General features: G+C 71.7%; 72 protein-coding genes and 2 pseudogenes. 21 read left to right on the forward strand and 53 right to left on the reverse strand.

Going from position 1 to position 91,468, the window contains the following annotated elements; all coding sequences use genetic code 11:
- Window positions 1-3,336, reverse strand: a 3,336-nt coding sequence (locus tag BIV23_RS09770) for a type I polyketide synthase (protein ID WP_071380400.1), incomplete at its 3' end; no start/stop codon positions are given.
- Window positions 3,337-3,535: 199 nt separating this feature from the next.
- Window positions 3,536-5,182, reverse strand: coding sequence for a glycoside hydrolase family 1 protein (locus BIV23_RS09775; RefSeq protein WP_071380401.1), 1,647 nt, complete (start codon window positions 5,180-5,182; stop codon window positions 3,536-3,538).
- A gap of 253 nt (window positions 5,183-5,435) precedes the next feature.
- Here BIV23_RS09775 and BIV23_RS09780 point away from each other — a divergent pair, with 253 nt between their 5' ends.
- Window positions 5,436-6,188 (forward strand): SDR family NAD(P)-dependent oxidoreductase, encoded by a 753-nt coding sequence (locus BIV23_RS09780; protein WP_071380402.1) that lies wholly within the window; start codon window positions 5,436-5,438, stop codon window positions 6,186-6,188.
- Between the two features lie 89 nt (window positions 6,189-6,277).
- Here BIV23_RS09780 and BIV23_RS09785 read toward each other — a convergent pair whose 3' ends face one another.
- The 21 genes and pseudogenes from BIV23_RS09785 to BIV23_RS09880 all read right to left on the reverse strand — a co-directional run bounded on the left by BIV23_RS09785 (window position 6,278) and on the right by BIV23_RS09880 (window position 39,687).
- Complete coding sequence (locus BIV23_RS09785) at window positions 6,278-7,297, reverse strand: 3-oxoacyl-ACP synthase III family protein (RefSeq protein ID WP_071380403.1); 1,020 nt, start codon at window positions 7,295-7,297, stop codon at window positions 6,278-6,280.
- A gap of 43 nt (window positions 7,298-7,340) precedes the next feature.
- A complete protein-coding gene (locus BIV23_RS09790; protein WP_071380459.1) occupies window positions 7,341-8,546 on the reverse strand; it encodes a cytochrome P450 in 1,206 nt (401 codons plus the stop codon).
- A gap of 309 nt (window positions 8,547-8,855) precedes the next feature.
- Window positions 8,856-10,037 carry a macrolide family glycosyltransferase gene (locus BIV23_RS09795; protein ID WP_071380404.1) on the reverse strand — a complete coding sequence of 394 codons (1,182 nt, stop codon included), beginning with the start codon at window positions 10,035-10,037 and terminating at the stop codon, window positions 8,856-8,858.
- 54 nt (window positions 10,038-10,091) lie between these two features.
- A complete protein-coding gene (locus BIV23_RS09800; RefSeq protein ID WP_281250127.1) occupies window positions 10,092-10,970 on the reverse strand; it encodes a 3-hydroxybutyryl-CoA dehydrogenase in 879 nt (292 codons plus the stop codon).
- A complete protein-coding gene (locus BIV23_RS09805) occupies window positions 10,967-11,971 on the reverse strand; it encodes a 3-oxoacyl-ACP synthase III family protein (RefSeq protein WP_071380405.1) in 1,005 nt (334 codons plus the stop codon). The genes BIV23_RS09800 and BIV23_RS09805 overlap by 4 nt, the downstream gene beginning before the upstream one ends.
- Window positions 11,971-13,302: a crotonyl-CoA carboxylase/reductase gene (ccrA, locus tag BIV23_RS09810; RefSeq protein WP_071380406.1), complete on the reverse strand. Its 1,332-nt coding sequence runs from the start codon at window positions 13,300-13,302 to the stop codon at window positions 11,971-11,973. The genes BIV23_RS09805 and ccrA overlap by 1 nt, the downstream gene beginning before the upstream one ends.
- Window positions 13,303-13,338: 36 nt before the next feature.
- Window positions 13,339-13,869 (reverse strand): DinB family protein, encoded by a 531-nt coding sequence (locus BIV23_RS09815; protein ID WP_071380407.1) that lies wholly within the window; start codon window positions 13,867-13,869, stop codon window positions 13,339-13,341.
- Window positions 13,870-13,948: 79 nt separating this feature from the next.
- The gene (locus tag BIV23_RS09820; protein WP_071380408.1) at window positions 13,949-14,452 is read right to left on the reverse strand and encodes a DUF3291 domain-containing protein; all 504 of its coding nucleotides are present in this window, start codon (window positions 14,450-14,452) and stop codon (window positions 13,949-13,951) included.
- A 32-nt stretch (window positions 14,453-14,484) separates the two neighbouring features.
- A complete protein-coding gene (locus BIV23_RS09825) occupies window positions 14,485-15,774 on the reverse strand; it encodes a cytochrome P450 (RefSeq protein WP_071380409.1) in 1,290 nt (429 codons plus the stop codon).
- Window positions 15,775-15,788: 14 nt separating this feature from the next.
- Window positions 15,789-16,649 (reverse strand): alpha/beta fold hydrolase, encoded by an 861-nt coding sequence (locus tag BIV23_RS09830; RefSeq protein WP_071380410.1) that lies wholly within the window; start codon window positions 16,647-16,649, stop codon window positions 15,789-15,791.
- Window positions 16,642-28,263: pseudogene (locus BIV23_RS48485) on the reverse strand (amino acid adenylation domain-containing protein); the annotation flags it as partial. The gene BIV23_RS09830 and the pseudogene BIV23_RS48485, both read right to left, overlap by 8 nt.
- 45 nt (window positions 28,264-28,308) lie before the next feature.
- Entirely contained in the window at window positions 28,309-29,349 is a 1,041-nt protein-coding gene (locus BIV23_RS09840) for an HAD-IIIC family phosphatase (protein WP_071380412.1), read from the reverse strand.
- Window positions 29,346-30,500: an acyl-CoA dehydrogenase family protein gene (locus BIV23_RS09845; RefSeq protein WP_071380413.1), complete on the reverse strand. Its 1,155-nt coding sequence runs from the start codon at window positions 30,498-30,500 to the stop codon at window positions 29,346-29,348. The genes BIV23_RS09840 and BIV23_RS09845 overlap by 4 nt, the downstream gene beginning before the upstream one ends.
- A 30-nt stretch (window positions 30,501-30,530) precedes the next feature.
- Complete coding sequence (locus BIV23_RS09850; RefSeq protein ID WP_071380414.1) at window positions 30,531-30,785, reverse strand: acyl carrier protein; 255 nt, start codon at window positions 30,783-30,785, stop codon at window positions 30,531-30,533.
- 76 nt (window positions 30,786-30,861) lie between these two features.
- Window positions 30,862-31,713 (reverse strand): 3-hydroxyacyl-CoA dehydrogenase family protein, encoded by an 852-nt coding sequence (locus BIV23_RS09855; RefSeq protein ID WP_071380415.1) that lies wholly within the window; start codon window positions 31,711-31,713, stop codon window positions 30,862-30,864.
- A gap of 16 nt (window positions 31,714-31,729) precedes the next feature.
- The gene (locus BIV23_RS09860) at window positions 31,730-34,204 is read right to left on the reverse strand and encodes an FkbM family methyltransferase (protein WP_071380416.1); all 2,475 of its coding nucleotides are present in this window, start codon (window positions 34,202-34,204) and stop codon (window positions 31,730-31,732) included.
- Window positions 34,205-34,386: 182 nt separating this feature from the next.
- A complete protein-coding gene (locus tag BIV23_RS09865) occupies window positions 34,387-35,367 on the reverse strand; it encodes an aromatase/cyclase (RefSeq protein ID WP_071380417.1) in 981 nt (326 codons plus the stop codon).
- 27 nt (window positions 35,368-35,394) lie between these two features.
- Window positions 35,395-36,177 carry a 3-oxoacyl-ACP reductase FabG gene (gene fabG, locus BIV23_RS09870; RefSeq protein ID WP_071380418.1) on the reverse strand — a complete coding sequence of 261 codons (783 nt, stop codon included), beginning with the start codon at window positions 36,175-36,177 and terminating at the stop codon, window positions 35,395-35,397.
- 2 nt (window positions 36,178-36,179) lie between these two features.
- Entirely contained in the window at window positions 36,180-37,904 is a 1,725-nt protein-coding gene (locus tag BIV23_RS09875) for an FAD-dependent oxidoreductase (RefSeq protein ID WP_245790475.1), read from the reverse strand.
- A complete protein-coding gene (locus BIV23_RS53175) occupies window positions 37,901-38,026 on the reverse strand; it encodes a hypothetical protein (RefSeq protein WP_281250130.1) in 126 nt (41 codons plus the stop codon). The genes BIV23_RS09875 and BIV23_RS53175 overlap by 4 nt, the downstream gene beginning before the upstream one ends.
- A 53-nt stretch (window positions 38,027-38,079) precedes the next feature.
- The gene (locus BIV23_RS09880) at window positions 38,080-39,687 is read right to left on the reverse strand and encodes a class I adenylate-forming enzyme family protein (protein WP_245790477.1); all 1,608 of its coding nucleotides are present in this window, start codon (window positions 39,685-39,687) and stop codon (window positions 38,080-38,082) included.
- A 157-nt stretch (window positions 39,688-39,844) separates the two neighbouring features.
- On the opposite strand from BIV23_RS09880, the gene BIV23_RS09885 reads away from it, so the two are divergent.
- The gene (locus BIV23_RS09885; RefSeq protein ID WP_071380420.1) at window positions 39,845-40,333 is read left to right on the forward strand and encodes a nuclear transport factor 2 family protein; all 489 of its coding nucleotides are present in this window, start codon (window positions 39,845-39,847) and stop codon (window positions 40,331-40,333) included.
- 103 nt (window positions 40,334-40,436) lie between these two features.
- Here BIV23_RS09885 and BIV23_RS09890 read toward each other — a convergent pair whose 3' ends face one another.
- From BIV23_RS09890 to BIV23_RS09915, 6 genes are all read right to left on the reverse strand, one after another.
- Complete coding sequence (locus tag BIV23_RS09890; protein WP_071380421.1) at window positions 40,437-41,375, reverse strand: MBL fold metallo-hydrolase; 939 nt, start codon at window positions 41,373-41,375, stop codon at window positions 40,437-40,439.
- A 30-nt stretch (window positions 41,376-41,405) separates the two neighbouring features.
- A complete protein-coding gene (locus BIV23_RS09895; protein WP_071380422.1) occupies window positions 41,406-41,669 on the reverse strand; it encodes an acyl carrier protein in 264 nt (87 codons plus the stop codon).
- Between the two features lie 43 nt (window positions 41,670-41,712).
- Complete coding sequence (locus BIV23_RS09900; RefSeq protein ID WP_071380423.1) at window positions 41,713-42,969, reverse strand: ketosynthase chain-length factor; 1,257 nt, start codon at window positions 42,967-42,969, stop codon at window positions 41,713-41,715.
- On the reverse strand, window positions 42,966-44,231 hold the full coding sequence (locus tag BIV23_RS09905; RefSeq protein WP_071380424.1) for a beta-ketoacyl-[acyl-carrier-protein] synthase family protein: 1,266 nt from the start codon (window positions 44,229-44,231) through the stop codon (window positions 42,966-42,968). The genes BIV23_RS09900 and BIV23_RS09905 overlap by 4 nt, the downstream gene beginning before the upstream one ends.
- Window positions 44,232-44,285: 54 nt before the next feature.
- Complete coding sequence (locus BIV23_RS09910) at window positions 44,286-45,041, reverse strand: thioesterase II family protein (protein WP_071380425.1); 756 nt, start codon at window positions 45,039-45,041, stop codon at window positions 44,286-44,288.
- Between the two features lie 77 nt (window positions 45,042-45,118).
- On the reverse strand, window positions 45,119-45,940 hold the full coding sequence (locus BIV23_RS09915; RefSeq protein WP_071380426.1) for an AfsR/SARP family transcriptional regulator: 822 nt from the start codon (window positions 45,938-45,940) through the stop codon (window positions 45,119-45,121).
- 220 nt (window positions 45,941-46,160) lie between these two features.
- On the opposite strand from BIV23_RS09915, the gene BIV23_RS09920 reads away from it, so the two are divergent.
- Window positions 46,161-46,952 carry a thioesterase II family protein gene (locus tag BIV23_RS09920; protein WP_071380427.1) on the forward strand — a complete coding sequence of 264 codons (792 nt, stop codon included), beginning with the start codon at window positions 46,161-46,163 and terminating at the stop codon, window positions 46,950-46,952.
- Window positions 46,949-47,938: an AfsR/SARP family transcriptional regulator gene (locus tag BIV23_RS09925; RefSeq protein ID WP_079173056.1), complete on the forward strand. Its 990-nt coding sequence runs from the start codon at window positions 46,949-46,951 to the stop codon at window positions 47,936-47,938. The genes BIV23_RS09920 and BIV23_RS09925 overlap by 4 nt, the downstream gene beginning before the upstream one ends.
- Window positions 47,939-47,960: 22 nt before the next feature.
- Here BIV23_RS09925 and BIV23_RS09930 read toward each other — a convergent pair whose 3' ends face one another.
- The 13 genes from BIV23_RS09930 to BIV23_RS09990 form a co-directional block, all read right to left on the reverse strand.
- Complete coding sequence (locus BIV23_RS09930; RefSeq protein ID WP_071380428.1) at window positions 47,961-48,725, reverse strand: thioesterase II family protein; 765 nt, start codon at window positions 48,723-48,725, stop codon at window positions 47,961-47,963.
- A gap of 8 nt (window positions 48,726-48,733) precedes the next feature.
- Window positions 48,734-51,058 carry an AAA family ATPase gene (locus BIV23_RS09935; RefSeq protein ID WP_071380429.1) on the reverse strand — a complete coding sequence of 775 codons (2,325 nt, stop codon included), beginning with the start codon at window positions 51,056-51,058 and terminating at the stop codon, window positions 48,734-48,736.
- 17 nt (window positions 51,059-51,075) lie between these two features.
- The gene (locus BIV23_RS09940) at window positions 51,076-51,624 is read right to left on the reverse strand and encodes a flavin reductase family protein (RefSeq protein WP_245790478.1); all 549 of its coding nucleotides are present in this window, start codon (window positions 51,622-51,624) and stop codon (window positions 51,076-51,078) included.
- 96 nt (window positions 51,625-51,720) lie between these two features.
- A complete protein-coding gene (locus BIV23_RS09945) occupies window positions 51,721-52,578 on the reverse strand; it encodes a 4'-phosphopantetheinyl transferase family protein (RefSeq protein WP_071380430.1) in 858 nt (285 codons plus the stop codon).
- Window positions 52,575-54,416: a beta-ketoacyl [acyl carrier protein] synthase domain-containing protein gene (locus BIV23_RS09950; protein ID WP_071380431.1), complete on the reverse strand. Its 1,842-nt coding sequence runs from the start codon at window positions 54,414-54,416 to the stop codon at window positions 52,575-52,577. The genes BIV23_RS09945 and BIV23_RS09950 overlap by 4 nt, the downstream gene beginning before the upstream one ends.
- Before the next feature lie 47 nt (window positions 54,417-54,463).
- The gene (locus BIV23_RS09955; RefSeq protein WP_245790479.1) at window positions 54,464-55,222 is read right to left on the reverse strand and encodes an acyl carrier protein; all 759 of its coding nucleotides are present in this window, start codon (window positions 55,220-55,222) and stop codon (window positions 54,464-54,466) included.
- An 84-nt stretch (window positions 55,223-55,306) separates the two neighbouring features.
- Window positions 55,307-55,954, reverse strand: a complete 648-nt coding sequence (locus BIV23_RS09960) for a ScbR family autoregulator-binding transcription factor (protein WP_071380432.1) — start codon at window positions 55,952-55,954, stop codon at window positions 55,307-55,309.
- Between the two features lie 73 nt (window positions 55,955-56,027).
- Window positions 56,028-56,849, reverse strand: a complete 822-nt coding sequence (locus BIV23_RS09965; protein ID WP_071380433.1) for an AfsR/SARP family transcriptional regulator — start codon at window positions 56,847-56,849, stop codon at window positions 56,028-56,030.
- 337 nt (window positions 56,850-57,186) lie between these two features.
- Window positions 57,187-57,798, reverse strand: coding sequence for a ScbR family autoregulator-binding transcription factor (locus tag BIV23_RS09970; RefSeq protein ID WP_071380434.1), 612 nt, complete (start codon window positions 57,796-57,798; stop codon window positions 57,187-57,189).
- Between the two features lie 74 nt (window positions 57,799-57,872).
- Window positions 57,873-59,387 carry an acyl-CoA carboxylase subunit beta gene (locus BIV23_RS09975; protein WP_245790480.1) on the reverse strand — a complete coding sequence of 505 codons (1,515 nt, stop codon included), beginning with the start codon at window positions 59,385-59,387 and terminating at the stop codon, window positions 57,873-57,875.
- Between the two features lie 180 nt (window positions 59,388-59,567).
- Window positions 59,568-59,768 (reverse strand): acyl-CoA carboxylase epsilon subunit, encoded by a 201-nt coding sequence (locus BIV23_RS09980; protein ID WP_071380465.1) that lies wholly within the window; start codon window positions 59,766-59,768, stop codon window positions 59,568-59,570.
- Between the two features lie 163 nt (window positions 59,769-59,931).
- Entirely contained in the window at window positions 59,932-61,170 is a 1,239-nt protein-coding gene (locus BIV23_RS09985) for a cytochrome P450 family protein (protein WP_071380436.1), read from the reverse strand.
- A 102-nt stretch (window positions 61,171-61,272) separates the two neighbouring features.
- The gene (locus BIV23_RS09990; RefSeq protein WP_071380437.1) at window positions 61,273-61,968 is read right to left on the reverse strand and encodes a ScbR family autoregulator-binding transcription factor; all 696 of its coding nucleotides are present in this window, start codon (window positions 61,966-61,968) and stop codon (window positions 61,273-61,275) included.
- 400 nt (window positions 61,969-62,368) lie between these two features.
- On the opposite strand from BIV23_RS09990, the gene BIV23_RS09995 reads away from it, so the two are divergent.
- Window positions 62,369-64,309 (forward strand): acyl-CoA dehydrogenase family protein, encoded by a 1,941-nt coding sequence (locus tag BIV23_RS09995; protein WP_079173061.1) that lies wholly within the window; start codon window positions 62,369-62,371, stop codon window positions 64,307-64,309.
- A 121-nt stretch (window positions 64,310-64,430) separates the two neighbouring features.
- Here BIV23_RS09995 and BIV23_RS10000 read toward each other — a convergent pair whose 3' ends face one another.
- Window positions 64,431-65,027: a TetR/AcrR family transcriptional regulator gene (locus BIV23_RS10000; protein WP_071380438.1), complete on the reverse strand. Its 597-nt coding sequence runs from the start codon at window positions 65,025-65,027 to the stop codon at window positions 64,431-64,433.
- Window positions 65,028-65,566: 539 nt separating this feature from the next.
- On the opposite strand from BIV23_RS10000, the gene BIV23_RS10005 reads away from it, so the two are divergent.
- The 9 genes from BIV23_RS10005 to BIV23_RS10045 all read left to right on the forward strand — a co-directional run bounded on the left by BIV23_RS10005 (window position 65,567) and on the right by BIV23_RS10045 (window position 74,503).
- Window positions 65,567-66,271, forward strand: a complete 705-nt coding sequence (locus BIV23_RS10005; RefSeq protein WP_245790481.1) for an ATP-binding protein — start codon at window positions 65,567-65,569, stop codon at window positions 66,269-66,271.
- Window positions 66,258-67,940 (forward strand): GH3 auxin-responsive promoter family protein, encoded by a 1,683-nt coding sequence (locus tag BIV23_RS10010; protein WP_071380439.1) that lies wholly within the window; start codon window positions 66,258-66,260, stop codon window positions 67,938-67,940. The genes BIV23_RS10005 and BIV23_RS10010 overlap by 14 nt, the downstream gene beginning before the upstream one ends.
- A gap of 82 nt (window positions 67,941-68,022) precedes the next feature.
- Complete coding sequence (locus BIV23_RS10015; protein ID WP_071380440.1) at window positions 68,023-68,880, forward strand: class I SAM-dependent methyltransferase; 858 nt, start codon at window positions 68,023-68,025, stop codon at window positions 68,878-68,880.
- A 1-nt stretch (window position 68,881) separates the two neighbouring features.
- Window positions 68,882-70,333, forward strand: coding sequence for an NAD(P)/FAD-dependent oxidoreductase (locus BIV23_RS10020; RefSeq protein WP_071380441.1), 1,452 nt, complete (start codon window positions 68,882-68,884; stop codon window positions 70,331-70,333).
- Window positions 70,330-71,481, forward strand: coding sequence for a hypothetical protein (locus BIV23_RS10025; protein WP_071380442.1), 1,152 nt, complete (start codon window positions 70,330-70,332; stop codon window positions 71,479-71,481). The genes BIV23_RS10020 and BIV23_RS10025 overlap by 4 nt, the downstream gene beginning before the upstream one ends.
- On the forward strand, window positions 71,478-72,221 hold the full coding sequence (locus BIV23_RS10030; RefSeq protein ID WP_071380443.1) for a DUF6182 family protein: 744 nt from the start codon (window positions 71,478-71,480) through the stop codon (window positions 72,219-72,221). Before BIV23_RS10025 ends, BIV23_RS10030 begins: the two co-directional genes overlap by 4 nt.
- A complete protein-coding gene (locus tag BIV23_RS10035; protein WP_071380444.1) occupies window positions 72,214-72,852 on the forward strand; it encodes a substrate-binding domain-containing protein in 639 nt (212 codons plus the stop codon). The genes BIV23_RS10030 and BIV23_RS10035 overlap by 8 nt, the downstream gene beginning before the upstream one ends.
- Window positions 72,849-73,664: an alpha/beta fold hydrolase gene (locus tag BIV23_RS10040; RefSeq protein WP_245790482.1), complete on the forward strand. Its 816-nt coding sequence runs from the start codon at window positions 72,849-72,851 to the stop codon at window positions 73,662-73,664. The genes BIV23_RS10035 and BIV23_RS10040 overlap by 4 nt, the downstream gene beginning before the upstream one ends.
- Window positions 73,658-74,503 carry a class I SAM-dependent methyltransferase gene (locus BIV23_RS10045; RefSeq protein ID WP_071380445.1) on the forward strand — a complete coding sequence of 282 codons (846 nt, stop codon included), beginning with the start codon at window positions 73,658-73,660 and terminating at the stop codon, window positions 74,501-74,503. Before BIV23_RS10040 ends, BIV23_RS10045 begins: the two co-directional genes overlap by 7 nt.
- A gap of 40 nt (window positions 74,504-74,543) precedes the next feature.
- Here the strand turns inward: BIV23_RS10045 and BIV23_RS10050 are convergent, their stop codons facing one another.
- Window positions 74,544-75,800, reverse strand: a complete 1,257-nt coding sequence (locus BIV23_RS10050; protein WP_071380446.1) for a ParB/RepB/Spo0J family partition protein — start codon at window positions 75,798-75,800, stop codon at window positions 74,544-74,546.
- Complete coding sequence (locus BIV23_RS10055; RefSeq protein ID WP_071380447.1) at window positions 75,797-77,062, reverse strand: ParA family protein; 1,266 nt, start codon at window positions 77,060-77,062, stop codon at window positions 75,797-75,799. Before BIV23_RS10055 ends, BIV23_RS10050 begins: the two co-directional genes overlap by 4 nt.
- A gap of 922 nt (window positions 77,063-77,984) precedes the next feature.
- Between BIV23_RS10055 and BIV23_RS10060 the strand changes: the two genes are divergently transcribed.
- Together BIV23_RS10060 and BIV23_RS10065 are read left to right on the forward strand one after the other, a co-directional pair.
- Window positions 77,985-78,437 carry a MarR family transcriptional regulator gene (locus BIV23_RS10060; protein WP_071377350.1) on the forward strand — a complete coding sequence of 151 codons (453 nt, stop codon included), beginning with the start codon at window positions 77,985-77,987 and terminating at the stop codon, window positions 78,435-78,437.
- Complete coding sequence (locus tag BIV23_RS10065; RefSeq protein WP_071377413.1) at window positions 78,437-78,751, forward strand: replication initiation protein, RepL2; 315 nt, start codon at window positions 78,437-78,439, stop codon at window positions 78,749-78,751. The genes BIV23_RS10060 and BIV23_RS10065 overlap by 1 nt, the downstream gene beginning before the upstream one ends.
- A gap of 130 nt (window positions 78,752-78,881) precedes the next feature.
- On the opposite strand, the gene BIV23_RS10070 is transcribed toward BIV23_RS10065, so the two are convergent.
- Together BIV23_RS10070 and BIV23_RS10075 are read right to left on the reverse strand one after the other, a co-directional pair.
- Window positions 78,882-79,718 carry an NAD(P)-binding domain-containing protein gene (locus BIV23_RS10070; RefSeq protein WP_071380448.1) on the reverse strand — a complete coding sequence of 279 codons (837 nt, stop codon included), beginning with the start codon at window positions 79,716-79,718 and terminating at the stop codon, window positions 78,882-78,884.
- 171 nt (window positions 79,719-79,889) lie between these two features.
- The gene (locus BIV23_RS10075; RefSeq protein ID WP_071380449.1) at window positions 79,890-80,876 is read right to left on the reverse strand and encodes an alpha/beta hydrolase; all 987 of its coding nucleotides are present in this window, start codon (window positions 80,874-80,876) and stop codon (window positions 79,890-79,892) included.
- 151 nt (window positions 80,877-81,027) lie between these two features.
- On the opposite strand from BIV23_RS10075, the gene BIV23_RS10080 reads away from it, so the two are divergent.
- Window positions 81,028-81,681, forward strand: a complete 654-nt coding sequence (locus tag BIV23_RS10080; protein WP_071380450.1) for a TetR/AcrR family transcriptional regulator — start codon at window positions 81,028-81,030, stop codon at window positions 81,679-81,681.
- Between the two features lie 216 nt (window positions 81,682-81,897).
- Here BIV23_RS10080 and BIV23_RS10085 read toward each other — a convergent pair whose 3' ends face one another.
- A complete protein-coding gene (locus tag BIV23_RS10085; RefSeq protein ID WP_071380451.1) occupies window positions 81,898-83,016 on the reverse strand; it encodes an FAD-dependent oxidoreductase in 1,119 nt (372 codons plus the stop codon).
- Window positions 83,017-83,069: 53 nt separating this feature from the next.
- Here BIV23_RS10085 and BIV23_RS10090 point away from each other — a divergent pair, with 53 nt between their 5' ends.
- Together BIV23_RS10090 and BIV23_RS10095 are read left to right on the forward strand one after the other, a co-directional pair.
- Window positions 83,070-83,756 (forward strand): TetR/AcrR family transcriptional regulator, encoded by a 687-nt coding sequence (locus BIV23_RS10090; RefSeq protein ID WP_071380452.1) that lies wholly within the window; start codon window positions 83,070-83,072, stop codon window positions 83,754-83,756.
- Window positions 83,757-83,950: 194 nt separating this feature from the next.
- Window positions 83,951-84,186: pseudogene (locus tag BIV23_RS10095) on the forward strand (TetR family transcriptional regulator); the annotation flags it as partial.
- A gap of 108 nt (window positions 84,187-84,294) precedes the next feature.
- On the opposite strand, the gene BIV23_RS10100 reads toward BIV23_RS10095, so the two are convergent.
- The 5 genes from BIV23_RS10100 to BIV23_RS10120 all read right to left on the reverse strand — a co-directional run bounded on the left by BIV23_RS10100 (window position 84,295) and on the right by BIV23_RS10120 (window position 90,332).
- Entirely contained in the window at window positions 84,295-84,684 is a 390-nt protein-coding gene (locus BIV23_RS10100; RefSeq protein WP_071380453.1) for a DUF6009 family protein, read from the reverse strand.
- Window positions 84,685-84,888: 204 nt separating this feature from the next.
- A complete protein-coding gene (locus BIV23_RS10105; RefSeq protein WP_071380454.1) occupies window positions 84,889-86,442 on the reverse strand; it encodes a DNA primase family protein in 1,554 nt (517 codons plus the stop codon).
- A complete protein-coding gene (locus BIV23_RS10110) occupies window positions 86,439-87,497 on the reverse strand; it encodes a bifunctional DNA primase/polymerase (protein WP_071380455.1) in 1,059 nt (352 codons plus the stop codon). The genes BIV23_RS10105 and BIV23_RS10110 overlap by 4 nt, the downstream gene beginning before the upstream one ends.
- A gap of 1,882 nt (window positions 87,498-89,379) precedes the next feature.
- A complete protein-coding gene (locus BIV23_RS50235; protein WP_071380456.1) occupies window positions 89,380-89,760 on the reverse strand; it encodes a hypothetical protein in 381 nt (126 codons plus the stop codon).
- Between the two features lie 191 nt (window positions 89,761-89,951).
- Complete coding sequence (locus tag BIV23_RS10120) at window positions 89,952-90,332, reverse strand: tautomerase family protein (protein WP_071380457.1); 381 nt, start codon at window positions 90,330-90,332, stop codon at window positions 89,952-89,954.
- A 64-nt stretch (window positions 90,333-90,396) separates the two neighbouring features.
- Between BIV23_RS10120 and BIV23_RS10125 the strand changes: the two genes are divergently transcribed.
- Entirely contained in the window at window positions 90,397-90,879 is a 483-nt protein-coding gene (locus BIV23_RS10125; RefSeq protein ID WP_071380458.1) for a MarR family winged helix-turn-helix transcriptional regulator, read from the forward strand.
- Window positions 90,880-91,068: 189 nt separating this feature from the next.
- A partial coding sequence (locus BIV23_RS45990) for a phosphotransferase (protein WP_177239824.1) occupies window positions 91,069-91,468 on the forward strand: 400 nt, incomplete at its 3' end.

Genomic DNA, 91,468 nt, shown 5'->3' on the forward strand with positions numbered 1-91,468 from the left:
CTGCGTGAACTCCGTCTCATGGATCAGGCTCGCGTCCGCACCGTCCGGGTCCGCGAACAGCACCGCCACCAACGGCATCCTCAGGTGCGGGTCGAGGGCCGCGCAGACCTCGTCGAAGGCCTGCCGGAACACCGGGAACGCCGCGTACAGCTGCCGGCCCATACCGATACGCTGACTGCCCTGCCCCGTGAACAGCATCGCCAACTCGCCGTGGCCGCGGACGCCTTCGACGAGCGCGGGGTGGGGGCGGCCGGAGGCGAGGGCGCGCAGGGACGCGACCGCCTCGGCCGGGGAGGAGGCGACGACGTCCGCCCGGTGCTCCAGCTGGGGGCGGTGCCGGAAGGACGTGTAGGCGGCGTCCAGCAGCTCGCCGCCGCCGGCTCCTTCGAGGTGGTCGGCGAGCCGGGCCGCGTTCGCGGCGCGCGCCTCGGCGCTGCGGCCCGAGACGGTGAGCGCGACCGGGACCGTGCGGGCGGTGCCGCCGCCGCGGCCGGTGACCGAGCCCCAGTCGATGGCGTGGCCTTCGCACCACAGCCGGGCCACCACGTCCTCGAGGTCCTGGCGGGCGGGCCGGTCGCGGTGTGCGGTGGCCAGCGCGGCGGGCTGGTCGCCGTCGAGCGCGGCGAGGCCGCGGCGCAGCGAGTGCAGTGCCACCGGGTGGGGCGCGATCTCGACGATGCGCAGGGTGCGCCCCGCTCCGAGTCCGGCGACGGCTTCGGCGAGCCGCATGGGCGCGCACATGTTGCGCGCCCAGTACGCGGCGTCGAGGTCGCCGCCGTCGACGTACCCGTCGGTGACGGTCGACCAGAACGGCACGGCGGCCGCGCGGGTGTGCACCGTGCCGAGGCGGCGTACGAGTTCGGGGGCGAACTCCTCCAGCCGGGTGCTGTGCGAGGCGTAGTCGATGTGGACGCGCCGGGTGCGCACGCCGCGGTCGTCCAGGTCCCGTTCCACGGTGTCCACGGCCTCGGTCGGCCCGGACAGGCACACCTGCCCCGGTGCCAGGTGTCCGGCGAGGGACACCTGGCCGGCGCGCACGGCGGGCAGTGACTCGGCCTGGTCCAGGGGGAGTTCGCACACGGTCAGGGCCCCGTGGCCACTGGCGTGTTCCGCGACGAGGCGCGACCAGGTGCCGATCAGCCGGGCGCCCTCGGCGAGCGGGAGCGCGTCCGCGAAGACGGCGGCGGCCACCTCGCCGACGCTCTGTCCGAAGACGGCGTCGGGTGCGGCTCCCCAGCTCTTCAGGGTGCGGGCGAGGGCGGTCTGCACGGCGAACAGGACCGGCTGGACGACGTCGGTGCGCTCGAGGCGTGAGGTGCCGGGTGCGGCGAGCAGCTCGTCGACCACCGACCAGCCGGTGACGGGACGCAGTGCCTCGTCGCAGGCGTCGAGGGCGGCTCGGAAGGCGGGCTCGTCGAGCAGGTCACGGCCCATGCCCAGCCACTGCGAGCCGTGGCCGGAGAAGAAGAAGGCGAGCGCGGGCCGCCGTGCGCCGTCGTGCCCGGCGTCGCCGTCGGCGTCGTCCTCGATGGCTTCGCGCAGTGCGTCGCCGAGCTGGTCGGGGTGGTCGACGGCGGCGACGACGCGGTGGGCGCCCGTGGCGTGGCCGAGGAGTTCCGGCGCGTACCAGCTCTGGCCCGCGCGGACCCGTTCGGTGAGCGCTTCGGCGGCCGCGCGCAGCGCGTCGTCGCTGTCCGCGGCGAGCGGTACGAGCAGCCGGCGGGCGGACGGGGACGGGCCCTGTTCGAGGGCGACATGGGCGTTGGTGCCGCCGAAGCCGAAGCTGCTGACCCCCGCGTAGCGGCGGCTCTCGCCGGGCCAGCGCTCCCGGCCGGTGACGACCCGGAGCCGGCTCGCCTCGAAGTCGATGTGCGGGTTGGGGTTGTCGAAGTGGAGGCTGGCGGGCAGTTCGCCGTGGTGCAGGGCGAGGGCGGTCTTCATCAGGCCGAGGACGCCCGCGGCGGGCTCCAGGTGGCCGAAGTTGGTCTTGGCCGAGCCGATCCGCAGCGGTTCGGTGCGGCCGTGTGCGAAGACGGTGCTGAGGGCTTCGGCCTCGACGGGGTCACCCAGGGGGGTGCCGGTGCCGTGGGCCTCCACGTAGGAGACCTGCTCGGGCGGGACGCCGGCGTCCTGCCAGGCCGCGCGGACGACGTCGGCCTGGGCCTTCGGGTTGGGCGCCGTCAGGCCGTTGGAGGCTCCGTCGTTGTTGACGGCGGTGCCGCGGATCACCGCGTAGATCCGGTCACCGGCGACGAGGGCGTCGGACAGCCGGCGCAGGACGAGGACGCCGCAGCCTTCGCCTCGCACGTAGCCCCCCGCGTCCGCGTCGAAGGCACGGCACTGCCCGTCGGGGTTCATGCCGCCGAACTTCGTCATGGCCACGGTGGTGTTGGGGCTGAGCATGACGTTGACGCCGCCGACGAGTGCAAGGTCGGTCTCGCCGTCGCGCAGGCTGCGCACCGCGAGGTGGGTGGCGGTGAGCGAGGAGGAGCAGGCGGTGGCGACGGAGAGGGCCGGACCGTTGAGGCCGAGGGTGTACGCGATGCGGGCGGCGACGATCGAGTTGTCGAAGCCCGTGGCGGAGTGCGTTCCGATGCTGTACGGGTCGGCTCCGGTGGCCAGGTGGTACTCCTGTGCCATGGTGCCCATGAACACGCCGGTGCGGCTGCCCGCGAGGGAGTCGTGGTCGATGCGGGCGTCCTCCAGCGCGGCCCACGCGGTCTCCAGGGCGATGCGCTGCTGGGGGTCCATCTGGCGGGCTTCGGCGGGCGAGATGCGGAACAGTTCGGCGTCGAACCCCGCGACGTCGTCGAGGAATCCGCCCCAGCGCGTGGTCATCCGGCCGGGCGCGCGCGGGTCGGGGTCGAGCCACTCCTGGGCGTTCCAGCGGTCCCGCGGTACCTCGCGGACGGCGTCGATTCCGTCGAGGAGGCCCTGCCACAGTGCGTCGGGGGTCTCGATGCCGCCGGGCAGCCGGCATCCGATGCCGACGACGGCGATCGGGTCGTGGGCGTTGACCGGCGTGCGGGACGTCCCGGAGGGGGTCTTTGCGGTGGCCGGGTCGTCACCGGCGAGGTACGCGGCGAGCCCGAGGAGCGTCGGGTACTGCCACACGGCCCATACGGGTACCGGTCGCTCCAGCCACTCGGACAGCTGCTGCACGAGCGCCCTGAGTCGGGTGGAGTCGAGGCCGAGCTCGCGCAGCGGACGGTCGGCGGGCACCGATTCCGGCCGTACGGACAGCAGTTCGGCGACGGCTTCGCGCAGCCGGCCGGCGATCTCCTCGGCGGCGGGCCGGGGGGCTTCGGTTTCGCTGTTCACCTGGGCAAAGCTCATCTGCGCATCCTTGAAGCTCGTTGAACCGAACCGGCAAAGGCAGGGGGCCGCCCGCGGACGCGGGCGGCCCCCTCTGGTGAGGCAGGTCCGCTGATCGTTCAGCCTGCGCTCGGCGAGGGGTGAAGGGGCCGGTGTGTACCACTGGCGCTCCACCCTCTCGCCGCTGTCTCGAAACCTGCTCGAGCAGCGGTGTACGGGATCAGTCGCGGCGCCCGGTCACGGCGGCGCCGGTGGCGGGGACGGTGGCGCCGCCCGAGGGCGAGGGTTCGGGGCTGAGGGGGCCGTAGCCGCCGTACTCGGCGCGCACCCGGGAGCCGAGCGTGCGGGTCTTGGCGATCTGCGCGTAGACGTAGGCCGCCTCGGTGGGCGTGCGCTTCATGGTGGAGCGGTCCACGGAGTACAGGCCGAAGCGCGGTTTGTAGCCGTTGAGCCACTCGAAGTTGTCCATGAGGCTCCAGTGGTAGTAGCCGCGGACGTCGACGCCGTCGGCGCGGGCCCGCTCGATCGCCTCCAGGGCGCGGACGACGAACTCGGCGCGGCGCTTGCCGGAGGCGGTGGCGATTCCGGATTCGGTGACCATCAGGGGCAGTCCGGGGAAGCGGTTGCCGAAGTCCTTCAGGACCGGATACAGGCCCTGCGGGTCGGACTCGTAGCCCATGTCCGGCACGAAGTAGCTGGGGTCGAGCTCCGGGTAGCAGGGCGGGGCTCCGCAGACGTCCACGTTGATGTCGGGCAGCGTGTTCTTGTCGGGCGTGGGGCCCGGGTCGGTGACGCCGGTGCGGTCGTAGAGCTGGATGCCGAGCCAGTCGAGGCTGTTGCGCCACTCCGGGTGCTGTTCGTCGGGCTTGCCGTCGAAGTCGGAGTCGAAGTTCCCGGTGCGCAGCGAGTTGAGGAAGTTCAGCTCGAAGAACCAGCGGAAGCGGTCACGGGCCGCGATGTCACGGGGCTCGGTGCTGATCTTGCCGTCGCGCACGGCGACGTACTGCTTGACGCTGGCGGTCAGGCCGACGCTCGCCTTGGGGTCGACGCTCTTGATCGCCCGGTACATGGCGACGTGCGCGTTGATGTAGTTGCGCACGGCCGGAACGAACTTGGTGGAGAAGTTCGTGGCCAGGTCCGCCTTTCCGGGCGGCCCCGCGCCGAAGGCGTGCGAGAACATCATGTACACCATGGGCTCGTTGAGGGTCACCCACTCGTGCACCCGGTCGCCGAAGCGCTGGACGAGCAGCTTGGCGTAGTCGGCCATCGCCTTGACGACGAGGGGGCCGCCCTCGGGGTTGTCGAGTCCGCACAGGTTGGTGTCGGAGGGCCCGTGGGCGCAGGAGATGTCGGAGGGGTTGTCCACCCACACCGGGTTGGCGAAGTGGTGGATGACGACGACCGGGCGGATGTGGTGCGCGACGAGGGCGTCGATGACCTTGCTGTAGTGGTCGAGGGCCGCCTCGTCTATCTGCCCGCGCCTGGGCTCGACCCGCGCCCACTCGATGCCGAAGCGGTAGGAGTCCACGTGCAGTTTGGCGAGGAGGTCCACGTCCTTGACCGCCATGGTGTAGCCGTCGACGCCGTCCCCGACGAACTGGCCCTTGCCCATGCCGCCGTCGGCGACGGGCTGGGTCCACTTGTACCAGTCGGTGTTGGTGTCCTGGTCTTCGATCTGGGTCGCCGAACTGGACACCCCGAAGCGGAAGCTGCCCTTGCCGTCGGGCGCGGAGGGCGAACCGATCTGCGGGAAACTCTCCGCCGGAGGGGCGGCGTGGCTGGAGTCGGTCGCCTCGTCGGCCATGGCGGCGGGCGCCATCAGGCCGAGTGTCAGGGCGACTGCTGCGATCCTGATCAGTCGCTTCACGGTGCCTTCCAGGTCAGTTGGGGATGGGAGCGCGGACACGCCGAGTGGCTCGCCGCACGGCCACCGTGGCCGAATCCGCTCGAAGTCGACTCGAACGGCCGTGTACTCCGGACGTGTGCCGCGCCGCGCGGGGCCGCCGGCCCGTCGCTCGAGGAACGCGCGAAGGACGCTCGATCCCCGCGCGACACGGTGGGCGCACTCGCAAGGGCGGCCGGGAGTGCACGGCCGCGGCGTATCGACGACGGAGCGTGCGATGAGCCCTGTGCAGAAGGCAGTTGTGATCACCGGAGGAGGGAGCGGCATCGGGCGGGCCACCGCTCGCGCGTTCGCCGAGGACGGAGCGCACGTACTGGTGGTGGGCCGAACCGAGAGCGCTCTGCGGGAGACGGCCGAAGGCCACGACCGCATCGCAGCGCTGGCGGTGGACATTCAGGAGGACGGCGCGCCGCAGGCCGTGGTCTCCGCCGCGCTGGAGGCGTTCGGGCGGGTCGACGTGCTGGTGAACAACGCGGCGCACGCGGGGTTCGCCGCGCTGGACGGGCTCGACCGTGCCGCGGTGGCGGCGCAGTTGGGCACGAACCTCCTGGCCCCGGTCTTCCTGACGCAGGGGGCGCTCGACGCGCTGGAGGCCACGGGCGGAACCGTGGTCAACGTCAGCTCGTCCGGATCGCTCGGCCGGCGCGCGTGGCCGCAGAACTCCGTCTACGGCCTGACGAAGGCGGCGCTGGACTTCCTCACCCGCACCTGGGCCGTGGAGCTGGCGCCCCGCGGAATCCGCTGCGTGGGGATCGCGCCGGGCGTGATCGACACGGGTTTCGCCGTCCGCTCGGGCATTCCGGAGGAAGGGTACGAGGAGTTCCTGGCATCGGTGGCCGGGCACGTGCCGTCCGGAAGGGTGGGCAGCCCCGAGGACATCGCGTGGTGGATCGTGCAGCTGTGCCGCCCGGAGGGCGCGTACGCGAACGGCACCGTGCTGGCGGTGGACGGCGCGCTGTCGGTGACCTGACGGGACGACCACCGGATCCGGCCCCGCGTCGTACGCGGGGGCCGGATCCGCTTCGGGTGGCACCGGGCGGCGGCCGGCCGCGCGGCCGGTCAGGCCTCGAACAGCGCGCAGGCCCAGCTCATGCCGCGGCCCACCGCGGCGAGAGCCACATGATCGCCTCGTCGGAGCGTGCCCGCCTCGGTCTCCCGGGCCAGGGCGAACAGCGGGTCGGCGGCACCCAGATGGCCGAAGTCCGCGGCGAGGGCCAGGTTGGTGCGCTCGGGCGGGAAGCCCAGGGCGTCGACCAGGCCGCTCATGGCAGGCTGGTTGTCGAAGGGCAGCAGAAGCCGGGCCAGGTCGGTGAAGCCGATCCCGGTCCGCTTGCAGGCGCGCTCCACGACCAGCCGGTACTGTTCCCGGGCGTGCGTGCCGAAGGCCGAGATCTTCTCGGGGTCGTTGGCGAAATACTCCTTGACGTTCTCGATGCCGCCGACCCTGCGGGGGGCCGCGGCGGCCTCGGGGGTGCCGAAGGGCGCCGCGGCGCCTCCCGCCTCCAGCCGGAAGAAGTCGACGTGGGTGCCGTCCGTGGTGATCTCGCCGGCGCGCCAGCGCAGCGCGTCGTGCCCGCGCTGGACGACCGCGGCCACCGCGCCGTCGGAGAAGCACCCGGCGCCGGTCTCGAGCCGGTTCCAGTAGGGCTCGGCGACGCGGCTGGCCGCGACGACCACCGCGGTGCGGTACTCGGGGTGCGTGGCGAACTTCCCTGCCACCAGGTCGAATCCGGCGACCCCGGAGGAGCACGCCTGGGTCAGCAGCACGGCCTCGGCCCCGTCGGCGCCCAGCCGGTGCAGCAGGCTCGCCGCCGCGTCCCAGTACAGGTACTCGGTGATGTCGGTGACCGCCAGGACGAGCAGGTCGATCTGCCGCCCGTCCAGCCCGGCGCCGTCCAGTGCCTTGCGGACGGCGTCGTACGACAGGTCGGTCAGGCCCACACCGGGTGCGGCCCGGTGCATGTAGCGGCTCGCGTAGGTGTGGACCCGTTCCATGTCGTTCGTGTACTCGGCGGCCACGTCCAGGACGGGTATCTCCTCGCCCAGCTCGTAGCCGAGCGCGCTGATGCCGAAGCTCATGTTCTCTCCTTGCCGAGGGCTCGGACCTGCCGGACGGCGGGTCTCACCAGGTCACCGGCAGACGGTGGACGCCGTAGATCGCCATGTCGGTGCGCAGCGGTACCTCCGCGGCGGGAACGGCGAGCCGCAGCCCGGGGAAGCGGCGCAGCAGCGCCGTGTACGCGATCTGGAGTTCCACGCGCGCCAGTTGGTGCCCCAGGCACTGGTGTACGCCGTGGCCGAACGCCAGGTGCCCGGTGGACTTGCGGCGCAGGTCGACGGTGTCCAGGTCGCCGTCGAATCGCTGGGAGTCCCGGTTGGCGGCCGACAGGTGCAGCACCAGGCAGTCGCCGGCCTTGATCTGGCGGCCCTCCAGCTCGACGTCCTCGAGCGCGGTGCGCATGAGGCCCGAGCGGAACAGCGGCAGATAGCGCAGCATCTCCTCGACCGCGCTCTCGGCCAGGGACGGGTCGTCGCGCAGCGCCGCCAGTTCGTCGGGGTTGCTCAGCAGGGTGAAGGCGCCGAGGCCGAGCATGTTGGCGGTGGTCTCGTGGCCGGCGATGAGGACCACGAGGGCGACGACGGCGATCTCCTGGTCGGAGAGCTCGTTCCCCTCGATGAGGCCGCTGAGCAGGTCCTCGCCGAGCTCCGCGCGCCTGCGCGGCACGAGGTCGCCGAGGTAGGCGAGCATGTTGGCGTAGGCGCCCTCGGCCTGTTCCTGCGTGGAGTCGAGGCGGAAGAAGGTCGCCGCGTCGTGGCGGAACATGTCGCGTTCGGTGTACGGGACGCCGAGCAGCTCGCAGATCATCAGCGTCGGGATGGGGACCGCGAACTCCTCGACGAGGTCGGCGCCCCGGCCCGCGGCCTCCAGCGCGTCGAGCCGCGCCTCCACGATCTCCTCGATCCGTGGTATCAGCTGCTTGACCCGGTGCGCGGTGAACTGCTTGGTGAGCAGCTTGCGGTAGCGCGTGTGGTCCGGCGGGTCCATGCCGATGAAGAAGCCGGGCTCGGCGGGGGAGATCTTCTCGGTGCCGAAGGGGTGGTCGAAGGGCGCGTGGTGGTGCAGTTCCTGCCGGGCGCTGAAGCGGGGGTCACCGAGCACCGTGCGCGCGGCCGAGTAGTTGGTGACGAGCCAGCCGACGTGTCCGTCCGGGAACGCCAGGGGCGTGACCGGGTCCCCCTCGCGCAACCGTTCGAGCTCGGTGGGCGGATCGAAGGTCGAGGGACGCTCTGTGGGGAGTTTGATCGGTTCGGACAGCGTGTTGGGCACGACTTGCTCCATCTCTCCTGAGCCGTGACATGGGGGAGGCATCCGTGGGTCCACTGTCGTGAGAAAGCCTGGAGGCACGCTCGGGCCCTCCTACAGCCGCAGACTCCGAAGGCCCGTGTTCCCGGCGGGTCCACAGCCGGGAACACGGGCCCTGCTCGTTCCGTCACGCGACAGGTCGGTGCCGTGGTAAGGAGGGGTCGTCAGGTCGACGGCGGTCCTGCCCGATCGGGGTTGCCGAGGGCAGGAGGCACGGCCCGGACGGGTTTGCCGTCCGGGCCGGCGTACACGTGCCGGCTGCGGGGTGTCCGCTCAGCTGAGGCTCTTGAGCTGCGCCTCGACGGCGTCGGCGGCGACGCGCGGGCCGTCGACGGCGCGCATGGCGGATCGCATCCGCTGCACGTTCGCGGTGACCTGGTCGTCGGCGACGACGTCCGACACGGCGCGGCGCAGGCTTTCGACGGTGGTGTCGGCGACGGCGAGGTGCCGGCCGAGGCCGAGTTCCGCCACCCGCATCCCGTTCGCCCGCTGCTCGTTCATCTGCGGGATGACCACCATGGGGACGCCGTAGTACAGCGACTCCATCGTGCTGTTCATGCCGCCGTGCGTGACGAACAGCTTCGCGTGCTGCAGGACGTCGAGCTGCGGGACATGCCGGCGGACGGTGAAGTTGGCTGGCGGAGTGCCCAGTTCGGCCGCGTCGAGGTGGTCTCCGACGGCCATGACGACGTCCCACTCGGAGTCGCCGAACGCCTCGATCGCGGTCTTGAAGAACTCGGGCCAGCCGGTCGCCGCAGTGCCGAGCGAGATCAGCAGGACGGGGCGTTCCCGGGACGCAGGCTGCCAGCTCCCCTGGTAGGCACTGCGGTCGGTCAGACAGGGACCGGCGAACACGAACCGCTGGTCGAAGGTGTCGCCGTCGTAGTGGAAGTCACGGGGAAGGAAGATGATGCTGCGTTCCGCGATTTCCTGGAAGAAGGCCATCGGGTCGGCGGGGAGGTTGAACGATGGAAGTACTTCGGTGAGCTTCCCCAGCATTTCAACGACCTTGGGGTCGGTGAATTCGGCCATCGGGAACTTGTTCTGGACGGAGAAAGTCTCGTTGTACCCGTACGACGGGAAGAGCCGCATCGAAGGGATGCCGTGACGGCCGCTGTAGAACCGGCCGCCCCATGCCATGAAGTCGTGCAGGACGATATCGGGCCGGGCGTCCTTGTGGAAGTCCTCGACCTGATCGACGATGGACCTGGCCTCCTCGAGACACCTCAGCCCCTCGCCTTCGTTGGCCTCCGCCGTGTAGGGGCTGCGGTAGAAGTCTCCGAACACGGAACGGTAGCGCACCGGTTCGGCGCCGGCGGCCTCCACCAAGGGCACGAAGTGGTCCGTCGCGGTGCTGGTCACCCGGTGGCCGCGCCGCACCAGCTCTTCCACCAGTCCGAGCGTCGGATTGACGTGGCCGATCGCCGGAAAGTTGAAGAATGCGATGTGAGCCATGAAATCTCCTTGAACTAGGCTCCGTTCGTGCCCCGATTGAGGCCCTTGGGCTCCTCAACCGTAGCTGTAGAACCCGCGCCCGCTCTTCTTCCCGAAGAATCCGCTGTCGACCATACGGGACAGCAACGCGGGTGCGGCGTAGAGAGGTTCCTTGGTCTCCTCGTACAGGCCTGCCGCCACCGCCGCCAAAGTGTCGAGTCCTACCAGGTCGGCGAGACCGAGCGGCCCCATGGGGTGGGCGCAGCCGAGCATCATGCCCTTGTCGATGTCCGCCGCGGACGCATGGCCGGACTCGACCATCCTTATAGCAGAAAGCAAGTAAGGCACGAGGAGCGCGTTCACCACGAATCCGGCCCGGTCCTTGCTCCGGATGACTTCCTTGCCGAGGACGTCCCGTACGAAGTGTTCGGCGCGTGCGACGACTTTCTCGTCGCTGAGCAGGGAGCCGGTGATCTCCACGAGCGGGAGTGCCGGCACGGGGTTGAAGAAGTGCATGCCGACCACCTGCTGCGGCCGGCTCGTGGCCATGGCGAGCTTGGTGACCGGCAGCGAGGAGGTGTTGGAGGCGAGCACCGCCCCGGAGTCCCGGACGATCGCGTCGAGCTGGGAGAAGATCTTCAGCTTCGTCGGCTCGTCCTCGCTCACCGCCTCGATGACGAGCTCGCGGTCGGCGAAGTCGCCGAGGTCCTGGGTGAATTCGACGCGCTCGAGGATCTCCTCGCGCTGTTGTCCGGTGAGCCTGGCCTTGTCCACGGCCCGGTCGAGCGAGCGGGTCAGCCGCTCGTGCCCTGCTCTGCGTGAGCGGTCCGAGGAGACCGCGACGAGCACGTGCCTGCCGGGCTTGGCGCACACCTCGGCCAGGCCCGCGCCCATCAGTCCGCAGCCCACCACGCCGACACGGGTGACGGGCTCGGGGGTGGCGGTGCCGGTCACGACGCGGCCCCCTCGTGCCAGCGCAGCAGGCCGTTGCCCACCGCCATGCCGCCGCCGAACCCCGAGAGCAGCACCAGGTCCCCGTCGCCGAACGCGCCCGCCCGCACCGCGTGGTCGAGCGTGACGGCCAGCGAAGCGGCGCCCGAGTTCCCGAAGTGTTCCAGGGTCGTGTGGATGTGCGCGTTCTCCAGGCCCATGTCGTCGGCGAGCCTGCCGAGCAGGGCTCCGTTGGCCTGGTGCGGCACGAGGTGCGCGATCTCCTGCGGCGGTACGCCCACTCGGCCGAGCAGTTCCTTGACCGACGGGGGGACCTTGCCGAGCACGAACTCGGTGACGCCCCGGCCGTTCATCCGCAGGAAGTGCTGCCGGGCCGCAACGGTCTCGTGAGAGGCCGGCCGGGCGCTGCCGCCCGCTTCGACGACGAGCAGATCCGCCTTGTCGCCGTGGCCGACCAGGTCGAACTCCAGGAGTCCGTACCCGTCGGGTACCGGCCCGAGGACGGCCGCGCCCGAGCCGTCGGCGAGCAGCACCGCCGTGCTGCGGTCCAGCGGATCGGTGAACCGCGACCACGCTTCGGCGCCCAGCACCAGAGCGTGGGCCCCCGGGCGCGCCGCGAGCAGGGCGTGGGCCGTGGCGAGACCGTAGACGAATCCGCTGCACCCTATGTTGATGTCGAAGCACGCCGCCCGGTGGGCTCCGACGGCGGCCTGGACCCGGCACGAGACCGGAGGCATCGGGCTGTCGCCGGTGGAGGTGGCCACGATGAGGTAGTCGACGCGGTCGGCGGGCAGGCCGGCCCGTTCGAGGGCGTCGCGCGCGGCCCGCGTCGCGAGGGTGGACGGCGTCTCGGCGCCGGCGACGTGCCGGCGGGACAGGATGCGTGTCTTGCGCTCGATCCACTCCTCGGTGACGTCGAACCGCTCGGCGATCTCGGTGTTGGTCACCTCCCCCTCGGGCACGTGTGAGCCGGTGCCGAGCAGTCCGATGGCATTGCCGGACATCACGCCCCCTGCAGGAGGGTGAGGCGGTCCTCGCCGATCCGGGCGCGCTTGTCGGGATCGGTGACGCCGAGTCCGGTCGAAGGCGCCAGGCACAGCACGCCGACCTTGCCGACGTGGGCGTTCTCCTGGACGAGCCGGCCCGCCTCGCCGATCTCGGCGAGCGGGTAGGTGCGGGAGACCATCGGGTGGATGCGGCCCATGTCGATGAGCCGGTTGCTCTCCCACTGCTCCTGGAGGTTGGCGGCATGGCTGCCGATCACGCGCTTGAGCTTCATCCACAGGTACCGGTTGTCGTACTGGTGGTGGTACCCCGTGCTCGATCCGCAGGTGACGATGGCTCCGCCGCGGCGCAGGACGAACATCGAGATGCCGAAGGTGGCCTGGCCCACGTAGTCGAAGACGATGTGCGGGTCCTCGCCCGTCTCCCGGCGAATGATCCTGCCCAGCCGCTTGCCGGCCTCGATGACCTTCGCGGGGTCGGTGCCGTCGTCGTCGCCGATGCCGAGCTCGGAGCGGTTGATCACGACGTCGCAGCCGATCCTGCGGAGCAGCTCGGCCTTCTCCTCCGACCCCACCACGCCGACGGGGATGCCGCCGCCGTGCTTCACCAGCTGCACGGCGTAGACGCCGAGGCCGCCGGCCGCGCCCCAGATCAGAACGACGTCGCCCTGCTTCATGCGGGCGCCCCGCTCGCTGACCAGCATGCGGTACGCGGTGCCCGCGCAGGCGGTGGTGGACGCCGCCTCCTCCCAGGTGAGGTGAGCGGGCTTGGGCACGAGCTGGCTGGCCCGTACGACCGCGTAGTGCGCCAGGCCGCCGAAGTTGGTCTCGTAGCCCCAGGCCTTCTGCCCCTCGCCGAGCATGCCGTCGTCGTGGGTGGCCGCCTCCTGGTCGTCGACCTGGATGGGGCTGACCCCCACGTGGTCGCCGATCTGCCAGCGGCGCACGCCGGCGCCGGTGCGGACGATCACGCCGGCCGCGTCGGAGCCGAGCACGTGGTACGGCTGGTCGTGCCGCGCCTCCCACCCTCCGCGTTTGCCGTACGCGCGCAGGAAGTCGAACGTCGGCAGGGGCTCGAACGTCCCCGACCAGACGGTGTTGTAGTTGATGGAACTGGCCATGACCGCGACCAGGACCTCGTCCGGCGCGAGTTCGGGCATCGGAACCTCGCCGACCCGCAGCGACTTGCGCACGTCCTTGTCCTCGACGCCGGCGAACATCTCGATGTCCTCGACGCGGGTGTGCGCGGCCAGATACTTCTCGGGTACCGGCAAGGAGGCCAGTTCCTCGGCGGAGGCTCCCCGCCTCACCGCCTCGGACAGAGCGTCCATTTCAACCATCCTTCGTCAGCTCGGGAGTGGGGTCGGTCAGACGGGGGACTCCATGCCGAGCGCCAGCCTGAGGTGCGCCATCTGGCCGGCGTGGAAGGAGTCGTGCATCTGGGTGAGGGCGAGGGCCTTGCCGAGGGTCGCGAACTGCTCCGCGTACTCGCCCATGTTCTCGTCCGGGAACAGGGCGGAGCGGCGCGCGAAGTCCTCGGGCGCGAGCGAGACGACGTAGTCGCGGATGCTCCGATGGGCGGACCGGTAGATCTCGATCATCTCGGTCAGCGGAGGCACGTACGTGAAGTCCGTGTCGGCGCCGTCGGCGAAGTTGTCGGAGAACTCCTCGGTCACGGCCTTCGGCGTGCCCTGGTGCAGGGTGGAGAAGTAGTCCTTGGCACAGGCGAGATGGCCGAGGAACCACACGAGCGGCTTGTGCCCGTCCGGTGCCTTGAGGGCCGTCTCGTCGTCGAAGCCCTCGGTGAGGGCGATGACGAGCTCGTAGCCGACGTCGAGCGCCTGGGCCAGGTGCTCGCCGACCGCCTGCGGGACGGGGGTGAGGGTGGGCTGTGTCACGGTGGTGCAGATCCCTTCTCGGAAAGGCTGCGGGATCACTGGCGCGCGGCCACGGGGCCGCTCGGCGAACCCGGCGGAATCAGCGGGGTGAGTGGTAGGCGCTCTCGCCGTCGCGGCGCACCGCGTCGAGGCGGGCTCGGGCGTCGGCGAAGGTCGGCAGCTCGGTGGTGGACGTGCCCGTCCAGTTCGTGCCTTCCCAGTCGTACATCAGTCCCTTGGTCTGCCGGGCCGCGGCCAGATGGGCCTCCGAGTACAGGAAGCCGTCGAGGGCCTCCTTGTCGCGCCACAGCACCAGGTTGCGGGCGGCGTTCCACGACTTCGGCGAGATGGCGAGCGTGGCCGCGAGGAGACCGTCCCGCTTCCACAGCTCCTCGAGGATGGCGGCGTTGAGCTGGCCGCCGACCTCCTCGTGCCCGGGCTTGGGCCAGCCCACGGACGTGGCCACCAGGTAGGACTCGGGAAGCGGCGCGCGCAGCCCGCCCGTCTCGGGGTCGATGGCCGGGCCCGTCCAGGGGACGACGACCTGGAGGTCGGACTCGTCGCCTGCGGCGAACTCGTGCAGGGATGCGGGAATGTTCGACACGGTGTCTCCGGAGTTCGCGACGGCTGTCGGAATCACTTCTTGCGCTGTACGACCAGCCTCTTGATTTCAGCGACTTGCAGATGAAGAACGCTCGAGTCCGGCTCGCGCACCAGTTCAAGCTCCGAGAGGACCGGCAGCACCGCCGTGAGCAGGGACCGCAGTTCGAGCCGCGCGAGGTGCGATCCGAGGCACACGTGCTCGCCGTGGCCGCCGAAGGCGATCTGCGCGTTGTTCTCGCGGGTGATGTCGAAGCGGTAGGGGTGGTCGAAGACGTCCTCGTCACGGTTGCCGGAGGGGTACCACAGGGCGACGGTCTCGCCCTTGCGGATACGACGGCCGCGCAGCTCGGTGTCCTGCCTGGCGGTGCGCACGAAGTGCACGGCGATGGTGGTCCAGCGCAGGATCTCCTCGACCGCGTTGTCCACGAGCGACGGGTCCTCGACGAGCTTGCGCAGCTGGTCGGGGTGCTGGAGCAGTGCCTGGATGCCGCCGGTGGTGGCGTTGCGCGTGGTGCCGATGCCCGCGACCAGAAGGTTGAAGACGGTGTAGAGGATCTCGTGGAAGGCCAGCGGCTCACCGTCGATCCGCCCGCCCGCGAGCCGGCTGAGCACGTCGGTGCCCGTACCGTCGGCCTGGGCCATGCGCTGCTGGACGAGGTTCGCCACGTAGCCGTTCAGGGCCGCGATGTTGCGCTTGAACGCGGTCTCGGCGTCCTCGCCCTCCAGCCGGTACTCCGGATCGGCCGCGGCGGTCGTGCCCTCGGTCCAGTTGAAGATCGAGTCCCAGTCCTCCACCGGGGCGCCGACGAGCTCGCAGATGGCGGCGACCGGCAGGCGCGCGGAGAGATGGCGCGCCACGTCGGCGCTGCCGTGCGCGTCGAGGTGCGCGACGAACTCCTCGACGTACGAGGCCGCGAGCCGGGCGAAGCGCTCCTCCAGCTCCTTGACCGCCTTGGGGGTGAAGCAGGGGGCCATGAGCTGGCGCAGATGCCGGTGGCGGGGCGAGTCCATGTACGACAGGGCCGGCGGGTCGTCAGGGCCGTGCCCGAACATCTGGGCCCGCTGCTCCAGTTCGGCCTCGAGCATCTCCACGGCGTCGGCCGTGTCGACGGTGACCCGCTGAGCGCTGGAGAAGACCTTGGTGTTGCGGGAGACCCACGCGATGTCCTCGTGCTTGGTGACGACCCAGAACGGCTCGAACCCCGGGCGCACGTACCAGAACACGGGTGCCTCACGGCGCAGCAGGTCCCACTCCGCGTACGGGTATCCCCCGGTGGCGTACGCCTGTTCGTCGGTGATGTCGAGCGTGTCGAGCGAAAGCATGATCAGTGTCTCCGTCAGCGGGGTGTGTGGGTGGTCAGGAAGGAGACGACGGCGTCGACCGTCTCGGCACGCTTGTCCGCGGCGGCGAAGTCCGTGTCGAGGAGCGTCGCCCGGGGCGCCTCGCCGGCGATCCGCTTGGCGATCACCTCGGGGTGCGCGACATCGGTGCCGGGCAGTACGAGGAGCGGGGCGGGGCAGGTCGCCATCCACTCCTGGGGTACGGAGAAGTAGGCCGACCCGGCGGGCCAGATCCCGTCGCGGAAGCGCACGACCTGCACGATGTAGCGCTCCCGGCGCCGGGCCAGGATCTCCGCGCGGAAGGCGGGGTCGCTGTTCAGCCTGCCCGCGAAGGGACCGGCAGCGGGGTTGGCGGTGAACCGGCCGTCGCGTACGGCCGCCTCGACGACCGCTTCCAGGCCTTCGGCTCGGGCGAAACGCATGGGCTCGTCGAACTGGTGCAGATACGTGCTCAGGCTGTTGACCGCCGGGTCGACGCCGACGGGCTCCTGCGCGACGATCGAGCGCACCCGTCCGGGCGCGTCGTGCGCCAGCCGCCAGGCCTGCGCCGTGCCGCTCCCGGCGGCGACGACGTGCGCCTGTTCGACGCCGAGTTCGTCCAGGACGGCCAGCTGGTCGGCCGCGCCCCGCTCGTAGGAGAACGGCTCCGCCGGTGCGGTGCTGGGGCCCGCGTACCGCTGGTCCATCGCGATCACACGGAAGTGGCGGGCCAGTTCCGTCACCGGGTTGTAGAAGTTGGAATCCCACAGGTCCGCGCGGCTGTCCGCCCCACCGGGAGCCAGCAGCAGGACCGGGAACCCCTCGCCGTGCACCTCGTAGTGGAGGCGTGCCCCGTCGGGGCGCTCGATCTCAGGCATGGTTCTCCTCAGCAGTCGTGGCGATCTGCGCGATCGCGGTCATCAGTTCGCTCGCCATGGCCTCGGCGTTGACGATCGGTGCCGCGTGCGTTCCGTCGATGCGTGACGGCACGAACGCTCCCGTGGTCAGCTCGCGCCACACCCGCATCGAGCCGGAGGGCAGGACGGGGTCGTCACTGCCCTCGACGGCGAAGACGGGCAGCGTGAGAGCGGGTCGGTGCACGCCGTCCAGGGCGGCGCGGTGGCTCTCGGCGAGAGCGGTGTCGGCGCGCAGCCGGTCGGCGTAGTCGGCCAGCAGCTCCTCGTCGGTGAGGATCTCCTCGGGCAGCAGGCCCTGGAAGACCTCCGCGAGTTCCTCGAGCGCGATCTCGCCGAGGTCCCCGGTGAGTTCGGCGAGCCGGCGCAGTCCCGGCGTCGGCTCGGCGTGCGGAGGCAGCGCGCACGCCACCACCAGGGCCGCCGGGGGCACCCCGGGACGGTGCGCGAGTCGGTGGGCCACCTCCCAGCACAGCCAGGAGCCCTGGCTGTGTCCGAACAGGACGAAGGGCACCTCCAGGCTGCCGGACAGGGCTGCCATGACGTGGTCGGCGAGGGCCATCATGTCGCTCGCCGGATCCTCGCCCGCCCGCGCCTCGCGGCCGGGCAGCTGGATCCCGACGAGCTCGACGTCGTCCGGCAGGTGGCGGATCAGCGGGATGTGTCCGCCCGTGGTGCCGCCCATGCCCGGCATGCAGAAGACGCGCGCGCGGGGTGCTTCGGATCGCTTCAGGACGCGCAGCCACGGACTGCCGGCCGCCTCCTGCGGGCGGGCGGGCACGGTGGCGGCCGGGTCCGGCAGCAGCTGGGCCAGCAGGTGGGCGCCGATCCCGGCACAGCTGGCGTGACGCAGGATGACCTCGGTGGTGACGGACAGGCCCGTACGGCGCGCCAGTTCCTTGCGGACGGTGACGGCCATGAGGGAGTCGAGTCCGAGCTCCTGCAGCGGCTGTTCCGCGACGAGGTCCGGTACCGCGAGGCCGAGCACGGCCGCCGCTTCGGTCTTCACCAGGTCGGTCAGGGTCCGCAGGCGCTGTTCGGCGCTCTGCGCGGCGAGCCGCTCGCGCAGCTCCCTGCCCGCGGACGGGTCGGCGACCGGGGCGTCGGCGTCCGGAGCGGGCCGTGCCTCCTCGATCTCGTCGAGCAGCGGACGGGGCCGGGCCGCGCGGTAGGCCGGGGCGAACAGGGGCCACTCGATGTCGGCCACACCGAGGGACACCGTCCGGGCGCGCAGCGCGAGTTCGAGCGCGTCGAGAGCGGCTGCGGGTGCCATGGAGCGCAGGCCGCGGGAGCGCGCCATCCGCTCGGCGTCGGCGTCGACCATGCCGCCGTCGGCCCAGCCGCCCCAGTGCAGGGCCGTCGCCGCGAGTCCGGCGTCCCTGCGGTGCCGGGCCAGGGCGTCGAGGGCGGTGTTGGCGGCGCCGTAGACGGCCTGTCCCGCTCCGCCCCACAGGCTCGCGCCGCTGCCGTACAGCACGAAGTCGTCCAGCGGGTGATCGCCCAGCGCCTCGTGCAGGTGCCAGGCGCCGAGCACCTTCGCGGCGGCTTCTTCCGTCACGGCCTGCTCCGTGAGGGCCCCGACAGGCGCCATGCGGGAGACGCCCGCGAGGTGGGCCACGAACGTCAGGGGGCCGTCCTCGTCGCGGACGCGCGCGACGAGGTCGCGGACGCGGGCACGGTCGCTCATGTCGCACGCCTCGACCCTCAACCGCACTCCCTGTTCGGCGAGTTCGGCCTGCAGCTCACGGGTCTGGTCGGTCATCTCGCCACGGCGCGAGGCGAGTACGACGCACTGCGCGCCCCTGTCGGCGAGACGCCGGGCGAGGTGCCGGCCCAGGGCACCCTGGCCACCGGTGACGAGTGCCGTGCCGCGCGCCTGCCACGGGGCGCCGGAGGCGGCGGGCCGGGTGCGCCGCAGGCGCCGGGCGAAGCGTCCGGACGGGCGCAGCGCGACCTGGTCCTCGTGGTCGCCCGCGACCAGCGCCGCGACCAGCTGGTCCGCCCAGCCGTCGTGCGGCCGCGCCGGGAGGTCGACGGTGCCGCCCCAGCGCAGTGGGTCCTCGAGGGCCGCGACCCGGCCGAGCCCCGTGACCAGGGCCTGCGTCGGACTCGGAGTTCCTTCGGTGCCGTCGACGTCGACGGCACCGCGGGTGACCGCCCACAGGGGCGACGTCAGACCGGCGTCGGCGGCGCCCTGGAGCAGGGCGAGCGTGGTGCGCAGCCCTTCGGTGACTCCGCCGTCTGCGAGGGCGTCGTCGAGGGGACCGAAGGTGAGCAGGCCCGCGGGCTCCTGCGGCAGCGCGGCCAGGCTCTCGCGGACGGCGTCCCGGTCCGCGCTCGCGCGCACCCGGTGCACGTCGGCCCCGGCTGTGCGCAGGGCCTGCGCCGCGGCGTCGGCCAGGTCCCGGGCGCTGTCGGTGCCGGCGTCGGCCAGGAGCCACACTCCGGCGGCCGCCGCGGGTGCGGCGGGTGCCGGGCGCCAGGCCTCTTCGTACAGCCAGCCCGTGAGCTTGGCGTCCGTCTCCTGCCGGTGCCACCAGTCGGCTATCAGGGGCAGCAGCTCGTCGATGCTGTCGCGCAGGCGGTCGGGTGCGTCCAGGACCTCGGCGAGACGCGTGCCCTCCCCGTCGGCCACCGCGTCCCAGAAGGCCTGGCCGACGACCGGAGCGCCGTTACCGGGCGCGGCGGACGGCGCGTCGATCCAGTAGCTGCGGCGCTGGAAGGCGTATCCGGGCAGGTCGGCGACGGCGGCGGTGCCCCGCTCGCCCAGGGCGCTCGCCCAGTCGACGCGGTGGCCGCCTGTGTGCAGCAGTCCCAGGTTGCGCAGCAGTTGGCCGCGTCCGCCGTGGTCCCGCTGGAGGGTGCCGACGACCAGGGACCGCTCGGCCCCGTCGGCGAGCGGCATGGCGAGCACCGGGTGGGGGCTGACCTCGACGAACACGTCGTGTCCGGTGTCGAGCAGCCGCTGCTGCGCCTGGTCGAGCCGGACGGGCTCGCGCAGATTGCGGCACCAGTAGGCGGCGTCGAGCGCCGTGCCGTCCAGTACGTCGCCCGTCACCGTGGAGTAGAAGGGCACGTCCGACGGCCGGGGGGCGAGGGACGCGAGTTCCGCCTCGATGCCGGGCAGCAGGGCGTCCATGTGGTGGCTGTGGGAGGCCACGGGCGCCTCCAGCTTGCCGCACACGACGTCGTCGTCGTCGAGGGCGTACAGCAGGTCCTCGACGGCCTCCGCGTCCCCGGACAGCGCCACCGACCGCCGGGTGTTGACGGCGGCGACCGAGAGCCGGTCGCCGTAGGGGGCGATCCGCTGGAGCACGTCCTCGAGCGGCAGCTCGACGGTGGCCATCGCGCCCACGCCGGCCACGTCCTGCAGGGCCCGGCTGCGGACGGCGATGATGCGCGCGCCGTCCTCGATCGTCAGCGCCCCCGCGATCACGGCGGCCGCGACCTCTCCCTGGCTGTGGCCCACGACGGCGTCCGGGCGGACGCCGAGTTCGCCCCAGGCCGCGGCCAGGGACACGTACATGGTGAACATCAGCGGCTGGAGCACGTCCAGCCGGTCCAGCGACGAGGCGTCGGTGCCGTCGCCCTCGATGAGCCCGGCCACGGACTGCCCGATGAGCGGCGTGAACGCGTCGTCACAGCTGCGGACGGTCTCGGCGAACGCCCGCGACTCGGCCAGCAGGGCGCGGCCCATGCCGAGCCACTGCGCGCCCTGCCCCGGCAGGACGAAGACGGTCCGGCCCCTGGTGACGGCCGTGGACCGGGCCACGTCGGCATGCGGACGGTCCTCGGCGAGGGCGCGCAGCGCCTCGGCCGCCTGTTGCGGGGTGTGCGCGTGCACCACGGCGCGCTCGGAGAAGTGGGTGCGCCGGAGGGCGGCGGTGTGCGCGACGTCGGGGAGGGAGGCCTGCGGCCGGTGTCCGAGCCAGTCGGCCCAGCGGGCCGCCTGGTCACGCAGGGCCGCCGCGTCCTTGCCCGAGAGCACGAGGGGCAGCGGTCCGCCCGGCGCCGCCGGCTGCCGCGGGGCGGCGGGGGCGGGCTGCTCGACGACGACGTGGGCGTTGGTGCCGCCGATCCCGAACGAGGAGACTCCGGCCCGGCGCGGGGCGTCGCTCTGCCAGGGCCTGAGCTCGGTGTTGACGCGGAAGAGGCCGGGGTCGAGCCCCATCTCGGGGTTGGGGTGTTCGTAGTTGAGGCTGGGCACGAGTTCGCCGTGGTGGACGCAGAGCACGGCCTTGATCAGTCCGGCGAGGCCCGCGGTGGCGTCCGCGTGACCGATGTTGGTCTTCACCGAGCCCAGCGCGCAGGGTTCGGTGCGGTCCGCCCCACCGAACACCTTCTGCAGGGCCTGCACTTCGATGGGGTCGCCGAGCGCGGTCGCCGTGCCGTGCGCCTCGATGTACCCGATGTCCGCCGGGACGACTCCCGCCGCGGCCTGCGCCTCGGCGACGGCGTAGGCCTGTCCGTTGACGCTCGGCGCGGTGAAGCCCGCCTTGTCGGCGCCGTCGTTGTTGACGGCGCTGCCGGGCAGCACGGCGTAGACGCGGTCACCGGCGGCCTCGGCGTCGGAGAGCCGGCGCAGCACCAGCGCGGCGACGCCGCTGCCGAAGACGGTGCCGCTGCCCTTCTCGTCGAAGGCCCGGCACTTGCCGTCCGGCGAGACGACCAGCCCCTCCTGGTGGACGAAGCCCTGGACCAGTGGGATGGTCAGGGACGAGGCTCCGACGAGCGCCATGTCGCACTCGCCGCTCAGCAGGCTCTCGCGGGCCAGGTGCGTGGCCACGAGCCCGGTGGAGCAGGCGGTCTGCACCGTCAGGGCCGGTCCGCGCAGGTTGAGCCGGTGGGCGATCCGGGTGGCGAGGTAGTCGCTCTTGTTCCCGATCATCGTGCGGTAGAAGGACGACAGGTCGGACGTGTCGCCCTGCGGGTAGCCGCCGTATCCGGCGCCCGCGAAGACGGACACCTTGCCTTCGGCCTCCTGGGGGACGATCCCGGCGTTCTCGAAGGCCTGCCAGGCCACTTCGAGCAGCAGCCGATGCTGCGGGTCCATCGACTCGGCCTCGGCGGGCGAGTAGTCGAAGAACGCGGCGTCGAACTGGTCGGCGCCCGCCACGACGGCGCGGGCCCGCACGTAGTCGGGGTGGGTGAGGTCCTGCGGCTGCACTCCCGCGGCGATGAGTTCCTCATCGGTGAAGTGGGTGATGGACTCCACCCCGCCGCGCAGGTTGTCCCAGAAGGCGTCCATGTCGGGGGCACCGGGCAGCTTGCACGCCATGCCGACGACGGCGATACGGTCGTCGTGCGCCCGCCGTGCGCGTCCGGCGCCGAGGTCCTGGGGCACGTCCGCGCCCCGCAGATAGCCGGCCAGCTGACGGACGGTCGGATACCGGAACAGCGTGGTGAGGGGGAACTCCCGCTCCAGGGCCGCGCACATCAGCTTGTGGGCCTTGAGCGCGGCCATCGAGTCGGCCCCGAGGTCGAAGATGCCCTTGTCGGGGTCGATCTCCGGTCGCCCGAGCACCGTCGCCCAGGCGTCGACGACGATCGCCTCGGTCGCGTCGGCCGTGCCGTGCGGTGCCGGTGCGGTCCGGGCGGACGGCAGGGGGAGCCGGACGACGGCGCCCTTGTCGATCTTCTTGTTGGGCGTGTGCGGCAGTTCGTCGAGGGCCACGAGGTGCGAGGGCACCATGTAGCCGGGCAGCCTCCGCGCGAGCAGGGCCGACAGCAGGTCGCCTCCGTCCTCGCCGCCCGGCGCGGGGGCCCAGTACAGGTAGATCCTCGGCTCGTCGGCGGCGTCGGGGCGTACCACCGCGGCGCACTCGGCGACCGCGGCGCACTCGGCGGCGACCGACTCGATCTCGCCGAGCTCGATGCGGTGCCCGTGCAGCTTGACCTGCGAGTCGCTGCGCCCGCAGAACTCCAGTGTGCCGTCGGCACGGTGCCGTACGACGTCCCCGGTGCGGTACATGCGCGCGTCCGGGTCCCCGGCGAACGGGTCGGGGACGAACCTCTCGGCGGTGAGCTCGGGCCGCCCGAGGTAGCCGCGCGTCACGGCCCGGCCGCCGATGTGGAGTTCGCCCCTGAAGCCCCGGGGTACGCGTCGGCCCGCGCGGTCGAGGACGTACAGCCGGTTGCCGTGCAGCGGCTCGCCCAGGCTGACCTCGCCCGGCTGGACGGTCCACGCGGACGACCACACGGTGGTCTCGGTCGGGCCGTACATGTTGGTGAGCTCGCCGTCGAGGAGTTCGCCGAGCCTGCGGGCCAGCTCCCGGTCCAGCGGTTCACCGCCGACCAGCATCCGCTCCAGGTTGCCCACGAGGTCCCTGCCGTCGGCGTCCGCCAGGAGCATGCGGGCCAGCGACGGGGTGCACTGCAGGTGGGTGGGCGCCCAGTGGGCGTAGCCGGCCCAGTCGGCCGCCGAGCCCCGGGCGATGACGACGCGGTAGCCGCGGGTCAGGGTCCACAGCAGCTCGAGGGTGGAGATGTCGAAGGACAGGCTGGTCACGGCCAGCCAGGTGTGCCCGGGTCCGCCGCCGACCCGCTCGTCCATGGCCCGGCAGAAGGTGGCGAACTGGTCGTGCTCGACCATGACGCCCTTGGGATTGCCGGTGGAACCGGAGGTGTAGATGACGTAGGCGAGGTCGTCCGGCGCGAGACCGGCGGGCGGCAGCGGAAGGTCCGCGGCCGCCGCGGGGTGGCCGTCGCGCACCAGGACCTCGACGTCGTCGGCGAAGCCCTCGGCGGCGCCGTCGGCCGTGGAGACGACGACCTTCAGGCCGCTGTCGCGCACCACGTGCTCGAGCCGGGCCGCGGGGTAGGCGGGGTCGAGCGGGACGTAGGCGGCACCGGCGAGCCAGGTGCCGAGCACCGCGACGACCATGTCCACCGAGCGCGGCAGGTGGATGCCGACGAGGGAGCGGTGGGTGACCCCGCGCCCGCGCAGGTCCTCACGGAGGGCCCCGGCGCGCAGGACCAACTCGCGGTACGTGAGCTGCTCCTCGTCGTCGGCCACCGCCACCGCGTCGGGGGTCCGGCTGCTCTGGGCGAGGATGCGGTGCAGGGCGTTGTCGGGGTGCCCGTCGGCGTCCTGGGTCGCGCGACGCGTCCACTGCTCGAACCAGGCCCGTTCCTCGTCGCCGAGCAGTTCGGCGTGGCTGATCGGGCGGGTGGGGTCCTGGACCAGGTCGGCGAGGAGAGCGACGAAGTTCTGCGTCATGCGCCCGGCGGTGTCCGCGTCGATGACGTGCGGCAGGTATTCCAGCTCGCCGAGGAGGCCGGCCCCGTCGGGAGCGAGAGTCAGGCCGAGTTCGGACTTGGCCACGCCGCGCGGGGTGCCGGTGATGCTCGTGTCGTCCGACGGCGTCCATGCGTCGGCGCCGTCGCCGAGGGCGGCCAGCGAGGTGCCGCGGAAGTTGAACAGGGCGCGGAAGAGCGGGTTCTCGTCGCCGGTGCGGGCGCCCGCGGCCGCCCGGACGACCTCCGTGAGGGGCACGTCCTGGTGCTCGGACAGGCGGCGGACCCGTGCCTCCATGGACGTGAGGAGTTCCTCGAACGTCGGATCGCCGGTCACGTCGCAGCGCAGCGGGAGGGTGTTCACCAGGAACCCGACCAGGTCCTCGGTGCCGGCCAGCTCGCGGTTGGCCCAGACGGTGCCGAGGCCGAAGTCGTGGCTGTCGGTGCTGCGGGCCAGCAGCACCGCGAAGGCGCCGGCGTAGAGCGTGAACGGGGTGACCTCGATGCGTGCCGCGAGCCCCTCGAGGCGGCCACGGAGCTCCGCGGGTACGGCGAACGGGACGGTACCGCCGCCGCCGGCCGCACCGTGCTGTTCCGGCAGGTCGAGCCGGCCCATGCCGTCGAGCTCCGCCGCGAAGTACTCCAGGCCGGCGGCGAAGTGGCCGCCCTGCACGGCGCGCTCCTGCCAGGCCGCGTAGTCGCCCAGGTGGTACGCGACGGGCACCTCGGCGATGTCCGACGAGTGCGCCAACTCATCGTAGATCGTGTGCAGTTGTTCCAGCATCAGGGTCAGCGACCAGCCGTCGCCGATGGCGTGGTGCAGCGTCAGGCACATCAGTTGCCCGCCGTCTGGCACGTCGAGCAGGAGCAGGCGCACCAGGGACGGCCCCGACAGGTCGAAGGGGGCACGCTCCTCGGCGCCGACCCGGGCGCGCACCTGCTCCTCCTCGGGGTCGCTCGCCGAGAGGTCCTCGTGGGTGAAGGGGGTGACGAAGTCGTCGTGCACGACCTGCACGAGTTCGCCGTCGCGCATCTCCAGGCCCGTGCGCAGCGCCTCGTGCCGCCGCAGGAGAAGGGTCAGGGCGTCGGCGAGCAGGGCGGGGTCGAGCGGCCGGGCGACCCGCAGGGCCACCGGCGCGTTGTACTGGGGGCTCCCGGGCTCCATCTGCTCGAGGAACCACAGGCGGCGCTGCCCGTCGGTGGCGGGGTGGACTCCCCGCCGCTCGCCGCGCTCCAGTGGCGGTACGTCGCTCGCCGCGCCCGCGTCGTCGCGCATGAGGTCGAGCAGGTGGGCGGCGAGCGCGTGCGCGGTGGGATGGGCGAAGGCCACGTTGGTGGGCAGGCTCAGGGAGGTCAGCTTGCCGAGCCGGTTGCGCAGTTGCAGCCCGATGATGGAGTCGAGACCGAACGTCTGCAGGCGCTGGTCGGCGGGAACGGGTTCGCCGACGCCGAGCACCACGGCGGCCTGCTCGCGCACGACTTCGGTGAGCTTGTCCAGCGCCTGCGGCTCGGGCAGCGCGGCGAGTTGCCCGCGCAGGTCGGCCGGACGGGACGAGGACGTGTCCTCGACGTCCGGCATGCCGCTCGCGGCCCGGCCGTCGGCGTGACCGCGGCGGGGGGCGTCGAACCAGAACCTGCGGCCCTGGAACGCATACGTGGGCAGTTGCGGCAGCAGGCTCCGCTCGCCCGCTCCCAGGACTCGCTCCCACCGCACCTCGTGGCCCTGCGCGTGCAGGGCGGCGAGCGAGCGCACGAACTCGGCGGTTCCGCCCTGGCCACGGCGCAGGGTGCCCACCACGACGCCGCGGTGGTCGGCCGTGGCGCTGGTCAACGGCATGCCGAGGACGGGGTGCGAGCTGATCTCGATGAACACGCCGAAGCCGTCACCGACGAGCTTGTCCAGGGCGCGGTCCAGGCGGACCGGCTCGCGCAGGTTGCGGCACCAGTACGTGCCGTCGAGCTCCGTGCCGGGCAGGACCGCGCCCGCCACCGTGGAGTAGAACGGGACGGTCCACTCCTGGGGGCGCACGTCGGCGAAGTGCTCGGCCAGGCCGGGCAGGATCGGGTCGACGTGTGCGCAGTGCCCGGCCGCGTCGGCGCTGAGCCGCCGGCAGAACACGTCCCGTCCCGCCATACCGGCGAGCAGCGCGTCCACCGCTTCCGGATCGCCGGAGACCACGGTGGAGCCGGGAGTGTTGACGACGGCCACGGACAGGGCGTCGCCGTACGGGGCGATGAGTTCCGACACCTCGGCCACGGGCAGTTCGAGCAGGGCCATGGCGCCCAGCCCGCTGCACTCGCGCAGCAGTGCCTGGCTGCGCAGGGCGACGATCTTCGCGGCGTCGTCGAGGGAGAGGGCGCCCGCGACGACGGCCGCCGGTACCTCGCCCTGGCTGCTGCCGACCACGGCCGCCGGTTCGAGGCCGAGCGACCGCCACACCGCGGCCAGGCCGAGAGCCATGGTGAAGAGCGCGGGCTGCAGGACGTCGAGGCGCTCGAAGGGGAGAACGTCCTCGTCGGGCACGGCGAGCAGGTCGCGCACCGACCAGTCGATCCACGGCCGGAAGGCCTGGTCGCAGGCGTCGACGGTCTGCGCGAACACGGAGGAGTCCGCGAGGAGTTGACGCCCCATCTCGCGCCACTGGCTGCCGTGGCCGGGGAAGACGAAGACCACCTTGCCGCGTTCCTCGGCCTGCGCCTCGATCAGGTTCTCGTGCGGCAGCCCGTCGGCGAGGGCACGCAGGATGCGTTCGGCTTCCTCGCCGTCGTGCGCCAGAACGGCGGCCCGGGACGGAAAGTGGGTGCGGCCCAGGGCCGCCGTGCGAGCGGCGTCGGACAGCGGCAGTCCGGGGCGGGCGGCGAACCAGTCGGCCCAGCGACGCGCCTGGGCGCTCAGGGCCTCCGGGTCGCTCGCGGAGAGCACGATCGGCTGGGTCCGGTGGTGCGGCAGCGCGGGGCCGGCCGCCGTCTCCTGCTCGGCGGACTGCGGTGGAGGGGCCTCCTCCACGACGAGGTGGGCGTTGGTGCCGCTGATACCGAAGGAGGAGATGCCCGCCCGGCGCGGCCGGGCGCCGCGCTTCCACGGGCGCACCTCGTCGAGCAGCCGCAGGCCGCTGCCCTCCCAGGCGATGTGCGGGCTCGGTTCCTCGGTGTGAAGGGACTTGGGCAGTCGTTCGCCCTGCAGCGCCAGGACCATCTTCATGACGCCGACGACACCGGCCGCGGCCTGGGTGTGACCGATGTTCGACTTCGAGGACCCGAGGAGCAGCGGGGCGTCCGCGGACCGTCCCGGTCCGAACACCCGGGCGAGGGCGCCTGCTTCGATCGGGTCGCCGAGGGGAGTGCCGGTGCCGTGGGCGTCGACGGCGTCGATGTCCGCGGGGGTGAGGCGGGCCGCGTCGAGGGCCGCGCGGATGACCCGCTGCTGCGCGGGGCCGTTGGGCGCGGTGAGGCCCTGGCTGCGGCCGTCCTGGTTGACGGCCGAACCGCGGATGACGGCGAGGATCGGGTCGCCGTCGCGCTGTGCGTCCGACAGCCGCTTGAGGACGAGCATGCCGCAGCCCTCGGACCAGCCGCCGCCGTCGGCCTGCGCGGAGAAGCTCTTGCAACGGCCGTCGGGCGCCATGGCGCCGAGGCGGCTCGACTCGACGAACAGCGCGGGCGAGTTCATCACGGTGACGCCGCCGGCGAGGGCGGTGTCACACTCCCCGGCGCGCAGGGCCGAGCACGCCATGTGCAGGGCCACCAGCGAGGACGAGCAGGCGGTGTCCACCGTGACGGCGGGGCCCTGCAGGCCCAGTTGGTAGGAGAGCCGGCCGGAGACGACACTGCCGGAGATGCCGGTGCCCTGGTAGCCGTCCAGCGACTCCAGTTCGGCCTGGCCGGTTCCGTAGTCGGAGCGCATGGCGCCCACGTACACGCCGGTGCGGCTGCCGTTGAGGGTGTCCGGCACGACCGAGGCGCGCTCCAGGGCCTCCCACGCGGTCAGGAGCACGAGCCGCTGCTGCGGGTCCATGGCGAGGGCCTCGCGGGGCGTGATGCCGAAGAACTCCGCGTCGAACTCGTCGATGCCGTCGAGGAACCCGCCTTCGCGGGCGTAACTCTTGCCGAAGGCGCCCGGGTCCGCGTCGTACAGGTCGAGGTCGTCCCAGCGCTCGGGGAAGGGGCCGATGGAGTCGCCGCCGCTCGCCAGCAGGTCCCAGTACCGCTCCGGGGTGTCGATGCCGCCCGGCAGCCGGCACGCCATCGAGACGATGGCGACGGGCTCGGTCTGCCGCTTCTCCAGTTCGGCGTTGCGCTGCTGGAGCTGGAGGACGGCCGCCATGGCCCGCCGCAGCCGCTCCTCGCTCGCCGCCGCGTTGTTCTCAGCCATCTGCGTCGTGTCTCCTCAGTCCTCGACCGTGATATCCATGTACGGCGGAAAGCCCTGCAGATGTACGCCGTCGTGTTCGAGCACGGACACCTCGTCCCGCTTGCCCACCTCGCGGAAGCCGGCGAACTTGTAGGTGACGAACATCGTCCGGTTGCGGCTCGTGGGCACGAACTCCGCGCGCAGCTTCACACCCGCGGCGTGGGCGCTGTTGATGAGGTGGTTGAGGAGCACGGAGCCGACACCGCGCGACATGACGCGGCACGACATCAGGAGCAGCTTCACGGTCCAGGCGTCCGTGCCGCGCTCGACGAGGGCGAGGCCGATCTTGCCGTACGTGCCGTACGTGTCCTCCAGGCCCGCGACCAGGAGATCGTGGTCGGGAGAGCGACGGAAGGCGTCCAGCTCCTCGTAGGAGTAGGTGTAGCCGGTGGCGTTGAGCTGGTTGGTGCGGACCGTGAGCTCCTCGGCACGCTGCAGGTCGCGTTCCTGCGCGGGCGCGATGGTGAAGCGCATGTTCAGCGAGGCGAGGAACTCCTCGTCGGTACCGTGGTGGGCCCCTTCGGCCTCCTTGCGCCGGGCGTCCGCGCGGTAGAGGTGACGGCGCTCGCGCGAGTCGTCCGTGACGAAGCGGGGCCGCAGCTGCGGGAGGTCGGGCAGACCCGCGACGTCGAGGGCGTCCACCGTGAGGACCTGCTCGTGGGCGAAGCGGACCTCGTCACGCTCGAAGGGCTGGTCGTCGACGAAGGCGAGGGTGTCGATGCCGATGTTGATCGCCTCGGCGACGGCGCGCACGGAGTCGGACTTGTTCCCCCAGTTGATCTGCGGGTACAGGAAGTACTCGGCGATGCCGAGCTCTTCGAGCTTGGCCATGGCCGCGTCGTGGTCGTTGCGGCTGGCGATCGAGTGCAGGATGCCACGCTCGTCGAGGGTCCGGATCACGTCCACGACGCCGGGGCGCAGCGTGACGTCCCCGTCCTCCAGCAGAACGCCGTCCCACACGGTGTTGTCGAGATCCCACACCACGCACTTGACGGTGGTGACGGTCGTCGCGGTCATCGGATACTCCTTCGCAGTGCGCGCTCCTGGAACGCGTACTCGGCAAGGCCCACTTGGTGGAGCTGCGTGCTGCCCTCGATGACCTCCATGACCCGGGAGTCGCCGAGGTAGCGCTGGACGGGATAGTCGGAACCGCAGCCGTTGGCGCCGTGGATCTGCACGGCGTCCAGGGCCGCGCGGCCGGCGGCCGTGGCGGCGAAGTGCTTGGCCGTGGACGTCGCGGCGAGGGCTCCGGGGTCGCCCTCGTCGCGCAGCCGCCCGGCTTCCAGGGCCAGCAGCCGCGCGGCGCGGGCGTCGGTGTACATGCCGGTGATCATGCGGCGCACCAGCTGGTGCTCCTTGATGAGCGAGCCGAACTGCTCGCGCTGCGAGGCGTAGTCGACGCTCGCCTCCAGGCAGGCGTCGAGGATGCCGACGCAGCCCCAGCCGACCGTGTAGCGGCCGAGGTCGAGGGCCGCTCCGACGACGTGCGAGACGCCGAGCCCGGGCCGGGCGAGGAGCTGTGCGCCGGGGACCCGGCAGCGCTCCAGGTACACGTGCGCGGTCATCGAGGCCCGGATGCCCACGAGGTCCTCGATCAGCTCGGTGCGCAGGCCCGGGGTGTCGCGCTCCACGAGCAGGGCGGTGGGGCCCTGGTCGCTCTGCCCGACGACGAGGAACAGGTCCGCGCTCTGCCCGTAGGTGATCCACTTCTTGTGGCCGTCGACGATCCAGTCGTCGCCGTCTCGCACCAGGCGCGTGGTGACCGCGGAGGCGTCACTGCCAGCGCCGGGCTCGGAGACGGCGAGCGCGCCGATCGTCTCACCGCTCGCCAGACGTGGCAGCCAGGTCTCCTTCAGGGCGCGGTCGCCCCAGCGCGCGACGGCGTGCGCCACCATCGTGTGCACGGTGAGCAGGCTGCGTACGGAGGAGCAGGCGCGCCCCAGTTCCCCGGCGAGCAGTCCGAGGGTCACCGCGTCGCAGCCACCGCCGCCGTACCGGCTCGGCACGGGCAGGCCGAGCAGTCCTTCGTCGGCGAGGAGCCGGACGACCTCGGGCGGGGTGCGCTGGGCGCGGTGCCAGGAGTCGGCGTGGGGCGCGATACGGAGGTCGGCGAAGTCCCTGAACTCCTTGAGGGACTGGGCCTGTTGCGCGCTGAGTGCTCCGGTCATCGTGGTGTCCGCTCTCGCCTTCGCCGTCCCCTAGCCGGCGGCCGGGACGGACAGCTTGCGCGTGACGAAGGCGTCGAGGGCCTTGATGGAGCGGAAGTGCTCGAGCTCCAGGTCCTCGTTCTCGATGGTGATGGCGAATTCGTGCTCGACGAAGGAGACGAGCTGCATCGCGAACATCGAGCTGACGAAGCCGAGCTCGAAGATGTCGTCGTCGTCCTTGAGGTCCTGCACCGGGAAGAAGCGGGAGAGGTACTGCGCGATCCTGGCCCTGGTGTCCGTGCTCATCTCTGTTTCCGTCCTGTCGTCTCGTCGTCTCGTCTTGTCGCCTCGTCGTACGGCGGCGCGGCCAACCGGTTGGGTTTCAGCGGTACTTGTGGAATCCCTCGCCGCTCTTTCGCCCGAGCAGGCCGGCGGCGACCATCTTCTTCAGCAGCGGAGCGGGCCGGTACTTGTCGTCGTTGAAGCTCTCGTAGAGCACCTCGACGGACTTGAGGATGGTGTCGAGGCCGATGAGGTCGGCCGTCTCGAGGGGACCCATCTTGTGGTCGAAGCAGGTCTTGAAGATGCGGTCGACGTCCGCCGCGGGGGCCACACCGTCCTGGACCAGGAAGACGGCCTCGTTGATGGTGAGCATCAGGACGCGGTTGGAGACGAAGCCCGGCACGTCCTGGACGACGACGCAGTCCTTGCCGAGCTCGGCGAGGAAGCGGCGGGCGGTGTCGATGGTCGCGTCCGTGGTGTGGTAGCCGCGGATCACCTCCACCATCGGCTTCATCGGCACCGGGTTCATGAAGTGCATGCCGACGACCCGCTCGGGGCGCGAGGTGACCGAGCCGACGCGTGTGATGGAGATCGCCGAGGTGTTCACGGCGAAGATCACCTCGGGGCGTACGATGCGGTCGATCCGCTCGTACACCTCCTTCTTGATGTTCCAGTCCTCGGTGACGTTCTCGACGACGAAGTCGGCTTTCGCCAGCAGCTCGTAGTCGGTGGTGAACTCGATCCTGTCGAAGACGTCGGCGGGGTCGACGGCCGCTTCCCTGTTGAACAGGGCGAAGGCGCGCAGGCTGGTACGCAGCTCGGCGCGGGCGCGGTCGAGCACCTCGTCGTTGACGTCGACGAGGACCACCCGATGCCCGGTCTGGGCGAGGTTCTGTGCGACGCCGACGCCCATGACACCGGCGCCGACGACTCCCGCGGTCGTGAATTCCATGTCTCGTTCGACTCCGTCAGTGTGCGCCGCGCACGGCGTAGATGATGTGGATGTCGGTGCCGACGTAGAGCTCGTCCTGCTCGGCGCCGACCGCGAAGCCATAGCCTTCGAGGAGCTGGACGAGGCGGGCGACCTGGCCGTCCGCGTCGTGGACCTCGAGCACCATCTGCTGGATCTTCGGCCAGTCCTCGTCGGCGATGCCGTCGAGTACCTGGCCCTCGCTCTTCTGCACGTCGATCTTGATCAGGTCGATGCGTTCGACGCCCTGTTCCCGGATGACCGCGCTGAGCGGGCGCAGCGTGGCGGTGAACTCGACCGCCTCGAACCGCACGTCCATCAGCTCGTCGGAGGCGACCAGCTCCTCGATCCGGGCATCGGGTCCGGCCTTCTGCTGGTTGGCGATGATGGTGCGCAGATTGTGCTTCTCCTCCTCCTCGTCGGGGTGGAAGGAGGACATGCCCGTGCTGCGCGGGTAGAAGGTGAAGTCGGCCGTCGTCTCGGCGTCGGACACGCCGATCTGGAACAGCGTCGCGTTCACGCCGTGTTCCGCGACGTTCTGGCTCAGCAGTTCGAACATCGGCGGAGCGGGCTCGAAGGTGAAGACCCGTACGTCCTTGGCCTCGTAGTGCGCGAAGAGCGTGAACAGGCCGATGTTGCCGCCGACGTCGAAGACGGTGGCGCCGTCGGGCAGGGAGATCCCGTTCCTGGCGTAGGCCCGGTGCTCGAAGATGTCCTCGTAGAAGTGCAGGGTCTCCGCCTCGTTCTGGTGGTGCACCGTCAGCCCGTTGGGCAGCTTGATGCTGGCCAGGGAGTTGCCGGTGAACGAGGTGCCCTCCTCGTCGCGGGCGGTCAGTTCACCGCCGACGCGCAGGATGTCGATCGCCTGCGCCATCCGCGTGAGCGTCGACCACTCGTACACCTGGCGCAGCAGCAGTTCGGGGCCGAAGGTCCGCTTGACGCGCAGGATGAGGCGGGTGGCGAGCAGCGAGTTGCCGCCGAGCTCGAAGAAGCTGACGTCGCTCGGGAACTGCTCGTTCTTGAGGAGCTTCGCCCACACTCCGCGCAGCTCACGCTCGGTGTCCGTGGACACGTGCTCCTCGTCGCGGCGCGCTGTCGTGGCGCCGTCGGCGACGAGTTCGATCTCGTTCGCGGCGAGTTCGCCGGCGGGGAAGGCCGTCCAGTCGATGTCGGCCCCGGCGAGCCAGAGCCGTCCGAGGGCCTTGAGAGCGACCGCGGAGTCCGACTGACGGTCGAGCGGGTGGCGCATGGACGCCACGACGGTGCCGACGTCGCTGCCGCGCGCCACGGTGGCGAGGCTGGCGAGCGTCTGGCCCGGGCCGGTCTCCAGCAGCAGCGGGGTGGCGGCGAGTGTCGTCAGGCCATCGGCGAAGCGCACCGTGCTGACCAGGTGGCGGGCCCAGTAGGCGGGGTCGGTGGCCTCGGCGGCGGTGATGAGGCGGCCGGTGACGTTCGAGACGTACGGAACGCGGGGCGCGTTCAGCGTGAAGGTCCGCGCGAGTTCGGTGACCTCCTCGACGACGGGTTCCATCATCGAGGAGTGGAACGCGTGCGTGGTCTGCACGCGGCGGGCCACGACGTCCTGTGCGGCGAGGGAACGCCCGAATTCCTCGACGGCGGCGACAGGACCCGCGACCACGCAGAACTCCGGCCCGTTGACGGCCGACAGGGACAGGCCCTCGGGCAGCAGGGCGCGCACCTGGCTCTCGGGGAGCATCACGGCGAGCATGGCGCCCTCGGGCAGCGCGTCGATCAGTGCGGCGCGGCGGGCGACGAGGGTGAGGGCGTCCTTCAGGGACAGCACGCCGGCCAGGGTGGCGGCGACGTACTCGCCGAGGCTGTAGCCGATCATCACGGAGGGGCGAGCGCCCCAGGACTCCCACAGCCGGGCCAGGGAGTACTCGACGGCGAAGAGCGCCGGCTGGGCCAGGCGCGTCGCGTTCAGGCGCTGCTCGTGCTCGCTCAGCGGCGTGCTGTCCCGGCCGAGCATGCGACGCAGGTCGAGGACCGGGGCCGCGGTCTGCTCGCCGTCCTCGCCCGAGAAGACGATCTCGCGGACGTCCAGGCCGAGTTCGGGCCGCAGCAGCCGGGCGCACTCGTCGAGGGCGGCACGGAAGACCGGGAAGTCGCGGTACAGGTCGCGGCCCATGTCGACGTAGTGGTCGCCGAGGCCGGGGAACATGAAGGCGACCGGTGCGGAGTCCTGGCGGGGCTGCTGCGCGCCGATCTCGGTGGCGGCGCCCGCTCCCGCGAGCACGGCGGCGCGGTGGCCGCCCTCGCCGAGGGTACGGACGCGCACGGGCACGTCCTCGCGCCCGTCGATCCCGGTGAACTGCGCCTTGAGTCCCGCCAGTCCGGATTCGAGCGCGTCGCCGCTCGCTCCGCTGACGAGGGCGAGGTGCCACGGGACCGCGCCGAGCGGCTCGGCGTCGGCGTCGGGGCGTGCCTGTGCTGTGGTCGTGTTGGGACTCATGCCTCTCCTTGAGGGTGTCAGCCGGCCAGATAGGGCGAAAAGGGTCGAGTACCCGCTGCTGCCCCGCGTCCCTGCAAGGGCTTCGTCACCAGGCAAGCCTGGTCGCGGCTCCTCGAGCGGGGCCGGAGCAGCGGTCGACGCCGTATCGGCCGGCCGGGGAAATCGGGTCGGGTCCGATCAGGTCACAGGACGCGGATCGCGGACTCCGCGTGCCGCTTGGCGAGGTTCAGGGTGGCCGTCGAGTTCCGGCCCAGCGCCTCGCGCACATAGCGGCGGGCCACGGCGATGTCCGCCCCCGCGCCGAGCACGTTCTCGACGGCCTCCTCGCGCAGCACGACGCTGTGCTGCGACACGACGGTGACGCCGGTCTCGTCGGGCACGACCGACCATTCGCCGGTGTGCGCCTCCATGAGGGCGGGTGTCGTGGTCTGCTTGTAGACGATGCGGCCGGCGTGCGGGAAGCAGATCCGCACCGACTCGGTGGTGTGCGCGCTGCCGTCGGCGGTCAGCGTGTCCATCGACATGACCTGGACGCCCGGGGTGTCCTCGGTCACGTCGAGGCGGGAGACGTGCGGGATCAGCTCGGGCCAGTCGCCCACCCGGTACAGGAAGTCGTAGACCAGCTCGGCCGGTCCCTTGACGCGCACGGAGTCCTCGAAGGACAGCACTATCTCGTCCAGGCGTGTCCAGCGCTCGGCGAGGCGCTTGAGATTGCCCAGTTCCGCACGGGAGTTGGTGTCGCAGGCCCGCTCCACCCAGGCCACGTCCTCGGGGCGGTCACCGGCGACGGTGAAGTCGTGCAGCAGGGTCAGCAGGCTGGCGCCGCCGGGGCGTTCCTCGACGATCCAGGTGCCGAACATCGTCTCGACAGGCGCCTGGGGGCGGGTCTGCTGGAACTCGATGCGCCGCTCCTGCGGGTTCTGCACCCGCTGCGAGATCCACGAGCGCACGTCGCCGTTGGCGAGCGCCCACATCCGCAACCGCTCGTTCGTCCCGTCGAACTCCAGCCGCTCCACGTGCACGTTCGGCGGGAAGAACAGCGGCCACTGCACCGCGTCCGAGATCAGCCCGTAGACCACTCCGGCCTGGGCGTCCACCTCGACGGAGTGCCTCGTACGGTGCACACGCTCACCCGAGACCACAAACACCTCGTCACCTCTCATTGGGTTCACTCGGTTCGTCCACACGGTTCAGAAGTTGCCCAGGCCACCGCAGACGTTGAGCGCCTGCGCGGTGATCGAGGCGGCGGGTTCGGAGGCCAGGTAGCCGACCAGGGCGGCGACTTCCTCGGGCGTGGAGTAGCGGCCGAGCGGGATCTTCGCCTCGAACTGCGTCTGCACGTCGTCCTCGGTGGTGTTCCAGGCGGCCGCGTACCCCTGCCGCACCCGCTGGGCCATCGGCGTCTCGACGTAGCCGGGGCAGACGGCGTTGACGGTGATGCCGCGGGGCGCCAGCTCCCTGCCCAGCGCCTTGGTGAAGCCGACCACTCCGTGCTTGGACGCGCTGTAGGGGGCGCCGAGCAGCACGCCCTGCTTGCCCGCGGTGGAGGCGATGTTGATGATCCGGCCCGCCGCGGCCTGCTCCAGGCCGCCGTTCTTGAGCACCTCACGCGTCACCAGGAACACGCTGTTGAGGTTGGTGTCGATGACGTCGTACCAGAGTTCGTCGGTGAGGTCGGCGGTGACGCCGCCTCCGCTGCGCCCGGCATTGTTCACCAGGACGTCGACGGGACCGTACGTGTCCACGGTGGCGCGTACGAGACCGGCCACGGACTCGCGCGAGCGCACGTCCGCCGCCCGGCCCCCGGCCTCCATGCCCTCGGCGCGCAGGTCCTGGACGGTCCGCTCGACGCCGGCCTCGGTGCGGGCGCACAGGAAGACCCGGTGTCCCGCGCGGCCCAGGGTGCGGGCCACTTCCAGGCCGATGCCACTGGTGGCTCCGGTCACCAGGGCGACAGGCTGCTTGTCGGGCATGATCAGTGCTCCTCGAGGTCGTGGGTGGTCCGCAGGCCGAAGCCGGGCTCGCTCCGTGCCTCGTCGGCGAGTTCGCAGGCGGGGCCCACCGGGGCGATCGCCCTGTTCAGGGCGGTGCGTCCGAGGACGGTGTCGCGGGCGGCGACGTAGCCGTCGGGGCGGACGAGGATCCAGTGGCCGGGCCGGAGCCCGAGCCCGGTGCGCAGCGTCGCGTCCGGGTCCGCGAGCGGGGCGGGCCCGTCGGGGCCGCTGCCGCCGACGGTCCGGACCGACAGCCACTCGCTGTACTGGGCGGCCGCGGTGAAGGCCACCCCGACGGGGACGTCGCCCGGGCCCGTGCCGCCCGCCGCGAGCAGCAACGACCAGCGCGGGTCGCGCAGTTCGGCGGCCAACGCCCGGCAGCCCGGGTCGGCGGGGTCGTGGACGGCGCCGGCCGTGACGCGCTGACCGGCGCCGGGCGCCGGGGTCGGTTCGGCGCCGGACACCACGGTGGGCCATATCCTGCTCACGTACACGTATCGGTCCACCGTGGTCAGCGACGACTCCGCGTAGTCGATGCGCAGGCCGGACATGCCGCCGAGCACCTTGCGCTGGATGGCGCGGCGCAGCGGTGTCGCGGTGCGGACGACGGCGAAGACGGCCGGCAGCACCAGGCCGGCCAGCAGGTTCTTCAGCTGGACGAGGAAGGTGGCGGTGCGCGTGGAGGCGAGCAGCGCGGCGCCGACCGGGACACGTTCCTCGCTGTAGGTGTCGAGCAACTCGCGGGCCGCGTGGCCCTGTTCGACCATGGCCAGCTTCCAGGCCAGGTTGTACGCCTCCTGGATGCCGGTGTTCATGCCCTGCCCGGAGGCGGGACTGTGCACGTGCGCGGCGTCACCGGCGACGAAGACGCGGCCGTCGTGCATGCGCTCGACCATGCGCTGCTGGAACGTGAACACCGACGTCCACGCGCTCGCGCCGACCCGCACCGGGTGGCCGAGGCCCTTGGTGAGCTTCTCGCTCAGCCGCTCCTCGACGTCGCGCGGATCCGCGCCGCCGCGCGGGGGCGCCGTGTCGAGGAGGCGCCACCGGCCCTCGCGGGCGTAGGGCACCATCATCAGTGCCTGGCCGCCGGTGTGAGTCCAGTAGATGGTGTCGGGGGGCAGGTCGGTGGCCACGGGCACGTCGGCGAGCATCCATGTCTCGCTGCTCTCGCCGCGCAGTTCGAGGCCCAGCACCTTGCGGACGGTGCTGTGTCCGCCGTCGCAGCCGACCAGCCAGGAGGCCTCGACGTCCTCCTCGTCGCCGTCGGCGGTGGTCAGCGTGGCGCGCACGCCGTGCTCGTCCTGGGTGAAGGCGGTGAGGCGCACCCCCCACTCCACGTCGACGCCGAGCCGCGCGAGGGCCGCGCGCAGCACGGCCTCCGTCTCGGTCTGCCCGACGATGAGGGTGTAGGGGTAGGTGGTGGGCATCGACGCGTAGTCGGCCTGGAGGCGGACGGGCCGGCCCCCTTCGGCGCACATGGTGAACGCACGGTTCCTGCGCCCCCGGGCGAGCAGCTCTTCGACGACGCCCATCTGGTCGAACGTCTCCAGGGTGCGCGGGTGCACGGCCACGGCGCGGCTGGTCGGCGCGGGCCCGGACGCGGCGTCGACCAGCCGCACCCGTAGCCCGCGGCGGGCCAGTTCGTGGGCGGCGGTCAGTCCGACGGGCCCGGCGCCCGCGATGAGGACCTGGGGCCGGTTCACGCGTTCACCTCCACGGCGTATCGTCCGGATCGGGCGCTCGCGTGAGCGGTGCGGCGGTCGTTGGCGGAGGGGACGGCGTCGATGTCGCCGTGCGAGGTCAGCGTGCTGACGATGGTCACCATGGTCCGTTCCAGGGGGTCGGCCGATCGCCGGACGGGATCGGCGGCGGTGGCGGTCAGGCAGCGGCCTGCACCTTCAACTGCGCGCGCAGCAGTCGCCGTTGGGGCTTGCCTGTGGGGGTGCGCGGGACCGTCTCGACCGCCTCGGCGAGACGGATCCGCTCGAAGTGCGCGAGGCGCTCGTTGGCCCGCGTGGTGATCGAGTCGAGGACGTCCAGGACTCCGGTGCCCGGGTGTCGCCCGGAGAGGGCGTGCGGTCCGGCGTAGGCTTCGGCGTCGTCGGCGAGGACGATGCCCGCCCATACGAGCGCGCCGTGCTCGGCGTCGGGCCAGTCGGCCACGACGCAGTCGGCGACCCGCGGGTCCTCGGCGAGGACCCGCTCGATCCGGCTGGGCGAGACGATCTCGTTGTCGTACTTGAAGACGTCCGCGAGCCGGTCCACCAGGCGCAGGGCACCGTCCTCGTCGAGGCGGCCGACGTCTCCGGTGGCGAACCAACCGTCCGCGTCGATGCGCGGTGTGTGTTCGTCGCCGAGGTAGCCGGCCATCAGCTGCGGCCCCCTGACCTGGACTTCACCGGTGGCCCCCGGCTCGGCGGGGCGGCCCGTGGCCAGGTCCACCAGCCGGCACTCGGTGCCGGGAACGACGGGGCCGACCGTGCCCGTCCGGTACCTGTCGGGCTGCTGGCAGTGCGTGAGCGGGGAGAGCTCGGCCATGCCGTACCCCTGGATGACGGGCACGCCGAGCCGTGCGCACAGCGTGCGCGCCGCGTCCGGTCGCAGCGCCGAGCCGCCGGAGAGCACGGCGGTCAGCTGCGGCCCGGGGGACACCGCGCTCGCCAGGCGTTCGTCCGCGGCGAGGGCGTGCAGCCGTGCGGGCAGCCCGTAGTAGTGGGTGGCGCGGGCCGCGGCGGCCTCGGCCAGTGAGGCGATGGGGTCGGGGTCTGTGCACAGCACCTGGCAGGCCCCGGCGTACATCGCCGAGTTGAGATGCATGACGTGGAACAGCGGCAGATGGTTGAGGGCGACCGAGGTGCCCGTCAGGCGGTGGGCCAGGGCGACCTGCTGGGCGTTCGCGACCAGGTTGCGGTGGGTGAGCAGGACCCCCTTGGGCCGGCCCGTGGTGCCGGTCGTGAACTGTACGCAGGCGATCGCACCCGGATCGGCGGGCCCCGCCACGGGCTGTGACGGCGTCCACTGCAGGGCTGCTTCCAGTGGCACGGCGTCGGCGGGCACGACGCCGTCGGGGGCGTCGGTGACCAGGATCGTGTGCAGCCGCGGCAGGGAGGGGCGCAGCTTGACGAGGAGCTCGGCCGTGGCCGAGGGCACGAGTGCGATCTCGGTGTCGGACCGGGCGAAGACGTGGTGCAGGCCGTCTTCCCCGATCAGCGGGTTGACCAGCACGACCGTGGCGCCGCTGCGCACGGTGCCGTAGTAGGCGGCGGCGAAGGCCGGGTCGAGGACGTTGGCGACGCCCACGCGGACGCCGGACCTGCCCCTGGTCGTCTCGCGCAGGTACGCGGCGATCCGGTCGGCCTGTGTGTCCAGCTCCGCGAAGCCGACCGCCCGCCCCCCGGTGCGCACCGCGACGCCGTCGGGGTCCCGGCGGGCCGCGCGGCGCAGCAGTCCGTCCAGCGGGAGGTCAAGGTCGGTGAGGGTGCTCAACTCTCGTTCTCCTCCGGCTCTCGGCAGGCGGCCGGGTGCGCCGCCTGAGGACCTCACCGTCCGTCGGACCGCTCGAGGAATCTTTGAAGAGTGCTCGATCTGCGCCGCACACAGTGTCGGCATCCGATCGAACGGCTTCAGGAAGGAAGAGGCACCCATGGCCACCACGTTGCGCCGCCGCGCCGAACTCCCGTCCGACGAGGTGGAGTTCGCCACCCTGTACGCGGCGGTCCAGCAGTTCTACGCCCACCAGATGCAGCTGTTCGACCTGCAGGACGCCGAGCGCTGGGCGGGCACGTTCACCGAGGACGCGGTCTTCGCCGTGCCCACGCTCGAGAAGCCGCTGCACGGCCGGGCCGCGCTCGCGGCGAGCGTCCGCCGCAACGGCGTTCAGCAGAAGCGGAGCGGTGAGCAGCTTCGGCACTGGATCGGCATGCTCGACGTCGACCCGCAGCCCGACGGGACGCTGCACACGCGCGCCTACGCCCTGGTGTACGCCACGCCGTACGGCGGCGAGTCCAAGGTGTCGCGGGTGTGCGTCCTGGAGGACGTCCTGGTCCGTTCGCGCGGCAAGTGGCGCACCCGCTCACGTCTGGTGACCCGCGACGACCTCCTGCACGACGGCCTGACGGGGGACGTGGCCTGACGTCGTACGCGCAGGCGAGCGCAGCCGCGCCGACGGACGTCGCGGACGCCGTCGGCCACCGGCGGCTCCGGCGGCTCCGGCGGCTCCGGCGGCTCCGGCGGCCCTACGCGCGGCAGAGCGGCAGGCCCCCGTGGTGCTCGGCCATCTCGCCGAAGAGCGCGGGAATGTCCAGCGGGACGCCGGGGACCGCGCCGCGCGCCTCCGCATAGGCACGGTGCAGGTTGGGCACGAGGCGCTCGGCGTCCAGGAGGTCCGCGTACGGGCCCGGACCGGCCTCACGGGCGGTCTCCAACGGGCTGAGCCCCGCGGCGATGCCCTCGGCCGCGAGCCGTTGCAGACGGCGCAGATAGGCCTCGTTGACGTCGAACAGTTCGGGGCCGCCGACCGGCCCGTGCCCCGGTACGACGGTGACGGCACCGAGTGCGCGCAGTTCGGCCAGCGCCCGCAGCGAGCCGGACACGGAACCCATCGGGCAGAACGGCGTGGCGCCCGCCATCACGAGGTCGCCGGTGAACAGCACCCGTTGGCGGGGCAGCCACACCACCGTGTCCCCCGTGGTGTGCGCGGGGCCCGGGTGCACCAGCCGTGCCTCGACGGACCCCACGTGCAGCGTCATCCGGGCGTGGTAGGTGAGGTCGGGCACGACGACCTCCAGGTCGCCCCAGCACACGTCGGGCCACAGCCCGGTCAGGTGCAGACCGGCCGCGGCGGCCTCGGCGCGGGCCCGTTCGTGGCCGACCACGACGGCCTCGGGGAAGACGAAGTTGCCGAACGTGTGGTCGCCGTGGAAGTGCGTGTTGACCAGGAACCGCGGCGGTCGCCCCGCGGTGTGCAGCACCTGGGTGCGCAGGTGGCGGGCCCGCTCCTCGGTGGCCACGGTGTCGACGAGCGCGCACTCGCCGCCGTCCACCAGCAGTCCGGCGTTGTTCAGGCACCAGCCGCCGTCGGGCTGCAGATACGCGAAGACCCCGTCGGCGACCTCGGCGAGCCGACCGTCCGGCGCGCGCCGTGCGGAAGAAGGGGCGGGCGGCGTGCTCGTCACGGTCAGCTCCTGCCGTATTCAGGTGATGTGTCAGGCCGCGGCCCGCGCGGACAGCGCGGCGTTGACGAGGTCCAGGTACTGGCGCGGGGTTTCCGCCTCGTCGAGCGCCACCTCGTCCAGGATCACCTCGTGGTCACGCTCGATGACGCCGGTGACCTGCAGCAGGGCCAGCGAGTCGTAGCCGAGATCCATGAACAGGGTGTCCAGGGTGTCCTCGTCCAGGGGTACACCTTCGCCATCGCCCGCGGCGTCGCGCAGCAGGGCGGCAAGATCGGTCAGCTCGAGCCGGTCCATGGTGTGTTCTCTTTTCTCCACTGTTTGTGCACGGTTCTTCCGGTCAGTGCGCCCCGCGTACGACGGACGCGGCGTTGAACCCGCCGCGGCCGCGGGCCAGCACCAGAGCGCGGCGCAGCCGGGCCGGGCGCGGGCCGTCCGCCACCAGGTCCACGGGGCAGTCGTCGGCGACCCGCCCGCCCGTGGCGGTCGGCGGGATCACCTGGTCACGCAGGGCGAGCAGCGCCGCCACCAGGTCGAGCGCCGAACCGCCCGAACCCAGGCGCCCGGTGCGGGACTTCGGCGCGGTCACCGGCACACCGTACGGCCCGAACAGCGCGGCGAGCGCCTCCGCCTCGGCCCGGTCGGCCGTGCGCTCCCCCGCCGCGTCGGCGAACACCACGTCCACGTCGGCGGGTTCCACGCCGGCGTCGTCGAGAGCGAGCCGGGCCGCGTCGAGCAGCCGGGGCGCACCGCGGCCGGGCGCCGGGTCGAACGTGGCGGCGCAGCCCTCGACGGTGCCGAGCACCCGGGCACCCCGGGCGCGCGCGGCGTCGCCGTCCTCCAGGACGAGAAGGGCACCGCCCTCGCCGACGACGTGCCCCGACGCGTCGGCGTCGAAGGGCAGATAGGACCGCACGGGGTCCTGGCGCGTGGTCATGCCGCCTGCGGCCAGGTGCGCGGTCCAGCCCCAGGGGCACACGGTGGCGTCGAATCCGCCGGTGAGCACGGCACGTACGCCCCGGCGCAGCTGGCGTCGGGCCTGGGCCACCGCGTCGATGCCGCCCGCCTGTTCGGTGACGACGACGCCGCTGGGCCCGCGCAGCTGGTGACGGATGGAGATCTGGCCGGAGTTGGCGGCGTAGAACCAGGCGAAGGACTGGTAGGCGCCGACGTGCCGAGGGCCCTTGCTCCACAGCGCCTGCAGTTCGCGCTGGCCGAACTCGAAGCCGCCCGCGCCGTTGGCGGTGACGACGCCCACGGAGTAGTCGGGCAGGCCGGCGGGGTCCAGGTCGGCGTCGCGCAGCGCCTCGGCGGCCGCGGCGAGCGCGAGCCGGGTCACCCGGTCCGTCTGGGGCAGCAGCTTGCCCGGTACGTGGTCCTCGTCGACGAAACCGACCACCTCCCCGGCGAGCGTGGCGGGGTAGCCGGCGGCGTCGAACCGGGTGACCGGGCCGATCGCGTTGTCGCCCCGGAGCACCGCGGCCCACCAGGCTTCGGTGCCGACGCCGCCGGGGGCGACGACACCGAGCCCGGTGACCGCGGCACTCACGCCGCGCTCCCCGATCAGGCCGGCGTGCTCGGCGACCACGGCGGTCATGCGGCCACCCCCAGGCGCCGGTTGGTCAGCACCATCGCGCTCTGGAAGCCACCGAAGCCGCTGCCGACGCTGAGCACCGTGTCGGTGCGCTGCTCACGTGCCACGAGGGGCGTGTAGTCGAGGTCGCAGGCGGGATCGGGGTCACGCAGGTTGGCGGTGGGCGGCACCGTGTCGTGCTCGATGGCCAGGGCGCAGGCGGCGATCTCCAGGGAGCCGATCGCACCGAGCGAGTGCCCGATCATCGACTTGATGGAGCTGACCGGCACCCGGTGCGCGTGCTCCCCGAGACTCGCCTTGAACGCGGCCGTCTCGTGTTTGTCGTTCTGTTTGGTGCCCGAGCCGTGCGCGTTGACGTAGTCGACGGCGGTGGCATCCAGGCGCGCCTCGTCCAGGGCGATGCGGATGGCCTCCGCCATCTCACCGCCGTCCAGCCGCAGTCCGGTCATGTGGTACGCGTTGGAGCGGGAGGCGAAGCCCGCGATCTCGGCGTAGATGTGCGCGTCACGGCGCAGCGCGTGCTCGTACTCCTCCAGGACGAGCACCGCGCTGCCCTCGCCGAGCACGAATCCGTTGCGGGTGCGGTCGAAGGGCCGTGAGGCGGACTCCGGTTCGTCGTTGCGCGCCGAGGTGGCGCGGATCGCGTCGAAGGAGGCCAGCGTGATCGGGGTGATGGGCGCCTCGGAGGCACCGGCCACCATCAGGTCCGCGCTGCCCTCGCGTATGAGTTCCACGGCGTGTCCGAGGGAGTCGAGCCCGGACGTGCAGCCGGTGGAGACGACGGCGACGGGTCCCAACGCGCCCGCGTCGCGCGCCACTTCGGCCGCGATCGAACTGGGCACGAGGTAGTCGCCGAGCCGGGCCTCGGCCCGCTGGGAGTCCAGGAGCCACTGCCGGCCCAGCTCACTGACGTGGGCGTACACCTCGTCGAGCCCACTGCTGCAGCCGACCGCGCTGCCCAGGGCCACCCCGGTGCGCTCCCCCTCGGCATCGAGCACGAGCCCACTGTCGGCGACCGCCTCCCGGGCGGCGACCAGCGCGAACTGGGTCACCCGGTCCAGGCGGCGCGCCTCGTCAGGGGTGAAGCCGTGGTCCGCCGGCGCGAAGTCGGCCTCGGCCGCGATCTGCGAACGGAACGCCCCGGCGTCGAAGTGCGTGATGCGGCGGGTGGCGGTGCGGCCCTCGGTCAGCAGCGACCAGAAGGCCCTGGTGCCCACGCCGCCCGGGGCGACCACCCCGATCCCGGTGATGACGACTCGTCTCATCGACTGTCCCTCATGGTTGCCTTGCCTGCGGTGTCCTGCTGTGACGGGCCGGGCTCAGACGCCGGCCGGGACGCGGCGGGGTGCCAGCCGCGCGACGACGCGGCTCGCCCGGCCCAGCAGTCCGGGCAGGTCATGACCGCGTAGGAAGAAGTGGTCGCCCCGCACCGTGCGCAGCGTGAACGGGCCGGTGGTCCATTCCCGCCAGCCCGCCAGGGCCTCGGGCCCGGCCACCGGGTCCGCCTGCCCGGCGACGGCCAGTACGGGCACGCCGAGCGGACCGGCCGGGGACGGCCTGCGGGCGGCGGCGCGCAGGTCATGGGCGAGCAGGAGATCGTCACGCAGCACGGGCAGCACGGAACGGTGCCACACGCCGCCGGGCCGTGCTCCCTCGGGCACGGCCCCCATCCGGTCCAGAAGGCGGAGCAGATCCTCGTCGGAGGCCCGGCCGGCGTCGGAGAGACCCGCGGGGGCATCGGGCGGCGGGGAGGCTCCGAGCGCGAGCAGAGCGGGGCCGGGCAGTCCCGCCTCGTGCAGGGCGCGGGTGACGGTGTAGGCGACGAGCGCGCCCAGGCTGTGCCCGTAGAACACGTACGGGACGTCACCGTCCGCGGCGAAGCGGGGCATCAGCTCCGCGAGCAGACCCTCGCGGCTGGTGATGCGCGGTTCGCGGCGCCGGTGTTCGCGGCCCGGCAGCAGGTGTCCCACGGTCTCGGCACCGGGGCCGAGGTGGGCGGTCCAGGGGCGGAAGGAGGAGACGCCCGCCCCGGCGTGCGCGAAGCAGTGGATGCGTATGGGCTGTTCCTCGGGCATGCGCCGCCGTCCTTTCTGGGAACCCCACGGGTTCGCCGTGCGCAGCCTGCCAAGGGCGCCTAGAGGAACACTCGTGCTCAGGCCGCGTACAGGTCGAAGGTGGAGCTGCGCCGGGGCCCGCAGACGACGTCGAGCGCCGGGTCGACGGCGAGCATCGCCTGGTGCAGGCGCTGGAGCTGCGGCGAGGGCTCCACGCCCAGCTCCTCGACCAGCCGGATGCGCATCCTGCGGTAGACGTCGAGGGCCGAGGCCTGCCGTCCCGAGCGGTACAGGGCCACCATCGCCTGCGAGTGCAGCCCCTCGTGGTGGGGATGACGGGCGATCAGGTCGGCGAGCTCGGCGATGACCTCGGTGTGCCGGCCGAGGCGCAGATCGGCGTCGATACGGCGCTCGACGGTCACCAGACGGCTCTCCTCGAGGCGCATGACCTCGATCTCCAGGATCGGGCCGACCCGGACGTCCACGAGGGACGTCCCCTGCCACATCGCGAGAGCGCTGCGGAACAGGTGCGCGGCCTGCTCGTCCGCGCCCTCCTCGAAGGCCGCCTGCCCCGCCGCCACCAGTTGCTCGTAGCGGTGCACGTCGACGGATTCGGGCTGTACCTGCAGCAGATAGCCGCCGTGCCGGGTGGCCAGCACCTCCTTGGCCGTGCCGGGCGCGTCCGGCCCCATCGCGGTACCCAGGCGCCGGCGCAGCTGGAGTATGTACGTCTGGAGCGTGGTCATGGCGCTCCGGGGCATGCTGGTGCCCCAGATCTCCTCCATGAGCGTGGGCACGGGGACGACCCGGCCCGGATGAAACGCGAGGAGCGCGAGAATCTGCCTCGGCTTGCCCGCGGTCGGAACGATCGAGACCCCGTTGACGTCGGCGCTCAACGGGCCCAGAACCTGAATCTGCACAGTGCTCTCCCCATACCCGGTCGAGTTCCATCCATGGCCGAAAGCCATCGACGCGACGCACGCTAGCCTGGTTTCGGCCATGCCCCCCGAAGTCTCGACCGGCAGTCGAGCAGCCCTCCAACCTCTCTTGTGCGCCGGAGAGTTCCGCAGTCAGCACCCACACTCAAGAACAGTCGTACGAATCCTCGAAGCGGGCTCGCGCACTCCGGCACCGCCGCGCATGGCCGGTTATCGTCCACCCACCGACCGGACCATCGACGGAGACGCCATGGAGCTGCGCCTGTTCGTGTTCCACCACGCCGGTGGTTCCCACCTGCTCTACCGCGACTGGCCCGACGCCCTCCCCGCCGACTGGGACGTGCACCTGATCGACGCGCCCGGTCACGGCATGCTCGCGGACCAGCCCGCGATCGGGGACGCGCCCGCCCTCGTGGACCACTTCCTGCGCGACCTGGACGACCGGCTCACCGGGCGCTTCGCCCTGTTCGGGCACAGCATGGGCGGCCTGATCGCCTACGAGCTCACCCGGCGCCTGCTCGCCGAGGGTCGCACCCCGCCCCTCTGGCTCGGCCTGTCCTCGCGCGGCACACCCCTGCCCGACGGTGCGCGCACCCACCGCCACCTGCTCGGTGACGAGGAGCTGCGGCGCGAGGTCGCGGCGCTGGGCGGGACGCCGTCCGCCGTCCTCGAGGACCCCGCCCTGTGGCGCCTGTACGCCCCGGTGATCCGCCGCGACATGCAACTGGTCGAGACGTGGCGCCCCGCCCCGGACGCCGGACTGCTGTCCGTACCGCTGTCGGTCTTCGGCGGCAGGCACGACACGGCGACGCCGCCCGCGCGCATCGACGGCTGGGCCGGCCGGGCGGCGCGCTTCCTCGGCCTGCACCTGTTCGACGGCGGGCACTTCTACTTCCGGCCCGACCCCGGCCCGCTGCTGCGGCAGGTCACCGTCGACGCCCGGCGCGCCCTGGACCTGGCCGCCGGCCTCCCGGGGCACACGGTGACGCGGTGAGCGTCCTCGGCGAACCGCTGCGCAGCAGACCCCACGTCGCCGGGAGCACGGAGTTCCGGCTCCTCGGCCCGGTCGGCATCCGGGACGGCGCCACCGGCGCGGACATCGTGCCGCCCGGCTCCAAGCAGCGCGCCCTGCTCGCCGCGTTCGTGACGCACGCCGGCACGCTGCTCTCGGCGGACCGGCTCACCGAGGAGCTGTGGGGCAGCGCCCCGCCCACGAACGCGCCGAACGCCCTGCAGGCCCATGTGGGCAGGCTGCGGCGGCTGCTGCCCGCCCCGCAGGGCCCGGGGGCCGGCGACCACGAGTGGATCAGCACCCTGCCCACCGGATATCTGCTGCGCCTCGGCCACGCCACGACCGACGTCCAGCACTTCGGCCGCCTGTCCGCCGAGGGGCGGGCGGCCCTCGCCTCGGACCCCGGCCGCGCGGCCGGGCTGCTGCGCCACGCCCTGTCGTTGTGGCGCGGCCCGGCCCTCCAGGACAGCCGCACCGGGCCCATCGGCGCGATCGAGGCCGACCGGCTCGAGGAGATGCGGCTGTGCACCCTGGAGGCGCTCTACGAGGCGAGCCTGCGCTGTGCCCAGCACGGCGAGATCATCGGCGAGCTGGAGAAGCTGACCGCCGCCCACCCACTGCGGGAGCGGTTCTACGACCTGTTGATGGTGTCCCTGTACCGCAGCGGCCGTCAGGCCGAGGCACTCGGCGTCTACGAGAGGGCACGCCGCCGCCTGGCCGACGCCCTCGGCATCCAACCGGGCCCCGCCCTGAGCGGCCGCATGGAGGCGATCCTCCACCACTCCCCCGGTCTGGGCGCACCCGCGGACGAGCCCGCGGCCGCGTCGGCGCACCCGCGGCCCGCCGCCGCCCGGAACCTGGGCGACGAGGTCGCGCGGCTGCAGCATCGCATCGACGAACTCGTATGGGAGCAGCGGGAGCTGGTGCGCAGGTTCGACTCGGTCGTGGCCCGGCTGCCGGACCTCTGAGGGCCCGCGTCGCGGCGCACCCTCACGCCGCTGCCGCGGATGCCCCCGCCAGGTGCTCCTCGATGGTGTCCAGCACCTCACGGGCCCGGTCGAGGAGGTAGAAGTGACCGCCGGGCAGGACGTTCAGCTCGAAGGTGCCGAGCGTGTGCTGCTCCCAGGCGGCGACCTCCGTGACCTTCGCCTTGGGGTCGCTGTCCCCGGTGAGGGCGGTGACGGGGCAGTGCAGCGGCGGGCTCGGTACATAGCGGTAGCTGCGCACCGCCCCGTAGTCGGCGCGCAGCGCGGGAAGGATCATGTCGCGCGTCTCCGGATCGTCCAGCAGCATGCTCCCGGTCCCGTTCAACGCCCGTATCTCCGCGATGACTTCCTCGTCGGTACCCGGCTGGCGGTCGCCGTCGCGGTCGAGGGCGGGGGCCCGGCGGCCGGACACGAACAGCTCCACCGGGCCACGGCCCGCCGCCTCCAGCCGACGCGCGGCCTCGAAGCCGACCATGGCCCCCATGCTGTGCCCGAACAGGGCGTACGGCCGGTCGGTGAACGGTTCCAGTGCCGTGACGATCCGGTCGGCGAGGATCCTCAGGTCCGTCTCCGGAGGCTCGAGGCGCCGGTCCTGACGGCCCGGGTACTGCACCGCGAGCACCTCGACGCCCGGCGACAGCGCCTTGGCCACCGGGAAGTAGAAGCTGGCCGATCCCCCGGCGTGCGGCAGGCACACCAGGCGCACGGCCGCGTCGGGAGCGGGCTGGAAGTTCCTGAACCAGGGACTTTCACGCTCGGTGCCGGTCATGAGTTCTCCTAACGTGTTGCGAGGTGGCTTTCCGCCGGGCTGTCCGGCCGCCGGGAGGTTTCGGTGGGCCCCGCCCCGACCAGGTCCGCCAGGCCGGTGCGGGACCGCACGCGCAGCTTGCGGTAGATGCGCGTCAGGTGCTGTTCGACGGTGCTGGGGGTGACGCACAGGTGGGCCGCGATGGCCCGGTTGGTGCAGCCGCGCGCCGCGAGGACCGCGACGCGCCGCTCGGAGGTGCTGAGCCGGGCGATCGGGTCGTCGTCCTGCGGGCCCGCCGCCCACCGGGCCTTGGCGGCCCACGGGCGCCAGTCGAGCTCCCCCGAGGGGGCCAGCTCCCAGGCGACCAGCAGGTCCCGGCAGGCATGGAAGTCGCCGAGCGCGGTGTGCGGCCGCCCCGCGGCCAGCCGGTAGCGGCCGCGGGCCAGCAGATAGTGCAGCCCCGCCCGGGTGGCGAACATCGCTTCGGGCACCGGCACCGCCAGGTACCGTTTCGCCTCCTCGAGCGCGCCACGCCCCGTTGCCGCCGTCACGGCCGCGGCCAGGGGCATACCGACGGCCACGCCCCACGCCTGGGGGCTGAGCAGTTCGAACGCGTGCGCGACATACCGTGCCGCGTCGTCGTACGCGCCGATGCGCGCCCGCGCCACCGCGGCGACAGCGGTGGCCACCGCGCGCCGGGCCGGGGTGGCGCGCAGCCCCCGCACGTCCTGCGTCAGCGCCGCCCAGTGCTCGGCCCGCCGCGTCTGCCCGGCGTGCAGCAGCATGCACAGCACCGCGGCGAGGCCGGGGGCGGGCGCGTGTTCGTACACGATCGCCTCGAGGCTGCGTTCGGCGCTCTTTCCCGGCAGGTCGCGCGGTGTCGTCGCACCGCCGTGCCGGGGCGTGCGGCCGCCGACCGCACCCGGGTAGCTGTAATGGAGGGACGCCGCCAACTCGGCTGCGAGACCGGTGTGTTCGCCGTTCGTGAGGGCGCGCTCGGCCGACGCTGGCCTGCCGTGCCACAGCAGCAGGCCCACCCCGGACGCGCTCTCGGCGTCGTGGCGCCCCTCCGCCACGTCCCGTTCGAGCGCGTCCAGGTGGCGGGTCGCGATCGCCGGGTCGGTCTCCCACTCGGCGCGGGCGAGCATCTCCCGCAGGGCAGCCCCGCGCCGTGCGTCCCCACCCGTGCAGCCTGCCGCCGTCCGCAGGAACGTCGCGGCCTGCGGCGGGCAGCCCGCTTCCAGCGCCTGCCGAGCCGCGTGGGCGAGGAGCGGCGCGGCCCACCGGGGTCCGGCGCGGCCGCTGCCCGAGACGCCGGCTGCCGCCAGGTGCCGGGCCACCAGCGGGGCTTCGGCGCCCGTTTCGTAGAGCAGTCCGGCCACCCGGATGTGCAGGGCGGCCGCGTCGGCCACGGGCAGCTCCGCCAGGACCGCGGCACGCACCCCCTCGTGGCGCAGCCTGCCGCCGTCGAGCAGACCTGCCTCGTCGAGGGCGTCGAGCAGGGGGGTCACCGCGCGCTCGGGGATGTCGAGCAGCCGGGCGAGAAGGGTGAGTGTCGCCGCGTCGCCGAGGACCGCGAGGGCGCGCGCCGCGTCGGTGGCGCGCTGTCCCGTGCCGCGCAGACAGTCGGTGACGGCCCCGCGGAAGGCCGTGCCGGCGACGGGGCGCAGGGCCCGCACCGGCGCACAGGCACGGTGATCGTCGACCAGGCCCCCCAGCAGCCGGGGGTTGCCGCCGGTGAAACGGTGCCACCGGGCTGCGAACCGGCGCGCCTCCTGCGCCTCCATCACCCCGGCCGCGCACAGCAACGCCTCGACCGCGTCCACGTCCAGCGCGCTCAGGCCGACGGCGGCGCAGCGGGGGTGGCGCAGGAGCTCGGCGAGGGGCAGCGGGAGCGGGGTGCGGGCGGCGCCGGACAGGACGAGCAGGACACCGCACGCGTCGAGGCGTCCGCACAGGTACAACAGGCAGCGCGCGGAGGCCTCGTCGGTGTGCTGTACGTCGTCGACGAGTACGACGACGGGGCGGTCGTCGGCGAGCTCCCGGACGGTGGCGTGCAGCGCCGCGGGGGCAGCGGCCTCGTCCGGCAGAGCACGGGCGAGGGCGGCGCCGGTGACCGGACTGAGCAGCTGCCCGGCCACCCCGAGCGACAGCCGGTCCTCGGCCGGCGAGGCACAGGCGCTCAGCACCAGGGCGCCGTCGCGTCGGGCCCGTCGGGCCAGGTCTGCCAGCAGGGTGCTCTTGCCGGTGCCGGGGCCGCCCGTGACCCGCACGGCCCGGGGCTCACCCCGCAGAGCGGCGCCCAGCAGCTCCTCCAGCAGGGCGGCTTCCTTCTCCCGCCGTACCAGATCCATGAGCGCCCCCCGTCCGTTCAAGCCGCGCCGGCGGCCGCTTCGCCCAGATGTGCAGTCTGCACGGGGACGTGGAAGGATCGCTGGTACCAGACCAGAGCCCCGCTCGAGCCCCCGGTGTGGGCCTCCAGGGGTTCGGCGAGCAGCAGGTCGTGGTCGCCCACGGGCACGATGTCCCGCACGGCGCAGCGCAACAGGACAGCGGCGTCCGGCAGATACGGCAGCCGGGTGCCGGGCCAGTCCTCGAACTCGCCTCCGGCGAACCGGTCGGTGCCCCGCGCCGCGAAGCGCATCGCGAGGGTGTCGTGCCGCCCGGCGAGCACGTTGACGACGAACTGCCCGGCCTCCAGGAGTGGTTGGTGGCAGCTGGAGCCGTGCGTGATGCCGACGAGTATCCGTGGCGGGTCGAGCGAGACGGACGTGACCGCGCTCGCGGTGAACCCCCAGCGGCGTCCTTCGCCGTCGGCGGTGGTGACGACGGTGACGGGCGCGGCAAGCTGTGCCATCGCGTCCCGGAACTGCTGTGCCCCCAGCGACAGGGGCCGGGCCGGTGTGCTCGTGGCGGTCACAGGAACTCCTCGACTCGGTCGGCGGCACGGGCGTTCACCATCGTCCGGGTGGCGCCACCCGCTGCGTAACCCCACACCCGCCCCACACCTGCCCCCCTACGACGGGGCGCCGACGGCCTCCGGCAGGACCAGCTGCCTCGGTGCCGCCCGGCCCCAGGGGAAGCCGTGGTGCAGGTGGAGCACCGGTTCCTCCTCGTCCCCGGTCATCACGGCGACCGCGGCGAGCACGTCGGGGACGGGTTCCAGCTCCACGAAGCGCCAACGCGCCGACGGGTCGTCGTCGGGGGGCCGGAAGGCGACGACACCGCGGTCCTCGGCGAGCGTGAACGCGAAGGAGTCGAAGGGCAGCCCGAGGCCGAGACCGCGCGCCTTGGAGTACGCCTCCTTCAGCGTCCACAGCCGCAGCACCCGGCGATCGCGCGCCCGGCCCGGCGCGGCCGCGCGGACCCAGGCGCGCTCCTCGTCGGCGAAGGTCTCGACGATGGTGTCCAGGCCCCGCTCGCCGCGGTCGAGCCGTTCCACGTCCACGCCGATACGGTGCCGGCGCACCATGCCGAGCAGATTGTGGCCCTGGGCGTGCGACAGGTTGAAGTCGAGTTCACGGCCGCCGCGCGGCAGCCCTTCCACGGGCTTCTGCAGGAACGGCCGGCCCCGCGAGGAGCGCCAGATCACGGCCTCCGCCTCGGGGATGCCGCTCTCCAGCGCGAGGACGCGCCGCACCAGCGCGTGCGCGACCAGATACTGACGCCGGTCACGCTCGAACAGGAACCGTCCGGCGATCTCCTGCTCGTGCTCGTCCAGCCAGTACGTCGCCAGGGTGGCGGCGATCGCGGGCGCCAGTTCGTCGTTGGGGCAGAACCACAGCTTGACGGGTGCGGTCCGCTGCGGCGCCCGCACCTGGTGCCGCGCGGTGGGCGGCGCATCCCGGTCCACCGGCACGGGGGACGGCGTCATCCGGCACGCTCCGTCGCATCCGTCCGCCCGGCTTCTCCGGCGTCGCCGAGCCACAGCGGCCGCCTCAGGAACGTCGGGGGCGGCAGCGCCACGGGCGCCGCCCCGCCCGGCCGCCGTTCCAGAGCCGCCCAGTCGATGTCGAGCCCCCCGAGCCACAACCGGGTCAGCTGCTCGGTACGACCGCCGCGCCACAACGCCGCGAGGTAGTCACGGGTCTCGGGCACCTCACCGAGCCCGTACGGGTCAGCGGCGCCCGCCCGCACATCCGCAGCGTGTGCCCGGCTGCCGTCCGAGCACGCGCGATCCGCGCCCGTCGGCAGTTCCTGACCGCCCTGCGAGGCGAACTGCCTTAGTTTGTCGGCGAGTTGGCGCAGGCCGTGAGCGGTGAGAGCAAGCCGGCACGGCAGGTCGGCCCGGCCCGCGCGCAGGGCCCGGGCCAGCTCGGCGAGCCCGGTGCGGGGCCGCAGCCGACCGCGGTCCACCGCGGCGTCGAGCCAGTCGGCGAGGCTCGCGGCGGTGGCCGTCAGATGAGCGGGGGTGGGCGCCGAGAGCAGGACCAGTTCGTCGTGCCCGGCGTCCGCGTCCGCCGGGTCGTCGTACGGGAACCCGTCGCCCGGGTAGTCCTCCAGGACCGCCCGCGCGGCGGGCCCGCCGGGGACGCGGACCTCCACGGTCGCCACCCTCGGCAGGGCGCGGCCGTCGGCGTCGGCCGGACGCGGCCACGGCGCGGCCTCGGTCCCGTCACGGGTGGGTGCGAGGATGGCGTGCCGCAGTTGCAGCACCGCGGAGGTCAGGGCGGCGATTCCGGTGGCCGCCCCGGCGTCGCCGATGCGTCGCAGGGTCGCCTCGCGGGTTTCGTGCAGCCCTTCGGCGGGAGCCGGGACGGGGACCACGGCGGTCTCCCGCACGACGGCGTGGACGCGATCGCCGTCGGCGAGCGCCCGCGCGAGCGGTTTGAGCACCACGGCGCCCACGCCTTCCCCCACGCCGTCGCGGCCGCGGGAGGGGTGCAGCAGCAGTTCGACCCCGCCGGCCACGGCGGCGGAGCACTCACCGCGCCGCAGTGCGCCGACGGCGTGGTGCAGGGCCACCAGCCCGGAGGCCTCGGCGGCGTCGAGGGCCTGCCCCGGCCCGTTCAGACCGAGCAGCCGCGACAGCCGTCCGGCGAGCGACCAGTGCCCGCTGTGCGGCGGCGTACGCCCCCACCGGGGCCAGGACTGCGCGGCGAGCAGGGCGTAGTCGGCCGTGGCGACGCCGACGAACACGCCGACGCTGCGCGGCTGCCGACTGGGCCCCGTCAGGGCGTCGAGGCGGGCCCCGGTGCAGCCCGCGTCCTCCAGGGCTTCCCACGCGGTCTCCAGGAACAGCCGTTCCTGAGGGTCCATCAGCCTGCCCTCGTCGGGCGTCAGTCCGAAGAACTCCGGGTCGAAGTCGGCCGCCCGGTCCACGAAGTGGCCCCGCTCCCCCGTCCCGAGCACCGTGCCCCAGGGGCGGCGGTACGGGCCCTCGGTGGCCGTCTCGCGTCCCTCGCGCACGTTGTCCCAGAAGGTCCCGAGGTCGGGCGCGAGCGGATAGCGTCCGGCGATGCCGACGACGGCGTACCGATCGTCGACCGGGGCGCGTCCGGGCCCGGCCGGGTGCGCGGCGGCGGCCGGCGTGGACGGTGCATCGGGCACGCTGTCCCGCGCCGTCGCCCGTCCGGACGCCTCGGGCCGGTCGGGCGTCGGCGCCGACAGGACGTCGGGCACCGGCCCCGCGCCCCCCGTGAGCAGCCGGACGGCCTGTCCGCGGTCGAGGACGCCGTCCTTGAATTGGATGAGTATGTCTCGCTCTTCCATTGTCCCTTCGGCTCTCTGTCCCTGTGCCTCCGCGTCTCTCGCCCGTCTCAGACGCGCCGGGGCAGCACCGCGAGGGCCTGGTCCACGGTGACGCGGCCGTCGCGCACCGCGTCGAGCAGGTCCTCCAGCGGCATCGGGCCGGGGCCCGTCGCGGGGGCGGCCGAGGACGGGACCGCAGCGGCGGGCAGGAGCCCGTTGATGTACGAGGCCAGGGAGTGCAGGTTCGGGTGGTCGTACAGCGTGACCGCGCGTTCCCGCAGGCCGTACATGCGGTTGACGACCGCCACGAACTCGGCGCTCAGCATGGAGTCCAGGCCGAGCACCGGGAAGGAGGCCGTGCTGTCGATGTCCCAGGGGTCGCAGCACAGGATGCGGGCGACCTCCTCGCGCAGTACGTCGAGGACCGGTGACGCCGGGGAGGTCTGCGGGGCGACGGGCGCGGGGGCGACCGGGGCGGGGCGCATCGCGGCCGCGAAGGGGGCCGGAGCCGGCGGTGTGTCCGCGGCCGGCTGTGTGGTCCCCGCCGGGCCCAGCTCGCGCATCATGTACCGGGCGAAGGCCAGCGGCGTCGGGTGGTCGACGAGCACGGCGGCCTTGACCGAGGTTCCGTAGTGCGCGTTCACGGTGGCCGCGTACTCCACGGCGAGCAGCGAGTCGAAGCCGAAGGTCTGGAAGGTCTGTTCCGGGTCGACCTTCTCGGGCTTGAGCCGCAGGACGTCGGCGAGCATGCGCACGAGTGCGGTCAGCACGTCCGCGAACGGCTCGGTGGGTGCTGCCATGAGGGCGGTCTGGCGTTCACTGGGCATGGTGTGGCTCCAATGGGTGCGTCCCGGCAGGCGGCCGGCGGACGTGTCGGGGTGGAGATGAGGCAGGGCCGCCGGGTGCACGGGTCAGGCCGCCCCGGTCAGGGCGCCGGACGCGCCGGGGGCACGGAGGTGGTAGAGCCCGGCCTTTCCCGGCGGTACGAGCACGGTCAGGAGCAGGTCCCACAACTCGGCGACGGACCGGCCGAGTCCGGCGTCCGGCGCGGGCGTCGTGGCCAGGGTCCACAGGCCGCACATCGTCGCCGACAGCAGCGCCACGGCGCCGGCGGCGTCCCGGACGCGCGGGCTGAGGTCTCCCGCCTCGCGGGCCTGGCCGATCAGCCGCCGCACCTCGGCGGACCACTCCTGGTGGAAGTCGATGGCAGGCGGCTGCCTGCCCGCGCATTCGGTCGTGATACGGACGCCGGCCCGGACCACCGGGTCCGTGTTCGCCACTCCGGCGAGCCAGTACGTCATGTCGATGAGCGTCTGCACGGGCGGGATCCCCGAGTCCGCGCACTCCTGCAGCACGGCGCGCAGCATCCGGCGGCACTCCTCCTGCACCGCGTCCGCCAACCCGTCCTTGGAAGCGAAGTGGAAGTACAACGCCCCCTTGGTCAGTCCCGCGGCCGCGGCGATCTGCCCGAGCGTGGCCCCGGCGTACCCGTACCGGTTGAACATGTCCGCACCCGCGCGGATCAGCCTGCGGCGCGTCCACTCCGACCTGGCTTGCATCCGCCGCTCTCCGCGCGCCCCCGGTTGCCCGGCGCCGTCACTCCCGGCACGGTGGCAGAGGTCGGGCATGGCGTCAGCCGACCCGGCTCAGGCGCTCACCGTCGGCGGCGGGCGCGGGCTCGGGACCGGCCATCAGGATCGACCGTTGCAGTCGGCGCAGCGCTCCGGACGGCTCAAGCCCCAGCTCCCGTACGAGAGTTGTGCGCAGTCGCTGGTAGGCGTCGAGCGCCTCGCTACGGCGCCCGGAGCGGTGCAGGGCGAGCATGAACTGCCCGTGCAGGTTCTCGTGCGTGCGGTAGCGGCTGACCAGGACGGTGAGCTCACCGAGCAGTTCGCGGTGCCTGCCGAGCCGCAGGTCCGCCTCGATGCGCTGGTCGAGCGCGCACAGCCGGGTCTCCTCCAGGCGTCGCCTGTGCATCTCCAGCTGCGGGCCGGTGTGCACGTCGGCGAGCGCGGTGCCGTTCCACAGCGCGAGCGCGTCACACAGCTCGCGGGCCGCGCGCGGGAAGTCGCCGGCGTCCATCGCCCGGTATCCGAGCCCGGCGAGCCGCTCGAACTCGCGGACGTCGGTGGTGCCCCCGAAGGTGTTGAGCACATAGCCGCCGGGCGCGGTGCTCAGCACGTCCTTGGCGCTGCGCGGCTCGGCGCCCTCGGGATCACGTGCGAGCGCCGCCGCGATCATTTCGCGCAGCTGCAGCACGTACGTCTGCAGGGTGGTGCGCGCGCTGCGCGGCGGCTGTCCGCCCCAGAGCTCCTCGATGAGTGTGGCCACGGGCACCACATGGTCGGCGTGCAGAGCCAGCAGAGCCAGAACCTGTCGCGGTTTCGGCGCCGTCGGTGTCACCGAGACGCCGTTCTCCCTGACATCCAGTGCGCCCAGTACTTCGATATCCACGCCGTTCCCCCTTTGCCCGCACGAGTCATCCGTCGCCGAGGCTCTCTACAGAGCGTGTCTCGGTACCCTTGAGTTAAAAACAGTCCAGACGGTTTGTCAATACCAAACCGTCCGTGCTGTTTTTATAGTCTCGCAGCCCGGACTTGAGCGCGCATACAGCGAGGGGGAGGAGGGGTGAGGCGAGGAAGGTGCGCGAATATGCGTGCAAATTGCACTTATCCTCAGGCGGGTTTGAGGCGGGTTTGACCCGCAGAGCGGCCTCACGGCCGCAAGAAACCAGTCCAGAGGGTCTTTTTTTGCGGACGGGGGAAGAGGCTCTGCCGCCCCCTGTCCTCGGTCACCGAGCGTTCCGCCGGGGCGAGAGCAGCACGTGCTCTCGCGCCAGGCTCGGCAGCAGCAACGACCAGAAGCCGATGATCCGTCGCTCGGCGAACCACCGCGGATCCTCCCCGCCCAGCACCTCGAGACCCACGGTCACGGCCACGATCGCGGCCGCGGCGTCCTCCGGCGACACCCCCGAGGCCAGATGACCCTCCTCCTCGGCACGGGACAGCACTTCCTCGACCCACTGGTGCCAGTGGCGCACGAGCTGCGAGCCGGATCGCCGAGCACGATCGCCGCAGAGCTCGAACCCGGCCCTGACCACGATGTCGTCCGAGAGGCAGCCCATCAGCCCGTACGTCGCGTCGACGAGGGCCTGCAGCGGGCCGCCCTCGGGCCCGAGTGTCCCCTTGACGAGCCGGGCGACGACGTCGACGGCCTCGTCCTCGACGGCCTGGGCGAGCTCGTTCTTGGTCTGGAAGTGAAAGTGCAGCGCGCCGTTGCTGACACCTGCCCGCTTGCTGATCGTGGTGAGCGACGCCGGCGCGTACCCTTCCTCCGCGAACACCTCGGCCGCCGCGCGGATCAACGACTTCCGCGTGCGCACCGCACGCTCCTGCTTGACCATTCGATGTCTCCTGCGGCCGCCGACAGCGACGGGACCCGAGCCCGTTGTCCGTCCGCGCCCCGCGCGTTCGTGTCTTACTGGGGCGGGTTGCCGTGCTTGCGGGACGGCAGGTCGGCGTGCTTGGTCCGGAGCATCGCCAGCGACCGGATCAGGACCCGACGGGTGTCGGCGGGGTCGATGACGTCGTCGACGAGTCCTCGCTCGGCCGCGTAGTAGGGGTGCATCAGCTCGGCCTTGTACTCCTTGACCATGCGCGTGCGCATCGCCTCGGGGTCCTCGGCGGCGGCGATCTGACGCCGGAAGATGACATTGGCGGCGCCCTCGGCGCCCATCACCGCGATCTCGTTGGTCGGCCAGGCGTACGTGAGGTCCGCCCCGATGGACTGGCTGTCCATCACGATGTAGGCGCCGCCGTAGGCCTTGCGCAGGACGAGCGAGATCCTGGGCACCGTGGCGTTGCAGTAGGCGTACAGCAGCTTCGCGCCGTGCCGGATGATTCCGCCGTGCTCCTGGTCGACGCCGGGCAGGAAGCCCGGTACGTCCAGCAGAGTGACGATCGGGATATTGAAGGCGTCGCACATCTGGACGAAGCGAGCGGCCTTCTCCGACGCCTCGATGTCCAACACCCCGGCCAGGACCTGCGGTTGGCTCGCGACGATGCCGACGACCTGGCCGTCCATGCGCGCCAGGGCGCAGATGATGTTGCGCGCCCAGCGCTCGTGGACCTCCAGACAGTCGCCGCCGTCGACGATCTCCTCGATGACCTTGACCATGTCGTAGGGACGGCTCCCGTTGACCGGCACCAGATCGAGCAGCGCCTCGGTGCTCCGGTCCGCCGCATCGCTGCCACGCACGGCCGGAGGGCTCTCGTGGTTGTTCTGCGGGAGCATGGAGAGCAGGTACCGCACCTCGGCGAGGCAGGCCTCCTCGTCGTCGTACGCGAAGTGCGCGACCCCCGACGTCTCGGCGTGCACGTCGGCGCCGCCCAGGCCGTTCTGGCTGATCTCCTCGCCGGTCACCGCGCGCACCACATCGGGGCCGGTGATGAACATCTGCGAGGTCTCGCGGACCATGAAGACGAAGTCCGTGAGGGCGGGCGAGTACGCCGCGCCGCCCGCGCACGGGCCGAGCATCACGCTGATCTGCGGGATCACACCCGAGGCCCTGGCGTTGCGCTGGAAGATCCCGCCGTACCCGGCCAGCGCCGAGACACCCTCCTGTATCCGGGCGCCCGCACCGTCGTTCAGGGAGACCAGCGGGGCACCGGCCGCGATGGCCATGTCCATGATCTTGTGGATCTTGGTGGCGTGCGCCTCGCCGAGGGCCCCGCCGAAGATCCGGAAGTCGTGCGCGTAGACGAAGACCGTACGGCCCTCGACCGTGCCCCAGCCGGTGATCACACCGTCCGTGTACGGCTTCTTCGCCTCCAGGCCGAACCCCTGCGCCCGGTGCCGGCGCAGCTGCTCCACCTCGTGGAACGAACCCGGGTCCAGCAGCAGCCCGATCCGCTCACGCGCCGTCAGCTTGCCCTTGGCGTGCTGCTGCGCGGTCGCCTTCTCACTGGGTCCCGCGACCGCCCGCGCACGCATCTCCCACAGCTCGGCTCTCCGCGCATGTATGCCGGCCGGCTCTTCACCCTCCGAAGAAGGACCCCTTGCCACGGCAGTCACGCTCCTCTCATGGACGCTGCTGCGGTGACCTCCACTGATCACATACTAACAAACCGCTCATGCGGTTTTTAGAGTAAGCAGCAGATACCTGCCGGAGCCCTACGCCCGCCAGCTGTGCGGGGCCTGGAAGACCGCCCGTCGGCCCCGTCGCCACCGCGCGGCGGTACGTTCCGCGTGAACCGACTGCCGCTCCCTGCGTGCCAGCGCCGACAGGAGCGCCACGATCGCGGCGAGCTCCTCGGCGCTGGCCCCACCGCGCTCCACCCGGGCCACGGACTCAGCACCTTCGATACTGCTCACGGCATCCTCCAAGCCTCTCCGCCACGGTCGGCCGGAGCGGTCGAGTTCCAGTGGCTTCCCGGTCGAGGCGTACTCGACCCGGCAGGCGGGCCCCACCAGCGAAGCGAGCCCCGCGCCCCGTAGCGGGGCACGGGGCTCAGGCCCTGGCTCTGGTGGCGGTCGCTCAGGACGCGGGTGCGCCGAGCAGCACGGGCAGGGACTTGTATCCGTTCATCAGGAACGTCGGCATGGGCCGGAGTTCATGCGGAGCGCAGGCCAGCCTCATGTCGGGGAAGCGCTCGAAGAGGGCGCCGAAGGCGACGCTGCTCTCCACACCCGCGAGCGCGACGCCCATGCAGCGGTGCGCTCCATGACCGAACCCGAAGGTGTCACGGTCCGTGCGCAACACGTCGAACTCCGCTGCTCTTTCGCCGTACCGCGCCGGGTCGAGACCGGCGGCCGCGAACGACACGACGATGGGGTCGCCCTTCTTGATCCCGACGCCGTCCAGATCGATGTCCTCGACGGCGAAACGCATGGGCGAGTAGGCGCCGGGAGTGTGCATCCGCATGGTCTCGGCGGCCACGTCCTCCCAGGTGGCGGCGCCTGCCCGGACGTGCCCCAGTTGCTCCGGGTGTGTGAGCAGCGCGCCCAGGGCGTTGGTGATCAGCATCGCGGTGGTGTCCTGTCCGCCCGCGATCATCAGGTACAGGGTGCCGAGCAACTCCGACTCGGTGAGCCGGTCCCCCTGGTCCCGCGCCGAGATCAGCGATGACGTCAGGTCGGCACCCGGAGCGGCACGCTTGGCGGCCACATGCGCGGCAAGCAGTTCGAAGGACCGTATGCGCGCCGCCTCCATGTCCTGAGCCGACACCGAGGTGCTGAACACCGTGTGCAGTGCGGCACACAGGGCGTCGGTGGCGTCGCCCTGCGGAATACCGAACAGCTCGCAGATGACGCGCATGGGAAGCAGCTCGGCGAACGAGGTGCGCAGGTCGACCGGCTCCCCGGCGGGACGGGCGGCCAGCTGGTCGATCAGTTCGGCGGCGATCTCCTTGACGCGGGGCCTGAGTGCCTCGGAGCGCCGGGCCGTGAACGCACCGGCCACCAGGCGCCGCAGCCGTGAATGCTGTTCCCCGTAGGCGAACAGCATGTTCTCGTTCGCCACCCAGGGATACAGCGGCCAGTCCGGGGTGATCCGGCCCTCGATCAGGTCCGGCCAGTGCTGCCGCGCGTCCTTGGACACACGGGCATCGATCAACAGCCGCTCCACATAGCGCTGTTGGACAACGGCCCAGGCCGTCACCCCGCCCGGCAGCGTGACCTTCACCGCGGGACCCTGCTCCCGCAGCATGGCGGCCTCATGGCCGAGGTCGCGCCCCGTGACGTCCAGCGCATACGGGCACGCAGAAACTTCCGTCATTTCTCCCCCTGCTGTCGATGTCTACCAGGCTGTGCCGTGCGTCTGCCCAGGTGCGTTCAAGCACCGCACTCCGGCCCGTGAAACACCACCGGGGGTCCGGAGTCAGCTGCTCGCGCCGGCCGTGACTGCTTCCGCTTCCTTCTTCCGGCGTGCCTCGACAGCCTCCTCGTACACACGCGCCGGCCGTTCCGGCGACATGTCGAGGCGCACGAGCACGGCGGGTACCGCGATGCTCGCCATGAGCTGACGCTGCAGGTCGGTCACACGGTCCGTCAGGTCCGCATGGTTCGTCATGATCTTGGAGAGCATCTGAACCCCCGTGAACGCGCCGACGAACAGCTGGGCCGTCGCCACCACGTCCACGTGCGGGAGAAGTTCCCCGTTGTCCCTCGCCCTGGTGAGGAAGTCGATGTTGCGCTCGGTCCATCCGCTCATGGGCACGCGCCGGTCCAGGCCGTCCTTCGGCGAGCCCTGGTCCACCGTCAGCCGTACGCTGCCTCGCACCAGGGGGTCACCCTTGGAGAGCATGTAGGCGACGATGAAGGACTCGTCCAATCCCTGCTGGAGCGCCAGTTCGCGCTCGGGGACCTCGGGGATCGCCAGCACCTGGTTGGCGAGGACCGCCTGTGCCAGTTCCTTCTTGGACGCGAAGTGGAAGTAGAGGGCACCCTTGGTCACTCCGGCCCTTCTGAGGACGTCGGAGATGGCCGCGGCTTCGTAACCGACCTCGTCGAACACTTCAGCCGCTGCGACGAGGATCGCGTCACGTGTCCGGATCGCTCGTTCCTGCCTTGCCACCGATACCTCCGTGCCTTGCCGTTGTCCGCGGACCGCCTCGGCCAGTATTACAGACCGGGCGGTACGTATACAGCGTACCTCGGTAACGTTCCGTGATGCATGGTGAACTCCATGAAGTCGACTGCCTGCGCTACCTGCATCCCTGCATAAGCAGAACGGGTGTCGGCCTCCGGACTCGCCGACCCCTGAAGAATAAAACCTGTCAGCCGGTTTTTCAATAGCCGCGCTCAAGCGGAGGCGATCCCCCCTGTTGAGCGCGACACTTCCGTACTGAACCAGACATTCCGCTTGTGTCAGCCTGATTCTTGAAGCGGATCCGCCTTGAAAACAAAACCGGTTGGTACGTAGTTTATGGCCTGCGCACCACTCCGGCATGACCGGCGACACCCAGGGGGAAAACATGACTGTGCTGGCCGGGCACGAATCCACAGCTTCTCCAAGGCTCCCGGAGCACCTGTCCTACGACACGGGGCTCTTCCCCAGCAGCCTTGAGTACCACGCGCCCGGATCGCCGCTGCCGGCGATCCAGACGCCCTCCGCCACGATCCAGGAGCTGGGGTACCAGCTCTTCGACCACGGCGACCGTGATCGGGTGCACCGGACGTGGCGCAACCACATCTCCGCCGATTCGTTCCGCTACCGCGACGGTCTCAGTCCCGTCGACCGGGCCAGGCTCGCCTACGAGCGGCTGCGTGACGTCAACTCCCTGGTCGGCGAGGCCGAGACCCTCGCCCGCGACCCGCAGATGCTGGCCAGCCTGCACGAGTGGGCGGCGATCGTGGACGGCGGCGGAGCGCTGTGCACCCTGGCCAGCATCCACTTCAACCTGTTCCTCGGCAGCCTGGTCGACCAGGACAGCAACCAGCGCGACCTCTCGGAATTCACGTCGATGCGACGTACAGGAACGTTTCTGTGCACCGAGCTCGAGCACGGGAACGACGCCAGCGCGCTGGAGACGACCGCTGAGTACGACCGCGCCACCGGTGGGTTCGTCCTGAACACCCCGACACCGGGCGCCCGGAAGTTCATGCCCAACACGAGCCCCATCGGCGGCCCGAAGAGCGCGCTCGTGGCGGCACGCCTGCTGATCGACGGGCGGGACGAAGGCGTCTTCCTCTTCCTGACCCCGCTCAGCGACGAGAACGGGATGCGGCCCGGGGTCGACGTCCGCCTCCTCCCCTTTCGGACCGGCGCGCCGGTGGACCACTGCATGACCTCGTTCGATCACGTCCTGCTTCCCCGTGAGGCCCTGCTGGAGTCGGAGCACGGCCGGTTGGACGGGGACGGGGTCCTGAACAGTTCCCTGGGCAACCGGCGCAAGCGGTTCCTGCGCTCGATCAGCCGGGTCACCACGGGCAAGCTCTGCATGAGCGGGGCGGCGGTCGGGGCGTCGCGGGCAGCCCTCGCCATTGCCGTGCGCTACTCCGACCGACGCCACGTCAGCGGGTCCCGGGCCGGCGAGCGGGTGCCGCTGAGCGCACACCGCAGCCATCACGGCAGGCTGCTCACCTCGCTGGCCACCGCCTACGCCATGACGTTCGCGCACCGTGCGGTGACGACGCGCTGGATGGAGCACACGCCCGAGGACCAGGAGGACGTCGAGCGCCAAGTGGCCGTGCTGAAGGGCTGGATCACGTGGCAGGCGCGCGCCATCACGGTCGAGTGCCGCGAACGGTGCGGAGCCCAGGGGCTGTTCTCGGCGAACGGACTCGCCGACTTCCCGCAGTACACAGAGGGCACGATCACCGCGGAGGGCGACAACCTCGTCATCTGGATGAAGGCCGCGAGTGAACTCCTCTTCCAGTCCCGCACCGACCAGCGGGACGAGGAGGAACCGCCGCTGCGGGAGCGGGATCTGTCGGATCTGCGGTTCCTGCGTGGACTGCTCGCGGCGGCCGAGCGACTGTGCCGGGAGCGAGCCAGTGCGGCGCTGCGGCGCGGCCCGGCCGGCGACCCCCTCGGCCGATGGAACTCCGCGTCACCGTCCGCCCTGGCCATGGTCGGCGCACACGCTGCGCTCCAGGCGACGGACGCCTTCCTCGCCGCGATCCGGGAGACGATCGACCCGACGGCCCGGCTCCTGCTCGAGCAGCTGTGCCGGCTCTTCCTGCTGCGGCAGCTCGACGAACGCACCGGGGATCTGCTCGCCGCGGGCTGCCTGACCGCCGACCACGTGCGCGCGCTGCCCGAGGCCGTCGAGATCGTCATGGCCGAACTGGCGCCTCACATGACGACCCTCGTCGATGCCTTCGACCTGCCCAGTGAGTTCCTGGACGCCCTGCCGATGCTCAGGGACGACGACTACGGCCTCCTGCCCGCGAACACGCGCGCCTCGGTGTAGGCCTCACCAGAACAGCGGATGGGGCGAGTCCGGGTCCTGGACCTGGATTCGCCCCATCCGCTGTTCTGCCTCTCGGAGTTCAGAGCGCGTCCGGCCCGGCCTTTTCCAGTCGGTACGCCGGCTACCGAGCCGCGGCCGGTTCCGCTGACGCCGGCAGCGTCCGCTCCACCAGCGCTTGCAGCAGGCCGTCGAGGTCGTACGGCGCCAGGAAGTCCGGGAGCGTCAGGTCCTCCACCATGAAGCCGGAGCCGGCCAGGTACAGGAGCAGGACCGACGTACGGTCGCCGGGAAGGCCGGCGTCCAGGTGCCACTTGATGTTGGCCTCGAGCAGCTCCGTGAAGACCCGCGTCAGCTCGGCCTTGAGTTCGGGGCGCCGGGTGCCTTCGAGGCGTAGCTCGAGCATCGCCAGATGGCTGCTGCGGTCGGTGCGCATGCGCTCGACGAGGCGGCGCATGAGGGTGACCACCAGAGCCTGGGAGGGCGGCGCCGCCATCGTCGCGGCGAGCTCGTCGGGGTCCGGGGTCAGCCGCTCGTTCGTGCGCGTCATGACCTGGCTCAGCAGCTCGTCGCGGTTGCGGAAGTAGTTGGAGGCCGTGCCGGTGGGCACCGCCGCCTCCTTGTCGACGGCACGCAACGTGAGTCCCCGTGACCCTTCGCGGGCGAGGACCTCGATGGCCGCGTCGAGCAGTGCGGTGCGTCGCTGCGGATTCTGCCGCATGGGATCTCCCGTGGGTGTGTCGGAAAGGCGTTGACGCCACTCCAGATGAAGTGCTATGTTCTAACCACTGCAATTGAAGTGTACCACCTGTACCGCTAACCGAGAGGCCCTACCTTGCGTACTCAGACTGGAAGCTTCCGCACCCCGACCGCCGCGCGCCGCTCCGCCCCTCCCCGGCACAACCCCCGCAACCGGCCCACCCCGCCGCCCCGCTTCGTGCCCGCACCCCGTCCGCGGATCCTCCCCGGCCGGCGCGGCTGAGCAGCGGCGTACCCGCCTCCCCGCCGTACAGGTGGCCCCCGGCCGTCAGACCCCCCGCTCGGCGAGGGACCTGACGAACGGGGGCCCGGCGGGAGGGACCGAGCCCCGTCGGGCTCGAAGAGGCGACCCCGTCCGCAGGCCTCCGCGCGTTCCCCAGGAGATCCCCACCGCCACGCGACCCGGCCGCGAATCCACAGCTGCATCCTGAGTGGGCCGCCGAGCCACGCCCGGCCCGGCGACGTCCCGAACACACTCGGACCTGGGGGTGCAGCACCACCATGACCGACACCGATGGCGCCACGTCGGCCGACCCGGACCACGCCGCCCCGCCCCGCCCGCCGAACAGCGGACCTCCGCCCTTCTGCGTCCTGGTCGGACCCGACCACGCGGGCAAGTCGACGGTCCTCGCCCGCCTCGAACGCACGTCACCTGCGTGGCGGTTCCTGTCCGTCGACGACGACCGCCTCTCCCCCGAACACGCCCTGATCAGCCGGCTGCGCAGGGCCGCCGTCACGGAAGTCGCCGCCCACCCGGACGCCTGGTCCCCGGAGTTCTTCACCACGCTGGTGCAGACCGCCGTCGTCCACCTGCGTGACGAGTTGCTGCGCGGCGCCGGGTCCGGCCGGCCGGCCGTCATCGACTCCTACTACTACAAGTTCCTGGCCAAGTGCCGTCTCGCCGGAGCGCCAGACAGCCCCCTGTTCGCCTGGTGGCGCACCTTCCCCCGGCCGCAGAGGGTGATCTACCTCGACGTGCCGCCCGAGACGACGTGGCGCCGCAGTGGCGAGGGCGCCGGCCTCAATCCGCTCGAGCACTACGGGCCGCGACCCGAATGGGACGGCTTCCGCCGCTACCAGAGGGACCTGGCCAAGCTCATCCGGGACGAGATCCAGGACCTGCCCGTGACCGTGATCGAGGACGGGGGCCGCGCCGAGCACACCGCGACAGCGGTACGGGAGGTGCTCACCCGTGAACTCGGCTGAAGCCTGGACGGATCCCGACCGGCTGCGCCGCTACCGCGCCCGGGTCTTCGCGGAACGCCGGACACTGAGCGACGCGTTCGCCGACGCGGGCGGCCATCAGCAGCGCGTCCTGCGTGACCTGCTCGACTTCAACTCCCCCACGCACTACGGGCGGCAGCACGGCTTCGACCGCATCCGCACCCTGGACGACTTCCGCAAGGCGGTACCCGTCCAGACGTACACGGACCTCGAGCCGTGGATCGAGCGGGCCGCCGGCGGCGAGCCCGAGGTCCTGACCGCCGACCGGCCCACCGTGTTCTTCACGAGCAGCGGCAGCACCGGCGCGCACAAGAAGATCCCGGTGACACCCCGCTTCATGCGCACCACGTTCTTTCCCTTCTACTACGCCGCGTGGGCGCCCCTGCTCGAACACTTCCCCGACGTGCTCGCGCATCCGGGCGCGGTGCTCAACCTCAAGCACGACCCGCTCGTCGCCCCGCCGACCACCGCGTCCGGGCGACCCCATGTGGGCGCCAGCCAGGTCGACTTCGGTTCGGCCTTCGGTGAGCCGCTGTCCGCGGAACCCGGGACCGGGGCGCCCTGGGCGACGCTGCCCGTACCCGTCGCCGCCGACCAGCACCTGGAGAAGATGTATCTGCGGCTGCGCCTCGCGGTGGAACACGACGTGCGTCTCGTGATCGGGATCAACCCCGCGATGGTGGCCGCGGTGCCCCACCAACTGGACCAGTGGTGGCCGCGCATCGTGAAGGACGTCCGCGACGGCACTCTCGGCGGGCTCGCCCACGGGAGTCCGAACCCCGCCCGCGCGGCCGAACTCGAGCGGCTCGCCCACACATACGGCACCCTGCGGCCCGCCCACGTCTGGCCCCGTATGCGTGCCCTGTTCTGCTGGACCACCGGACTCGCCTCGCTCTACCTCCCAAGGCTGCGCGAGCAGTTCGGCGTCGGCGTCACCGCTCTGCCGGCCCCGGTGGCCGCTTCCGAGGGCCCCGTCGGCGTGGCCCTCGACCGGCACCGCTCGGCGGGCAGCCTCGTCGTGACCGCTTCGGTGTACGAGTTCGCCGACGCCGACGAGGACCTGACGCCGGACACCACCACCCTGCGGCCCGACGAACTCGAGGCGGGCCGTGACTACCACGTCGTCTTCAGCCACGTCGGCGGGCTCTACCGCTACGCCGTCGGCGACGTCGTGCGGGTTCTCGATCACCAGGACGGCGTTCCCCGGCTCGAGTACGCGGGGCGGGGCAACCGCTCCGACCATACGGGGGAACGGCTGCGCGAGGCCCAGGTGATCCGGGCCCTGCAGGGGGCGCTGGACGCCACCGGACTCGAACTGCACAACGCCGCCTGTCGCGTCACCGGCGCGCAACGGCAGTCCGCGGCCTACGAGTTCGCGCTGGCCCCCCGCGCACCGTGGAGCGAAGCGGAGTCCGAACGCTTCACCACCCTGCTCGACCGGGCCCTGCACCGGGAGTCGGCCGGATACCGCGCGGCCCGCGCTCGAAACGCCCTCTCGGCCCCCTCTCTCACGCTCCTGCCCCCGGATGCCTTCCTGCACGACTGGCAGGACCGCGTCGCGGCCGGCGTGCGCCCCACCCAGGTCAAGGACCGGCTGTTCCGGCAGGACCCGGGACAGTGGGCCGCCCTGACCGCCCGGGCCCGCGGCTGAACACCCCGGCCCCGCACAACCCGGCCGCGACCGCGCGCACCGGGCGCCTCCCCGACAAGACCGGGACGACACAAGGACGGACATGACCGCACCCCTCGACGCCGTCGAACGCACCGCCCTCCTCACCGCCGCCCTGCGCGCCGCCGAGTCCCGCAATCCGGACCGCCTGTACGACGACCCGTACGCGGCCGCCCTCGCCGGGGACATCGGTCCCGAACTCCTCGCGGAGGTACGAGCGGCCACCTTCCCGCCGGGGCGGCCACGGTCCCTGCCGAGCACCCCCGACTACAACGCGATCCGCACCCGGTTCTTCGACGACTTCCTGCAGGACGCCGCCGCGGACCCGCAGACGACACAGATCGTGCTGGCCCCCGCCGGAATGGACTCGCGTGCCTACCGGCTCGACTGGCCGCGCCGGGTGCGCTGGTTCGAAGTCGATCGCCCGGCCGTCCTCGCGTACAAGCAGGAGCGGCTCGGAACGGCAACGCCCCGCACGGACCACCGCAAGGTCGCGGTCGACCTCACGTCCCCCGACTGGGAGGCCGATCTCGAGGCCGCCGGGTACGACCGCGCCGTCCCCTCCACCTGGCTGCTGGAAGGGCTGCTCTACTACATTCCCGAACCCGACACGCATCGCATTCTCGAGCGGATCGCCGCGATCTCGGCACCGGGCAGCCGGATCGCCGCGGACATCGTCAACGCCGCCGCGCTGACCCTGCCCCACATGCGTGGGCTGCTCGACGTGTTCGAAGGATGGGGCTGCCCCTGGCTGTTCGGCACGGACGAACCGGAAGCGCTCTTCGACAGACACGGTTTCACCGTGCGGGCCGCCCAGCCGGGAGAGGAAGGCGCCGACTACGGGCGCTGGCCCGACCCGGTGCCGCCGCGCAGCGCACGCGACGTCCGTCGTGTCTTCTTCGTCCACGGACGGCGGCGCTGACATGCCGACCGCCGTGATCGTCGGCGGTGGCATCGCCGGACTCGCCGGCGCGCTGGCCCTGTCCGGCATCGGCTACCGCGTGCTGGTCCTCGAGCGGGCACCCCGACCGCCCCGGGGATCCGTCACCCAGGCGGCGCCCCGGTGGCAGGACCGCCCCACCGTGCCGCAGGCAGGGCACTCGCACACCCTCACCTCGCTGGGGGTGCGTGTCCTGCGCGAACGAGCCCCCCAGGTCCTTGCCGCGGCCCGCGCCGCCGGGGCCCACCTGCTCGACCTCACCAGCGCACTGCCCGCAACCGTCCCCGACCGGGCCCCGGAGCCGGGCGACAGCGACCTCGTCGCCCTGGGCTGTCGCCGCTCGACCCTGGAACTGCTGCTGCACCGTACGGTCAGCGACACGGCCGGGGTCGGCGTGCGCCACGGCGTCCACGTCACCGCCGTCGAACTCGACCGCACCGCACGGCGCGTACGAGCCGTCGTGACCGACGGGGGTGAACGGCTGCCCGCCGACATCGTGGTGGACGCCACCGGGCGTCGTGCCCTGTCCCGCACCTGGCTGCGCGCCGCGGGCATCCCGCTCGCACCCGATCGCACCAGCCCCTCCGGGCTCACCGGGTACTCCCGTTCCTACACTCTCGACGTCACGACCCGGCCGGGGCCGCTCAACCGGGGCAACGCGGCCGGCGACATCTTCGGCCACTACGCGGGAGTCCTGCACCCCGGCGACGGCGGCACCTTCTCCGTGGCCCTGGCCGCCCTGCCGGGCGACCGGGCCCTGCACGGCCTGCGGACCCCCCAGGGATTCACCGCGGCGGCACACGCCACCCCGGGCCTGTCTCCCTGGCTCGACGACGGCATCAGCACACCCCTCGGCGGCGTCCGCGTCATCGCGTGCCCGCCCAACACCCTTCGGGGCTCGGCAGGCCCCCTCCAGCAGCCGGTCGCCGGTCTGTTCCCGGTCGGTGACGCCGCCTGCGTCACCAACCCGCTGTTCGGCCGCGGCATGTCACTCGCGCTGGAGCACGCCTTCCGGATCGCCGACCTCCTCGCGCACCGGCCGGACGTCGACATCGCCCAGCGCAGGGCCGTCGCACGGCTGACCCACGACCTGTTCGTGCCGTGGTACGAACAGTCCGCGGCATCCGACCGGCTCCGCATCGCCCGCTGGAAAGCCGCCGTGGCCGGCACCCCCGTGCCCACCCCGGTCCGCGCGGAGGGCGACCCGCTGCCCGCCTTCGAGGAAGTGGCGGCCGCGGCCCGCGGTGACGCCACCGTGTGGCGAGGACTCACCCGCGTCCTGATGACACTGAACACCCCGCACGAGGTCTTCGGCGACGAGGAGTTCGCCGAACGGGTCCGGCGGGCGGCCCCCGGCGCCGCGCCGCGGCCCGACGGAGTCGGCAGACAGGACCTCGTACGCCGGGTCGCGGCGGCCGAAGGGGCACTCGTATGACAACCCTGTCCCCGGAGGCGCCGGCCTCCCGCGTACGACCGGCCGAGCGCCACCGCGTGCTGCTGGCGCCGATCACCGTCACCCCGTCGAAGCCGCTCACCCCCAGCCACCTCAAGGGGCTGCTGTGGACGGACGTGATGTACCGGGCCACCCGACCCCTCGCCGAGGTCACCTACCGCTACAGCCACACCACCTACCACGCCACGGAACAGACCCTGGGATTCTGGGAGTTCCTCGACCGCACGCACGGCGACGTCGACTACAGCGGCCTCACCGTGGAGCAGATCGGCGAACTGTACGTGGCCTTCCGTGCCGCCGACCGTGCACCGGCCGAAGCGCTGCGTCCCTACGACGACGCGGCCGAGCGCGGCTGGGTGCACCCCGCCAGTGCCCGGGTGCTGCAGCTGTGGTCCGGCCAGTACGCCGCACTCGGGCTGCACGACCCCGGACTGCTCCGCCACCAGCCGCCCGGCCTCACCCTCGAGGCGATGCTCTCCCGGCTCACCGCTCTCGGCATGTGCCTGGACCAGCGGGACGTCGGCGGCCCCGTCTACCTGGATCTCACGCGCCACGGACTGCCGCTGCGGCAACTCGTCACCCCTGACGGCCGCCCCAACTACCTGTGCTGTGCACTGCGTGAACTCCTCCCGCTGGCACCGGACTTCGACGAAGTCGTACTCCTCTACGACGGCGAGCTCGACCCCGACTACCAGCAACTGGCACGGGTCCTCGCGGCGCAGGGGCCCCGCGTGCGGCGGGTGAGCCTCGGCAGGGTGCCCGTCGACGGGCAGATCCGTTCCGCACGCCACGGCGGCTGGCGAGACCTGCACGCCGGACCGCTCCTGGAGAACGCCCTCGCCGAACACGACGCCGCCGCCGTATGCCTGGGCATGCGGCTGTACTTCATCGCCGTGCTCGGCCCCGGACAACAGCAGTCCTTCCGTGCCGATCTCCTGCGCCAGACCCTGAGGCGGGCCGCGCGCCTCCTCGAGGCCGCGCCGCAGCACGAGGTGAGCCCACTGGCGGAGCACCTCGCGCGGCACCGCAAGGACCAGCTGTACGTGGATCCCTACCGGCTGACCTCCGGCCTGCTCGGCAGACGTCGTGCCGCACCCGCCCTCGACCTCCTGGCGACGGTCTTCCTATGACGCTGACACAACAGGCCCTGCGCGAGCACGCCGCGCTGCGCATCCTCGCCGCCCGGCCGCGCCTGGCCGCCAGGCACGACCTGACCTCCCACGAAGGACTGCTCGCGGCCCAGCGCGACATCACCGCCGAGGACCCCACCGAGGGAACCCTGGCCGTCGTCGTGCTCAGGAGCTTCGACCTCGCCCGATGGACCCGCGACACCTGTGCGTTCGCCCTCGGCATCGACCCGCGGCAGGCGGCGTCCTGGCGGGCCGGCTTCACCCGCACGGTCTTCCTCGCGGGGGATCCGGCGCACCTGTGCGAGCGGTTCTCCTTCGCACACGTCGCGCCGGACCTCTCAGCGGCGTGGACCGCGCCCGGCTCCGCCGCGCGGAGCGCCGCACTGCGAAGGCTCCTGAAGCTCTTCAACGCCCCTGCCGCGCTCCCGGCCCGGCCGGACGTCGTCGTCGACGTCCCCGGGGTTCCCCGCCTCGCCGACCGTCCCCGTGTCCGCAGGGCCCTGTACATCGCCACCGCCGGATGCACCATCGCCGAGGCCCTGGTGCACCTCAATCACGTGCTGGTCGAAGCCGTGCTGGACGGGCTCATCGCCCCCGGCGACCAGCTGAGCCTGCGCCAGGTGCCACGCGTCATCGGCACACCCGCGCGCCTGGCCGGCGTGCGGGTCATCGCCGACGACCACGACCCGAACCGGCTGCGCGCCGCCGCCGGGCTGACAGAGGAGATTCCTCTTGCTTGATCACACCCCGACCGCCACGGACGTCCGCGTCATCCGGTTCGGCTACCACGGCTCCCCGGAGGTGGCGCACCACATCACCCGGCTCGCCGGCCGGGACCGGTCAGCGGTGCGGCTGAGCGCGTACGACGTCACGGACCCGTTCCGCGACCTGCGCGCCGGCGAACTGGACCTGATGATCGTCAAGTTCGGCCTGCGGGAACCCGACCTGGTCACCAGCCGGGTGCTCACCGAGGACGCCCGCGCCGTCCTCGTCGGCGCCGCGCACCCTCTGGCCGCTCGAGCGTCGGTGTCCGTCGAGGAACTCGCCGACTACGACACCTTCGCCCGGCCCGGTGCCTTCCCCGACTACGTGTGGGACGACGTCGTTCCGCCGCGCACCCCGGCCGGTCGTCCGATCCGCCGCAACCGGCGGGTCGGCTCCATCCCCGAGATGATGGCTCTGGTCGCCGAAGGCGAAGCGGTGCACATCTCCCTGGTCTCGCTCGCCGACGTCGCACCACCCGCCGTCCGCGTCGTGCCGATCCACGACCTGCCGTCCGCCCCGGTCACGGTGGCATGGCGGCGAGGCACGGAACTCCCCTTCCATGTAAGGGACTTCATCACCACCGCCGAGGCGGAGGCATCCCGTTGACCGCCGCGTCCGAGCCCACCGTGGTCCTGCTGCATGCGCTGTCCCTGCACGCCACGATGTGGCAGGCGCAGGAACGGGCCCTGCGTGCGGCGGGTCACCCCGTCATCGCCCTGGACCAGCGTGGCTTCGGCACCGCCCCGCTCGGCACCGCGCCCCCCTGCCTCGACGTCGTGGCCGACGACGTCGCCCGCGCGCTCGACCGGCTCGGCAGCCACCGGGCCGTCCTCGTGGGATCGTCCATGGGCGGCTACGCGGCGATGGCATTCCTGCGCCGCTTCCCCGACCGCGTCGCGGGGCTCGCCCTGCTGTCCGCGCGAGCCACCGCCGACTCCCCTGGAACAGCCGCCGAGCGCATGCGGTTCGCGGAGCTCGTCCAGGACGAACGGAGCAGGCAAGCAGTGCTGGAGCGCGCCACGCCACTGCTGGTCGGCGCCACCACCCGGCAGCACCGCCCGCACGTGCTGTCCCGTGTCCTCGCCGACGCCCGCGCCGCCGACCCGGCGGCCCTCGCCTGGGCCCAACGGGCGATCGCGGCCCGCACGGACTCCACCGTGCTGCTCCGCGCCACCCGCGTGCCCGCCGTGGTGATCGCCGGGGCCGAGGACGAACTGGTGACGGCGCAGGAAGCACAGGCTGTCGCCGACGCCCTTCCGCAGAGCACCCTCGTCACCGTGCCGGGCGCCGGACATCTCGCGCCGCTCGAAGCACCCGAAGCGGTCACCGGTGCACTGCTCGACCTTCTGGGCGACATCGCGGCCCCGCGCCCCGTACGTGCCGCACGCCGCACGGAGACCGGGGCGCCGTCATGCTGACCGAGGACCACAAGCACTGGGGCCACGCCTCCTCGAACGGCCTGGGATTCACCCACCACACCGTCGTCGACGCCCATTTCCGCGCCTGCGAACGCCCCTACCTCGCCCTCCTCGGCCAGGCGGGCATCCGCCCGGGGCAGCGCGTGCTGGACGCGGGCTGCGGCTCCGGCGACTTCCTCCCCCACCTCGGCCGTCTCGTCGGCGAAAGCGGCCGGATCACCGCCGTCGACCTCGCCGCGGAGAACGCGGCGCTCGCCGCGGACCGAGCCCGCGAAGGACAACTGCCCTGCCCCGTCCAGGTGTACCGGGCCAGCCTGCTGGAGCTCCCCTTCCCGGACCATGCCTTTGACGCCGTGTGGTGCTCCAACACCGTGCAGTACCTCGATGACGGTGAACTGGCCGTGGCTCTCGCCGAATTCAGCCGAGTGGTACGTCCGGGCGGCATCGTCGCCGTCAAGGACCTGGACGCGCATCTGATCACGGCACGGCCGGCCGACCCCTACCTGTTCACCGACTTCTTCCGGGCCGCGGGCAGCGGACCGGGCTACGCCCGCCAGTTGCTGCGCACCCGCGAGCTGTACCGCCACTTCAGGCAGGCCGGACTGACACGCGTACGCCAGCAGACCACGGTGATCGAGCACTACGCTCCCCTGTCCCCCGCGGCGCGCGGCTTCTACGCGACGGCCTGCGCACAGCTCGCCGGTCAGGCCCTGGCACTCGGACTGCACGAGGAATGGCGGCGGTTCGTCGACCCGGACCTGCCCGGCCATCCGCTGGACGACCCCGACGGCTACATCAGCGAGGGCAACGTACTCGCGGTCGGCACGGTGCCGGGGTGATCACGGCGTCGTCACCCCGGCACCCGGCTCCCGCACCGGATCACTCTCCCGGTACGGCCGCTCGTTCGGCGTCTTCGGCGAAGGACCGCGCCAGCTCCGCGAGCCGGGCGGGATCCCGCTCGCGTCCCTTCTTGCTCAGGAACCGGAGCAGGTCGAAGAAGGTGTCGTCGTCTTCGATGTTCCGGTCCAGGAGCATGGCGAGGGTGCCGGGTTCGTTGTACGGCACCGTGCGAACCCGGGCGCCGGACTGACTGTCCGCCCGCGGCCGGGAGACGGGCGCTTCCGCCCGCGGCTCCGGTACCGGCTGCTGCGCATCCGCCTCGTCGGCGGCCGGTGCCGGAGCCTGCGCCGGTGCCTGCGCGACGTGCGGTGCAGGTACGTCCGGCTCGGTGTCGCCTCCGCTTTCATGCCGACCCTCGGGCTCGTCCGGCTGCTCCCCGGCGGCCACCGGCGGTACGTCCGGCGCGGGCACTTCGCCCTCCGGCTCCCGCCTCGCCGGCTTCTCCGAACTCACCGGCCTGTCCGGCCTGTCCGAACTGTCCGGACTTTCGGAGCTCTCCGGTGGCTGCTTCCGGCTCCGCTTCTCCTCCTCGCGCCGGGCCCGCTCCTCCTTGAGCTCCCGCAGCGCCGTTTCCTGGTTCTCCACCGGCTTGTTGGCCACGGCCCGCAGCAGGTCGATGGGCTCCTCACCGATGCGGCCCTGCAGTTCGGGGGTCAGGTTGAGCAGGGCGAGGCGCTGCGACACCCAGCCCTGCGAGCGGTGGAGCCGCTTGGACAGCGCGGTCTGGCTGCCATGGATCGCCAACAGCCGCCGCAGGGCCCGGGCCTCGTCGAGTTCTCCGAGGTCGTGCCGGTGGATGTTCGCGACGAGGGCCGACTCCAGCAGTTCCTCGGAGTTGGCGCCCTGGTCGTCACTCACCATCACCTTGACGACGGCCAGCCGCGCCTCACGGGCGGCGGCGAGACGGCTGCTGCCGTCGATCACGACATGGGTGGTGTCCGGTTCGAGGTCGGCCTCGCGCTCGGGGTTGGCCTTGATGTAGGCGTCGCGGTTCATGACCGTGATCGCCTGCTTCTGCCCGTGTGTCGCCAGGCTGCCCGTCAGGTCGGTCAGATCACCGAGGCTGGAGCGGGGGTTGTCCGGGTTGAGGCTCACGCGGTGCGGCGGGAGTTCGGTGGGCGGGGCAACGCCCTCCGTGGGCACGCCGGTGGCGGCGGCCACGGCCTGGCGGCGTGCGCTGACCGGGCGCACTCCCCCGCCGAAGCGTCCGGCACCCAGCTGATCGGCCTTGCTCATACGATCTCCCTGGCGAGCGCGCGCATCCCGATCGCCTGCTGCGACTTGGGGGCGTAGGACAGCAGGGGCCGCTTCATCCGGACCGCTTCCTTCTGTTCCTTGAGATCGCCGATGAGCCCGACGACCCGGGGATCCTTTATGTCGACCCACCCCTGCAACGAGGAGGTGGCGATGAACCCGCGGCGCGAGTCGTAGAGGTTGACCACGATGCCGAGGTAGTCGATGTCGACCTGGAGGTCCCCGCGCAGGTCGTCGATCTGTGTGGTGAGCAGCTCGTAGGCGTCCGCGGAACTGTCCTCGGCCTGCACCACGATCAGCGCACCGGACTGGCCGAGCTTCTCGCCGTCGCGCCGGCGGCCGTAGTACGCCGCGGCGTCCATGCTCAGGCCGAGGCTCGGCGGGCAGTCCACGAGGATCACGTCGTAGTCGGTCTCGAGCGGGGCGAGCGCGCGCTCCAGCGCCGCTTCCCTCGCACGTACGGCCGAGAGGCGGACGTCGAGCAGGAAGGCGTCGTTGCAGGCGGGCAGCAGGTGGAGCCGGCCGTCGAAGGTCTCGTCGTCGATGGAGACGATGAGATCGCGCAGGTCGCCCTTCGGGTCGCCCGCCATGTGGTTGGTGAGGCTGTCGCCGTTCATCGGGACGGGCGCCGCCCCGAGTTGGTTGGTGAGGTGGCACTGCGGGTCGAAGTCGACGAGCAGGACCCGCAGCCCGAGCCCGGGCAGGTTCTCGATGTTCAGGGGGTCCTCGCCGACCGGCACGTCGTCGGCGTGGGCCTCACTCGCCCGCAGGGCCTCGGCGAGCGCCTTGGCCACCCGCACCGAGTGCAGGCTGTTGGCGTCCTCGGCGAGCGCCTCACCGACACCCGCGGTGATCGCGGTCTTGCCCACGCCGCCCTTCTGGTTGCACACGATGATGCGACGGGTGTTCTCGGGCCGTTCGACGTCCGGCGCCGGGTTGGAGTCGAGCCACAGCTGGACCGACTGCGCCAGGCCCTGGATGAGCGAGACCCCGCGCTCGCCGGCGATGTGGCGGAACTCGTCCCACTGGCCGGGCGGCAGGAAGGTGGAGAACGAGTCGGAGCGGGAGGTGTCGACGGCAGCGGGAGTGAAGGCAAGGGTGCACCAGTCCCGGATGCCCTGCTCGACGGCCGCCTGGATCTCGACACCGTGCTGGGCGGCCCGGACTTTGAGGTTCTGCCGGAGCCATCCCGGCAGCTTGGAGACGACCTTCTCGCGGTCGCTGGACGTGGCTGGCGAACTCATGGACGACACCTTACTAACGTCCGCGATTCTTACAAGCATCGACACGTTAGTTGGAGACCTTTTCGTCCACGTCCTCCGGGCCCAGACCTCTCCTGCCGCGGTCCGCTTCCGGGCGCGGGTCACGGACTTCGCGCAGCACCTCGTCCGCGCACCCCATCCGTCGGCGTCCCGGCCCTCGTTGTCGGCGAACATGGCGCGGCTGCGTGGTACCAGGGGCCTTCGCCGGCCCCTGGACCCCGCTGCCCCGCCACTTCCCGGCGCGCATCCGTTTCGTCGTGCCGAAGGCCGTACGCGCCGGGAAGCAGCGGGGTCGTGGGTGCGTGGCGCCGCCGTCGGCCGCGCGCGCTGGACGATGGCTCGACCCGGGGTGGAGCGCGGGACGGACGTGGCGCACCGGCTGCGGGGCCGAGGTCGGTGGGCCACGTAGTTCGGCATCAAAGCGGATGATCCGGGGACGGGCTTGTCCGACCGTTGACAAGGGTAAGAGAGCGCGCTCGACAAACGCCACTTGACCTGCAGAAACACACGAGACGGCCCAGATCCCAGGAACTGCCAGGCAGTTCCTGCAACAGCGGAGGGCGATCGACGGAACCGAGTACCCAGATCCCACGGACGTGCACCCGGTCCCTGAAAACCGGGTACCACGATCCTGCCGACTGCCACCACGATCGTAGAAACTGCCACCACGTCCACAGGAACTGAGTACCCGGTTCCTACAGACGTGGCAGATTGACGTGACGTACATGAGCCAGGCCGGGGAGCGTCCGCACCGGAGGGGTACGGACGGTGAACGTGACGACATCCGACACGGCCGACAGGCGGACTTAATTGACTTCCTGCTCATGTACGTTAGGTTCATCTGGTCGGCCTCAGGGGTCGTCCCTCATTGACCGCCAAACACCCCCCTTACTCGGAGGGCCCGTTGGGAGCACTTCGCAGACTCGTCGACGCCGACACGGGCGAGCCGGTCCCCTATGCGCCGTACGCCTTCTCCGGCAGACACACCCAAGTCGACAAGGCCCGCGTCGAGGCGATCACCGAGTCCAAGGCGTTCACACCCAGTCAGAAGTTCCTCATCCTCTGGTGGATCGGTGTGTCACCCGAGGGCATGGAGCCGCTGCGCGCCACTGGTGCGGACATCGCCAAACGTGTAGGGATGTCCACAGACGCCGTCGGAAAGATCAACAGGAAATTGGCCAAACACCGCATCCTGGTCGTGCGAGGCCGTATCGGCAACTACAATCTGTACCGAATCAGCCCGTACATCGCCTTCCACGGCACAGGGATCGAGCAGCGTGAAGCCGTAAAGACGTGCAACCCGCCGGACATCCCCGGATTCAACGACAACATTCCTGCACGGTGGGAGGCCCAGTGATCAGCAGCGACGACAAGCAGAAGAACCTCGAACTGCTTGAGAAGACGGCCGGCATGAGCGCCAATCAGCGTCTCGTCGTCATGCTGTACGCCCTCCACCCGACCGACCGGTCCGGCGCCGTCCTGGAGACCGCCGCCAACCTGGCCAAGCTCGTCGGCATGGCCCCGCCCGTCTTCTCCCGCACCCGCAAGCAGGTCATCGAGGCCGGCTGGCTGGAGGAGACCGAGCGCATCGGTCACATCAAGTACTACCGCCTCGACCCCAAGCGCATGGGCGAGAGAGTCGTCGTCCCGCTGCGCCGCGCCGCGACCTGACGTCCCGGAGAGCGCGCCTCATTGACGTCACGTACATGAGGCGCGTTCCCAGGAACGTTCCGCTTGACCCGACGGCAAGGACGACGGCCCCACAACGCCACAACGGCACCGCGAGACTGTCGCCTTCCGCTTACGCCGGATCCGCCGAGCCGTCGCGACCGGCGGGGCGGTCCGGGCTGAACGCGGGTCCGGCCGGACGCTCTTGCCTCAGATCGGCGAGAAGGCCGTCGAGCGCCTCCTTGAGGGCTGTCGCGTTCGCCGGATCGAACCAGGTGGTGCGGATGCGCTCGTTGTTCCCTCCGGGTGTCTCGTGGTCGGCGGCGAGTCGGTGCAGCGGGCGGGTCCCGTCGTCCAGGGAACGGCCGACGTTCCGGAAGAGGCCGCGCACATACCGGTCGGCGGTGTCGGAGGCGATGCCGTGCCCGGCAGCCCATGAGGTGAGCGTGGCGAGGTAGCTGTAGTGGGCGGTGAGCGTCCCGGTCAGCGCGGAGAAGACGTTGAAGGCATCCTCGTCCTCGACGGGGAGCGCCCCGCCCAGTTGCTGGAAGAGGGAGTCCACCACCGGGTGCGAGGGGCAGGTCACGGTGGCGGAGCGGCGCTCGCGCACCGCCGGCAGCGGGATGGCGCGGACGATCGGGGCGCCGGTGGCGAGGGTCCGGCGCAGGTCGTCGATGGCGACACCGGCCAGCAGGCTGACCACGGTCTTGTGGTCGTCCAACTCCAGCCCGGCGAGGGCCTCGTGGTGGTCCTGGCGGCGCACGGCGATGATCACCAGCTCGGAGCGGTCCACCACCTCCTGGTTGTCGGCGCACACCCGGACGCCCTCGTAGCGCTCGGACAGTTCGGCGGCGGTTCGGGCCCCCCGGGGAGAGAGGAAGATGCCCGGCGACGTACCACCCTCGTCACACAGGCCCTCGACGATGGCCCGGCCGATCTCTCCCACTCCGATGACGCCGATGCGCTGCACTGTGTTTCCTCCATGGGTGTGTGGGGGTCGTGCGGGGCCGACGTCACGTCAGCCGCGGTCTTCTCCACAGCAGTGCGACCGCGACGACGTCCCCGTCCTCGCGTGGACGGGGATGACGTCGCTGCCGCAGGTGTCAGCAAGTCCAAGGGCGGTGGGGTGCACCGCTCCTCCTCACTTTGCCAGGGCCGCGCGGAGGAACTCGAGGATCTCCGCCCGGGCGGCCTCGGCCTGTGGTTCCACGCCGGGTAGGGCGAGGAACGCGTGCTTCGCACCCGGGTATTCGGAAAGCCGCACGGGCGTCCCGGCCACGCGCAGCCGCTCGGCGTAGCGGCGGCCGTGATCGGCGACGGCGTCCTGGGTGGGCACCACCACGAGCGCCGGGGCGAGCTCGCTCACATCGTCGGCGTACAGCGGTGAGACGGCGCGGGCGTCGGCTCCCGGCGGGACGGAGAGCCGCTGGAAGAGCCGCAGTTGGGGCAGGGCGCGGGTCGGGCTGTATGCGAACTCGGCGATCGAGGGGTAGTCGTACATCGACTCGGTCACGTCGACCGCGGGGTTGACCAGCACCTGCGCCCTGAGCTCCAGGCCGGCCTCCCGGGCCCGGACGGCCGACAGGGCGCTGATCAGCGCGCCACAGCTCTCACCGAAGACGGCCGTACGTGCCGGGTCGGCGCCCCACTGCTCGGCGTGCCGCACCACGTGCTCGAGCACGTCCCAGCCGTCGTCGGCGGCGTTCGCGAGCGGACTGTCCGGGGCGACGAGGCGGTGCTCGACCGAGACCACGAGGGCGGGCAGGCGGGCGGCGAGGTGGCTGTTGGCCCAGTCGCACTGCACCGCCGTGCCCACGAAGCTGCCTCCGTGGACATGGACCACGAGTGGCAGGTCGGTCCCGGCTGTGGTCTCGCCTTCTCCCGTCGGGGCCGGCCGGTACACCCGGACCGGGAGGTCGCGGCCGGGCAGGGCGATCTCCTGCCAGACGATCGCGGCGCCGGGGTCCGGCTCTCCGAGGATCGTCCGCGCCGCGCCGGAGGCCCGCCAGTGGTTCTCCGCGGCGCGGTAGGCGAGCAGTTCCTCGGTCGTGATCGCCGAGAAGTCCGGCTCCGGCGGCCGTGTCGCGGTCGTGGCCTCGCCGGTGGTCCCGTTAGCGCCCTCGCTCATGTGTCCTTCTCCCCTCCCCCGGCCGGATGCCGGGCGCGCCGCTGCGGTCGGACGGTGCACTACCTGCTGCACCTGCGTTGCCCTCATTATGCACGCACTGCGTGCATCAGCAAGTGCATAGGTTAGACTGAGTCCGGACGAGAGGGGCGAGATGACTGGCCGAAGGCGATGGTCGACCGAGGAGATCCTGGACACGGCGGCGGAACTGCTGCGCACGAGCGACGCCGAGTCGTTCAGCGTGCGCAAGCTCGCCGCGGCGCTCGGGACCGACTCCTCCAGCCTCTACCGGCACTTCCGCAACAAGACCGAACTGATGCGCGCGGTCGCCGACCGGATCCTGCTGGCCGCCATGGACGGCTACCGCCCCGAGGGCGACTGGAAGCAGCGCGTCACCAGCCTGGCCCTGCACCTGCGCGAGGCCTTCGGCGAGCAACCCCAACTCGCCGCGATCTGGGGACGGTACGGGTCCGGTGGCAGCGGATCCCGGTCGGTCATGGAGGAGGTGCTGCAGGCCTTGCGCACGTCCGGCCTGCCCGACCAGGAGATCCCGGTGCGCTACCACCGCATCGTGATCCTCCTCGCCGCGCTGATCGCCTCCGAGGCCGGTATCAGCACCCTCACCCCCAAGGAGTACGAACAGGGCATGGAGCAGTTCCGCGTGGCCGTCCTCGGCGCCGACCCCGAACGCTTCCCCGCCCTGGCCCACTTCGCCCGCGACGTCCGCCCCCTCGGCGCAGACCGCCGCGCCGCGTTCGAAGAGATCCTCGCCGCCCAACTCGCCCACGTCGAGGCCCAGATCGCCTGAGGCGCCGGGCCTGCGGCGGCCGCGGCCCGGTGAAAGCGATGGGGTTGACCTGAGAGGGGCCGCGGGCATCCGCTCCGGCGGCTTCACGGCGCGCGGCATCGGCCGCGAGTACGGCGCGGTCGGCCTCGGCACCTGCTCCGAGTACCAGACCATCGCCCTGCGACCCTGCCGCACGGTTCAGGCGTGCGCTGGTGCCGGTGCTCTCGTGCTCGGCGGTCAGGACGGCTGGATCTGGTCGAAGAAGGCGAGGGCCTCGGCGGGGTCAGGGCTCACGAGACGTTCCAGACCGGCCGTCGTGATCTTCGCCCACCGGCCGGCCCGTGCCCACATCTGTTCCTCGAAGGCGCGGACGGTATCGTCCGGATCTCCAGGACCGGTGGCGAGGGACTCGGCGAGTTCGGCGCCTTCCAGCATCGCGAGGTTCGCGCCCGCCCCCAGCGGCGGCATCAGATGGGCGGCGTCGCCCAGGAGCGTCACCCCGGGGACGTGGGTCCAGGTGTGGGACACGGGCAGGGTGTAGAAGGGGCGGTGGACGAACGCGGTGCCGTGGTGGAGGAGGTCGAGGACGGGCGCGGCCCAGCCGTCGAACAGAGCCAGCAGGCGCGATCGCACGGCCTCGACGTCGGCCAGGTCCAGGTTCGTGTGCCAGTCCAGCGGCGCGCGGAACTTGGCGTACACCTTGACGTGGCCGCCGCTGTTGCGCTGGGCGACGAGGGAGCGGTTCACGCCGTACACGGCCACGGAACCGTCGCCGATCAACCGGGCGAGATCGGGGTGGCGGGTGTCGATGTCGTCGAGGGAGGTCTCGACCGAGGTGACGCCGGTGTAGCGCGGCGTCACCGGCGAGACTGCCGGGCGGATCCGGGACCAGGCGCCGTCCGCGCCGACCACGAGGTCGAACGTCTCCTGCCGCCCGTCCGCGAAATGGACCAGCACGCCATCCCGGCTCCCCGGCGCCACCTGCGTCACGCCCCGGCCCCACTGGATGTCGAGCGGGCCGAGCAGCAGGTCACGGAGTTGCCCGCGGTCGATCTCGGGATTGGCCCGGTCATCCGGGCGGGGTCGCCAGTCGCGCAGGACGGTCCCGTCCACGTCCAGGATGCGCATGGCCTGCCCCTCGGGGCGGGACAGCTCCTGGAACCCCGCCAGCAGACCCGCCTTCTCCAGCGCGAGCTGGCCCAGCCCTTCGTGCAGGTCCAGCGTGCCGCCCGGGGGGCGGGCGTCGGGGGTGGGATCGCGTTCGAGGACGGTGGCGGGGTGACCATGGCGGTGCAGGACACGGGCGAAGGTGAGTCCGGCGGGGCCGCCCCCGACCACAGCGATGCGATGTCTCATGTCGATACACTGTATTGCTCCCATACGATGCATCGCAACAGTACGATGTGACCATGACTGTGTGGGACCGGCCGGAGCCGCCGGCTCGCCCTGTGCCGCTCGACCGGGAGCGGATCGTCGCCGCCGCCATCACGCTGGCCGACGAGGGCGGGCTGGAGGCGGTGTCGTTGCGCAAGGTCGCCGCCCGGCTGAACGCCGGCCCGATGCGACTGTACGGATACATCTCCACCAAGCAGGAGCTGTTCGACCTCATGGTGGACGAGGTCCAGGCCGAGATCCTCCCCGAGGAGCGGCCCGCTGACTGGCGGGAGGCGCTGCGCACCCTCGCCCACCGCACCAGGCAGGCCGCTCTCCGTCACGAATGGCTGGCCGACCTGCTCGGCGGGCGCCCGACCCTGGGCCCGAACGGCCTCGCCGTGACCGAGGCCACGCTGGCCGCCCTCGACGGCCTCGCCGACATCGACACCGTCATGCGCGCCGTGGAGACGGTCAGCGCCTACTTCACCGGCGCGATCAGGCGCGAGATCGCGAACCTGCGGGCCGAGCGCGCCACGGGCCTGTCCAAGCGCGACTGGCAGCGCGCCTCCGGTCCGCATGTGACGAGGATGTTGGCCACGGGCCGCTTCCCGGCGCTGGCCAAGGCCGTGCACGACGCCACGGACGTGGACGCCGAGCTGTCCTTCGCGACCGGCCTGGACTGGGTCCTCGACGCCGTGGCCGCCAGACTCACCCATCCTTGACCGTTGTCTTGGTCCGGAAGAGCGCATCGGGCTCGGTGCTCCCGGAACGCGGTCGCCGAACGCCGGAGCACCTCACCAGCGACACCACCACCGAACTCGCCGGCCTCGGCTGGTTCAGCGACGAAGTCCGCCGCCTCTACGGCTTCTCCGTCCCCGGCATCGACTGCACCGCCGCCGTCGAAGCCGCTGCGCGGATGCTCGCCACCGGCCCGGGCGCGAGTATCGCGAGCATCGCCGCAGAAGCGGGGGCGGACCCGCGTACGGTCCACGGTCTACCGGCGCTTCGCCTCCCGCGGGGACCTGCCGGCCGCGATGACGAGTCCCGTCTCACGGCCATCGAGCACGCCATCGACGACCCCCGGTTGCGCGAAGCCCCCCCCGTCACCGTCGCCCTGCCCGTTACGTCGAGAACATCATCGCTGTCAACCGGCCGAGGACCCGGTGCGTCGTCGTAGTGGAGAGCTGTCGGCTCAGGTCGGGCCGCAGGCACAAGTCCTCGGCTCCCGGCGAGCGCCGCGCCGTCTCGGCGGGCGCGGCGTCAGGGTGCCGACGTCGCTATGACCACGGACCCGGAACCGCTCTGGGATCGCGGTGTCTTCGCCCCCGGCTTCTTCGGGGCGATGGTGCGCGGGTCGACCGCCTCCCCCGGGGCCCCCTCGCGGTACAGGCCGTCGGGCAGGCTGTCACGGTCGTGGGGCAGCAGGAAGAACACCCGGCGCTTGTACAGGCCGCTGTCCGGGTCCGGGGAGGCGCCCTCGTCCAGCAGCGCGTAGCCCACCATGCGCCCGTCGCGTGCGTACGGCGGCTTGGTGTTGCGCCGCCTGGTCTTGTCCAGCGCCTGACGGACGTAGTCGAGCCGTTCGAGGTTCTCCAGCCACACCACCTCGGCCTCGTGGATGAGGTCGCTCTCGGTCAACAGCGAACTCATGGCTGCAGCCTCTCCTTCATGGGCGTGCTCCCCCGGCCATCGGACATGGCCGGGCGTCTTTCCGTCTCGCCCCGGCCTGCCCGCCGCCGAGGGGCGACCCGCTCTGCCGGGAGGCCGCCGTACACGGGACCCGCCCACCATCGTAAAGCGCACGACGACCACGGTGTAGGGCGTGTGGTGGTGAGAGCCGACGGGAGTCGGCCGTCATGGGTGCTCCAGCAGGGCGATGCCCGGATAGTACTTCCGGCCGTTCGACTTGATCATGTCGGTCGGTGAGGCCACGCCCACCTCCTGGCGGACACGGTTGGCGAAGGCGCGGGGCGTCGCGGGCCGGATGCCCTCACCGGCGTTGCACCACGAGCTGTACTCCGAGTAGAGCAGCCCCTGTTCCACCCGCAGGTCCTTGCCGGAGTCGCAGTCGCGCGTGCAGCACTCGGCCAGGAAACGGCCGATGTGGTCCTCCGTGGTGGCGTACGCCGTCGTGGCGAAACGGACCCGGTCAGGGCCTTCCAGCGGGTCCCTGGTGAGCAGATAGCGCTGCGCGCCCTGGATGAGCCACTGCAGGATCCCCGGGCCCTCGTCACGGACGAGTTCGAAGGCGAGGTTGTCGATCCTGCGGTGCGCCGGCACGGTCCGGGTGAACGGCAGCAGACGGATGCGCCGCCAGAACGCGAAGCCGCCCGTGGACACTTCGGGGCGATGGTTGCCCAGCAGCCACAGGTGGTGGGTCGGGGTGAACGAGAAGTAGTCCTGCCGCATCCGTCGGGCCTTGATCTTGTCACCGCCCGTCAGGAGCCGGACACGTGCTTCGTCGAACTTGTCGTTCGGCTTCAGCTCGCTGCACACGACCAGGCGGCGGCCGTGCAGTTCGGTCAGCTCGGTGGAGTGCTCGGAGAAGGCACCACGGTCCATCAGGAAGCCCGGCGGAGCCGCGTCCGCGTAGTCACCGAGGATCTGGATCATGATGTCGAGCAGTACGGACTTGCCGTTCTTGCCCTCACCGTGAAGGAAGGGCAGAACCTGGGCTCCCACGTCACCGGTGATGGAGTACCCGAGCAGCAGGTGCAGGAAGTCGATCATCTCCTGGCCCTCGTCGTCGTCACCGAAGGTGTCGGCGAGGAACCGGTGCCAGCGAGGGGTCTCCATCCCCTGGGGGGCCACGCTGGTGGCACGGGAGTGGAAGTCACGTGTGGGGTCGGCCTTGCGCAGGCGTCCGCTGTGCAGGTCGACCACTCCGACGGGCGTGCACAGGGCGTAGGGATCCCCGTCCAGTTGGTCGGGGTCCACGGAGATGTCCGGTGAGGCCTTCGCCTGGGTCAGCAGGGCCTTCAGACCGGTGGTGGACAGCGTACGGCGCTTGTGCTGCGCGAGTTCCCGGTCGCTGAAGACCCCGCGCGGGTCGGTGCCGGGCATGTCCTCGGCCATCTCCCCGGCGGCCCACAGCGCGGCTTTCTCCCCTCCCGCGCGCTTCCACCGGTAACCGTCCCAGGCGAACCAGCCCAGGCCCTCCACATGGCGGAACTGGTCGCGGTGCTGCTGCACGAAGAGGCGGGCGTTCCCGCGGTCGGAGAGGGACGGAGGCATCAACGGCACCGGGTCGGCTCCCCCGTGCCCCCGGGACGGCACGGAGACGTTCATGTATCCCTGCGCGGGGAGCCGGGCCTGACCCGCGATCGGATCCGCCGCCTGCAGGTCGAGAATCTGCTGAGCGGCGGCCTGCGGGTCGAAACGCGGCGAGCCTTCGGCGCTGCTGCTCATGGACGTCCTTTGAGGTGGAGAGGGCGGACGGACCCTACGGCAAGGGCGTCGTCGACGATCTTTTCATTGCGGGACTGCTGCCAAGGGCGGGCGTACTGGGCGACACGGAGGAGCCGGTCACGAATGGCCGCGTGCTCCAGATGCCCCGCCCCGACGAGCCCGCCGGCCGTGTAGGCCGCGCGGTTCAGCTTCTCCGAGAACCCGGTCCCCTGCGGGGCGGCGGCGCACTCCGCGACCAGGGCGATCAGCGGATCGATGAGCTGATCGGCCCCGGCCGCACGTGTCCTCCCCCTGGGTGGAGGCGGGACCGGGAGCGAGTCGGATACGCCCGCAGGGGCGGGGGTCCGGTCCCCGATCACATGTCCCGTACGACGCAGTTCCCGCTGGAGCCACTCGGGCAGCACGGCCGGACGCCGGGCCGTTCCCTCCGCACGGTAGACACCCTGCGGCGTCCTGGTCCCCGGAGCGACGATGTAGCCACCCTCGGCTCGTACGTCCACCTGCCAGGCGAGCGCGGTGTGCCGGGCGGAGCCGGTCGAACACCTGTAGCGGACGGAGTTGTCGGGGTTGCGGTACCAGACATGCAGCCCACCCGAAGGGGTACGCACCCTCAACGTGTTCGCGTCCTCGGCGGGCGAGTTCTCCCCCCGGTACGCCGCCAGGAGGGCCAACGTGTCGAAACCGGAGGCCAGTCCGTCCAGTCGTACCTGATCGGGGATGGGAATGCCCGGGAGCAGGTGCCCCCGGTCGGGCACCGGCGCCTGGTGCGCGTCAACGTCGATGACGACGAGCCCTGCGGGGCCGCAGGCGACACCCACCCCTGCCGAGGGCGTAGCGGCCCACCAACGCTCGACGAGGCCGGGATCGGCGGTGGCGGCATGGAAGCCGTGACAAGGGCGTCCTGCGGGCAGGCAGGGGCACGACGCCGGCTCGTGCCTGTTCCCTGTGCAGTCAGGGCAGTTCCGGACAGGAGTCTTGCGACCCGGGGCCAGCGGATGGACCGGCCAGCCCTGGGCGACGCACCACCGCGCGACAGCGTGCGCGGACCCGGGCACGACTGGTGCCGCACTGTCGCGGCTCTCACCTTCGCCCGGCACGGGAATCGTCCTCGTCACTCTGTCTGCCCGATCACTTCACACATCTGGCGTGGGGTTTTCGCCCCGCCAGGGACCGAAGGGACTCTGATGCGAAAAAAGTGTACGGCCCACCCTACTGAAAAAGAGAGTGTGTCGGGCCCCGCGCCCCTTCTCTCGCGTGTGTGGGTCCCTTGGGTCCCTTCTCAGTACTGCAGCTCTCACCCTAGGGGCTGAAGGGACTGAAGAGCACAGTCCGTTTTGGCCTGTTGAGGACGGAGCCGGGACGAGCGGGACGAGCGAGGGCCGGTGGAGGGCCGGGGCACCGGCGCCCACCGGCCGGCGCGAGGGACCGAAGGGGCCAGGGACCAAAGCGCAGGGTCTGTGGAACTGGTCGGACCCTGGCGGCTGGGCGGGCATAACCGCAGGTCAGGGCCCTATCCCCCACTGGATAAGGGACTGTAGGGACTGAACTCGGCAATTATGAGCTGTACTTGTATATGTGTGTTTGTATGCGCGCGCGCATCTGAACACATCTCTTCTCTACGTCATAATTGCGCTTTTCAGTCCCTACAGTCCCTCTCTCGCGTTGCAGTACGCCTCTGACCTGCGCAAATACCAGGGACCGAAGGCCAGGGACCGAAAGAGCCGCAGTCCCTTCAGTCCCCCGGTACAGCCCCTGTTGGGCCCTGCGGACCCTGTTGGTCCCTGGCCTTCGGTCGGAGACCGGCCGACGAATCGTCACCAGTGGCCTCTCTGGGGGGCGGTGAGCGAGCATCCTTCGGTCCCTGCTCGTCGGTTCGCTCTTCAGTCCCTGACAATCAGTCCCTGATGTCGCTGCGGGTTCGGGACGGCCCCGGTCCAGAGGTTCTGCCCCGTCTTTCATCCGCAGGTCGAAAGATCCTCGAGAACAGGGGTCCTGACGACGCTCGCCGCGAACGGCTGGGTGGCGACACGTCACCAGTGCGACTGTCGGAGCGCCAGATTCCCCGTTTCCCGGGGGACCCGACGACTGTGAAGCGACCGCCCGTTGGCCGCCGGCAGGGGTGTCCGTGCGTCCCGGTCTCAGCTCAGTGTCGTCGCCGGTGTGATGCACGGCTTCCCTCTGGTCTCACGGACCATCACTGCGCGAGAACTACAGCGGGAGCGGGTCTCCTTGGCCGCCCGACTGCTCGGCCCCGCTGACAGGTGGCCCCTGTCGCCTGGTGCTGCCCGCGGCGGTCGGCAGCCGCACCAACCCGCTCCGGCGGGACCGACGGCTGACACTCGAAAACGCCCTACGCACGCCCATTGCCGCGGACTCCCGCCCCGCGGGCTTCGCATACGCACTTCGTGCCCTCGCCCAGTCTGACGCCGAGCAGCCCGCCCTCTCGGGAAGGGGAGCAGGACTTCGCCTTCAGGGTTGTCCCCTCTCCCCCGGTGTCGCCATCGACGACCTCTTGCACCGTGTCCACTGGCTTCGCTCTATTACGGCGTAATAGGTCGTCGCCCGGTCGATGCTCGTAGCTCTACTTCCCGGGCCGCGTGTCCTGTCTCACTCAAGCGAGTCGTTTTCTCAACGAACGAAGCCGTTCGGGCTTCTGTCTCAGCGAACCTAGTCGCGCGACTGAGGGCGCTGGGGGTGCCGGATGGCTGTACCAGATGAGTGGATCAGGTAGGGCCGTGCGTCGAGTTGTCGTACGTCGACGCGGTACGCGGTCGTTGTCGGCGTCCGCTGCGGGACTGTGTGACGAGCCGGTTCGAGGATGTCGATCCGGTACGGACGTTCCGCTGGTCGCGCGGTGAGCTTCACTTTCCAGGCCGGATCGGCAACGGCATCGCCAACGCCGACGAGCAAGTTGACATCAGCAGACTCCCCGACACGCTACGAGCCCAGAGACACCACCGAAACCTGGTGGCGCGTCACGGACGCCGCTGGGTTCGCAACGCCTATCCGGAAGCGCGAAAAATGTACTTCGCCTGGCTGCATCAGAGCGCTGACCCGTGCGATCTGCTCGATACTGCACGCCGCATCCTCACCGACGGCCCCCGGAAACCCCCCGCTCCGGACCTGACGCTCACGATGGTCTTCCACCCTCAAGTCGTGACACTCGCCGGACTTCTCGCCGGCCGGGCGTGGGAACGCCGCGCTGTCGCCGCCGGCCACGGCACCTGGCTCGTCGAGCAGATCACCGTCCGCAACATCCTTCTCGGTTACGTCCCCAAGGACCGCAAGGACTCCCTGATCCGATGGCTTGAGCAGCATTTCTCCACCACAAGTTCATCGCCTTCCACCGAAGCCCCAGGATCTACGACGCGTTCTTCCTTCGCGAAGCCATCCCGCCACCGCGCCAGCCCGATGAAGCCGACGCGGAAACACGGTGGAGCCCGTTCCATCCCTACTACCGCTGCTGAGCCTGAGTACAGCCGGGTCGTGAGGCGGCCCAGAGCGGAGCGTCACGCGGTGAGGGCGCCGCCGACGAAGGTACGTTCCGGCGGTGACGCCACGAGTTCGACCGTGGTGACGGCGCGGAGGTCATCACCGACGACGCGCGTGATCGCGTCGGTGAGCGCGGTGCCGAGGCGCGCGGTGATCTGGGCGGCGTCGGGGCGGTCGAAGACGCCGGCGCGGACGCCCAAGATCACCGCGGCATGTGTGTCCACGACCTTGCCACCCTGCGCGAAGCGCCCTGCGGGAACTCCGGTCAGGCGGACGCTTACGAGGTCGCGGGCCCATTCGCCATAGACGTCGACGACAGAGTCGGTCAGTGCGGCGACGAGCATGGTTTCGTTCCCGGTCAGCCTGTTCTCTGGAAGGTGGACGGTCAGATGCGGCATAGTGGACCTCGTTCCCTTTGAATCCAAAGACTTTGTTTGCAAAGATATCTGGGAGAGGTCGCAGATGTCCATGGAATCGGACGGCCCAGCCGTCAACGAGGCCGTCCGCACCCTGCTGTTGCTCATGCCACGGCTCGTGGGCCGGGCCAAGCGCTTGCCCATACCTGCGGCGCTCCAGGGGATGGACCTGGCACCGCGACATCTCGCACTGCTGGCCCACCTGGAGTACGACGGCCCCACCAGCATCAACGAGCTAGCCGCTCGGCTGGAGGTGGCCCCGACGACCGTCAGCCTCATGGTCAGCGAGCTGTCACGGCCGGGTGTTCTGCAGCGCACCGCCGATCCCGCCGACCGCCGCCGCCGCATCATCGCCATCGCCCCCGCCTACGCCGCACCGATCGGCGAATGGCTTTCCGGAAGCGCCTCTGCCTGGGAACGCGTCATGCGCGGTCTCGACCCCGCGGAACGCGCCACAGTCATCACCGCCTTGCACGTCTACGAGGCCGCCTTGGAGCAGGCGGGCGACCAGCTGTCCCGTCCTCGATGATCTGGTTCGGCGTCGGGCCGCTGACGCGCGGCGACCAGTTCACTTGAGACGTGGGGAAGCCGGGACTCTCGGGCGATGTGGTCCTGGCTGGATGAATCCCGGATGCCGTCTCAGCTGATCAGGTCCGGCCCTGTTTCGAACGGGCACCACGCCTGGGTCGTCAGCCACGACTGATGGTTGAGTGAGATCATGGACAGCCTCGAGATCGATGAGAACTTGGTGCGCTCTCTGGTGCGAGAGCAGCATCCTGACCTTGCAGGCTTGGACGTGCGTGAGGTCGCCGGCGGTTGGGACAACCAACTGTGGCGCCTCGGGGACGAGTTCGCCGTGCGCATGCCGCGCACGGACCGAGCACCCTCCCTCCTGCGCAAAGAGCACCGGTGGCTGCCCGCCCTGGCCCCGTGCCTTCCACTACCGGTCCCGACTCCCCTGCGGATCGGTGAACCGTCCGCACGCTTCCCGCGGCCATGGACCATTGCGACATGGGTTCCCGGCGATCCAGCCGACCGCGCCCCAATCAGCCACGACAGCGCGGCCGAAACTTTGGCGGGCTTCCTCAAGTCTGCCCGGCCTGTCGATGCGGCGGATC

This window comes from Streptomyces monashensis, from assembly GCF_001866665.1.
Lineage (GTDB): Bacteria > Actinomycetota > Actinomycetes > Streptomycetales > Streptomycetaceae > Streptomyces > Streptomyces monashensis.

Excerpts from the sequence above, each read along its gene's own strand:
- BIV23_RS09780 (WP_071380402.1), top strand. The coding sequence starts at position 5,436 with ATGAGCCCTGTGCAGAAGGCAGTTGTGATCACCGGAGGAGGGAGCGGC.
- BIV23_RS09785 (WP_071380403.1), bottom strand. The coding sequence starts at position 7,297 with ATGAGCTTCGGCATCAGCGCGCTCGGCTACGAGCTGGGCGAGGAGATA.
- BIV23_RS09795 (WP_071380404.1), bottom strand. The coding sequence starts at position 10,037 with ATGGCTCACATCGCATTCTTCAACTTTCCGGCGATCGGCCACGTCAAT.
- BIV23_RS09805 (WP_071380405.1), bottom strand. The coding sequence starts at position 11,971 with ATGTCCGGCAATGCCATCGGACTGCTCGGCACCGGCTCACACGTGCCC.
- ccrA (WP_071380406.1), bottom strand. The coding sequence starts at position 13,302 with ATGGACGCTCTGTCCGAGGCGGTGAGGCGGGGAGCCTCCGCCGAGGAA.
- BIV23_RS09825 (WP_071380409.1), bottom strand. The coding sequence starts at position 15,774 with ATGCTTTCGCTCGACACGCTCGACATCACCGACGAACAGGCGTACGCC.
- BIV23_RS09830 (WP_071380410.1), bottom strand. The coding sequence starts at position 16,649 with ATGCCTGAGATCGAGCGCCCCGACGGGGCACGCCTCCACTACGAGGTG.
- BIV23_RS09840 (WP_071380412.1), bottom strand. The coding sequence starts at position 29,349 with ATGACCGCGACGACCGTCACCACCGTCAAGTGCGTGGTGTGGGATCTC.
- BIV23_RS09845 (WP_071380413.1), bottom strand. The coding sequence starts at position 30,500 with ATGACCGGAGCACTCAGCGCGCAACAGGCCCAGTCCCTCAAGGAGTTC.
- BIV23_RS09850 (WP_071380414.1), bottom strand. The coding sequence starts at position 30,785 with ATGAGCACGGACACCAGGGCCAGGATCGCGCAGTACCTCTCCCGCTTC.
- BIV23_RS09855 (WP_071380415.1), bottom strand. The coding sequence starts at position 31,713 with ATGGAATTCACGACCGCGGGAGTCGTCGGCGCCGGTGTCATGGGCGTC.
- BIV23_RS09860 (WP_071380416.1), bottom strand. The coding sequence starts at position 34,204 with ATGAGTCCCAACACGACCACAGCACAGGCACGCCCCGACGCCGACGCC.
- BIV23_RS09865 (WP_071380417.1), bottom strand. The coding sequence starts at position 35,367 with ATGAGAGGTGACGAGGTGTTTGTGGTCTCGGGTGAGCGTGTGCACCGT.
- fabG (WP_071380418.1), bottom strand. The coding sequence starts at position 36,177 with ATGCCCGACAAGCAGCCTGTCGCCCTGGTGACCGGAGCCACCAGTGGC.
- BIV23_RS53175 (WP_281250130.1), bottom strand. The coding sequence starts at position 38,026 with ATGGTGACCATCGTCAGCACGCTGACCTCGCACGGCGACATCGACGCC.
- BIV23_RS09885 (WP_071380420.1), top strand. The coding sequence starts at position 39,845 with ATGGCCACCACGTTGCGCCGCCGCGCCGAACTCCCGTCCGACGAGGTG.
- BIV23_RS09895 (WP_071380422.1), bottom strand. The coding sequence starts at position 41,669 with ATGGACCGGCTCGAGCTGACCGATCTTGCCGCCCTGCTGCGCGACGCC.
- BIV23_RS09900 (WP_071380423.1), bottom strand. The coding sequence starts at position 42,969 with ATGACCGCCGTGGTCGCCGAGCACGCCGGCCTGATCGGGGAGCGCGGC.
- BIV23_RS09905 (WP_071380424.1), bottom strand. The coding sequence starts at position 44,231 with ATGAGACGAGTCGTCATCACCGGGATCGGGGTGGTCGCCCCGGGCGGC.
- BIV23_RS09910 (WP_071380425.1), bottom strand. The coding sequence starts at position 45,041 with ATGCCCGAGGAACAGCCCATACGCATCCACTGCTTCGCGCACGCCGGG.
- BIV23_RS09920 (WP_071380427.1), top strand. The coding sequence starts at position 46,161 with ATGGCCGGTTATCGTCCACCCACCGACCGGACCATCGACGGAGACGCC.
- BIV23_RS09930 (WP_071380428.1), bottom strand. The coding sequence starts at position 48,725 with ATGACCGGCACCGAGCGTGAAAGTCCCTGGTTCAGGAACTTCCAGCCC.
- BIV23_RS09935 (WP_071380429.1), bottom strand. The coding sequence starts at position 51,058 with ATGGATCTGGTACGGCGGGAGAAGGAAGCCGCCCTGCTGGAGGAGCTG.
- BIV23_RS09945 (WP_071380430.1), bottom strand. The coding sequence starts at position 52,578 with ATGACGCCGTCCCCCGTGCCGGTGGACCGGGATGCGCCGCCCACCGCG.
- BIV23_RS09950 (WP_071380431.1), bottom strand. The coding sequence starts at position 54,416 with ATGGAAGAGCGAGACATACTCATCCAATTCAAGGACGGCGTCCTCGAC.
- BIV23_RS09955 (WP_245790479.1), bottom strand. The coding sequence starts at position 55,222 with ATGCCCAGTGAACGCCAGACCGCCCTCATGGCAGCACCCACCGAGCCG.
- BIV23_RS09960 (WP_071380432.1), bottom strand. The coding sequence starts at position 55,954 with ATGCAAGCCAGGTCGGAGTGGACGCGCCGCAGGCTGATCCGCGCGGGT.
- BIV23_RS09970 (WP_071380434.1), bottom strand. The coding sequence starts at position 57,798 with ATGGTCAAGCAGGAGCGTGCGGTGCGCACGCGGAAGTCGTTGATCCGC.
- BIV23_RS09975 (WP_245790480.1), bottom strand. The coding sequence starts at position 59,387 with ATGCGTGCGCGGGCGGTCGCGGGACCCAGTGAGAAGGCGACCGCGCAG.
- BIV23_RS09985 (WP_071380436.1), bottom strand. The coding sequence starts at position 61,170 with ATGACGGAAGTTTCTGCGTGCCCGTATGCGCTGGACGTCACGGGGCGC.
- BIV23_RS09995 (WP_079173061.1), top strand. The coding sequence starts at position 62,369 with ATGACTGTGCTGGCCGGGCACGAATCCACAGCTTCTCCAAGGCTCCCG.
- BIV23_RS10000 (WP_071380438.1), bottom strand. The coding sequence starts at position 65,027 with ATGCGGCAGAATCCGCAGCGACGCACCGCACTGCTCGACGCGGCCATC.
- BIV23_RS10005 (WP_245790481.1), top strand. The coding sequence starts at position 65,567 with ATGACCGACACCGATGGCGCCACGTCGGCCGACCCGGACCACGCCGCC.
- BIV23_RS10015 (WP_071380440.1), top strand. The coding sequence starts at position 68,023 with ATGACCGCACCCCTCGACGCCGTCGAACGCACCGCCCTCCTCACCGCC.
- BIV23_RS10020 (WP_071380441.1), top strand. The coding sequence starts at position 68,882 with ATGCCGACCGCCGTGATCGTCGGCGGTGGCATCGCCGGACTCGCCGGC.
- BIV23_RS10025 (WP_071380442.1), top strand. The coding sequence starts at position 70,330 with ATGACAACCCTGTCCCCGGAGGCGCCGGCCTCCCGCGTACGACCGGCC.
- BIV23_RS10030 (WP_071380443.1), top strand. The coding sequence starts at position 71,478 with ATGACGCTGACACAACAGGCCCTGCGCGAGCACGCCGCGCTGCGCATC.
- BIV23_RS10045 (WP_071380445.1), top strand. The coding sequence starts at position 73,658 with ATGCTGACCGAGGACCACAAGCACTGGGGCCACGCCTCCTCGAACGGC.
- BIV23_RS10050 (WP_071380446.1), bottom strand. The coding sequence starts at position 75,800 with ATGAGCAAGGCCGATCAGCTGGGTGCCGGACGCTTCGGCGGGGGAGTG.
- BIV23_RS10055 (WP_071380447.1), bottom strand. The coding sequence starts at position 77,062 with ATGAGTTCGCCAGCCACGTCCAGCGACCGCGAGAAGGTCGTCTCCAAG.
- BIV23_RS10075 (WP_071380449.1), bottom strand. The coding sequence starts at position 80,876 with ATGAGCGAGGGCGCTAACGGGACCACCGGCGAGGCCACGACCGCGACA.
- BIV23_RS10080 (WP_071380450.1), top strand. The coding sequence starts at position 81,028 with ATGACTGGCCGAAGGCGATGGTCGACCGAGGAGATCCTGGACACGGCG.
- BIV23_RS10085 (WP_071380451.1), bottom strand. The coding sequence starts at position 83,016 with ATGAGACATCGCATCGCTGTGGTCGGGGGCGGCCCCGCCGGACTCACC.
- BIV23_RS10090 (WP_071380452.1), top strand. The coding sequence starts at position 83,070 with ATGACTGTGTGGGACCGGCCGGAGCCGCCGGCTCGCCCTGTGCCGCTC.
- BIV23_RS10100 (WP_071380453.1), bottom strand. The coding sequence starts at position 84,684 with ATGAGTTCGCTGTTGACCGAGAGCGACCTCATCCACGAGGCCGAGGTG.
- BIV23_RS10105 (WP_071380454.1), bottom strand. The coding sequence starts at position 86,442 with ATGAGCAGCAGCGCCGAAGGCTCGCCGCGTTTCGACCCGCAGGCCGCC.
- BIV23_RS50235 (WP_071380456.1), bottom strand. The coding sequence starts at position 89,760 with ATGCTGCTCAAGCCATCGGATCAGGGAGTCCTTGCGGTCCTTGGGGAC.
- BIV23_RS10120 (WP_071380457.1), bottom strand. The coding sequence starts at position 90,332 with ATGCCGCATCTGACCGTCCACCTTCCAGAGAACAGGCTGACCGGGAAC.
- BIV23_RS10125 (WP_071380458.1), top strand. The coding sequence starts at position 90,397 with ATGTCCATGGAATCGGACGGCCCAGCCGTCAACGAGGCCGTCCGCACC.